The 110,011-nt window shown below is 64.9% G+C and carries 115 protein-coding genes, 1 tRNA gene, 3 pseudogenes and 1 riboswitch (1 of these 120 cut by a window edge); of the genes and pseudogenes, 69 read left to right on the top strand and 50 right to left on the bottom strand.

Annotation, left to right across the window (positions count from 1 at the left end):
* Together ileS and AC5ZFO_RS31070 are read right to left on the bottom strand one after the other, a co-directional pair.
* Window positions 1–2,665, bottom strand: the 5' portion of a protein-coding gene (gene ileS, locus AC5ZFO_RS31075; protein ID WP_282521995.1) for an isoleucine--tRNA ligase. It extends 344 nt beyond the left edge of the window; 2,665 of the gene's 3,009 nt are visible here — the first part of the coding sequence; the start codon lies at window positions 2,663–2,665; its stop codon lies off the left edge, out of view.
* A gap of 204 nt (window positions 2,666–2,869) precedes the next feature.
* Window positions 2,870–3,841 carry a bifunctional riboflavin kinase/FAD synthetase gene (locus tag AC5ZFO_RS31070; RefSeq protein ID WP_282521996.1) on the bottom strand — a complete coding sequence of 324 codons (972 nt, stop codon included), beginning with the start codon at window positions 3,839–3,841 and terminating at the stop codon, window positions 2,870–2,872.
* A 231-nt stretch (window positions 3,842–4,072) separates the two neighbouring features.
* Between AC5ZFO_RS31070 and AC5ZFO_RS31065 the strand changes: the two genes are divergently transcribed.
* Window positions 4,073–4,468 carry a response regulator gene (locus tag AC5ZFO_RS31065; RefSeq protein ID WP_007596883.1) on the top strand — a complete coding sequence of 132 codons (396 nt, stop codon included), beginning with the start codon at window positions 4,073–4,075 and terminating at the stop codon, window positions 4,466–4,468.
* Window positions 4,469–4,683: 215 nt separating this feature from the next.
* Here AC5ZFO_RS31065 and AC5ZFO_RS31060 read toward each other — a convergent pair whose 3' ends face one another.
* The 3 genes from AC5ZFO_RS31060 to AC5ZFO_RS31050 all read right to left on the bottom strand — a co-directional run bounded on the left by AC5ZFO_RS31060 (window position 4,684) and on the right by AC5ZFO_RS31050 (window position 8,834).
* Window positions 4,684–5,538, bottom strand: a complete 855-nt coding sequence (locus AC5ZFO_RS31060) for a TIGR01459 family HAD-type hydrolase (protein ID WP_014491965.1) — start codon at window positions 5,536–5,538, stop codon at window positions 4,684–4,686.
* Window positions 5,539–5,553: 15 nt separating this feature from the next.
* Window positions 5,554–7,041, bottom strand: coding sequence for an EAL domain-containing protein (locus AC5ZFO_RS31055; RefSeq protein ID WP_282521997.1), 1,488 nt, complete (start codon window positions 7,039–7,041; stop codon window positions 5,554–5,556).
* Window positions 7,042–7,271: 230 nt separating this feature from the next.
* Window positions 7,272–8,834 (bottom strand): winged helix-turn-helix domain-containing tetratricopeptide repeat protein, encoded by a 1,563-nt coding sequence (locus AC5ZFO_RS31050; protein ID WP_496122971.1) that lies wholly within the window; start codon window positions 8,832–8,834, stop codon window positions 7,272–7,274.
* A 120-nt stretch (window positions 8,835–8,954) separates the two neighbouring features.
* Here AC5ZFO_RS31050 and AC5ZFO_RS31045 point away from each other — a divergent pair, with 120 nt between their 5' ends.
* Entirely contained in the window at window positions 8,955–9,794 is an 840-nt protein-coding gene (locus AC5ZFO_RS31045) for a class I SAM-dependent methyltransferase (RefSeq protein WP_282521999.1), read from the top strand.
* 49 nt (window positions 9,795–9,843) lie between these two features.
* Here the strand turns inward: AC5ZFO_RS31045 and AC5ZFO_RS31040 are convergent, their stop codons facing one another.
* The 7 genes from AC5ZFO_RS31040 to uvrC form a co-directional block, all read right to left on the bottom strand.
* On the bottom strand, window positions 9,844–10,974 hold the full coding sequence (locus tag AC5ZFO_RS31040; protein ID WP_282522000.1) for a YihY/virulence factor BrkB family protein: 1,131 nt from the start codon (window positions 10,972–10,974) through the stop codon (window positions 9,844–9,846).
* A 1-nt stretch (window position 10,975) separates the two neighbouring features.
* Complete coding sequence (locus AC5ZFO_RS31035) at window positions 10,976–11,563, bottom strand: phage holin family protein (RefSeq protein WP_282522001.1); 588 nt, start codon at window positions 11,561–11,563, stop codon at window positions 10,976–10,978.
* Window positions 11,564–11,653: 90 nt separating this feature from the next.
* Window positions 11,654–12,613 (bottom strand): 50S ribosomal protein L3 N(5)-glutamine methyltransferase, encoded by a 960-nt coding sequence (gene prmB / locus AC5ZFO_RS31030; protein ID WP_282522002.1) that lies wholly within the window; start codon window positions 12,611–12,613, stop codon window positions 11,654–11,656.
* Window positions 12,613–13,110 carry a molybdenum cofactor biosynthesis protein MoaE gene (locus tag AC5ZFO_RS31025; RefSeq protein WP_282522003.1) on the bottom strand — a complete coding sequence of 166 codons (498 nt, stop codon included), beginning with the start codon at window positions 13,108–13,110 and terminating at the stop codon, window positions 12,613–12,615. Before AC5ZFO_RS31025 ends, prmB begins: the two co-directional genes overlap by 1 nt.
* Window positions 13,111–13,113: 3 nt before the next feature.
* Window positions 13,114–13,365, bottom strand: a complete 252-nt coding sequence (gene moaD, locus AC5ZFO_RS31020) for a molybdopterin converting factor subunit 1 (protein ID WP_018318355.1) — start codon at window positions 13,363–13,365, stop codon at window positions 13,114–13,116.
* Window positions 13,362–13,979, bottom strand: a complete 618-nt coding sequence (gene pgsA, locus AC5ZFO_RS31015; protein WP_014491974.1) for a CDP-diacylglycerol--glycerol-3-phosphate 3-phosphatidyltransferase — start codon at window positions 13,977–13,979, stop codon at window positions 13,362–13,364. The genes moaD and pgsA overlap by 4 nt, the downstream gene beginning before the upstream one ends.
* 107 nt (window positions 13,980–14,086) lie before the next feature.
* A complete protein-coding gene (gene uvrC, locus AC5ZFO_RS31010) occupies window positions 14,087–16,150 on the bottom strand; it encodes an excinuclease ABC subunit UvrC (RefSeq protein WP_282522004.1) in 2,064 nt (687 codons plus the stop codon).
* Window positions 16,151–16,399: 249 nt separating this feature from the next.
* On the opposite strand from uvrC, the gene AC5ZFO_RS31005 reads away from it, so the two are divergent.
* A complete protein-coding gene (locus tag AC5ZFO_RS31005; protein WP_014491976.1) occupies window positions 16,400–17,023 on the top strand; it encodes an outer membrane protein in 624 nt (207 codons plus the stop codon).
* An 86-nt stretch (window positions 17,024–17,109) separates the two neighbouring features.
* On the opposite strand, the gene AC5ZFO_RS31000 is transcribed toward AC5ZFO_RS31005, so the two are convergent.
* From AC5ZFO_RS31000 to AC5ZFO_RS30985, 4 genes are all read right to left on the bottom strand, one after another.
* Window positions 17,110–17,325 (bottom strand): cold-shock protein, encoded by a 216-nt coding sequence (locus AC5ZFO_RS31000; RefSeq protein ID WP_008544396.1) that lies wholly within the window; start codon window positions 17,323–17,325, stop codon window positions 17,110–17,112.
* A gap of 257 nt (window positions 17,326–17,582) precedes the next feature.
* On the bottom strand, window positions 17,583–18,443 hold the full coding sequence (locus tag AC5ZFO_RS30995) for a 23S rRNA (adenine(2030)-N(6))-methyltransferase RlmJ (protein ID WP_496122970.1): 861 nt from the start codon (window positions 18,441–18,443) through the stop codon (window positions 17,583–17,585).
* Between the two features lie 153 nt (window positions 18,444–18,596).
* Entirely contained in the window at window positions 18,597–19,310 is a 714-nt protein-coding gene (locus tag AC5ZFO_RS30990) for a ribonuclease T2 family protein (RefSeq protein ID WP_282522006.1), read from the bottom strand.
* Between the two features lie 129 nt (window positions 19,311–19,439).
* Window positions 19,440–19,901 (bottom strand): hypothetical protein, encoded by a 462-nt coding sequence (locus tag AC5ZFO_RS30985; RefSeq protein WP_282522007.1) that lies wholly within the window; start codon window positions 19,899–19,901, stop codon window positions 19,440–19,442.
* Between the two features lie 183 nt (window positions 19,902–20,084).
* Here AC5ZFO_RS30985 and AC5ZFO_RS30980 point away from each other — a divergent pair, with 183 nt between their 5' ends.
* Both AC5ZFO_RS30980 and AC5ZFO_RS30975 read left to right on the top strand, forming a co-directional pair.
* Window positions 20,085–20,378: a hypothetical protein gene (locus AC5ZFO_RS30980; protein WP_282522008.1), complete on the top strand. Its 294-nt coding sequence runs from the start codon at window positions 20,085–20,087 to the stop codon at window positions 20,376–20,378.
* Window positions 20,379–20,422: 44 nt separating this feature from the next.
* Window positions 20,423–20,953 (top strand): DUF3617 domain-containing protein, encoded by a 531-nt coding sequence (locus tag AC5ZFO_RS30975; RefSeq protein ID WP_282522009.1) that lies wholly within the window; start codon window positions 20,423–20,425, stop codon window positions 20,951–20,953.
* Between the two features lie 51 nt (window positions 20,954–21,004).
* Here AC5ZFO_RS30975 and AC5ZFO_RS30970 read toward each other — a convergent pair whose 3' ends face one another.
* Genes AC5ZFO_RS30970 through AC5ZFO_RS30960 form a run of 3 tightly spaced genes read right to left on the bottom strand, consistent with a single transcriptional unit; the run spans window position 21,005 to window position 23,682 of the window.
* Window positions 21,005–22,393: an ATP-binding protein gene (locus AC5ZFO_RS30970; RefSeq protein ID WP_282522010.1), complete on the bottom strand. Its 1,389-nt coding sequence runs from the start codon at window positions 22,391–22,393 to the stop codon at window positions 21,005–21,007.
* Window positions 22,394–22,411: 18 nt separating this feature from the next.
* Complete coding sequence (locus AC5ZFO_RS30965; RefSeq protein ID WP_282522011.1) at window positions 22,412–23,143, bottom strand: response regulator; 732 nt, start codon at window positions 23,141–23,143, stop codon at window positions 22,412–22,414.
* Entirely contained in the window at window positions 23,140–23,682 is a 543-nt protein-coding gene (locus AC5ZFO_RS30960; protein ID WP_282522012.1) for a MarR family winged helix-turn-helix transcriptional regulator, read from the bottom strand. The genes AC5ZFO_RS30965 and AC5ZFO_RS30960 overlap by 4 nt, the downstream gene beginning before the upstream one ends.
* Before the next feature lie 336 nt (window positions 23,683–24,018).
* Here AC5ZFO_RS30960 and AC5ZFO_RS30955 point away from each other — a divergent pair, with 336 nt between their 5' ends.
* The 5 genes from AC5ZFO_RS30955 (at window position 24,019) to AC5ZFO_RS30935 (ending at window position 28,301) form a co-directional block, all read left to right on the top strand.
* Entirely contained in the window at window positions 24,019–25,101 is a 1,083-nt protein-coding gene (locus AC5ZFO_RS30955) for a branched-chain amino acid aminotransferase (RefSeq protein WP_282522013.1), read from the top strand.
* Window positions 25,102–25,239: 138 nt separating this feature from the next.
* Window positions 25,240–25,764, top strand: a complete 525-nt coding sequence (locus AC5ZFO_RS30950) for a YegJ family protein (RefSeq protein ID WP_282522122.1) — start codon at window positions 25,240–25,242, stop codon at window positions 25,762–25,764.
* An 83-nt stretch (window positions 25,765–25,847) separates the two neighbouring features.
* Entirely contained in the window at window positions 25,848–27,368 is a 1,521-nt protein-coding gene (gene hisS / locus AC5ZFO_RS30945) for a histidine--tRNA ligase (protein ID WP_282522014.1), read from the top strand.
* A 55-nt stretch (window positions 27,369–27,423) separates the two neighbouring features.
* Window positions 27,424–27,690 (top strand): tautomerase family protein, encoded by a 267-nt coding sequence (locus AC5ZFO_RS30940; protein WP_282522015.1) that lies wholly within the window; start codon window positions 27,424–27,426, stop codon window positions 27,688–27,690.
* Between the two features lie 206 nt (window positions 27,691–27,896).
* Entirely contained in the window at window positions 27,897–28,301 is a 405-nt protein-coding gene (locus AC5ZFO_RS30935) for a thioesterase family protein (RefSeq protein ID WP_282522016.1), read from the top strand.
* 136 nt (window positions 28,302–28,437) lie between these two features.
* On the opposite strand, the gene proC is transcribed toward AC5ZFO_RS30935, so the two are convergent.
* Both proC and AC5ZFO_RS30925 read right to left on the bottom strand, forming a co-directional pair.
* Window positions 28,438–29,262, bottom strand: coding sequence for a pyrroline-5-carboxylate reductase (gene proC, locus AC5ZFO_RS30930; protein WP_282522017.1), 825 nt, complete (start codon window positions 29,260–29,262; stop codon window positions 28,438–28,440).
* 200 nt (window positions 29,263–29,462) lie between these two features.
* Window positions 29,463–29,963, bottom strand: a complete 501-nt coding sequence (locus AC5ZFO_RS30925; protein WP_028169834.1) for a type III secretion system chaperone family protein — start codon at window positions 29,961–29,963, stop codon at window positions 29,463–29,465.
* A gap of 387 nt (window positions 29,964–30,350) precedes the next feature.
* Window positions 30,351–30,526: riboswitch (FMN riboswitch) on the top strand.
* Between the two features lie 74 nt (window positions 30,527–30,600).
* On the opposite strand from AC5ZFO_RS30925, the gene AC5ZFO_RS30920 reads away from it, so the two are divergent.
* The 9 genes from AC5ZFO_RS30920 (at window position 30,601) to AC5ZFO_RS30880 (ending at window position 39,981) form a co-directional block, all read left to right on the top strand.
* Window positions 30,601–31,158 (top strand): 6,7-dimethyl-8-ribityllumazine synthase, encoded by a 558-nt coding sequence (locus AC5ZFO_RS30920; protein WP_282522018.1) that lies wholly within the window; start codon window positions 30,601–30,603, stop codon window positions 31,156–31,158.
* Between the two features lie 100 nt (window positions 31,159–31,258).
* Window positions 31,259–32,461, top strand: coding sequence for an MHYT domain-containing protein (locus tag AC5ZFO_RS30915; RefSeq protein ID WP_282522019.1), 1,203 nt, complete (start codon window positions 31,259–31,261; stop codon window positions 32,459–32,461).
* Window positions 32,462–32,691: 230 nt separating this feature from the next.
* Entirely contained in the window at window positions 32,692–33,555 is an 864-nt protein-coding gene (locus AC5ZFO_RS30910) for an FAD binding domain-containing protein (protein WP_282522020.1), read from the top strand.
* A gap of 11 nt (window positions 33,556–33,566) precedes the next feature.
* Complete coding sequence (locus AC5ZFO_RS30905) at window positions 33,567–34,067, top strand: (2Fe-2S)-binding protein (RefSeq protein ID WP_282522021.1); 501 nt, start codon at window positions 33,567–33,569, stop codon at window positions 34,065–34,067.
* Window positions 34,064–36,484, top strand: a complete 2,421-nt coding sequence (locus AC5ZFO_RS30900) for an aerobic carbon-monoxide dehydrogenase large subunit (RefSeq protein ID WP_282522022.1) — start codon at window positions 34,064–34,066, stop codon at window positions 36,482–36,484. The genes AC5ZFO_RS30905 and AC5ZFO_RS30900 overlap by 4 nt, the downstream gene beginning before the upstream one ends.
* Before the next feature lie 106 nt (window positions 36,485–36,590).
* Window positions 36,591–37,457: an AAA family ATPase gene (locus AC5ZFO_RS30895; RefSeq protein ID WP_282522023.1), complete on the top strand. Its 867-nt coding sequence runs from the start codon at window positions 36,591–36,593 to the stop codon at window positions 37,455–37,457.
* Window positions 37,454–38,662, top strand: coding sequence for a vWA domain-containing protein (locus AC5ZFO_RS30890; protein WP_282522024.1), 1,209 nt, complete (start codon window positions 37,454–37,456; stop codon window positions 38,660–38,662). Before AC5ZFO_RS30895 ends, AC5ZFO_RS30890 begins: the two co-directional genes overlap by 4 nt.
* Window positions 38,663–38,672: 10 nt before the next feature.
* Window positions 38,673–39,512, top strand: a complete 840-nt coding sequence (locus AC5ZFO_RS30885; RefSeq protein ID WP_282522025.1) for an XdhC family protein — start codon at window positions 38,673–38,675, stop codon at window positions 39,510–39,512.
* 10 nt (window positions 39,513–39,522) lie between these two features.
* Window positions 39,523–39,981, top strand: coding sequence for an SRPBCC family protein (locus AC5ZFO_RS30880; protein WP_282522026.1), 459 nt, complete (start codon window positions 39,523–39,525; stop codon window positions 39,979–39,981).
* Window positions 39,982–40,128: 147 nt separating this feature from the next.
* Here the strand turns inward: AC5ZFO_RS30880 and AC5ZFO_RS30875 are convergent, their stop codons facing one another.
* The 9 genes from AC5ZFO_RS30875 to AC5ZFO_RS30835 all read right to left on the bottom strand — a co-directional run bounded on the left by AC5ZFO_RS30875 (window position 40,129) and on the right by AC5ZFO_RS30835 (window position 48,895).
* Complete coding sequence (locus tag AC5ZFO_RS30875; RefSeq protein WP_282522027.1) at window positions 40,129–41,163, bottom strand: D-alanine--D-alanine ligase family protein; 1,035 nt, start codon at window positions 41,161–41,163, stop codon at window positions 40,129–40,131.
* A complete protein-coding gene (locus AC5ZFO_RS30870) occupies window positions 41,160–42,188 on the bottom strand; it encodes a putative zinc-binding metallopeptidase (RefSeq protein ID WP_282522028.1) in 1,029 nt (342 codons plus the stop codon). The genes AC5ZFO_RS30875 and AC5ZFO_RS30870 overlap by 4 nt, the downstream gene beginning before the upstream one ends.
* Before the next feature lie 325 nt (window positions 42,189–42,513).
* Window positions 42,514–43,467 carry a ribose-phosphate pyrophosphokinase gene (locus AC5ZFO_RS30865; protein ID WP_014492003.1) on the bottom strand — a complete coding sequence of 318 codons (954 nt, stop codon included), beginning with the start codon at window positions 43,465–43,467 and terminating at the stop codon, window positions 42,514–42,516.
* 183 nt (window positions 43,468–43,650) lie between these two features.
* On the bottom strand, window positions 43,651–44,274 hold the full coding sequence (locus AC5ZFO_RS30860; RefSeq protein WP_282522029.1) for a hypothetical protein: 624 nt from the start codon (window positions 44,272–44,274) through the stop codon (window positions 43,651–43,653).
* Window positions 44,275–44,394: 120 nt separating this feature from the next.
* Window positions 44,395–45,327 carry a MerR family transcriptional regulator gene (locus tag AC5ZFO_RS30855; RefSeq protein WP_282522030.1) on the bottom strand — a complete coding sequence of 311 codons (933 nt, stop codon included), beginning with the start codon at window positions 45,325–45,327 and terminating at the stop codon, window positions 44,395–44,397.
* 72 nt (window positions 45,328–45,399) lie between these two features.
* Window positions 45,400–46,167 (bottom strand): peptidoglycan editing factor PgeF, encoded by a 768-nt coding sequence (gene pgeF, locus AC5ZFO_RS30850; protein ID WP_282522031.1) that lies wholly within the window; start codon window positions 46,165–46,167, stop codon window positions 45,400–45,402.
* Window positions 46,164–47,282, bottom strand: a complete 1,119-nt coding sequence (locus AC5ZFO_RS30845) for a class I SAM-dependent methyltransferase (protein WP_282522032.1) — start codon at window positions 47,280–47,282, stop codon at window positions 46,164–46,166. The genes pgeF and AC5ZFO_RS30845 overlap by 4 nt, the downstream gene beginning before the upstream one ends.
* Window positions 47,283–47,303: 21 nt before the next feature.
* Window positions 47,304–48,149 (bottom strand): prolipoprotein diacylglyceryl transferase, encoded by an 846-nt coding sequence (gene lgt / locus AC5ZFO_RS30840; RefSeq protein ID WP_496122969.1) that lies wholly within the window; start codon window positions 48,147–48,149, stop codon window positions 47,304–47,306.
* Window positions 48,150–48,163: 14 nt separating this feature from the next.
* Window positions 48,164–48,895, bottom strand: coding sequence for a dienelactone hydrolase family protein (locus AC5ZFO_RS30835; protein WP_282522034.1), 732 nt, complete (start codon window positions 48,893–48,895; stop codon window positions 48,164–48,166).
* Window positions 48,896–49,062: 167 nt separating this feature from the next.
* Here AC5ZFO_RS30835 and AC5ZFO_RS30830 point away from each other — a divergent pair, with 167 nt between their 5' ends.
* From AC5ZFO_RS30830 to ychF, 4 genes are all read left to right on the top strand, one after another.
* A complete protein-coding gene (locus AC5ZFO_RS30830) occupies window positions 49,063–49,314 on the top strand; it encodes an accessory factor UbiK family protein (RefSeq protein ID WP_028151569.1) in 252 nt (83 codons plus the stop codon).
* A 343-nt stretch (window positions 49,315–49,657) separates the two neighbouring features.
* Window positions 49,658–50,374, top strand: a complete 717-nt coding sequence (locus AC5ZFO_RS30825) for a 50S ribosomal protein L25/general stress protein Ctc (RefSeq protein ID WP_282522035.1) — start codon at window positions 49,658–49,660, stop codon at window positions 50,372–50,374.
* A 58-nt stretch (window positions 50,375–50,432) separates the two neighbouring features.
* Window positions 50,433–51,038 carry an aminoacyl-tRNA hydrolase gene (gene pth, locus AC5ZFO_RS30820; RefSeq protein ID WP_282522036.1) on the top strand — a complete coding sequence of 202 codons (606 nt, stop codon included), beginning with the start codon at window positions 50,433–50,435 and terminating at the stop codon, window positions 51,036–51,038.
* A gap of 54 nt (window positions 51,039–51,092) precedes the next feature.
* Window positions 51,093–52,190 carry a redox-regulated ATPase YchF gene (gene ychF / locus AC5ZFO_RS30815; RefSeq protein WP_028151572.1) on the top strand — a complete coding sequence of 366 codons (1,098 nt, stop codon included), beginning with the start codon at window positions 51,093–51,095 and terminating at the stop codon, window positions 52,188–52,190.
* A 125-nt stretch (window positions 52,191–52,315) separates the two neighbouring features.
* Here the strand turns inward: ychF and AC5ZFO_RS30810 are convergent, their stop codons facing one another.
* Window positions 52,316–52,612, bottom strand: coding sequence for a DUF4282 domain-containing protein (locus AC5ZFO_RS30810; protein ID WP_063985551.1), 297 nt, complete (start codon window positions 52,610–52,612; stop codon window positions 52,316–52,318).
* Window positions 52,613–52,793: 181 nt separating this feature from the next.
* On the opposite strand from AC5ZFO_RS30810, the gene AC5ZFO_RS30805 reads away from it, so the two are divergent.
* The 3 genes from AC5ZFO_RS30805 to AC5ZFO_RS30795 all read left to right on the top strand — a co-directional run bounded on the left by AC5ZFO_RS30805 (window position 52,794) and on the right by AC5ZFO_RS30795 (window position 54,111).
* The gene (locus AC5ZFO_RS30805) at window positions 52,794–53,246 is read left to right on the top strand and encodes a MaoC family dehydratase (RefSeq protein WP_282522037.1); all 453 of its coding nucleotides are present in this window, start codon (window positions 52,794–52,796) and stop codon (window positions 53,244–53,246) included.
* Complete coding sequence (locus tag AC5ZFO_RS30800) at window positions 53,246–53,725, top strand: MaoC family dehydratase (RefSeq protein WP_282522038.1); 480 nt, start codon at window positions 53,246–53,248, stop codon at window positions 53,723–53,725. Before AC5ZFO_RS30805 ends, AC5ZFO_RS30800 begins: the two co-directional genes overlap by 1 nt.
* Before the next feature lie 239 nt (window positions 53,726–53,964).
* Entirely contained in the window at window positions 53,965–54,111 is a 147-nt protein-coding gene (locus tag AC5ZFO_RS30795) for a hypothetical protein (RefSeq protein WP_166103493.1), read from the top strand.
* Window positions 54,112–54,150: 39 nt separating this feature from the next.
* Here AC5ZFO_RS30795 and AC5ZFO_RS30790 read toward each other — a convergent pair whose 3' ends face one another.
* The 5 genes from AC5ZFO_RS30790 to AC5ZFO_RS30770 all read right to left on the bottom strand — a co-directional run bounded on the left by AC5ZFO_RS30790 (window position 54,151) and on the right by AC5ZFO_RS30770 (window position 57,712).
* The gene (locus tag AC5ZFO_RS30790) at window positions 54,151–54,288 is read right to left on the bottom strand and encodes a hypothetical protein (RefSeq protein ID WP_212484281.1); all 138 of its coding nucleotides are present in this window, start codon (window positions 54,286–54,288) and stop codon (window positions 54,151–54,153) included.
* A 317-nt stretch (window positions 54,289–54,605) separates the two neighbouring features.
* A complete protein-coding gene (locus AC5ZFO_RS30785; RefSeq protein WP_282522039.1) occupies window positions 54,606–55,028 on the bottom strand; it encodes a hypothetical protein in 423 nt (140 codons plus the stop codon).
* 252 nt (window positions 55,029–55,280) lie between these two features.
* Window positions 55,281–56,204: a hypothetical protein gene (locus AC5ZFO_RS30780; RefSeq protein ID WP_282522040.1), complete on the bottom strand. Its 924-nt coding sequence runs from the start codon at window positions 56,202–56,204 to the stop codon at window positions 55,281–55,283.
* Between the two features lie 382 nt (window positions 56,205–56,586).
* On the bottom strand, window positions 56,587–57,027 hold the full coding sequence (locus tag AC5ZFO_RS30775) for a nuclear transport factor 2 family protein (protein WP_028158003.1): 441 nt from the start codon (window positions 57,025–57,027) through the stop codon (window positions 56,587–56,589).
* 232 nt (window positions 57,028–57,259) lie between these two features.
* Window positions 57,260–57,712, bottom strand: coding sequence for a nuclear transport factor 2 family protein (locus AC5ZFO_RS30770; RefSeq protein WP_282522041.1), 453 nt, complete (start codon window positions 57,710–57,712; stop codon window positions 57,260–57,262).
* Between the two features lie 295 nt (window positions 57,713–58,007).
* Here AC5ZFO_RS30770 and AC5ZFO_RS30765 point away from each other — a divergent pair, with 295 nt between their 5' ends.
* Window positions 58,008–58,244: a hypothetical protein gene (locus AC5ZFO_RS30765; RefSeq protein WP_282522042.1), complete on the top strand. Its 237-nt coding sequence runs from the start codon at window positions 58,008–58,010 to the stop codon at window positions 58,242–58,244.
* 120 nt (window positions 58,245–58,364) lie between these two features.
* Here AC5ZFO_RS30765 and uvrB read toward each other — a convergent pair whose 3' ends face one another.
* The 4 genes from uvrB to AC5ZFO_RS30745 all read right to left on the bottom strand — a co-directional run bounded on the left by uvrB (window position 58,365) and on the right by AC5ZFO_RS30745 (window position 62,966).
* Complete coding sequence (gene uvrB, locus AC5ZFO_RS30760; RefSeq protein ID WP_282522043.1) at window positions 58,365–61,325, bottom strand: excinuclease ABC subunit UvrB; 2,961 nt, start codon at window positions 61,323–61,325, stop codon at window positions 58,365–58,367.
* An 89-nt stretch (window positions 61,326–61,414) separates the two neighbouring features.
* Complete coding sequence (locus AC5ZFO_RS30755) at window positions 61,415–61,642, bottom strand: hypothetical protein (RefSeq protein WP_282522044.1); 228 nt, start codon at window positions 61,640–61,642, stop codon at window positions 61,415–61,417.
* A 54-nt stretch (window positions 61,643–61,696) separates the two neighbouring features.
* Window positions 61,697–61,924 carry a hypothetical protein gene (locus AC5ZFO_RS30750; RefSeq protein ID WP_282522045.1) on the bottom strand — a complete coding sequence of 76 codons (228 nt, stop codon included), beginning with the start codon at window positions 61,922–61,924 and terminating at the stop codon, window positions 61,697–61,699.
* A gap of 124 nt (window positions 61,925–62,048) precedes the next feature.
* On the bottom strand, window positions 62,049–62,966 hold the full coding sequence (locus AC5ZFO_RS30745) for a LysR substrate-binding domain-containing protein (protein WP_282522046.1): 918 nt from the start codon (window positions 62,964–62,966) through the stop codon (window positions 62,049–62,051).
* A gap of 266 nt (window positions 62,967–63,232) precedes the next feature.
* Here AC5ZFO_RS30745 and AC5ZFO_RS30740 point away from each other — a divergent pair, with 266 nt between their 5' ends.
* The 3 genes from AC5ZFO_RS30740 (at window position 63,233) to AC5ZFO_RS30730 (ending at window position 65,065) form a co-directional block, all read left to right on the top strand.
* Entirely contained in the window at window positions 63,233–64,012 is a 780-nt protein-coding gene (locus tag AC5ZFO_RS30740; protein WP_282522047.1) for a TSUP family transporter, read from the top strand.
* Entirely contained in the window at window positions 64,009–64,239 is a 231-nt protein-coding gene (locus AC5ZFO_RS30735; RefSeq protein ID WP_282522048.1) for a hypothetical protein, read from the top strand. Before AC5ZFO_RS30740 ends, AC5ZFO_RS30735 begins: the two co-directional genes overlap by 4 nt.
* A gap of 127 nt (window positions 64,240–64,366) precedes the next feature.
* Complete coding sequence (locus tag AC5ZFO_RS30730) at window positions 64,367–65,065, top strand: glutathione S-transferase family protein (RefSeq protein WP_282522049.1); 699 nt, start codon at window positions 64,367–64,369, stop codon at window positions 65,063–65,065.
* A gap of 64 nt (window positions 65,066–65,129) precedes the next feature.
* On the opposite strand, the gene AC5ZFO_RS30725 is transcribed toward AC5ZFO_RS30730, so the two are convergent.
* Window positions 65,130–65,354: a cysteine-rich CWC family protein gene (locus AC5ZFO_RS30725; protein ID WP_496122968.1), complete on the bottom strand. Its 225-nt coding sequence runs from the start codon at window positions 65,352–65,354 to the stop codon at window positions 65,130–65,132.
* A 114-nt stretch (window positions 65,355–65,468) separates the two neighbouring features.
* Here AC5ZFO_RS30725 and AC5ZFO_RS30720 point away from each other — a divergent pair, with 114 nt between their 5' ends.
* The 3 genes from AC5ZFO_RS30720 to hmuQ all read left to right on the top strand — a co-directional run bounded on the left by AC5ZFO_RS30720 (window position 65,469) and on the right by hmuQ (window position 68,655).
* Entirely contained in the window at window positions 65,469–67,025 is a 1,557-nt protein-coding gene (locus AC5ZFO_RS30720; protein WP_282522051.1) for a DUF1800 domain-containing protein, read from the top strand.
* Window positions 67,026–67,027: 2 nt separating this feature from the next.
* Complete coding sequence (locus AC5ZFO_RS30715) at window positions 67,028–68,245, top strand: DUF1501 domain-containing protein (protein WP_282522052.1); 1,218 nt, start codon at window positions 67,028–67,030, stop codon at window positions 68,243–68,245.
* Between the two features lie 86 nt (window positions 68,246–68,331).
* Window positions 68,332–68,655: a heme-degrading protein HmuQ gene (hmuQ, locus tag AC5ZFO_RS30710; protein ID WP_085399303.1), complete on the top strand. Its 324-nt coding sequence runs from the start codon at window positions 68,332–68,334 to the stop codon at window positions 68,653–68,655.
* Window positions 68,656–68,673: 18 nt separating this feature from the next.
* On the opposite strand, the gene AC5ZFO_RS30705 is transcribed toward hmuQ, so the two are convergent.
* From AC5ZFO_RS30705 to AC5ZFO_RS30680, 6 genes are all read right to left on the bottom strand, one after another.
* Window positions 68,674–69,615 carry an aldo/keto reductase gene (locus AC5ZFO_RS30705; RefSeq protein ID WP_282522053.1) on the bottom strand — a complete coding sequence of 314 codons (942 nt, stop codon included), beginning with the start codon at window positions 69,613–69,615 and terminating at the stop codon, window positions 68,674–68,676.
* A 260-nt stretch (window positions 69,616–69,875) separates the two neighbouring features.
* Window positions 69,876–70,331: a GNAT family N-acetyltransferase gene (locus AC5ZFO_RS30700; protein WP_282522054.1), complete on the bottom strand. Its 456-nt coding sequence runs from the start codon at window positions 70,329–70,331 to the stop codon at window positions 69,876–69,878.
* Window positions 70,332–70,418: 87 nt separating this feature from the next.
* Entirely contained in the window at window positions 70,419–71,231 is an 813-nt protein-coding gene (locus AC5ZFO_RS30695) for a PAS-domain containing protein (protein WP_282522055.1), read from the bottom strand.
* A 128-nt stretch (window positions 71,232–71,359) separates the two neighbouring features.
* Window positions 71,360–71,518, bottom strand: a complete 159-nt coding sequence (locus tag AC5ZFO_RS30690) for a hypothetical protein (protein WP_282522056.1) — start codon at window positions 71,516–71,518, stop codon at window positions 71,360–71,362.
* A 73-nt stretch (window positions 71,519–71,591) separates the two neighbouring features.
* Window positions 71,592–71,768 (bottom strand): hypothetical protein, encoded by a 177-nt coding sequence (locus AC5ZFO_RS30685; RefSeq protein ID WP_187387820.1) that lies wholly within the window; start codon window positions 71,766–71,768, stop codon window positions 71,592–71,594.
* 152 nt (window positions 71,769–71,920) lie between these two features.
* Complete coding sequence (locus tag AC5ZFO_RS30680; protein WP_282522057.1) at window positions 71,921–72,571, bottom strand: glutathione S-transferase family protein; 651 nt, start codon at window positions 72,569–72,571, stop codon at window positions 71,921–71,923.
* A gap of 619 nt (window positions 72,572–73,190) precedes the next feature.
* Between AC5ZFO_RS30680 and AC5ZFO_RS30675 the strand changes: the two genes are divergently transcribed.
* The 9 genes from AC5ZFO_RS30675 (at window position 73,191) to AC5ZFO_RS30635 (ending at window position 82,582) form a co-directional block, all read left to right on the top strand.
* Entirely contained in the window at window positions 73,191–74,393 is a 1,203-nt protein-coding gene (locus tag AC5ZFO_RS30675; RefSeq protein ID WP_039157959.1) for a pyridoxal phosphate-dependent aminotransferase, read from the top strand.
* A gap of 186 nt (window positions 74,394–74,579) precedes the next feature.
* Window positions 74,580–75,062 carry a DUF992 domain-containing protein gene (locus AC5ZFO_RS30670; protein WP_282522058.1) on the top strand — a complete coding sequence of 161 codons (483 nt, stop codon included), beginning with the start codon at window positions 74,580–74,582 and terminating at the stop codon, window positions 75,060–75,062.
* 153 nt (window positions 75,063–75,215) lie between these two features.
* Entirely contained in the window at window positions 75,216–77,264 is a 2,049-nt protein-coding gene (locus AC5ZFO_RS30665) for an elongation factor G (protein ID WP_496122967.1), read from the top strand.
* 263 nt (window positions 77,265–77,527) lie between these two features.
* Complete coding sequence (locus AC5ZFO_RS30660) at window positions 77,528–77,800, top strand: helix-turn-helix domain-containing protein (protein ID WP_014492044.1); 273 nt, start codon at window positions 77,528–77,530, stop codon at window positions 77,798–77,800.
* Between the two features lie 95 nt (window positions 77,801–77,895).
* Window positions 77,896–79,650, top strand: coding sequence for a SulP family inorganic anion transporter (locus tag AC5ZFO_RS30655; protein ID WP_282522060.1), 1,755 nt, complete (start codon window positions 77,896–77,898; stop codon window positions 79,648–79,650).
* 66 nt (window positions 79,651–79,716) lie between these two features.
* Window positions 79,717–80,361 (top strand): YoaK family protein, encoded by a 645-nt coding sequence (locus tag AC5ZFO_RS30650; protein WP_282522061.1) that lies wholly within the window; start codon window positions 79,717–79,719, stop codon window positions 80,359–80,361.
* A 52-nt stretch (window positions 80,362–80,413) separates the two neighbouring features.
* The gene (locus tag AC5ZFO_RS30645) at window positions 80,414–81,253 is read left to right on the top strand and encodes a shikimate dehydrogenase (RefSeq protein ID WP_282522062.1); all 840 of its coding nucleotides are present in this window, start codon (window positions 80,414–80,416) and stop codon (window positions 81,251–81,253) included.
* 67 nt (window positions 81,254–81,320) lie between these two features.
* Entirely contained in the window at window positions 81,321–81,947 is a 627-nt protein-coding gene (locus AC5ZFO_RS30640; protein ID WP_282522063.1) for a hypothetical protein, read from the top strand.
* 14 nt (window positions 81,948–81,961) lie between these two features.
* Window positions 81,962–82,582, top strand: a complete 621-nt coding sequence (locus AC5ZFO_RS30635) for a single stranded DNA-binding domain-containing protein (protein WP_496122966.1) — start codon at window positions 81,962–81,964, stop codon at window positions 82,580–82,582.
* A 124-nt stretch (window positions 82,583–82,706) separates the two neighbouring features.
* On the opposite strand, the gene AC5ZFO_RS30630 is transcribed toward AC5ZFO_RS30635, so the two are convergent.
* Complete coding sequence (locus AC5ZFO_RS30630; RefSeq protein ID WP_282522065.1) at window positions 82,707–83,843, bottom strand: alpha-hydroxy acid oxidase; 1,137 nt, start codon at window positions 83,841–83,843, stop codon at window positions 82,707–82,709.
* A gap of 119 nt (window positions 83,844–83,962) precedes the next feature.
* Between AC5ZFO_RS30630 and AC5ZFO_RS30625 the strand changes: the two genes are divergently transcribed.
* The 12 genes from AC5ZFO_RS30625 (at window position 83,963) to AC5ZFO_RS30570 (ending at window position 97,185) form a co-directional block, all read left to right on the top strand.
* Window positions 83,963–84,130, top strand: coding sequence for a hypothetical protein (locus AC5ZFO_RS30625; RefSeq protein ID WP_208084565.1), 168 nt, complete (start codon window positions 83,963–83,965; stop codon window positions 84,128–84,130).
* A 220-nt stretch (window positions 84,131–84,350) separates the two neighbouring features.
* On the top strand, window positions 84,351–85,694 hold the full coding sequence (gene glmM / locus AC5ZFO_RS30620; protein WP_071909589.1) for a phosphoglucosamine mutase: 1,344 nt from the start codon (window positions 84,351–84,353) through the stop codon (window positions 85,692–85,694).
* A gap of 272 nt (window positions 85,695–85,966) precedes the next feature.
* Window positions 85,967–87,214 carry an MFS transporter gene (locus AC5ZFO_RS30615; RefSeq protein WP_496122965.1) on the top strand — a complete coding sequence of 416 codons (1,248 nt, stop codon included), beginning with the start codon at window positions 85,967–85,969 and terminating at the stop codon, window positions 87,212–87,214.
* 229 nt (window positions 87,215–87,443) lie between these two features.
* Entirely contained in the window at window positions 87,444–88,319 is an 876-nt protein-coding gene (locus AC5ZFO_RS30610; RefSeq protein WP_282522067.1) for an outer membrane protein, read from the top strand.
* Window positions 88,320–88,487: 168 nt separating this feature from the next.
* Complete coding sequence (locus AC5ZFO_RS30605) at window positions 88,488–89,375, top strand: outer membrane protein (protein WP_496122964.1); 888 nt, start codon at window positions 88,488–88,490, stop codon at window positions 89,373–89,375.
* 75 nt (window positions 89,376–89,450) lie between these two features.
* Window positions 89,451–90,041, top strand: a complete 591-nt coding sequence (locus tag AC5ZFO_RS30600; RefSeq protein WP_028151832.1) for a glutathione S-transferase family protein — start codon at window positions 89,451–89,453, stop codon at window positions 90,039–90,041.
* 30 nt (window positions 90,042–90,071) lie between these two features.
* Window positions 90,072–90,536, top strand: a complete 465-nt coding sequence (locus AC5ZFO_RS30595; protein WP_282522069.1) for a GNAT family N-acetyltransferase — start codon at window positions 90,072–90,074, stop codon at window positions 90,534–90,536.
* A gap of 271 nt (window positions 90,537–90,807) precedes the next feature.
* Window positions 90,808–90,999: a hypothetical protein gene (locus AC5ZFO_RS30590; protein ID WP_496122963.1), complete on the top strand. Its 192-nt coding sequence runs from the start codon at window positions 90,808–90,810 to the stop codon at window positions 90,997–90,999.
* Window positions 91,000–91,078: 79 nt separating this feature from the next.
* Window positions 91,079–92,251, top strand: a complete 1,173-nt coding sequence (locus AC5ZFO_RS30585; protein ID WP_014492059.1) for a phosphoserine transaminase — start codon at window positions 91,079–91,081, stop codon at window positions 92,249–92,251.
* 168 nt (window positions 92,252–92,419) lie between these two features.
* A complete protein-coding gene (gene serA / locus AC5ZFO_RS30580) occupies window positions 92,420–94,009 on the top strand; it encodes a phosphoglycerate dehydrogenase (RefSeq protein WP_071909593.1) in 1,590 nt (529 codons plus the stop codon).
* A gap of 201 nt (window positions 94,010–94,210) precedes the next feature.
* Window positions 94,211–95,383 carry a thiolase family protein gene (locus tag AC5ZFO_RS30575; protein WP_282522070.1) on the top strand — a complete coding sequence of 391 codons (1,173 nt, stop codon included), beginning with the start codon at window positions 94,211–94,213 and terminating at the stop codon, window positions 95,381–95,383.
* 272 nt (window positions 95,384–95,655) lie between these two features.
* Window positions 95,656–97,185 (top strand): FAD-dependent monooxygenase, encoded by a 1,530-nt coding sequence (locus AC5ZFO_RS30570; RefSeq protein ID WP_282522071.1) that lies wholly within the window; start codon window positions 95,656–95,658, stop codon window positions 97,183–97,185.
* A gap of 82 nt (window positions 97,186–97,267) precedes the next feature.
* Here the strand turns inward: AC5ZFO_RS30570 and AC5ZFO_RS30565 are convergent, their stop codons facing one another.
* Entirely contained in the window at window positions 97,268–100,675 is a 3,408-nt protein-coding gene (locus tag AC5ZFO_RS30565; RefSeq protein ID WP_282522072.1) for a PAS domain-containing protein, read from the bottom strand.
* Window positions 100,676–100,884: 209 nt separating this feature from the next.
* Between AC5ZFO_RS30565 and AC5ZFO_RS30560 the strand changes: the two are divergent.
* The 7 genes and pseudogenes from AC5ZFO_RS30560 to AC5ZFO_RS30530 all read left to right on the top strand — a co-directional run.
* Window positions 100,885–101,262 (top strand): annotated as a pseudogene (locus AC5ZFO_RS30560) (phasin family protein); the annotation flags it as partial.
* Between the two features lie 671 nt (window positions 101,263–101,933).
* Entirely contained in the window at window positions 101,934–102,368 is a 435-nt protein-coding gene (locus tag AC5ZFO_RS30555; RefSeq protein WP_282522073.1) for a phasin, read from the top strand.
* 191 nt (window positions 102,369–102,559) lie between these two features.
* A tRNA-His gene (locus AC5ZFO_RS30550) sits at window positions 102,560–102,636 on the top strand.
* A gap of 126 nt (window positions 102,637–102,762) precedes the next feature.
* A pseudogene (locus tag AC5ZFO_RS30545) lies at window positions 102,763–103,024 on the top strand (thiaminase II/PqqC family protein); the annotation flags it as partial.
* 312 nt (window positions 103,025–103,336) lie between these two features.
* Window positions 103,337–103,780, top strand: coding sequence for a hypothetical protein (locus tag AC5ZFO_RS30540; protein WP_282522074.1), 444 nt, complete (start codon window positions 103,337–103,339; stop codon window positions 103,778–103,780).
* Between the two features lie 220 nt (window positions 103,781–104,000).
* Window positions 104,001–104,303 carry a hypothetical protein gene (locus tag AC5ZFO_RS30535; protein ID WP_282522075.1) on the top strand — a complete coding sequence of 101 codons (303 nt, stop codon included), beginning with the start codon at window positions 104,001–104,003 and terminating at the stop codon, window positions 104,301–104,303.
* Window position 104,304: 1 nt separating this feature from the next.
* Entirely contained in the window at window positions 104,305–104,628 is a 324-nt protein-coding gene (locus AC5ZFO_RS30530) for a DUF736 domain-containing protein (protein ID WP_045013298.1), read from the top strand.
* Window positions 104,629–104,689: 61 nt separating this feature from the next.
* Here AC5ZFO_RS30530 and AC5ZFO_RS30525 read toward each other — a convergent pair whose 3' ends face one another.
* Entirely contained in the window at window positions 104,690–104,917 is a 228-nt protein-coding gene (locus AC5ZFO_RS30525; protein ID WP_282522076.1) for a helix-turn-helix domain-containing protein, read from the bottom strand.
* 272 nt (window positions 104,918–105,189) lie between these two features.
* Between AC5ZFO_RS30525 and AC5ZFO_RS30520 the strand changes: the two genes are divergently transcribed.
* From AC5ZFO_RS30520 to AC5ZFO_RS30485, 8 genes and pseudogenes are all read left to right on the top strand, one after another.
* Window positions 105,190–105,399 carry a DUF2285 domain-containing protein gene (locus AC5ZFO_RS30520; protein WP_496122962.1) on the top strand — a complete coding sequence of 70 codons (210 nt, stop codon included), beginning with the start codon at window positions 105,190–105,192 and terminating at the stop codon, window positions 105,397–105,399.
* Window positions 105,400–105,561: 162 nt separating this feature from the next.
* Entirely contained in the window at window positions 105,562–105,756 is a 195-nt protein-coding gene (locus tag AC5ZFO_RS30515; protein WP_282522077.1) for a transcriptional regulator domain-containing protein, read from the top strand.
* Window positions 105,753–106,329: pseudogene (locus AC5ZFO_RS30510) on the top strand (DUF2285 domain-containing protein). The gene AC5ZFO_RS30515 and the pseudogene AC5ZFO_RS30510 overlap by 4 nt, the downstream one beginning before the upstream one ends.
* A gap of 132 nt (window positions 106,330–106,461) precedes the next feature.
* A complete protein-coding gene (locus AC5ZFO_RS30505; RefSeq protein ID WP_282522078.1) occupies window positions 106,462–106,743 on the top strand; it encodes a helix-turn-helix transcriptional regulator in 282 nt (93 codons plus the stop codon).
* 22 nt (window positions 106,744–106,765) lie between these two features.
* Complete coding sequence (locus AC5ZFO_RS30500) at window positions 106,766–107,644, top strand: replication initiator protein A (RefSeq protein WP_496122961.1); 879 nt, start codon at window positions 106,766–106,768, stop codon at window positions 107,642–107,644.
* A gap of 295 nt (window positions 107,645–107,939) precedes the next feature.
* The gene (locus tag AC5ZFO_RS30495; RefSeq protein WP_282522080.1) at window positions 107,940–108,404 is read left to right on the top strand and encodes a DUF2840 domain-containing protein; all 465 of its coding nucleotides are present in this window, start codon (window positions 107,940–107,942) and stop codon (window positions 108,402–108,404) included.
* Window positions 108,401–108,928, top strand: coding sequence for a S26 family signal peptidase (locus tag AC5ZFO_RS30490; protein ID WP_496122977.1), 528 nt, complete (start codon window positions 108,401–108,403; stop codon window positions 108,926–108,928). Before AC5ZFO_RS30495 ends, AC5ZFO_RS30490 begins: the two co-directional genes overlap by 4 nt.
* A 179-nt stretch (window positions 108,929–109,107) precedes the next feature.
* Window positions 109,108–109,809: a lytic transglycosylase domain-containing protein gene (locus AC5ZFO_RS30485; RefSeq protein WP_282522081.1), complete on the top strand. Its 702-nt coding sequence runs from the start codon at window positions 109,108–109,110 to the stop codon at window positions 109,807–109,809.
* Window positions 109,810–110,011: the final 202 nt, after the last annotated feature.

Genomic DNA, 110,011 nt, shown 5'->3' with positions numbered 1-110,011 from the left:
GCGCGCCGGTGACGACGCGGCGGACGTTGCGGATCGTCTCCCACTTCGCGGCGAGCCTGTCGTCACGGAGCTTCTCGATGCCTTCGGGAAACAGGGTTAGATGGACGGAAGGCTCCGCGTTTGGCCGGAACATGCGCCAGGCTTCGTCGGTCGTGAAGCTCAGGATCGGCGCAAGCCATTTCAGGAGCGCATCGCACAACAGGTCGATCGTGGTGAGCGCGGCCTTGCGCGCCGGCGAGGACGGCGGGTCGCAATAGAGCGTGTCCTTGCGGATATCGAAGTAGAACGCCGACAGCTCGGAGTTCATGAAGGCCGCGAGGCTTGCGACGACGGTCTTGTAGTCGAAGGCGGCATAGGCCGTGCGAACGGTTTCGGCATGGCCGGCCAGTTCGTGCAGCATCAGCCGCTCGAGCTCGGGCATCTCGGCATAGGCGACCTTCTCGCTCGCCTTGAAGTGATGCAGCGTACCGAGCATCCAGCGGATCGAGTTGCGCAGCTTGCGATAGGTCTCGATCGTGTTCTTCAGGATCTCCGGGCCGATGCGCTGGTCGTCGGCATAGTCGGTGGCGCAGACCCACAGGCGCAGGATGTCCGCGCCCGAATCCTTGATCACCTTCTGCGGCTCGACGGTGTTGCCGAGCGACTTCGACATCTTGCGGCCGTTCTCGTCGAGCGTGAAGCCGTGGGTGAGCACGACGTCGTAGGGCGCGCGGCCCCGCGTGCCTGCGCTTTCCAGCAGCGAGGAATGAAACCAGCCGCGATGCTGGTCGCTGCCTTCCAGATACATCACGGTGTCGTTGCCGCCGTCGATCTTGCGGACGATGTTGCCGAGCTGCGGGAAGTTCTGGCGATCCTCGAGTACGAAGGCGTGCGTGGAGCCTGAATCGAACCAGACGTCGCAGATGTCGTCGACCTTCTTCCAGTCCTCGCTCGCGCGGGACCCTAGGAAGCGTTCGCGGGCGCCGTCCATGTACCAGGCGTCGGCGCCTTCCTCCATGAAGGCTTCGGTGATGCGCTGGTTGACGATCTCGTCCTGCAGGATCTCGGCCGAGCCGTCGCTCTTCTCGCGCACGAACACGGCGATCGGCACGCCCCAGGCGCGCTGGCGCGAGATCACCCAGTCCGGACGGTTGGCGATCATGCCGTTGATGCGGTTCTCGCCCGACGGCGGCACCCATTGCGTGACCGAGATCGCATGCAGCGCGCGGGCGCGCAGCGTGTCGCCCTTCTTCGCATGGCCGTCCTCGCTGATGTCCTTGTCCATCGCGATGAACCATTGCGGCGTGTTGCGGAAGATCACCGGCTTCTTCGAGCGCCAGGAGTGCGGATATTGATGCTTGAGGCGGCCGCGGGCGAGCAGCTTGCCGCCCTCGATCAGCGCCTTGATCACGGCCTCGTTGGCATCGCCCTTCTCGCCCTTGTCGTTGAGCACGCGCTTGCCGGTGAAGCCGGGGGCCTGCGCCGTGTAGGCGCCGTTCTCGTCGACGGTGTAGGGGATCGCGGTCGGGATGCCGCGCGCATCGAGCTCGCGGGTGTTGGCCGTCCAGACGTCGAAGTCCTCGCGGCCGTGGCTCGGCGCGGTGTGCACGAAGCCTGTGCCGGTGTCGTCGGTGACATGCTCGCCGGCGAGCAACGGCACGATGAACTCGTAACCGCCACCGAAGCCGCGGAGGGGATGGGCGCATTCCACGGCGTCCAGCGTGTCGCCGGGAATGTCGCGCACCTTCTCATAGGACGTGACGCGCGCCTGCTTGAACACCTCTGCGGCGAGCGCATCGGCCAGGATCAGGAGATCGCCGTTCCTGGCCCAGTTGTCGGCGGGCGCATCCGTCACCTTGTAGAGGCCGTAGGCGATTTTCGGCGAGAACGAGATCGCGCGGTTGCCGGGCAGCGTCCAAGGCGTGGTGGTCCAGATCACGACCGAGGCACTGGCGAGTGCGCCATGTGCCGGTGACGTGACGGGAAACTTCACCCACACCATGTCGGAAGTGTAGTCCTCGTACTCGACCTCGGCTTCCGCAAGCGCGGTCTTCTCGACCACGCTCCACATCACCGGCTTGGAGCCGCGATAGAGCGTGCCGTTGGCCGCGAACTTCATCAGCTCACGGGCGATCTGCGCTTCGGCCGGATAGCTCATCGTCTGATAGGGATGATCCCAATCGCCGATGATGCCGAGCCGCTTGAACTCCTCGCGCTGCACGTTGATCCAATGCGTCGCATAGGCGCGGCATTCCTTGCGGAACGCCACCATCGCGGCGGAGTCGCGGAAATCGGGCTTCTGCTTGCCCTTCTTGCGGTAGTTCTCCTCCTCGATCTTCCATTCGATCGGCAGGCCGTGGCAGTCCCAGCCCGGCACGTAATTGGAGTCGAAGCCGAGCATCTGCTGGCTCTTGGTCACGACGTCCTTGAGGATCTTGTTCAGCGCGTGCCCGATATGGATGTTGCCGTTGGCGTAAGGCGGGCCGTCATGCAGCACGAATTTGGCGCGGCCCTCCGCTTCCCGGCGCAGCTTGTCGTAGAGGCCGATGTCGTTCCAATACTTCAGCAGTTCCGGCTCGCGCTGCGGCAGGCCAGCGCGCATCGGGAAATCCGTCTGCGGCAAATAAAGGGTCTTGGAATAGTCTTTGACTTCAGACTTTTGGGACTTTTGCGGCTTTTCGGACATGGGGCTGACTGGCTCGGAAGGGCGCGGAAACGGATAGCGACTGGAATCGCGGGGTGAAACGACAACATCCCGGTCTTGCGCCGAACCTATAGGCTCAGGCGGAAGCCGGGCCGCTAATCCCTATGATGCGCCGCGCAAACATGGGCTCTCCATAGCAGCCGGGAGGGGGAAGCGCAAAAGGTTCGGCGGGACCGGTTTTCGGCCTCAATCGATCACGCCAAGCCGCGGAAACGCGTCCGGGGCGGCGGCCAGCATGGCGCGGGCGCGGGCGGAATCGTCGTCCATCTGGCGGATCAGGGCCTCCAGGCTGTCGAATTTCAGCTCCTCGCGGATGAAGCCGACGAAGGCGCAGTCGAGCGCTTGTCCGTAGAGGTCGCCCTTGAAGTCGAACAGGAAGATTTCCAGCAGCGGCGCGCCATTATCAAAGGTCGGACGGCGGCCGAAGCTCGCCACCCCGTCCAGCCGCTCGGCGCCGTGGCCGACCCGCACCGCATAGATGCCGTGCTTGAGGCCGCAATTGGCATCGAGGCGGATGTTGGCGGTGGGATAGCCGAGGTCGCGGCCACGCTTCTCGCCGTGGATCACCTCGCCGGTGATGAACCAGGGCGCGCCCAGCATGGTGGTGGCCTCGTCGATCTGGCCCTCCGCGAGCGCGATCCGGATGGCGCTGGAGGAGACCGGCCGCTCGTCGATGTCGACATGGGCCTGCACGTCGACCTCGATGCCGAGCCGGGGCGCCTCGTTGACCAGGAGGCTCGGCGAGCCGACGCGACCCTTGCCGAAATGGAAGTCGTAGCCGACCGCGATGCCGCTGACGCCGAGGCGTCCGATCAGGTCATGGTGAATGAAGTCTTGCGCGCTGGTCCCGGCCCTGGCCTTGTCGAAGGTCATGACCACGGCGCCGGCGAGCCCGGTTCCGGCCAGAAGCCGCAGCTTGGCCGGCTCGTCCGTCAGCCGGAATTGCGGAGTGTTCGGGCTGAAAAACCGGCGCGGATGCGGCTCGAAGGTCAATGCCAGCGCAGGGCGGCCATGCGCCCGGCCCATTTCCAGGGCGGCGGCGATCACCGCGCGATGGCCGAGATGAACGCCGTCGAAATTGCCCATGGCGACCACGGCGCCCCTCAAAATCGCGGAATCCGGCGTTGTGTCGCGGATAACGGTAAAATGCGGGACCATCAGGGGAATTCTCGAAGCGGCAGGACCTGCGGACCGTGGCTTGACCGGCCGGACGAAGTCAAGCGGCAGGGGGAGCGGCCGCATTGAACGTGATTTCAGTCCTTCGGAGGCGCCCCCAGTTAACGCGCTGTTTAACGCCTTGGTGCTAGTCCTTGAAATGTGGAACAGCGGGGCTCCGGCCCCGGTAGGTCCGATCGTAATATTTCCTGGGTTTGCGTTGGGGGAGTCGAGATGGCGGTTGATTTGTCGATGTCGGTTCTGGTGGTTGATGACTACAGCACCATGATCCGTATCATCAGGAATCTCCTGAAGCAGCTTGGCTTCGAGAATATCGATGATGCAAGCGACGGTTCGGCGGCGCTGAACAAGATGCGTGGCAAGAAGTACGGGCTCGTGATTTCCGATTGGAACATGGAGCCGATGACGGGTTACGACCTGCTGCGCGAAGTGCGCGCGGATCCGAACCTCGCCACCACGCCTTTCATCATGATCACCGCGGAATCGAAGACCGAGAACGTGATCGCGGCCAAGAAGGCCGGCGTGAACAACTACATCGTCAAGCCGTTCAACGCGGCGACGCTGAAGACCAAGATCGAAGCGGTCTTCCCGGACATGGCGAGCGCGTAAGCGCCGCCTGACCGCATAGCAGCTCTCTATAGAGATCATCATGCCCGGGCTCGTCCCGGGCATCCACGTTCTTGGATCCTGCAAATGAAGACGTGGATGGCCAGGGCGTAGGCGAGCGGAAGCGACACCGTCCTCCGGACGGCTAAGCCCGGCCATGACGGCATTTGGGTCTAAGCAATTGGTCTAAGCCCGCAGCACCTGCGTGGGCTCCACCGTCACCACTTCAATTCGCGCATCAGCGCCTTGGGCGGGTGACCGAACAACTCCATCACCGATTTCGGGTCGAGCTGGTCGAGGCCCTCGAACTCCTCGGCATGGATGCCGCGGGTGACGAACAGGCAGTCGATGCCGAATTCGCGCGCGCCGGTGAGGTCGGTGCGGACGGAATCGCCGATCGCCAGCACCTTCTTCCGGTCGATCATGTGACCCTGGCGTTCGCCGGCGAGCATCATCGCGCGCTCGTAGATCGGGCGATGCGGCTTGCCGTAGAAGATCACCTCGCCGCCGAGTTCGCGATAGAGTTCCGCGATCGCGCCGGCGCAATAGATCAGCCGGTCACCGCGTTCCACCACGATATCGGGATTGGCGCAGACCAGCGTCAGCTTGCGCTCGCGCGCCTTCAGCATCATGCCGCGATAGTCTTCCGCCGTCTCGGTCTCGTCGTCATAGAGGCCGGTGCAGACGATGTAGTCGGCTTCTTCCAGCGGCGCGGTCGTCGCATCGAGGCCGCGATAGATCGAGTTGTCGCGCTCGGGTCCGAGCCAGAACATCTTGCGGCCGGGATGCTCGGCGACATAGAGCCGCGTCAAGTCGCCCGACGAGACGATCGCGTCATAGGTCTCGTCCGCGACGCCGAGCTTGCGCAATTGCCGTTGGACGGAGTCGGCCGGGCGCGGGGCGTTGGTGATCAGGATCACCGTACCGCCGCGGCTGCGATAGGTATGCAGCGCCTCGCAGGCCTCGGGAAAGGATTCCAGGCCGTTGTGGACCACGCCCCAGATGTCGCTGAGCACAACGTCAACGCCGCCCACGAGCTCGCGCAGGCTTTCGGCGAAATGCAGCGTGGTCATGATGCGTGCGGCCGATCAGATCCGGCGCGCGAGCGCCGCGTTGCCGGTGATGCGTTGGGCTGGAGGCGCTGAAGACGTCGCGCCAGATGTCGCGCCTTGGCTGGGAGAAGCGGAGCCATTGGATCCCTGAATTTCCTGCGCCGGGTTCGGCGAGGCCCCGCCGGTAGCAGATGCCCCCTCGGGCCGCAATGGCCGGGGCGGGGCGAACAGGAACCCCTGACCGAACCGTACGTCATAGTCGAGCAAATCGACCACTGCGCGCTCGCCCTCGATCCGTTCGGCGATCAGGTCGATGCCGAAGCGGCCGAGCAGGTCGGAGAGGTCGGAAGGGTGGATGTCCGAGGTCGAGGCCTGCCTGGGGTCGAGCAGGAGGGACGCCGGCACCTTGATGAAGCGCACGCCGCGATCGGCGAGCTCGCGCGGCTCGATCCTGAGGTCTGTGACATGGTCGATCGAGAAGCGGAAACCGCGCTGGGCGAGCGCCGCGAGATTCTCGGTCTCGGCCGGACCGAGATTGCGGAACGTCGACTGCTTGAACTCCAGCACCAGCGAGGGCGCCAGCGCCCGGTTGGCTTCGAGGAAGTCGAGGCACTGCGCGAAGCTGGTGGAATTGCCGAGCGTGGAGGCCGCGACGTTGCAGAACACGCCGACATCCTTGTTGCGCACCATCAGGCGCCGCAGCACCTGCACGCAGCGCAGCATCACCATGTTGTCGATGCGTCCGATCAGACCCGAGGCTTCGGCGATGCTGATGAATTCCTCGGCGGCGATCAGCTGGTCGCGCTCGTCGCGCAGGCGCGTCACGGCTTCGTAGAACCGCACCTTGCGCTGCGGCAGCGTCACCATCGGCTGGAGGAAGATGTCGATGCGGTTCTCGTCGATGGCGTTGCGCAGGGTCGCCAGTAACTGGGTCTGGTTGCGGCCATTGGCCGTCTGAACCGGAACGGCGGCCTGGGTCTGGATCGCCGGTGTTGGCCGCGGCGGCGGTGCGGGCAGTGGCGGAGGGGCGGCCGGCCGCTCCTCGAAGGGCGCAATCAGGTCGAGCGGCGCCTCCGGCTCTGGCCGGGCGACTGGAGCGGGGGCGGGCGTCGGCGCGGCCCCGGCCAGGAGGTCTTCATGGGCTGACACGGTGGTGGCGAGCTGCCTGACCAGCCCGCCGAGCTCGTTGATCTCGCCGACCACTGACTGGATGCGGTCGGAGTTGGTCGAATTGGCCGAGGCGATGCGCCCCTCCATCGCCGCGAGCCGGCGGCCGAACTCGGCGACCTGGCGGGCGAGGTCGGCGGTGCCGCGCGAGAGGTCGGCGATCTGGCCGCCGACGTCACTGCGGTCGCGCAGCCGCATCGAGACCGCGTTGTAGAGGATCAGGAAGGTCAGCGCGGTCAGCGCCACGATGGCGGATTCGGTTCCGCTGATGCCGGCGACCGAGTAGAGGACAAGCCCGAGCGAGGCCGCGACCAGAACCATGCAGATGGCGATGAAGATCGTCGAAATGCGAATCATGCCGCGCGTTACGCCTCAAAGAGCTGACTGCCTCATCCGGGAAAACACGGGTCAGTGTGCGAACCCGTCACGCCTCGTGCTCCCCCAAGCAAGGCAACCTTATCATCATTGTTGATTCGAGGGGATAGCGGCCTGTTCGCGGAGATGGAGCATGATCCGGAAAAGTGTGCAGCGGTTTTCCCTCGCGACAAACGCGGAACGCGTTTGCGCGGAGATTATGCCCAGACAGTCTAGGTCAGGCCGGCCCGGCGAAAGCCTTCGAGATAGTGCTCGCGGTCGGCGGCGAGCTTGATCGGCATGAACTCGGCGATCCAGGCGAGCGAGACGTTGGGCTGGGCACGGTGGAGTTCCTTCAGCGCCGCGCGGGCGGTCTCGGCTTGCCCGGCCATCGCCGCGGCCGCGGTCAGCACCCGGTGCCCGCCGACGAAGTCACTGCGCTGGCGCAGGGCTTCCTGTGCGAGCCGGATCGCTTCCGCATAGTCCCTGCCGAGGAAGCGGGCAAAGGCGGCGATGCCGAAATAGACGGGTGCGTAGGGGTCGCGCGGGCTGAGGCGGATCGCCCGCCGCGCGGCGTCGTCGGCATCCCGCCAGCGGCCGCAATAGCTGAGCGTCAGGCCATAGTAGCCCTGCGCCAGCGCAAAGTTCGGATTGAGCCGCAGCGCGGTCTCGAATTCGGCAAGCGAATCCTCGAACCGGCGTGCGAACAGATCGACATGGCCGAGCGCATTATGCGCCCAGGCATCCTGGTCGTCGGCGCGGATCGCGGCCCGCGCCGCGCGCTCGGCCACCGGCAGCGCCGCGGCCATCTCCATCCAGCCCATATGCGCCGTGAACATGTAGCTGGTGCCGAGCAGCCCGAGCGCCTTGCCGTAGTTCGGGTCTAGCGCGATGGCCTTTTCGAGCAGGGCTCGCGCCGCGACGTGGTCCTGCCGCGTCACGCGCCAGTAGTGGGAGAGGGCGCGCATCAGAAGGTCCCAGGCGTCCAGGCTGTCGGGCGGCTTGCGCTCGGCGCGAAAATTCTCCGCGGCATAGAGCTGCGGCTCGATCGCGGCGACGATGCGTTCGGTGATCTCGTCCTGTACGGCGAAGACGTCGGCGAGCTCGCGGTCGTAGCGTTCGGCCCAGAGATGGCTGCCGGTGGCGACATCGTTGAGCTGCGCGGTGATGCGGACGCGGTCGCCGTCCTTGCGGACGCTGCCCTCGACGACATAGCGCACGCCGAGCTCCTCGGCGACCTGCCGCAGGTGAACCGTGCGGCCCTTGTAGATGAAGGAGGAGTTGCGCGCGATCACGAAGAACCAGCGCAGCTTCGACAGCGCGGTGATGATGTCCTCGCTGATGCCGTCGGAGAAATAATCCTGCTCGGCCTCGCCGCTCATGTTGGTGAAGGGCAGGACGGCGATTGCGGGACGATCGGGCAGCGGCAATTCCGTCGGTGTTGCGTCGGGCGGCTTGCCCGGCGCCGACGATGAGGCCGCGGCGGAGCGTTCGGTCACTTCGCCGACGAACCGCACGCCTTTGCGCGCGACGGTGCGGATCAGCCGCTGATCTTCGCCATTGTCATTGACCGCGCGCCGCGCCGCGTTGATCCGGCTGGTCAGCGTCGATTCCGAGACGACGCGGCCGTTCCAGATCGCGTCGAGCAGATTGTCGCGCGTGACCACGCGCTCGCGGTTGCGGACCAGATAAAGCAGGAGATCGAACACCTGGGGCTCGAGCGCGACGAGCGTCTCCGCCCGCCGCAATTCGCGGCGCGCGGGGTCGAGCACGAAATCCTCGAAATGAAATGTCACGCCACCCTCGGCTCGCGCGGGGAAATCAAGGTGTTCTCAGCGTAAAATAACGCCACTCTCAAGGCCAGCGAGCCGCATGCGCCCTATCGTCCCGGCGTCTTCAACCGCAGGAGAATTGCCATGTCGACATCCGCCGCGCTCAAGCCGGCCATCGCCCAACCCGATCTCGCCGCCGTCAAGCAACGCCAGCACGGCGCCTGGTCATCCGGCGACTACGCCATTGTCGGCACCACCTTGCAGATCGTCGGCGAGCAACTCTGCGAGGCGCTCGACTTGCGCGCCGGCAGCAAGGTGCTTGATGTCGCCGCGGGCAACGGCAATGCGACGCTGGCCGCCGCGCGCCGCTGGTGCGACGTCACATCAACCGATTATGTTCCCGCGTTGCTCAAGCGGGGACGCGAACGGGCCGCGGCGGAGCATCTGATGGTCGAATTCCGTGAAGCGGATGCCGAAGCGCTGCCGTTTGCGGATGCCAGCTACGACGTCGTGCTCTCGACCTTCGGCGTCATGTTCACGCCGGATCAGGACAAGGCGGCGTCCGAGCTCGCGCGGGTCTGCAAGTCCGGCGGCAAGATCGGTCTCGCCAACTGGACGCCCCAGGGCTTCATCGGTCAGCTCTTCAAGACCATCGGCAGGCATGTGCCGCCGCCGGCGGGCGTGAAGTCGCCGGCCTTGTGGGGCACCCCCGGGCGGCTCGAAGAGATGTTCGGTGGCCAGGCCTCCGAGATCGCCGCCGAGCCGCGCATGTTCGCTTTCCGCTATCGCTCGCCGGAGCACTGGCTCGAGGTTTTCAAATCCTATTACGGGCCGATGCTGAAAGCGTTCGTGGCGCTGGAGGAGACCGGCCAGGCTGCGCTGCGGCGCGATCTCATGGCGCTGCTCGGCGAATTCAACCGTGCCGACGACGGTACGGTGGTGGTGCATAGCGAGTATCTTGAGGTCGTGATCAGCAAGCGCTGAACTGCCGTCGTGATCCGGTCAGGCCGAGCCCCGGCCTGACCGCCGGCAATCAGGATGGCGCGGCGGCGCCGACCGTGTCGGCCGAGACGGCCTCGCGGGTGCCAAGCGGCTTGGGCGGCCCGGTGGTCGTATCCCGAAGGGTCTGCCGTTCGATCTCCGAGTTCAGCTCGGCCCCGAACATGATGACGATCGCCGACATCCACATCCACATCATCAAGCCGATCGCCGCGCCGAGCGAGCCGTAGGTCGCGTTGTAATTGGCGAATTCCGAGAGATACCAGGACAGCAGCGCCGAGCCGGCGATCCAGAGAATGGCGGCCGTTACTGCGCCCAGGCTCAGCCATTGCCAGCGCGGCGCGTCGCGGCTGGGTGCGAAACGGTAGAGGACCGCAAGCGCCGCCAGCAGGATGACGAACAGCACCGGCCATCGCGCGAGAGCGACGATCAGCTTGCTCTCGGGCGCGATGCCGAGATGGTTGAGCGCGAGCGGGAAGGCGACCACGGTGCCCACCATCAGCAGCAGCGCCGCGATGCCGCCGACCGTGAAAGCCAACGACACCGTGTTCAGCCGGACGAAGCTGCGCTTTTCGCGCTCCTCATAGGCGACGTTGAGGGCGTCGAAGATGGCTTTGACGCCCGCATTGGCGCTCCAGATCGCGAGCAAGAGGCCAAACAGGAAGGTGACACCCAGGGCAGTATTGCCGTGGGACACCACGCGCGCGACCTGGTCCTCGACGATCTGGAACGCGCCCTCGGGCAGCATCATCGCGAGCGAATGCAGGTTGGAACTGATCGTCGAGGGATCGGCGAACAGGCCGTAGGATGAGACCAGCGCGGTCACGGCGGGAAAGATCGCGAGCAGCCCGAAGAAGACGACGCCGCCCGCGGTCGCGAGCAGGCGATCGTCGTCGATGCGCTGATAGGTGCGCCAGAAGATGTCTTTCCAGCCCGCCCACGGGATCGCGAAAGGGCTTTTCGCGCGCCGGCCGTGGCCGGGCTGCATGGCTGCGCCGGCCGGGCTCGTTTCCGGCGAGTTTGCTTCATTATTGCGATGGTCTTGCGGAGGCCCCGACCGGATGGGGCCGGACTCCTGAAAGTAGCGTTCCGCAGACAGCACGAAGACGGCCGTGGCGGCGACCAGCAACCAACTGTCGAAGTGCTCGGTGTGCCGCGCGCGCATTTCAAGCGTCCAATCTGTGGCCGTGCCGCCGCCGCCGTGCGGCCGTGAAGCCCAGCAGCCCGACGGCTGCGAGCATCAGACCCAGCTGCACGGGCCGGTTGGTCCGGCTCGACAGGGCGTTGCCGCCACGGCCACGTTCGCTCGGTGCGAGCGGCACCAGCGGAATCGTCGTTGCGACCTCTTTCACCGCCTGCTTGACGGTTCCGCGCGGGATCCGCGGGGTGGCGATCGCAACGCGCATGCGGCTGGCAAGCGGCACGATCGGCTTGTCCCGACGCTTCATTTGGGCCAGAGCCACGCCGGCGCAGGATATGGCCAGCACCAGGAGCACGGCCGCGACCGCACCAAAGCCCCAGAATTGTCCGTGGGTGATTGCGACCCAACGATAAAGGGCCACCAGGCCGACAAAGAAGGTGGCGATCAGGAACAGCCCGGCCACTGCGAACAATCCTGCCGCGACCGCATAGGACGTTACGCGGCCCGTGGCCTGATTGGTGCGGTCGCGCAGGTACGATCGCGCGGCGCGCTTGAGATGATTGATCTTGAGCGCCATTCCGGCGCGCAGCAATTCGCCCGATGGCGCGAGCATGCGGACATCCTCCGAGAACGAAAAATTCGTCGGGGGATGAACGTGGCGGAATTTGACTTGTTCCGCGCGGAGCGCGGGTGCCGGGACGGATCAGCCGAGATCGGCGGCCGAAATCCAGAACACCTCGCCCTCGGAGTCCTCGGTGTCGAGCCAGAGCAGCGGCAGTTCCGGAAAGGCCTCGTCGACCAGTTCGCGGCCGCGGCCGATCTCGCAGATCAGGCCGCCATCCGGCGTCAGGTGATCGGGCGCATCGCGCAGGATCCGGCGCACCACGTCGAGACCGTCGGGGCCACCGTCAAAGGCGAGTTTTGGTTCGGCGCGGCATTCCGGCGGCAGCGCGGCCATGCCTTCGGCGTCGACGTAAGGCGGATTGGTGATGATGAGGTCGTAGCGCGCATCGCCGAGTGGGGCGAACAGGTCGCCGCGATGCAGGCTGATCCGGTCATCGAGCCCGAATTCGCCGACATTTCGCGTGGCGACTTCGAGCGCGCCCTTGGAGATGTCGACGGCATCAACGGTGGCATTCGGGAAATGGTGCGCGGCGAGGATGGCGAGACATCCAGAGCCCGTGCAGAGATCGAGCACACGTTCGACGGCCGTGGGGTCGTCGATCAGCGAGCCGGCCTCGCCCTCGCCGCCGAAATGCGACTCCAGCAGCTCGCCGATGAAGGAGCGCGGAACGATGACCCGCTCGTCGACATAGAACGGCAGGCCGCGCATGTAGATCTTGTTGACGAGATAGGCGGTCGGTTTGCGCGTGGTGACGCGCTGATGGATGAGGTCGACGATGGTCTTGCCTTCCGCCGACGTGACGCAGGCATGGGCAAAGATCTCGAACTGGTCGGGATGCAGATGCAGGGCTTCGCAGACCAGGAAGGCTGCTTCGGCGACCGGATCCGTCGTGCCATGGGCGAAGGCAAGTTTTGCTTCAACGAAGCGGCTCACGGCATAGCGGACGAAATCGATCAGCGTGAGCAGCTCGCCGCGGCCGACCTTCGCGAGTTTCGGTGCCGCGCGGCCGCGCGTGGTCTTCTTGGATGCTTTTGCCATCAGGATCGGGTCCAGCGTGCGGCGGCCTCGTCGTCACGGGCGTGGGCTTCGACCCAGCCGGTGCCGGTGGCGTTCTCTTCCTTCTTCCAGAACGGCGCGCTGGTCTTGAGATAATCCATCAGGAACTCGGCTGCCTGGAATGCCGCCTGGCGGTGCTGCGACGCCGTGAGCACCAGCACGATATTCTGCCCCGGCATGAACCGGCCGACGCGATGAATGATGGTGACGCCGTTCAGCGGCCAGCGCGATGTAGCTTCGTCGGCATGGCGCTTGATCTCTTCTTCCGCCATGCCGGGATAATGTTCGAGCGTGAGGGCGGCGATCTTCGCGCTGTCCTCGTCGCCGCGGCAGATGCCGGAAAAGCTCACGACCGCGCCGATGTCGGTGCGGCTCCCGGTCAGGATCGCGATCTCGCGCGCGATGTCGAAATCGTCCTGCTGGATGCGGATGGTGACGGGGCAGGGGCTGACGGGGGCGGTGCTTACGGGGGCGGTCATGGCCTAGCCGCCGGTCATCGGCGGGAAAAAGGCGATCTCGCGGGCGCCCGCGATCGCGGCGTCCGATTTGACGTGGGCATGATCGATCGCGGTGCGGATCACCTTCGGCTTCTCGAACGCGTAGGCATAGGCCTCGCTCTGGCCGGACAGCCAGGCGATCAGCTCCTCGACGGTGCGCACGGTCGCCGGCGGCTCGATGGTCTCCTCGGCCTTGCCGACGCGCTCGCGCACCCAGGCGAAGTACTTCACCTTCATGCCTCATCCTCCTTGATGAGGTGATGGATGCCGGCGCGGAAATAGTCGTAGCCAGTGTAGATGGTGAGGATCGCCGAGGCCCAGAGCAGCGCCAGCCCGATCATCGAGACCACGGGCACCACCTCATCGCCGGCCGGGCCCGCGAGCAGGAAGCCGATGGCGATGAGCTGAACGGTCGTCTTCCACTTCGCGAGCTTTGTCACGGGAACGCTCACCCGCAACGCCGCGAGATATTCGCGCAGGCCCGAGACCAGGATCTCGCGGCACAGGATCACGATGGCGGCCCACAGCGACCAGCCATGGATGATGCCGTCGGCAGCCAGCATCAGCAGGCAGGAGGCCACCAGCAGCTTGTCGGCGATCGGATCGAGCATCCGACCGAATGCCGATTGCTGATTCCAGATCCGCGCGTAATAGCCGTCGAGGTAATCGGTCACTGCTGCCGCGATGAAGATGGCGACCGCGACCCAGCGCAGCCACAGCGGCTGATCCAGAATCGACTGCGCATAGATGCACCCGACCACGACCGGGATCGCGGCGATCCGGCCATAGGTCAGGATGTTCGGGAGGGACATCGCGCGGCTGGTCGTCCCTCGTGTCGTGGCGATGTTCATTCGTCCTACCAATACCGCTCGTGCCTGAAGGTCAACCGTCCCGCTCCCCAATTGGGGTGCAGCATGCGACGACCATATGACCAGGGCTCCCTTTGGGCCCCCTTAGTTCACCCCGGCTGGGGATGGAAATAGTCGAAAATCCTGCGGGCGCTCTCGGCGCTTACCCCCGGAACCTTGCCGAGATCGGCGATCGAGGCCCGCTCGATCTCCTTCAGGGTTCCGAAATGGTGCAGCAAGGCACGTTTGCGTGACGGGCCGATGCCCGGAATCTCCTGCAAACCGGCCTCGCGGATGTCCTTCTTGCGCAGCTTGCGGTGCGAGCCGATGACGAAGCGATGGGCCTCGTCGCGCAGGCGCTGGATGAAATAAAGCACGGGATCGCGCGGCTCCAGCTTGATCGCCTCGCGCTCCGGCATGAACAGGGTTTCGCGGCCGGCATCCCGGTCCGGTCCCTTGGCGACCGACATCAGCGACACCTGGGTCAGGCCGAGATTCGCAAAGATCTCCCGGACGGCGTTGAGCTGGCCGCGACCGCCGTCGATGATCACGAGGTCGGGCCATTGCGGGAAGTCGTCGTCCTTGGCCTTGCCGGCGGCGTCCTCGGGCGGATTGATCAGGCGCTTGAAGCGGCGTTCCAGCACCTCGCGCATCATGGCGAAATCGTCGCCCGGCGTGATCCCTTCCGACTTGATGTTGAACTTGCGGTACTGGTTCTTCACGAAGCCGTCGGGACCGGCGACGATCATGGCGCCGACCGCATTGGTGCCCTGGATGTGGCTGTTGTCGTAGACCTCGATGCGCTTGGGCGAATGCGGCAGGCTCAACGTCGTGGCCATGGCGTCGAGCAGCCGGCTCTGTGTCGCGGTGTCCGCGAGCTTGCGGCCGAGCGCCTCGCGCGCATTGGTCAGCGCGTGGGCGACCAGCTCCTTTTTCTCGCCGCGCTTGGGCGCCGTGACCTCGATCTTGTGGCCGGCCTTGATCGACAGCGCATTGGCGAGCAGCTCGCTTTCCTCGATCTCGTGCGAGAGCAGGATGTTCTTCGGCGGCGGCTTGTCGTCGTAGAACTGGGCGAGGAAGGAGCCCAGCACTTCCTCCGGCGTATAGGTCTTCTCCGCGCGCGGGAAATAGGCGCGGTTGCCCCAGTTCTGGCCGGTGCGGAAGAAGAACACTTCGACGCAAAAGAAGCCGCCCTCCTGGTGGACCGCGAACACGTCGGCTTCTTCCACCGTGCGCGGATTGATGCCCTGCTGCGACTGGATCGCCGACAACGCGGCGAGGCGGTCACGGTAGAGCGCCGCGCTCTCGAATTCGAGCTCGCCGGAGGCCTTCTCCATCTCGGCGGCAAGCTCCTGCTTCACCGCGTGGCTCTTGCCGGAGAGGAAGTCGGTCGCCTCGCGCACCAGCGTCGTATAGCCGGGGAAGTCGATCTCGCGGGTGCAGGGGCCGGCGCAGCGGCGGATCTGGTAGAGCAGGCAGGGCCGCGAGCGGCTCTCGAAGAAGGAATCGGTGCAGGAGCGGATCAGGAACGCGCGCTGCAAGGCGGTGATGGTGCGGTTGACCGCACCGGCGGAAGCGAACGGGCCGAAATAGCGCCCGGGCCGGGTCTGCGCGCCGCGGTGCTTCAGAATCTGCGGCGCCCAATGGTCGCCGGTGATCAGGATGTAGGGAAACGACTTGTCGTCGCGCAGCTGCACGTTGAAGCGCGGCCGGAGCTGCTTAATGAGGTTGGCTTCCAGCAGCAGCGCTTCGGTCTCGGTGTTGGTCGAGACGATCTCCACGGTCACCGTGGCCGCGATCATGCGCAGGATGCGCGCCGGTTGCGGCGCGCTCTGGCGCGCATAGTTCGACAGGCGCTTTTTGACGTTCTTGGCCTTGCCGACATAGAGCACGTCGGCATTGGCGCTGAGCATGCGGTAGACGCCCGGCGAGGTGGGCGCGAGGCGCACCGCGCGCTCGATCGCCTCGTGGCCGGTCGCCAGCGGCTCTTCGCCGACCGCGCCGCTCTCCTCCAGAATGTCAGGCAGCAGCGCATCGTCCTCGTCCTCGCCAGCGGTGGTGGCGGGATCGAGGTCCGGCGGCGCCAGGCTCTCCGGCGGGGCGTCGGCCGTCGTGCCGCGCGGCGGTTTGCGCGCGCGCGCGTCGTCCGGATTGTCGGTGGAATCGTGAGCCATGATGCGAATTTAAGCGCTGGGGGTGCCGATTTGAAGTTCCAGCCTTGCGGCACACACAGGATGGCGGCGCAGTTCCCGGTAACGCTTGCTTAAGCCTGTTAACAGCGCGGTAACCCGGCTTAACAGGCCTTTAACCTAAAACTCTCGATAAATCTTACGCGAAAAAGAGGAGGTTCCGTAACCATGCGATTTTGCCTCGCGCGGCGGCGCAGGCATCGCGGGGAGCGGCAGTTGCGTTGGAGAGTACCGATGAGGGGGTTCGTTGTAGGCGCGGCCGTGTTGGTTGCAGCCGGCTGGACAGCTTCGGCAGAGGCCGCCGATCTCAATTACGGGCAGGGTGCGCCCTACACCGTCAATCAGCCGCTCAATGCCTATAGCTGGGCCGGTCCGTATCTCGGTGCCAATCTCGGCTATGAGTGGGGCTCGGTGAGTAACTCGCCCGTCAAGCCCTCCGGTTTCGTCGGCGGTGTGCAGGCCGGCTACAATTTCCAGAACGGTCCATGGGTGTTCGGCGTCGAGGGCGATATCCAGGCCGCCGGCGCTGATGACACCTTCGCGCCGTGGAAGTTCTCCAATCCCTGGTTCGGCACGCTGCGCGGCCGTGCCGGCTATGCGTTCAGCAACGTGCTGTTCTACGGCACCGCCGGCCTCGCCTTCGGCGAGCTGCGCGCGCAGACATTCGGCTGGACGGAATCGCACACCACCGCAGGCTGGACCATCGGTGCCGGCGCGGAAGTCGGCTTCGCGCCGAACTGGAGCGCCAAGCTCGAATATCTCTACATCGATCTGTCGACGAGCCAGTTCGCAATTACCGGCGTGTCAAACGGCTATAGCGCCAGCGTTGTGCGCGCAGGCGTGAACTATCACTTCTGATAGCTGAAGAAGAAAATACCGGACAACAACCTCCCGGCCGCTCGCGGCCGGGATTTTTTTTCGCTAGGTGTTCGCTCGAAAACGCCCTAGGAGAGGATGACCAAATTGACCGCCTTTGGTCCCTTCCCCTTCTTGTCCGGCTCGACCTCAAAAGTAATGCGCTGTCCTTCGGCGAGATCTTTCAGTCCCGCCCGCTCTACAGCAGTAATGTGCACGAAGACGTCGCGGCCGCCGTCGTCGGGCTTGATGAAACCGTAGCCTCGCTCACCGTTGAAAAACTTAACCGTTCCCGTCATGGCCATCGGGAAAAACTCCCCCTCATTGCTCCTCCGTCGCGACGCAGACTCACGTCACGACATGACCGGGCCTTACGAAGCCCGGGAGCTGGCCATCCTTGGGCGGACCATTTCTTTCGGTCCGATCGGATCTTTCTTAGGCCTTCACTCCGCCGCAACCATTCGCGGAAGCGGAACGTAAAGCCAGTCACGGAAACAGCATAATACGGTTCTCTGCAGATTGACTACCGCTCCTGCATATTTTTCCCAAGAATGCCGGGGTGTTACGGCTTCGGCACCTCTAATCGGAATCTGGCAGCTCCGCCCTGTCCGAGCGGCATTTCCAGCTCGGGCAGGAGCGTCTTGAGCTCGCCGTGCAGCGTGTACGGCGGATTGACGATCAACAATCCGGCGGAGGTGAGGGCAGCGCCATCAAGCTGCGGCGCGACACTGAATTCGAGACGCAGACATTTTCCCGGTGGTTTTGCTGCGGCCGCGAGCCGCGCCACTGATTGCACCAGCGTGTCGGTGGCGCGTCGGCTCTTGGCCGGATACCAGATTACATAGATACCGGTCGGCCATTTCGTGAAAGCCGCCGAGAAGGCGTCGCCGAGCTTTTCGAACTCGTCTTTCGCCTCGAACGGCGGGTCGATCAGCACGAGCCCGCGCCGTTCCTTCGGTGGCACGAAGGCCAGCAGCGCGACCCAGCCGTCGAGATCAACCACGCGCGCCTGTTCGTCGCGGCGCAGCACACCGATAAGCGCCTTGCGCGCGTTCGGCTCAAGCTCGCAGGCAACGAGGCGGTCTTGCGGCCGCAGCAGGCCGCGCGCGATCAGCGGCGAACCCGGATAAGCCTTGAGCTCGCCCTTCGGATTGAAGGCGCGAACGATGTCGAGATAGGGCTTGGCCAGCGCCACGGCGTCGTTCGACAGGCGCGCCTGCATCAGCCGCGCGATGCCGGTCAGCCATTCGCCGCTGCGGCGCGCTTCGTCGCTTTCGAGATCGTAGAGGCCGGTGCCGGCATGGGTGTCGATGACACGGAATGCCCCCGGCTTGTCCTGGAGGTAAGTAATGATGCGCGCGAGCACGATGTGCTTGATGACATCGGCGAAGTTTCCGGCGTGGAAGGCGTGACGGTAGTTCATGGTGGAGAGTTACGACATCGCGCGATGAAAGTAACTGCCGTCATTCCGGGGCAGTGCGCAGCACTGAACCCGGAATCCATTTCGCCACCCGTTACGCGGGTAAATGGATTCCGGGTTCACGCTTCGCGTGCCCCGGAATGACGGCGACGCAGTCTATCCACCCCTGATCGGCGGCATCGTCACCTGGTCGCGGCGGCAGGCGCGACGCTCGATCTCCTCGCAGGCCCGGAATTGCAGGTCCTTGCTGAGGCAGATGCGGACCTCGGAGAGCCGGGTCCGGTTGCAGGTGACCGAGATGGCCGCGTTGCTCAGGCCCGCATTGGCCTTGATGAAGGCTTCCTCCACCTCGCCCGGTGCCACGGTCTTGGCCTGCGACAGTTCGAGATATTCCGCCGGGATCTTGATCGCAGCGCGCGCCTTTCGAATCGTCTCGAAATAATTGCGGCTGTCGAGCCCGGAGCAGGTGCCGTGCTTGTCCCACTCGTTGAAGATCAGCCCCGGCGCCGGCATCAAATCGAGCATCGAAGAGACGATGTTGCGGTTCAGGCGTGGCGATGGCCGCTGGCAATATTCGGGGAAGCCGTTCTCGTATTGCGGCCAAAGCCCGTGCACCACGAACGCGTAGGGCCGCCCGCTGCACTGCATCTGCGAACGACCGCCGCCGCGGTTGCGCTCGGACGCCTCCTCGCAGAACGAGGGCGACCATGACAGCGACAGCACATAGAAATCGAATTCGCCGGGCGCGTTCTGCCGTTTGTCCTGGGCCTTCGCGCCGCCCGGCAGCGCGACCAGCCCGGCGGCAAGAACCAGGGGAAGGGTCAGTGAGATCACGAGACGGGAGAACGAATGCAATCTAAAATGAAACATGGCGACGCCCCTCAACTAGACTGTGCAATCAGCCTAGCAGGCAACAAGAACATTTCAAGAACAAAATGCGAGATGGCCGTCAGCCGCCTGATCAGTCCGATTCAGGCCTTTCCGATCAAGGCTCGTCTATCAAGGCCTGGCGGCGCGGCAGGCCGGATTGTAGGCCCAGTTGCGGTCGAGCCCGACCACGCACCATTCGACGCCATTGCCGTAGCCGGCGAAGCCGCCATCCTCGATGATCGAGAAATGCACCTTGCGCACCTTGCCGTCATTGAGCATGGCGTCGCCGGTGCAATAGCGGCGCGGAATGTTGTCGGACTGCCAGGGCCGGAACGCGATCTCGTGAACGGCGGCGAAGCCTGTGATCTTCAACGAGGAATTCCAGAACGAGCTTTCCTTCTCCCAGAACTGGGTGGCGATGGTCGGCAGCGCCTTGTCGCAATCGACGACGGCGCCGTCATAGCGCGGCCCGTTCAGCCAGAAGTTCAACTCCAGCGGATTGGCGGCCCTGGCCTCACCGAGCGACAGCGCTCCGAACATGAGGCCAAGCAAGGCGGCAAAGCGGAGCGATTTCAGGGTGAGGGCGCGCATGGGCAATCCGGACTGCTGGGTCTTGCGAAGACTAGACGGTGCCGCGAAGGCCGGGGCAGGTCAAGTGCAGCGCGGCAACACTTGGCCAAGAGTTGACCCTAACCTCGTAGCCGGCGGGGCATCAGTTCTTTTCATGGGCATCCCGGCACCGTAAACTGGCGCCAACCAATTGGAGTGACGGGAATGCGAATCATTGCGGCCGCGGGCCTTCTTGCCCTGGGTATGATGGCCAGCCAGTCGGCACGCGCCGATATGCTTCCGGTGCCCCCGTTCAAGGGCAACGACACCGGCGGCATCATCGCTTATTCGCTGGCGACCCAGACCGATGCGCGGCAGGTCGCGGTCGATCACTGCGCGCGCTACGGCAAGGTCGTGAAATTCCTCGCGGTGCAGGCCTATGAGGGCGGCTATATCTCGTTCTCCTGCCGCTGGGTGCCCTACGGCGCCGCCCAACAGCCGATCCGCACGCTGTACTGAGGCGCTTTCGGAACGTCGCAATCTCTCAGCCGGGAGCTTCCCACATGACGCGCAAGCTCGCTTTGCTCGGCTCGGCCCTTTGTCTTGTGTTACAGGCAGGCAGCGCCAGCGCTGACGATCTGCCGGTGCGCAAGGCCGGTCTCTGGGAAATGAAGATGGTCAGGACCGGCACGCCCATGCCGGAGATGACCATGCAGCACTGTACCGACGAGACCGTCGACAAGGAGATGAACAACAACGTCTCCCCGATGGCCAAGCAGATCTGCGCCAAGCAGGACATCAAGAAGACCGCGACCGGCTATGTCAGCGATTCCGAGTGCAGCGTCGCCGGCATCAGCACGACCTCGCATGCCGAGATCACCGGCGATTTCAACTCGGCCTATACGGTGAAGACCTCGTCGCATGCGCAAGGCGGTGCCGCCGGAGCAGCAGGCCGCGACACCACGATGCAGCTCGAAGCCAAGTGGCTGGGGGCCTGCAAGCCCGACCAGAAGCCCGGCGACATCGTAATGCCCGGCGGCTTCAAGATGAACGTGCGTGACATGGACAAGTTGAAGGCGCTGCTGCCGAAGTAGGGTTGGGTGAGCCTCCCCTCTCCCATTGCAAGGGGAGAAGAAAGAGCAAAGCTACACCGGAATCCGCACACTCGCCCTTAGTCCCCCCATCGGGCTGTCGCCGAGGGTGATGTCGCCGCCATGCGAGCGCGCGATGTCGCGGGCGATGGCGAGGCCGAGGCCCGTGCCGCCTTCGTCCTGGTTGCGGGCGTTGTCGAGCCGGAGGAACGGCTTGAACACCTCTTCGCGCAAATGCGTGGGAATGCCGGGGCCGTCGTCCTCGACCGTGACGGTCAAATAACGGTGATCGCGCTGGCCGTTGATGGCGATGCTCTTGCCGTAGCGCGCCGCGTTGGTGACGAGGTTGGCGAGGCAACGCTTGAACGAGGCCGGCTTCACGGTGACCACGGGCAGGCCGTGGAACGCGACGGTCGCGGTGTGGCCGTGGCGCTCGGCGTCGCTGCGCAGTTCCTCGAGCGCCTGCGCCATGTCGGTCGGCTGCGACTGCTCGCCGGAATCGCCGCGGGCAAACGCAAGGTAGTCCTCCAGCATCATCGACATCTCGTCGACGTCCTTGCGCATGCCCTCGAGCTCCGGGTTGTCGCCAATCAGCGCCAGCTCGAGCTTGAACCGGGTCAGGATGGTGCGCAGATCGTGGCTGACGCCGGCAAGCATCGCGGTGCGCTGCTCCATCGTGCGCTCGATGCGTGACTTCATCTCGAGGAAGGCGACCGACGCGCGCCGCACCTCGCGCGCGCCGCGCGGCCGGAAGTTTGGCGCCTCGCGGCCCTTGCCGAAACTCTCGGCGGCGTCCGCCAGCCGCAGGATCGGCTTGATCTGGTTGCGCAGGAACAGCACCGCGACGATCAGCAGGATCGAGGACGTGCCGACCATCCAGAACAGGAAGATCTCCGAGTTCGAGGCATAGGCGGCGCTGCGCTGCGCGAACACGCGCATCACGGCATCGTCGAGCTGGATCCGGATCTCGACGAGGTTGGAGCGGCCGACGGTGTCGATCCAGAACGAGCGTCCGATCTGGCGGCCGAGCTGCACGGACAGCGTCTGGTCGAGCAGCGAGAAGAACGGCTTCGGCCCCGGCGGCGGCATGTCGCCGGCGGGCAGGAAATCGACGACGAGGCCGAGGCGCTGCTGGGCGATGCGGCGGATCTCGTTGCGATCCTTGTCCTGCGGATAGCCCTTGTAGACGTCGATCAGCGCGGCGATGTCTTGCACCACAGCAGCCGACAGGCGGCGCGTCACCGTGTTCCAGTGCCGCTCCATGAACACGAAGGCGACGACCGATTGCAGGATCACCATCGGCACGATCATGATGAGGAGTGCGCGCGCATAGAGGCCGGTCGGCATCCAGCCCTTGAACGCGTTGCCCATCCAGCCATTGGCGGCGGAGACGCGGCCGGCGGCGCTCTTCAACAGCGTCAGGCCGGTATCGATCGTGCTCATCGGTCGCGCTTCACTGCTTTATGGCGACGCCACCAGGCGGTAGCCGATGCCGCGCACCGCCTGGAGGAACAGCGGATTGGCGGGATCGGTCTCGATCTTGCGCCTGAGGCGATTGATCTGCACGTCGACGGCGCGCTCGTTGACGCTGCCATTGCCGGTGAGCGCGCTGCGCGGCACGGTCTCGCCCGGTGCCTCCGACAGGATCCGCAGCATCTCGCGCTCGCGGTCGGTGAGGTGGATGACCTCCTCGCCCTGGCGCAATTCGCCGCGATCGAGATGGTAGACGTAGGGGCCGAATGCGATTTTCTCGACCGCCGCGGCCTGCGGCGGTGGCGCGGCGCGCTTGAGGATATTGTTGATGCGCAGCGCAAGCTCGCGCGGCTCAAACGGTTTTGCCACGTAATCGTCGGCGCCGATTTGCAGGCCTTCGATGCGGGCTTCGGCCTCGTGCCGCGCCGTCAGCATCACGATCGGCACCGAGGAGGAGGTCCGGATGAAGCGGGCAAGGTCGAAGCCGGTCTCGCCGGGCATCATGACGTCGAGGATCAGGAGATCGAAATGCAGGCCCATGAGCTTCGAGCGTGCATCGCCGGCGCTTGCGGCAGTGGTCACGCGATAGCCTTCGCTGGCGAGGAAGCGCGACAGCAGATCGCGGATGCGACGGTCGTCGTCGACCAGCAGCAGATGCGGCGCATCGTCGGCCGGTTCTACCGGCGGGCGGGCTAGCGTGGCAGCGAGTGGCACGTTCACTCCTTTCCGTCTTGATTGACGTTGGCGAAGATCGTCTCCAGCACCTTGTCCGGATCGTCGCGGTCGATCATCGCGCGCAGGAAGCGCTTGACGGTCTCGGCATCCTGCGGCGCCATCTCGGCGAGTGCCTTGGTGATCCGCGTGGTCTGGAGCCCGGCGAGCTTCTGCACCAGCGCCTCGCCCTTCGGCGTCGCGTAGAGCAGGCGCTGGCGGCGGTCGTTGTCGCCGGTCTTCTGCACGATATAGCCCTCGTCCAGGAGCTGCTTGAGCACGCGGCCGAGCGACTGTTTTGTGATGCGCAGGACGTCGAGGAGATCGGCGACCTTGAGGCCGGGATAGCGGTAGACGAAATGCATGACCCGGTGGTGGGCCCGGCCGAAGCCGAAAGCCTCCAGCTCCTGGTCGGGATCGCCGACGAAATCACGATAGGCGAAGAACAGCAGTTCAATGATATCCCAGCGCAAATTGCCTCCATCGCCTGCGGCCGGCCGCGGCTCGGCTGCGTCTTGAGGGGGAGTTGCGAAATTTATGTCAGGCATATTGACGTATCTTGGGTTCAATGTTACAAAACGATCAGCCCGCACGAAATTTTAGATCGCTTCGCGTCGGGTGGCAGTTCTAGGAGCGGCCGGAGAGAGCCGGACAGGCGGCGACGGCCGAAGCAGATCTACCGTGCGATTGTCGAGCGGCATTTCGGCAAAACATACTGGACTTCCGCCTTCCGCAAAAGCATGTCCTCGGCGACATGCTGGCCACGGAAACCGGCCGTAACAAGGCTGGCGGCGGTCCAGCCACAACCTAATCAAGCCAGCCGGGCCCGAACAGGGCAGGCGGGCGCCAGAACAGCGCCGCTACCGGCAGCGGGAGGCAAGGACATGAGTATGAAATTCGACATCCAGCCCGCATCCAATCCGACATCCGAGAAGGACCGCGTCGCCAAGCTGGTGGATCCCGGCTTCGGGCGGGTCTTCACCGATCACATGGCGATCGTCCGCTACAACCAGGCCAAGGGCGGCTGGTACGAAGCACGCGTCGAGGCGCGCGCCAACTTCCAGCTCGATCCGGCCGGCGCGGTCCTGCACTACGCCCAGGAAATCTTCGAAGGCCTCAAGGCCTACAAGCGTGACGACGGCGGCGTGAACCTGTTCCGCCCGGACGCCAATGCGCGCCGCTTCAAGGACTCCGCCGACCGCATGGCGATGGCGCAGCTGCCAGAGGACGTCTTCATCGAGGCGGTCGAGCAGGTCGTGCGCATCGATCGCGCCTGGATGCCGGGCGGCGAGGGCAGCCTTTATCTGCGCCCCTTCATGATCGCGAGCGAGACCTTCCTCGGCGTCAAGCCGTCGTCCGAATACATCTTCGCGGTGATCGCTTCTCCGGTTGGCTCCTATTTCAAGGGCGGACCTGCGCCGGTCTCGATCTGGGTGTCGGAGAACTACACCCGCGCCGCGATCGGCGGCACCGGCGCCGTCAAGTGCGGTGGGAACTATGCCGCGAGCCTGCGTGCGCAGGCCGAAGCGATCCAGCACGGCTGCGATCAGGTCGTCTTCCTCGACGCGGTCGAGCGCCGCTACATCGAGGAGCTCGGCGGCATGAACGTCTTCTTCGTGTTCGACGACGGCTCGCTCTCGACGCCGCCGCTCGGCACGATCCTGCCCGGCATCACCCGCGACTCCATCATCGCGCTCGCGAAGGATGCCGGCAAGACGGTGCGCGAGGAGCCGTACTCGCTCGACCAGTGGCGCAAGGATGCGGCGAGCGGCAAGCTCAAGGAAGCGTTCGCCTGCGGCACCGCTGCCGTGATCTCGCCGATCGGCAAGGTGCGCTCGGTGAGCGGCGATTTCGAGATCAGCGGCGGCGCCGCCGGCCCCGTCGCCACGGGCCTGCGCAAGCAGCTCATCGACATCCAGTACGGCCGCACCAACGATCCGCACAACTGGATCAAGAAGGTGCTTTGAGACGCTTTGAGATTATTTCCCCTCTCTCGCGAGGGAGAGGGGAAACGCGCAATGTTTGTGGCTTTTCGCGCCATGAACGTGTGGCTGCCGACACGCGACAAAGCCAGGAGACATCGAAGCATCCTGGACATCGTGAACATGGCAACAAAACTCTCCCAACCGCTGAAGTGGATCGTTCTCGCCGCAATCACCGGCGTCAGCGTTTTCGGCATCCTGACCATCGGGCCCATGCCGGAGGTCGTCGCACAAGACCGCTCGCCGATCGTCGACGTGCGCACCACCGATCCCGAGATGAACACCGCGATCGCGCGCGCCCGCGGCACGCTTCCGACCTTCTGGGCGTCCTATGACGCGCCAAAGCCGTCGGAGACCGGGCACGCCTTGAAGGTGCGCTTTTCGACCCGCAGAGGCGGAGAGCATATCTGGATCGGCGAAGTGAAAAAGCTGCCGAACGGCACCTATTCGGGCCTCTTCGCCAACGAGCCGCGCGATCTGCCGGGCAAGCGGGCCGGCGACGCGGTCAAGTTCAGCGAAGCGGACATTTCAGACTGGATGTTCATGCGCAACGGCAAGATCGTCGGCGGCGAGACCATCAAGCCGACGCTGAAGTCGCTGCCAAAGGCGGATGCGGAAGCGCTGAGGGCCCGGATGGAGCAGCCGTAAGTCTCTTACCCTCTCCCAGCAAGCGGGGCGAGGTAAAGCGAACTCCGGTTGCCGCCTCCCGCGTCGGCTGGTAAACGCCGCGCATGGCCGAGAAACCCAAAAAACCCCAGAAACTGAAGGCGCGCCTGCCGCGCGGGCTCGAGGATCGCGATCCCTCGGCGATCCGGGCGACGCGCGAGATGGTCGAGAAGATCCGCGCCGTCTACGAGCTCTACGGGTTCGAGCCCGTGGAAACGCCGGCGATGGAATACACCGATGCGCTTGGCAAGTTCCTGCCCGACCAGGACCGGCCGAACGAGGGCGTGTTCTCGTTCCAGGACGATGACGAGCAGTGGATCAGCTTGCGCTACGATTTGACCGCGCCGCTCGCCCGCTATGTCGGCGAGCGATACGGCACCGACGGTCTGGTCCTGCCCTACCGCAGCTACCGCGTCGGCTACGTGTTCCGCAACGAGAAGCCCGGCCCCGGCCGCTTCCGCCAGTTCATGCAGTTCGATGCCGACACGGTCGGCTCGGCGACGCCGGCGGCGGATGCCGAGATCTGCATGATGGCCGCAGACACGATGGAGGCGCTCGGCATTGCGCGCGGCTCCTATGTCGTGAAGGTCAACAACCGAAAAGTGCTCGACGGCGTTCTGGAAGCCATCGGGCTCGGCGGTGACGAGAACGCCGCGCGCAGGCTGACCGTGCTGCGCGCGATCGACAAGCTCGACAAGTTTTCCGCCGACGAAGTGCGCAAGCTGCTCGGTCCCGGACGATGGGATGGCGGCGAAGAAGGCAAGGGCGACTTCACGAAAGGCGCCAATTTGAGCCCCGCTGAGGCTGACGTCGTTCTCGCCATCACCAAGCCGCGCGACGATTGGAAAGACGCGATCGCCGCGGCGGAAACTTACCTCGCCAAGAGCGAGATTGGTCAGGCCGGCGTCAGCGAGCTGGAAGAGATTGCCAGACTGGTGACAGCGTCGGGTTATGGCGCAGACCGCATCAAGATCGATCCCTCCGTCGTGCGCGGCCTCGAATATTACACCGGCCCCGTCTACGAGGTCGAACTGCTGCTCGAGACCAAGGATGAAAAGGGCCGGCCGGTGCGGTTCGGCTCGGTCGGTGGTGGCGGCCGCTACGACGGCCTCGTCTCGCGCTTCCGCGGCGAGCCGGTGCCGGCGACCGGTTTCTCGATCGGTGTGTCCAGGCTTCAGGCCGCGCTGACGCTGCTCGGCAAGCTCGACACGCGGCCCGAATTCGGCCCCGTCGTCGTCACCGTGTTCGATCGCGACCGTGTCGCCGACTACCAGAAGATGGTGGCGTCCTTGCGCGCAGTCGGCATTCGTGCCGAGCTCTATCTCGGCAATCCCAAGAACATGGGCAACCAGCTCAAATATGCCGACCGCCGCAACTCACCTTGCGTGATCATCCAGGGCTCGGATGAAAAGGCGCGCGGCGAGCTGCAGATCAAGGATCTGATCGAAGGCGCCAAGGCCGCCGCCGCCATCGCCTCCAACCAGGAGTGGCGCGAGAGCCGCCCGGCGCAGTTCTCGTGCAGCGAAGCCGACCTCGTCGCAAAAGTGCGTGAAGTCCTCGCGCGCCATGACGTGAGCTGGGGCTAGCCATTCGCAAGCAGCGTCATGCCCGGGCTTGTCCCGGGCATCCACGTCCTGTTTGATGGGAAAGAACGTGGATGGCCGGGACAAGCCCGGGCATGACGAACGCAGCAGGGAGAAGACGATGCCTGAGATTACCGTCAGCATGGCCGAAGGCCGCACCGACGAGCAGAAGGCCGGCATGATGCGCGACATCACCCAGGCCCTGGTGAAGAATCTCGGCGTCGATGCCGACGCCGTCGTCATCCAGATCAACGAAGCCCCGCTCCGCCACAAGATGAAGGGCGGCAAGACCTTTGTTGAGCGCGCGGCGGCTGCGAAGAAATAGTTTCGGCTGGTTCGGCAAACACAACTGTCGTCCCCGCCTAGTGCGCAATTGCGCACGGGAGCGGGGACCCATAACCACAGGGAGTGGTTATTTGGCGAGCTGGTAACTCCGAGTCTTCGCCAAACTACTCCCTGTGGTTATGGGTCCCGGATCAGCGCTCCGCTTCGCTGCGCTTGTCCGGGACGACAGCGGAGTTTGAGGCCCCCATGGACGCACGCGACTTCATCAAGGTCGGCATGAGCGCCGAACGCACGCTGGTGGTGCCGGCTGAGCGGACGGTCGGGCATTTCGTGCCCGGCATGCCCATGGTCTATGCGACGCCGATGATGATTCTGGAGATGGAGATGACGTCGGGCGATGCGATCCGCGCCGCGCTTCAGCCGGGCTGGGTCACCGTCGGCACCGAAGTCGACATTCGCCACCTCGCAGCCGCTCTCGTCGGTGCGACGGTGCGGACCACCGCGAAGGTGGTCGCAGTCGAGCGCCGCGTCATCCGCTTCGAGGTCGAGGCGTTCGAGGGCACGCGCAGGCTCGGCGAAGGCCGCCATGCGCGCGGGCTCGTGAATGTCGAGATGTTCAACAAGCGGCTGGCCGCAGGCTCGAAACTGTAGTCGTAGGGTGGGCAAAGGCGCGAAGCGCCGTGCCCACCATCCTTTCGGGATCGCGAACGAAGTTGGTGGGCATGCTTCCGCCTTCGCTCGTCGAGCTTCGGCGGACAAGCCGCTTTGCCCACCCTACGGCACTTGTTTACTTCGCCAGTTCCTTCGACCGCTTCGTCGCGGCCGCGATCGCGCGGATCATCAGATCGCGCAGGCCCGGCTCGCCCATCAGCACGCCGAGTGCCGCGGCCGTGGTGCCGCCGGGCGAGGTGACGTTCTGGCGCAGCGTGCTGGAGGGAAGCTCCGACTGATGCAGAAGTTCACCAGAGCCGGCGACGGTCTCGCGTGCAAGCTTCGTCGCCAGCGCCTCGGGCAGTCCGGCTTCGACGCCGGCGCGCGCGAGCTCTTCGGCGAGCAGGAACACATAGGCGGGGCCTGAGCCGGACACCGCGGTGACCGCATCCATCAGGCCTTCATCCTCGACCCATTCGACCGAGCCGGTCGCACGCAGCAGCGCATCGGCCACGGCGCGCTGAGCGGCACTGACGTTCTTCGCCGCGACGGCCACCGTGATGCCGCGGCCGATCGCGGCCGGCGTGTTCGGCATCGCGCGCACCACGGCGCCACCGCAGACCTCTTCTAGCGATGCGATCGTGGTTCCCGCCATGATCGAGACCACCGAGGTCTTGTCCGAGACGAATTGCTTCAGCCTGGCGCCGGCCTCGCGGAACATCTGCGGCTTCACCGCGACGACCAGAGTCTCGACCGTGCCGGCGGCCTTGACATCGGGATTGAGCGCAACGCCGTTGGCGGCAAGCGCGGTGATCTCAGGTGAGATGTGCGGATCGATCACCGCGACGCGACGCGGATCGAGCCCGCCCGAAAGCCATCCGGTCAGCATCGCGCCGCCCATCTTGCCGGCGCCGGCGAGGAGGATGGTGCCGGTGATGTTCTTGAGAGTGCTGTTTGCCATCGCTGCCGCCACACGTTCGCTGTCGTCCCCGCGAAAGCGAGGACCCCCGCGCGAGCGCTTGCGCTCGTCGCATAACCACAGTTGGTTCTAGTGGATGAAGGTGGTGGCAACAAGCCGCATGCCACAAGGGACATCACGCGGTATGGATCCCGGATCTTCGCTGCGCTCGTCCGGGACGACAGCGGAGGGCGAGGCGAGCCTTACGCCTCTCCCACCGTGTCGAACATCGCCGCGTCCATCGCCTGCGCGGTGGTCTTGCCGGCCCACACCACGAACTGGAACGCGGGAAAGTAGCGCTCGCAGGCATGGATGGCGCCGGCGAGCATGGCTTCGCATTGCGCGGTCGAGGCGGTGAGCCCGCCCGGCAGCACCAGGGCCTGGCGGTGCATGATCATGCCGGTGTTGGTCCACAGATCGAAATGGCCGACCCATAGCTGCTCATTGACCGCGGCGACGAGCCGTTGCACTTCGCTCCGCCGCGCAACCGGAATCTTCATGTCGAAGGCGCAGGCCAGATGCAGCGCCTCGATCTCGCCCATCCACGTGAAGGAGATCTGATAGTCGGTCCATTGTCCCTTGGAGACAATCGTGAGCTCGTCTTCGCCGGAGCGTTCGAACGGCCAGTTGTTGCTGGCAGCGATGTCCTCGACCACCGCGAGCGGGTGATTTCTGGAATCGATAGTGCCTTCGAGCAGGGACATTCCGTCTCGACCTCTTGCCTTTTTGTTGTCTTTGATACGCACTCGGTCGGCCCGGCGCGCTCCCTCAACGTCGCTGTCGCGATCCCCTCGGATCAGCGCGAGCCTGTCGCGGATCAAGTGATGTGATTTGCGGAATCTGCGCAACTGGCTGCCGAGTCCGTCCACAAGCCAGGACTCGTTCGTCCACAGCTCATCTCCGCCACAATTCTTAACGAATGAGAACAAATCGGAATCGGATTCGCCGATGGCGCGCCAATCGTTAATTCCGCCGGGCGAGGTCACACCCGTCATGGCGGCATGGGACCATGCGGTTTTTCATGCGGAACACGCTTGCTGCGGCCGCCGGCCGGCGTCATATTTCGCCTCAGGCCGTTCATCCCGGGCGGCCGATGTTCTCAGGGCGGGGTGAAAGTCCCCACCGGCGGTAAGGGTCGCAAGGCCCAAGCCCGCGAGCGCCTTCCCCCAAGGATCTTCCTGAAAAGGAATTTTGCCGAAGGGAAGGGTCAGCAGATTCGGTGCAACTCCGAAGCCGACGGTTAAAGTCCGGATGAAAGAGAACGGTCGGTGGCAGACGCATCGCAAGGTGCGGCTGCTTGTCGTTCCGTGTGCCCTGATTCTGGTCCTTTGAAGGAAAGCCATGAATCAGATGTTGCAAGACCCCCAAACCGAAACTTCCGAAGTCACCCAACCGCCGGTTCCGCAGGATCCGGCACCCGAGCATCCGCGCTTCGCGAAACCGCAGCGGGTGGCCTTCGTGCAGGCCTGCTGGCACCACGACGTGGTCGAGGAGGCCCGCATCGCCTTCGTGAAGGAGGCAGCCGCGCGTCACCTCAATCATGTCGACGTGTTCGAGGTGCCGGGCTCGTTCGAGATCCCGCTGCATGCGCAGATCCTCGCCAAGACGCGGCGCTATACCGCGATCGTCGCGGCGGGCCTCGTCGTCGATGGCGGCATTTACCGCCACGAGTTCGTCGCCGACACCGTGATCAAGGCGCTGATGGACGTGCAGCTCCGCACCGAGGTGCCGGTGTTCTCGGCCGTGCTGACGCCGCAGCAATTCCACGAGACCGAGGTGCACTACGATTTCTTCCGCAGGCACTTTGCGATCAAGGGCGTCGAGGTCGCGGAAGCCTGCGCCAACACACTGCTCGGGCTTGAGCGCCTGCGCGGCCAGGTCGCGGCGGGCATCGTGTAGCTGTCCGCTCACACGCCGCTGATTGTCAATCCCGTCGCCGTCCCTATAAAGTCGGCGGCGGGAGGAGGCCGGCCGTGGAGACGGGGCGGCCGACAAGATCATGTTCGAAGGACACGATCCCTATCTCGTCGCGCTCTCTGTGGTGATCGCGAGCCTGGGTGGCTATACCGGCTTTGCGCTTGCTGCTCGCATCCGCAACACGCCCGGCGTCAGCAACCGCGTTCTGCTCGCGGGTGCGGCTGCGTTTCTGGCCGTCGGCATCTGGACCATGCATTTCGTCGGCATGCTGGCCGCGCCGCTGCCGCCCGACACCGTCTATCTCGTCCTGCCCACCATCATCTCGTTCCTGATCTGCGCGCTGGTGGTCGGCATCTCCTTGTTCTTTGTCTCGATCGGCGAACCGTCCCTGAAGCGGGTGGCCTCGTCGGCCGTTTTGCTCGGCGTCGGCATCGCCAGCATGCATTATGTCGGCATCCACGGCCTCGCCGGTCATTTCGGCATCGTGCACGACAAGACTATGGTGGCGCTGTCGGTCGTGGTGGCGATCGTCACCGCCTATGGCGGTTTGCGCGCCTTCCTGGCGCAGCAGGAGGGCGTCCGGCTGATCGTCAGCTCGGTTGCGTTTGGCATCGCCGTCTCCGGCATGCATTACACGGCGATGCTCGGCATGCATTTCGAGCCGCTGACCGGCGCGGTGCATCACCATGCCGGCGGCGGTCTTGCCGCGTCGCAGCAAATCCTGTCGATCATCGTTGCGGTGCTGTGCTTCGTCATCGCAGCCGGCTTCCTGCTGTCGCTGGTTCCCGATCAACGGCGTCAGACGTCGAACTCTGTTGCTGCCGAACCGCCTGCTTCGCCGGTCGCGGCGGCCGCCATCGAACTGATCGCTGCGCCGGCTGCAGCTCCGCGCCCGGTGGCCCCGCTCGGCGGTCTCGGCCAGCCGCCCCGCGCGCCGGTTCCCCGGTTGCCGGTCGAGAGCGCCGACGGCACGCACTTCATCGAGACGGCCAATGTCCGCAGCGTCCGGGCCGATGCGCACTACACCCGTGTTCACGACGGCACCCGCGAGCGAATGTGCCCCTGGTCGATCTCGGAGGCCGAGGCCCAGCTCGACCCCTCGCTGTTCCTGCGTGTGCACCGCAGCCATATCGTCGCGATCCCCCATGTCGCGCTGGTCCGGAGAGAGGGCGATGGCGCCGTGCTCGAGCTCGACGGCCCGTCGCCGCACCGGGTGCCGGTGAGCCGGGCCAAGATCGCCGAGGTGAAGGCGCGGCTGGGGCTGGCGAATAGGCGGCAGGCGTAGAGTCGGGCCGCACGGGAGGCGCGCTCTTCCTTACCGTCCCCCTCCAGGGGAGGGTAAGTGGCCGCCGCGCCATAACGTCGCTAGCCCTGACGCAATTCGTGCGTTCCCCGCCGCAACTCGTGCGAAATCCGATGTTCCGTGCCCCAACGATTGCGGGCAGCCCTGCCGGGAGTGACCGTCCCCTCCAACGTCCGCGCCGTCACGCGCCAGAGGACGACGAGGAGGAGATGATGATCCCAGGCTCATTCAGCTATCACCGGCCGGCGAGTGTCGCCGATGCCGTCAAGCTCTTGGCAGACCTTGGCGAAGATGCACGGCCCCTGGCCGGCGGGCACAGCCTGGTGCCGATGATGAAGCTTCGGCTCGCCACCCCCGCCCATCTGATCGACCTGCACGGCATCGCCGCCCTCAAGGGCATCCGCCGCGACGGCCAAAATCTCGTCATCGGCGCGATGACCACCCAGCATGAGCTGCTGGCCTCCGACGACGTCGCCAAGGCGATGCCGATCCTGCACGAGGCGGCGCTGCTGATCGCCGATCCGCAGGTGCGCTACCGCGGCACGATCGGCGGTAATGTCGCCAATGGCGATCCCGGCAATGACATGCCGGCGCTGATGATGACTTTGGGGGCGAGCTACCGGCTCGAAAGCGCCGGCGGTGCCCGTGACGTCGCGGCCGCGGACTTCTACCAGGGCGCCTATTTCACCGCGCTCGAGCCCGGCGAGATCCTGACCTCCGTCTCGGTTCCCGTGCCCGCGGCCGGCCACGGCTCCGCCTACGAAAAACTCAAGCGCAAGGTCGGTGACTACGCCACCGCCGCCGCCGCCGTGGTCCTCACCATGTCCGGCGGCAAGGTCGCGACCTGCTCGATCGGGCTCACCAACGTCCACGAAACGCCGCTGCTCGCCACTGATGCCGCCAACGCCGTGATCGGCACCAGCCTCGATGCGGCCACGCTGAAGAGGGCAGCAGCAGCCGCCGAAGCGATCATGGCACCGGCCGCCGATGCGCGCGGACCGGTCGAATACCGAAAACATGTCGGCGGCATCATGGTGACGCGCGCGCTGCAGCGCGCCGCTGCTGTCGCGAAGTAAGGGAGAGATCAATGGCCAAAACACACGTCACCATGAAGGTGAACGGCGCCGAGGTCGAAGGCCTCGTCGAGCCGCGCACGCTGCTGGTGCATTTCATCCGCGAGAATCTGCAGATGACCGGCACCCATATCGGCTGCGAGACCACCCATTGCGGCGCCTGCACCGTCGATATCGACGGCATGTCGGTGAAGTCCTGCACCATGTTTGCGGTGCAGGCCGAGGGCAGCGACATCACCACGGTCGAAGGCATGGCCAATGCCGACGGCACGTTGTCGGCTTTGCAGGAAGGCTTCCGCATGATGCATGGCCTGCAATGCGGCTTCTGCACGCCCGGCATGATTGTCCGCGCGCATCGGCTGCTGAAGGAAAATCCCTCGCCGAGCGAGCCGGAAATCCGCATGGGCATCTCCGGCAACATCTGCCGCTGCACCGGCTACCAGAACATCGTCAAAGCCATTCAATACGCCGCCGCAAAAATCAACGGCGTCGAATTCCAGGAGGCCGCAGAATGAACGACCTCACTCCCACGCGGGAACAACGTACCGCCGCACTCGAAGGCATGGGCTGCAAGCGCAAGCGCGTCGAGGACATCCGCTTCACGCAGGGCAAGGGCAATTACGTCGACGACGTCAAGCTGCCGGGCATGCTGCATGGCGACTTCGTCCGCTCGCCGCACCCGCATGCGCGCGTCAAGAAGATCGACGACAGCGAGGCGCTGAAGGTGCCCGGCGTGCTCGCGGTCATCACCGCCGAGACGCTGAAGACCGTCAACCTCGCCTGGATGCCGACGCTCGCCGGCGACGTGCAGATGGTGCTGGCCGACGGAAAAGTGCTGTTCCAGAACCAGGAGGTCGCCTTCGTGGTCGCGACCGACCGCTATGCGGCCGATGACGGCATCAACGCGGTGATCGTCGAGTACGAGCCTCTCGCCCCGCTGGTCGATCCCTTCAAGGCGATGGACGCGAACGCGCCGGTGCTGCGCGAGGATCTCGTCGGCAAGATGTCCGGCGCGCATGGTCCGCGCAAGCACGACAACCACATCTTCGAGTGGACCGTCGGCGACAAGGAACTGACCGACGCGGCCTTCAACAAGGCCGAGGTCAAGATCAAGGAGATGATTTCCTATCACCGCACCCATCCGTCGCCGCTGGAAACCTGCCAGTGCGTCTGCTCGTTCGACAAGATCAAGGGCGAGCTGACGATCTACGGCACGTTCCAGGCCCCGCATGTGATCCGTACCGTGGTGGCGCTGATCGCGAAGCTGCCGGAGCACAAGATCCACGTCATCGCGCCCGATATCGGGGGTGGCTTCGGCAACAAGGTCGGCGCCTATCCCGGCTATATCTGCGCGGCGGTGGCCTCCATCGTCACCGGCAAGCCGGTGAAATGGGTCGAGGACCGCATCGAGAACCTGACCGCGACCTCGTTCGCGCGCGACTATCACATGACGACTGAGATCGCCGCGACGAAAGAAGGCAAGGTCACAGGCCTTCGTGTTCACGTGCTCGCCGATCACGGTGCGTTCGATGCCTGCGCCGACCCGTCGAAATGGCCGGCCGGCTTCTTCAACATCGTCACCGGCTCCTACGACTTCCCGACCGCGCATCTGGCGGTGGATGGCGTCTATACCAACAAGGCACCGGGCGGCGTCGCCTATCGCTGCTCGTTCCGTGTCACGGAGGCGGCCTACTGCATCGAGCGTGCCATGGATATTCTGGCGCAGAAGCTCAACATGGATCCGGCTGAGCTGCGCTTGAAGAATTTCATCAAGCCGGAACAGTTCCCGTATCACTCGGCGTTGGGCTGGGAATACGATTCCGGCGACTACCACACCGCCATGCGCAAGATGATGGAGACGACCGGCTACGCCGCGCTCCGGAAAGAGCAGGCGGAGAAGCGGGCCGCGTTCGCGCGCGGTGAGACCCGCGAGATCATGGGGCTCGGCGTCTCCTTCTTCACCGAGATCGTCGGCGCCGGCCCGTCGAAGAATTGCGACATCCTCGGCATCGCCATGTTCGATTCCTGCGAGATCCGGATGCATCCGACCGGGGCCGGCATCGCGCGGATGGGCACCAAGAGCCAGGGCCAGGGCCACGAGACCACTTGGGCCCAGATCATCGCGACCGAGATCGGCATTCCCGCCGACAACATCATGGTCGAGGAGGGCAACACCGACACCGCGCCTTACGGGCTCGGCACCTATGGTTCGCGCTCGACGCCGGTCGCGGGTGCCGCGATCGCCATGGCCGCACGAAAGATCAAGGCCAAGGCGCAGATGATCGCGGCCTACAAGCTCGAGGTCCACGAGGACGATCTCGAATTCGACATCGACGGCTTCCGGGTGAAGGGTCTGCCGGAAAGATTCATGTCGATGAAGGATATCTGCTGGGCGGCCTACAATTCGGTGCCGCCGGGCATGGAGCCGGGGCTGGAGGCGGTTAGCTATTACGATCCGCCCAACATGACCTATCCGTTCGGCGCTTATCTTTGCGTGATGGACATCGACGTCGATACCGGCGTGTACAAGGTCCGGCGCTTCTATGCGCTCGACGATTGCGGCACCCGCATCAATCCGATGATCATCGAGGGCCAGGTGCATGGCGGCCTCACCGAAGCCTTCGCGATCGCGATGGGCCAGGAGATCCGCTACGACGACGTCGGCAACGTCGTCACCGGCTCGTTCATGGATTTCTTCATGCCGACCGCGGTGGAGACGCCGCATTGGGAAACCGACTTCACCGTCACCCCGTCGCCGCATCACCCGATCGGCGCCAAGGGCGTCGGCGAAAGCCCGAATGTCGGCGGCGTGCCTGCCTTCTCCAATGCCGTCAACGACGCGTTCTCGTTCTTAGGGTCCACGCACATCCAGATGCCTCATGATTTCTGGCGCAACTGGAAGGCGGCGAAGGATCTCGGGGCGGTGGCGTAGTGTTGTCGTCATTGCGAGGAGCGAAGCGACGAAGCAATCCAGACTGTCTCCGCGGGACCATTTCTGGATTGCTTCGCTTCGCTCGCAATGACGGGAGAGCATAAGCATGAAAGGCCGTGACGAAATCGCGCATGCCTTGGCCGCGTCGGGCTATATCGCCGATGCGGACCTCGCGACCGCGATCTCGCTGATGCAATTGTTGCGGCGTCCGCTGCTCCTAGAGGGCGAGGCGGGCGTCGGTAAGACGGAAGTGGCGAAGGCTCTCGCCAAGGTGCACGCGACCGAGCTGATCCGGCTGCAATGCTACGAAGGTCTTGACCAATCCTCCGCGCTCTATGAGTGGAATTACCAGCGCCAGCTGCTGGCGATCCAGGCGCACCGTGGCACCGACAGCATCGAGGACCAGGTGTTCTCGGAAAAATATCTGCTGGAGCGTCCCTTGCTCGCCGCGATCCGCCGCGCGCAGGCGCCAGTGTTGCTGATCGACGAGATCGACCGCGCCGACGACGAATTCGAAGCCTTCTTGCTGGAACTGCTATCGGACTACCAGGTCTCGATCCCCGAGCTCGGCACTATTCCGGCGGTCACGATCCCGCATGTCGTGCTGACCTCGAACGGCACACGCGAGCTCTCCGACGCGCTGCGCCGGCGCTGCCTCTATCATTATGTCGACTATCCCGACGTGGATCGCGAGACCCGCATCATTCTGGCGCGCGTCGCTGGCGCCAGCCCGTCGCTGTCACTCCAGATCGCGCGCATGGTCGAGAACGTGCGCAAGGAGGAGCTGCGCAAGGTCCCCGGCGTCGCCGAGACGCTGGACTGGGCGGCGGCCCTGGTCGGCCTCGAGATCAGCGATCTCCACGACGCGCCCGAGACCGTGTATGAGACGCTGGTCTGTCTGTTGAAGACCCATGAGGACCGTGCCCGCGTCACGCCCGAGGTGACGCAGCGTCTGTTGGGGAAGGTCGCATGAGCTGTTGCGGCTCCAGCCCCGGATATGACGACCTCAATGAGGTCTCTCGTCTCGTGTCCGCGCGTCTCGCCGCCTTCCTGCGCACGCTTCGCGATGCCGGCTTTCGCGTCGGGCTCGCCGAAGGACAGGATGCGGCGACGCTGATGTCATCGGGCTATGCGGCGCGGCCAGGTCTGCTGCGCGCGGCGTTCAAGCATCTGTTCTCGGCGCGCAAGTCCGACTGGGACAAGTTCGATGGCCTGTTTGACGCGTTCTGGCTGGGCAAGCGCGTGCGCTCGCGCTCCCGCACCATCGGCTCGACGCCCGGCGCCAATAATCCCTCGCTGAAGAGCTTGCAGGACACGGCAGCGGAGCAGGGCGGTAGCCAGTCCATCACCGACCAGCTTCTGTCGTCCGATGATGCGCCGGAAGGCGGCTCCGGCGAGGGCCGCATGGAAGGCGCCTCGCGGGCGGACAATTTTGCGGAAGTCGATTTCAGGAAGCTGAGCGATCCCGATCAGGTCGCGCAGGCCCATGAGGCCGCAGCCCAACTCGCCAGGGCGATGCGCACACGGCTGACGCGGCGCGATCTGGCGCGCCGGCGCGGCTACCGGCTCGATCTCCGCCGCACCATTCATCGCAACATCAGCCATGGCGGCGTACCGATCAGCCTGGTGAAGCGGCAGCGCAAGGACAAGCCGTTGCGGCTGGTCGTGCTGCTCGATGCCTCGGGATCAATGAGCATGTATACCGCCGTCTTCCTGCGCTTCATCCACGGTGTGCTCGACCAGTTCCGCGAGGCCGAGGCGTTCCTGTTCCACACGCGCCTCGCCTACGTCTCCGACGCGATGAAGGAGAAGGACGCCGGCCGTGCGCTCGACCGGCTCTCGATCATGGCGCAGGGCGCGGGTGGTGGCACCAGGATCGGCGAGAGCCTGCAGACCTTCAACCGCTGGCACGCCGCGCGCGTGATCCATTCGCGCAGCTGCGTGATGTTCGTGTCGGATGGCTATGAGACCGGCGACGCCGCGCTGCTCGGTCGCGAAATGGCGGCGCTGCACCGGCGCTGCCGCCGCATCGTCTGGCTCAATCCGATGATGGCGTGGGAAGGCTACACGCCCGAAGCGCGGGGCATCAAAGCGGCGCTGCCGCATGTCGATCTCTATGCGCCCGCCAATTCGTTGCAAAGCCTGCGTGCGCTCGAACCCTATCTGGCGAAGCTCTGAGGATACGCCGATGACCGCCCATGTCGAAGTACTCGATCTCATTGCGCAGATGAAGGCCGCCGAGCGTGCCTTCGTGCTCGCGACGGTGGTGCGTACGGTGTCGGTGACCGCGGCGAAGGCTGGCGCCAAGGCGATCATTGCCGCCGACGGCACCATCGTCGCGGGTTGGATCGGCGGCGGCTGCGCCAAGGGCGCGGTGCTGAAGGCGGCGCGCGAGGCGCTCGCCGATGGCGAGCCGCGCATGGTCTCGGTGCAGCCGGAAAACCTGCTGGCCGAGCTCGGTGTCAGTGCAGGCGAGAGCCGCGACGGCATCCGCTTTGCCAGCAACATGTGCCCGAGCAAGGGCACGATGGACATCTTTGTCGAGCCGGTGCTGCCGCATCCCTCGCTCGTCATTCTCGGTGCGAGCCCGGTGGCGCTGTCGCTTGCGGCGCAGGCGCGCGTGCTCGGTTATCACGTCACGCTCGCCGCGCCCGCTGCCGATCTCACGGCGCAGCCGGATGTAGACGCGGTCATCGATGGTTATCACCTCAGCGAGCTCAACGACGCAAAGCGCTTCGTCGTGGTCTCGACGCAGGGCAAGGGCGACGAAGTGGCGTTGCGCGCGGCAGTCGCGACCAGGGCCGACTATCACGCCTTCGTCGGCAGCCGCCGCAAGATGGCTTCGCTCCGGGCAAAACTGATCGCGGAAGGCGCCAGTAGCGCCGCGATCGACGATTTCAAAGCGCCGGCCGGGCTCGATCTCGGCGCCATCACGCCGGAGGAGATCGCGATGTCGATCCTCGCCGAGATCACAAGGGAACGCCGGCGTGGCCAGCGCGCGGCCAATCAAACAGCAAGCAGAGAGTGAGACACCGATCATGCAGATGAACGACAGCCAGCGTATTCCCGCCTCGCGTGAACAGGTGTGGGCGGCGCTGAACGATCCCGCTGTGCTGAAGCAGTGCATCCCCGGTTGCCAGTCGCTCGATGTGACCGCGCCGAACGAGATGACGGCGACCGTGGTCTTCAAGGTCGGCCCGGTGAAGGCGACGTTCAGCGGCAAGGTGACGCTGTCCGATCTCGATCCGCCCAACTCCTATCGCATCTCGGGCGAAGGCTCCGGCGGCGTCGCCGGCTTCGCCAGGGGCGGCGCGCTGGTGCGGCTGGAATCCGAGAGTGCCGACGTGACGGTGTTGCATTACGAGGTCGATGCGCAGATCGGCGGCAAGCTCGCGCAGTTGGGAGCGCGGTTGATCAATTCGACCGCGACGAAGCTGGCGGGGGAGTTCTTCAAGTCGTTCGCCGACGTGATGAGCGCGAAGGCCGAGGCAGGCTAGCTGCTGTAGGGTGGGCAAAGCGACTTGTCCGCCGTAGCTCGAAGAGCGAAGGCGGAAGCGTGCCCACCATTCTCTATCGCAAACAAAGACGGTGGGCACGGCGCTTCGCGCCTTTGCCCACCCTACGATAGTCGCGCAAGCCCGCGCTCACCCCAGCGACACCCCAGCTTTGGCCCGGCTTATTCCGAGAGTCAGGATGCGCTGCAGGAGATCCGGATATTTGAGCCCGGCATGTAGAGCCGCCGTGGCGAACTCCTGGCTCTTGGCGATCTCGGGGTTGGGATTGGCTTCGATGAAATACGGCGTCCCGTCGGCGGCGAGACGAAAATCGATCCGCGCGTAGCCGTCGAGGCCAAGCGCTCGGTAGATGCGCTTCGCGGCGCGCTGGATGCGCGCGGTGACTTCGGGCCCAAGGTCCTTCGCCGGCCCGTCGACGATGCCGAGCTTCTCCTGATAGTCGGTGTCGTGCTTGGCTTTCTCCGTGGCGATGTGCCGTGATCTGCGCCCGCCCATGCTGCCGAATTTCAGTTCCCAAACCGGCAGGACGCGTAGCCGGTTGTTGCCGAGCACGCCGACATAGAGCTCGCGCCCCTCGATGAACTGCTCGGCGATCGCGGCGGATTCGACCCGCTCGTGGATGAAGGCGACCCGTTCCGCGAGCTTCTCGTCGGTATCGACGATCGAGGCCTGCGAGATGCCGAACGACCCGTCCATGTTCAGGCTCTTGACGATCAGCGGCAGCGCAAGGCGCGTCGGGCGTTTCACCTTGCGGCGCATCGGGAAGACGGCGAAGGCCGGCGCCGCGATCCGGCGGTGATGCACCAGCGTCTTGGACAAATCCTTGCCGCGCGCCAGGATCAGGCCGCGCGGATTGCACCCGGTATAAGGGACCTTCATCAACTCGAGATAGCTGGCGATGTGCTGGTCGTAGGCAACGTTGTTGTGGAATTCCTCCAGTAACGTGAAGACCACGTGCGGCTTGAACTCCTCGATCGCCTCGCGCACCGGCTTGATTTCGTCCTGCGCGCCGAGGGCGCGAACCTCGTGGCCGGCCGCGCGCAAGGTGCTCACCACGTCGTATTCCGTTTTCCACGCGTTGATTTCCTGCGCGGTGTATCCGTCGCTTGAGTCCGGAGGCATGAAGTCCGGATGCATCAGGACCAGAATGCGTGAGCGTCTCATAGCGCGATCCATTTGCGCCGAGACGGGCCAAACAGCGCGTGCATCGTCTTGGCGGTCACGAGGACGGTGAAATCGAGAACGAGCTTCTGTTCGAGGCCGACGGCGCGCAGGTCGAGCTCACGGCAGCGGGAGATCATATCATCGAGCACGGCATCGAGCGTGAGCTGGTTCTCGCCCGTCCACCGCGCGACCAGTTGCCTGATCTGGGCGCGGTGGCGCCTGATCAGGGCCGAAGCCGGCTTTGAGCGGTGATGCCGTGGATCGGCTGAAAACAGCCTGGAGAGGTCGCGGTCGTAGGTCTTCGGCGGCGTGAAGGCGTAGAACTCCTGCTTCTTCTTGTAATGGTCTTCGAGCGTCTGGCTGAGCCGGCCCAGCGTATCGACACGCTCTCGCGTCGTGATCAGCGGCCGCTTTCCCGCGATCTCGCTCATCAGCTCGTCGACATATTCGAGCTTCTTCAGGGCGGGCCAGCCGGCATATCGCGTCCGCCAGTTCGAGCGCGGCCGCAGCCACACCGCAAAGGTTTCGGCGAAATCTTCATCCGGATGGCTCTGCGCGTACCACAGCCGCAGATGCTGGACGTAGCGCCTGCTGGCAGGATTGGGCCGGTAGTAGCGCGGGTAGTGTTTCGACGACGGGCCGAACAGCTGCTGCCAGCGCCGGCGGCGCTGCAACTGATAGCCGTGCTGCATGGCATGGCCGGCCTCGTGACGGAGGATGGCCATGCACTCGCGCCAGGTCCCGCCCTCGACGTCGAACATCATCTTCTTCTCGAGCTTCATCAGACGGGGATGAGCGAGATAGAACGGGATGGCGATGCCCGGCACATCGCCCGGACTGAACCATTCGCTCGAGATCCATGTATGCGGCCGCAGCCGGATGCCCCGCTCTTCGAGCTCCTCATGGAGCGTGCTGACGCAGTCCTCGAGCCAGGTGCCTTTGACGGTCACCCTCAGGCTGGAGAGGCGCTGCTTGAGCAACTCGTCATCTGACAGCTTCTCCCAGGCAAATTTCCGGCTCGGCATCAGGAATCCAGGGGGCAGAGATGGTTTGGTATCCGGATGATGTCATGGGCGGCAGCCGGCAACAACCCGTGGGGCGGCGTCGTAAGGGACGGACGGCGCTCGCGCTCCCACGACCCGCTCTTGTCCGCCGAAGCCCTGGCGAAGGCGGATGCGGGGCCGCGACGAGCTTCGCTCGCGCTGAGGGGGTTGGGAGAGGGGGAGTCTCCACGGAGGCAGCATCGTAGGGTGGGCAAAGCGCAAGCGTGCCCAGCATCTTCGCGGCAACAAAAAAGGTGGGCACGGCGCTTCGCGCCTTTGCCCACCCTACGGCATCGCGAAACTTAACTTAGTCGAACAGGCTCGACACCGACTCTTCGGCCGCGGTGCGCGCGATGGCGTCCGAGATCAGGCTGGCGATCGGCAGCGTGCGGATGTTCGGAGCCTTGGTCACCGCGTCCGTCGGCAGGATCGAGTCGGTGATCACGAGCTCCTTCAGCTTCGAGCCCGCGATGCGGGCGGCCGCGCCGCCGGAGAGCACGCCGTGGGTGATGTAGGCGTAGACGTCCTTGGCGCCCTTGGCGATCAGCGCGTCGGCCGCGTTCACCAGCGTGCCGCCGGAGTCGACGATGTCGTCGATCAGGATGCAGGTGTAGCCGGCGACGTCGCCGATCACGTTCATGACCTCGGATTCGCCCGCCCTCTCGCGGCGCTTGTCGACGATCGCGAGCGGGGTGTTGATGCGCTTGGCAAGGCCACGTGCACGCGCCACGCCGCCGACGTCAGGCGAGATCACCATCGTCTTGGAGAGGTCGAACTTGTCCTTGATGTCGCGCACCATCAGCGGCGCCGCGTAGAGATTGTCGGTCGGGATGTCGAAGAAGCCCTGGATCTGGCCGGCATGCAGGTCGAGCGTCATGACGCGGTCGACGCCGGCCTGCGTGATCAGGTTGGCGACGAGCTTGGCCGAGATCGGCGTGCGCGAACCCGATTTGCGGTCCTGCCGGGCGTAGCCGAAATAGGGCAGCACCGCGGTGATGCGGCGTGCCGAGGAGCGGCGCAGCGCATCGGTGATGATCAGCAGTTCCATCAGATGGTCGTTGGCGGGGAACGAGGTCGACTGGATGACGAAGGCATCCGAGCCGCGGACGTTCTCCTGGATCTCGACGAAGATCTCCATGTCGGCGAAGCGCCGTACCACCGCCTTGGTCAGCGGCAGGTCGAGGCCTTGCGCGATCGCCTGCGCGAGGGCCGGATTTGAGTTGCCGGCGACAAGCTTGATGGAGCCGTTCTTGGCCGACATGGACGCTTCCTCCCGCGCTTTGCTGGATACGACGTTCAACATCAGAGAATACCCACTGGAAGCACGGTTACGACGGGCGAGGAAATATCAGGCCGGGGGCTGCAATGGCAACCCGGGATGCTACGTTTTCCCTCCGAAATCCTGAGTCCGGCCAACGGTTTGGCCGCAACTTGGGGCCGTGGTTTAGCGGGGGTTATCGCTCGCATAGCCCAGCGCCGAGGCCGGCATCTCGGCCGCCGGAGCCTCCGGGATCACGCTGGCCACCGCCGGTCCCCGCAAGCCGGGAGCAGTGCTCGGCGCGTCCGGCGTGCCGTTGATCATGTTGGAAAGTCCGCTGAATCCGGCCTGGGCGATCTTCCGCAGCACGAGGTCGTCGGCGGCGCCCCAGGGATCGCGGCCGCCCTTGGCGGCGGTCAGTTCCTCGCCTGAGAGGCGCAATGCCCGCTGCTGGTTGGCGTCGTAGACGTCCCAGACCCAGGCGATCACGGTCTTGCCGCGCACGATTTGGGCGGAGAGGTAACTGCGCACGCGATAGGCAGCCGTCCCCTCGCGGGAGACGACGGACAGGCTGCGCAGCTTGGATTCGCTGTCGAGCACGCCGACCATGCGGTCGAACACCTGCGGGGGCGGCCCGTCGATCGATTCGAAGGCCACGGTCGCCCCGGAGCCGGCGCTCGGCGCCATCGCATAGGAGTTGGCGGCACCGCCGCCGCCGGCGCAGCCGCCAAGCGCGGTCGCTACCGCCAGCAACATGACCGCCAGCACGCGCGAACCCGCGCGGCCCAGGATGAATGACGCGTCCCTCATTATGGGGGCAGCGATATCGTTAAAACGCATTAACGTCTAGGGCGGGAATGCTACATCGGCCCTCTGGAGCACATCGCGGCCGGGGCCGGTGGGCGGCCCGGCCGCGATGTGCATGCTCGCTCAGGCTGCCAGATGATGTCGCATCGCAGCCTGGATCCACACCCATTCCCGGTTTGGGCTGGAGTCGGGGGACTGCCCTCTCATGATGGCTACCAGTTCCCAATAGCGGTTCGCGCGAGCATCGTGCCGGACATATTTCGTGCGCATCCAGTTACGGAAGCCGGCGTCGGGCTTCTGGTTCAGCAGGCGAGCCGAGATCTCCAGCCAATCCCGCGCCAGCTCATTGGCTTGCGCGGATGACGGTTCAAGCCCCTGTTCGATGGCTTGCTTCGCCCTGAGCACTATGGCGTCGCTGGCTTCCTGACAGGCCTTCATATCGATGACCTCGCGATCCCAGACATCACCGGCGTTGGCTCGCATATTGGCGATGAAGGAGGGATCGCTCAGGAGGGCTGCAAGCTCGATCCATGCGTCGCATTGCTCAGGCGTTGGCTCGTCGGGCAGTTCCGGGACGGTCGCTTCCACCATCTGGCGGACCCATTCCTGATCGATGTTGATGCCGTCGGACACTCTTTCAAAAAAGCGTTCAACCACGTTGCGTCGTTCCACGCGGGACAGTTGCGTCATGCTCCAAAATCTCCTCAGATCGGCTTCGGTGAGTTGCGGTGATCGCAACGCAGCCCGCAGCGCGGCGGCGACGCGGCGCTGAGCGGCGATCTCCGCCTCCAGCGCTTCGAGCCGTAGCTTCAGAGCCTCGGCAAGCGACAGCTCCTGGCGGAGGACCTCCCGGATCGCATCCAGGCCAAGGCCGGCATCACGGAGACAGCGGATGAGCTCCAGTCGGACGAGTTCGCTATCCGTGAAGACGCGGTAGCCGCTCGCAGTTCGGTCTGCCGGCGGCAACAATCCCTCGTCCGAATAGAAGCGAAGCTTGCGGACCGAGATGCCGCAGAGCCGTGCCGCTTCGCCGATGCTGTAGGTGCGTTGCTTCATTCCGCGTTTCTGCGGTTTCCAGCAGGTGGAGAGTCAAGGCCGTTTTGAAGCAGGAACGAAGCGACGGCCAGCTTACCCCTCGAGCGCTATCGCGTGAATGTGGCGGCCGTAATCCGGCTCCTTGCGATGCACCGAGCGGCGATAGCTGAAGAAGCGCTCGTCGGCATAGGTGTCCAGGCCGAGGTCGTCGATCATCAGGATGCCGGCGGCTTCGAGCCGCTTCCGGATGAAGCCGGCGAGGTCGAACATCGCGTGTCCGGCGCGCACCGACGGGATGAAGAACATGGCGTTGTCCGCGTCCACCTCGATGAAGCGCGCCACGAACTCGTTGCCGACCTCGTAGCTGTCCTGGCGGATCAAGGGGCCGATCGCGGCGATGATCCCGCTGCGCGTGGCGCCGAGCTTCTCCATCGCCGAGATCGTCTGTTCCAGCACGCCGGTCAGCGCGCCCTTCCAGCCGGCATGGGCGCCGCCGATCACGCGCGCGTTGGGATCGACGAACAGCACCGGTCCGCAATCGGCGGTGGAGACGCCGAGCGCGATGCCGGGTGTTGTCGTGACCAGCGCATCGCCCTTCGGCCGCGGCCCGCTCGGCCACGGCGCTTCGGCGACGAGGACATCGGGCGAATGGATCTGGTGCAGGCTGATGAAGCGCTCCGGGGCGACGCCGACATGCTCGGCCATGCGGCGGCGGTTCTCCGCGACATGCGCCGGATCGTCGTTGGAGCCGAGCCCGCCATTGAGCGCCGAATAGATCCCGCCCGAGACGCCGCCCTCGCGGGTGAAGAAGGCGTGGCGCAGGCCGGGCACGGCCGACAGCAGCGACGAAGCAAGCGTCATGAGGCGCCTCCGGCCCGTTCGAGATCGCTGAGGCCGGCGATGCCGGTCAGCCGCGGCTCGGAGATGCCGAGCACCTTGAACATCGAGCCCATGCCGCTGCGCCCGGTATCGGTCAGGCGCTTGAGCGCCACTGAAATGTCGGTCGCAACGTCAGGCGTCGCCTTCTGCATCAGGGCAGCCGCGCGGGTATCGATGCCGACGCGTTTGAGGAAATCACCCTGCGTCACCGGGCCGTGCGCGCGGGCGCCGACATCCTCGGCCGCGCGCGCCAGCGCCTGGAAGTCGACATGGGCGGTGACGTCGGCCTGGCCCGGTGCCTTCAGCGGATCGGTGAAGGTGTGGCGCGCGATCGCCTGGAAGGTGTCGCCGGCATCGCTGCGCAGATGGCCGTAGTCGATGATCAGCGCCGCGCCGTCCTGGTCGCGCACGCGCGTGGCGAGCTTCATGATCTCGCCGTCGGGCCGCCATTCGAACACGGCGCCGACGGGAGCGGCGCGTACCAGAGGCGGCAGCAGCACGTCGAAGCGCGGCGTCGGGTCGGCAGCCGCGCCGAATTGAAGCTTGCCGTTGGGATCGATCTCGATCACGCGCTCGTGCCAGCCGTTCTCGCGCTTCACCATCTGGTGGATCGGCAGCACGTCGAAATATTCGTTGGCGAGGATGATGCTTGGGCCTTCCGGCACGTCGTCGATGCTGTCGTGCCAGGCGATGTTGCGCACGCCCGCCAGCGTCGCACTCTGCCGCTCGCGCAGCACGGGATTGACCTCGACCATGTGGACATGAAGCGCCTGGTAGAGCGGCGGCAACACGCGCAGTGCGCGCAGCGCATCCGCCATCATGGTGCCGCGGCCGGGGCCGAGCTCGATCAGCCGCAGGAATTGCGGCGAGCCCATCTGCTTCCACACCGAGGCGGTCCACAGCCCCAGGAGCTCGCCGAACATCTGGCTGACCTCGGGCGCGGTGGTGAAGTCGCCTTCGCGCCCGAGCGGATCGCGCGAGACGTAATAGCCATAGCGCGGATGCATCAGGCACAGTTCCATGTACCGCCAGACCGGCATGGGCCCTGAGGATTTGATCAGCGCCTTGATCTCGTTGAGTAGCGGCTGTTCGGTCACGGTCTGTCTTCTCGAAAGGAATTAACTGATGGCCCCGGCGGGCTTCGGCGCGCCGCGCCTGACAGCCAATACAATAAGTATGAGGCCTACAATAAGCATCGGGATCGACAACAGCATGCCCATGGTTAATCCGCCCCAGAGGAAGCCGAGCTGGACGTCCGGCTCGCGGAAATGCTCGCCGGCGATGCGGGTCAGGCCATAGATCAGGATGAAGGCGCCGAGGATCATGCCGGGCCGCTTCAGGGCGCCGAAACGGATCATCACCGCGAGCACGGTGAACAGCAGGATGCCCTCCATGCCGGCCTCATAGAGCTGGCTCGGATGGCGCGGCAGCTGCGAGGGATCGTTGGGGAAGATCATCGCCCAGGGTAGGCTGGGGTCGGTGGCGCGGCCCCACAATTCGCCATTGATGAAATTGGCGATGCGTCCGAGCAGCAGCCCGACCGGGGCGACCGCCGTGGTGATGTCGCCCAGCGACAGGATCGAGATGCGGTTGCGATAGGCAAACCACATCACTGCGACGACGCAGCCGAGGAAGCCGCCATGGAAGGACATGCCGCCCTCCCACAATTTGAAGATCGCGGCGGGGTGATCGATGAAGAAGGGCAGATTGTAGAACAGCACATAGCCGGTGCGGCCGCCGAGGATGATGCCGAGCGTGACCCAGAGGATGAAGTCGTCGATCTGCACCAGCGACATCGGCGGGGGGCCGCTCCACAGGCGCTCTTTCTTCAGCAGCGAGCGCGCATAGAGCCAGCCGAACACGATGCCGCTGATATAGGCCAGCGCATACCAGCGGATCGCGAACGGACCGATCTCGATCGCGATCGGCCTGAAGGCGGGAAAGTCGATGAGCAGAAAGGGCATCAGGCCTTCTAGACTTAAACGAGATTGCGGCGATAGAGCGCCAGCAGCCGCTCCCAATGCCGCTCGGCGGCGTCGCGGTCGTAGACCGGACGCTTGGGGAAGGCGAAGCCGTGATGCGTGCCGGGATAGATCTCGACCTCGGCTTTCGCGCCGCTCATGCCCTGTTTGACCTTCTCGATGACCTCGGCGGGCGCGTAGATGTCGGTCTCGGCGCAGGCGAAATAGAGTTCGGCCCTGGTCTTGCCGGCGGCGAGATGCGGGCTGTTGTCTTCGTCGGTCGCCAGATGCGTTCCGTAGATCGAGGCGGCGGCCTTGACGCGGTCGGCAAAGTGCGTGGCCGCGTTGACGGCGTAACGGCCGCTCATGCAATAGCCGACGGTGCCGACGATTTTCGTATTGGCAGCCGCCTGGCCCTCGGCATAGGTGAGCAGGGCCCTGGTATCCTCCATGATCATGGGAATGTTGAGCGAGGCCATGAGCTGGAACATGCGCTTGCGCTCGGGTGCATTCGGATCGGCCGGCAGCGCGCCGAGCTCCATCACGCCGGAGCGGTAATAGAGGTTCGGCAGCATCACGTAATAGCCCGAGGTGGCGAGCCGGCGCGCCATGTCGCGCAGCTCCTCACGGATCGCCGGCGCATCCATGTAGAACAGGATGACCGGAAACGCCCCGCCGCGTTCGGGATGGGTGATGAAGGTTGCGGTGTGGCCGTCCTTGGTGGGAATCGCGATCTGCTGATCGATCATCTCGTGCGCCTTCTGATTCTTGTTATGCAGGGACGTTGAATACGATTGCAAGGAAACCGGGGCATGACAAGGATACCGCCGATCGGCCCTTGAACCGTTTCGCCCGGATTGCCATTGTCTTTTCGCGCGTTCGCGCAAAGTTTATCTGAGGCCGCCAGGAGACCGACATGACCCAGACCAACAACCGGTTTTTCGACGAGATCGGCCGCCTGATGAACGACGCCGCCGGTGCCGCCCAGGGCGTCAAGCGCGAGTTCGACACCGTGATGCGCACCCAGGCCGAGAAATTCCTGCGCGACATGGACCTGGTCAAGCGCGAGGAGTTCGAGGCGGTCAAGGACATGGCCCGCCTCGCCCGCGAGGAGAACGAGGCCCTGAAGGCGCGCATCGTGGCGCTGGAGGCCAAGCTCGGCGGGTAGGGCCGTCGTACGGCGCTCTTCCTTACCCTCCCCTGGAGGGGGAGGGTCGATCGCGCGCAGCGCGAGCGGGGTGGGGTGACAGTCTCGCCGCGTCGAACAGTGCCCGTGGGGAGGGATCACCCCACCCCGGCTCACATTTCGCTGCGCTCAATGTGAGCCGACCCTCCCCCTCCAGGGGAGGGTAAGAGCCCGGGCTGCCCGCCCATTCTCCTTGTCATTTCCGCGTCTTCCGGGTAAAAGCCCGCCAAGTTCACGGCCCCCGCACCCCTGGAGGCTTGCTGTGAGCTATGCCATGGGCCGCGCTGCGGCCCATTAACTTTTGCAAAAACAAGGACTTAACGACATGGCGACGACCGTCAAGGAATTGAAGGCGACCGCACGTCCGAAGAGCGGCAAGGGGGCCGCCCGGGCTGAGCGTCGCGCCGGGAGAGTGCCCGGAGTGATCTATGGTAACAACCAGCCCCCGCTCCCGATCTCGGTTGACGATCGCGAACTGCGCACGCGCATCCTCGCCGGCCGGTTCCTGACCACGCTGGTCGACGTCGAGCTCGACGGCAAGAAGCACCGCGTGATTCCGCGCGACTATCACCTCGATCCGGTCAAGGACTTCCCGATCCATGTCGACTTCATGCGGCTCGGCGAAGGCGCCACCATCCGTATCAGCGTGCCCTTGCACGTGGTGAAGGCCGAAGGTTCGCCCGGCGTGAAGCGCGGCGGCGCTGTCAACATCGTCGCGCATTCGATCGACCTCGAATGCGGCGTCGAGAGCATCCCGCAATTCATCGAGGCTGATGTCGGCTCACTCGAAATCGGTCACTCCCTGCATCTGGCCGACATCAAGCTGCCGGCCGGCGTGAAGGCGCTGACCCGCGAGGACGCGACCCTCGTCACCATCGTGCCGCCGTCCGGCTACGCCGAAGAGCAGAAGGCCGCGGCTGCGGCTGCAGCTCCGGGCGCTGCTGCGGCTGCTCCGGCGGCTGGCGCTGCGGCTCCGGCTGCGGGTGCTGCTGCTCCGGCTGCGGCTGCCAAGGCTCCCGCCGGCGGCGACAAGAAGAAGTAATCTCTCAAAGCCGGCGCGCGATCCTTGATCGCGCGCCGAGCGAGGGGCGCGCCGCGACATGCGACTCTTTGTTGGGCTCGGCAATCCCGGCGCGAAATACGCACGTAACCGGCACAATATCGGCTTCATGGCCGTCGACGAGATCGCGCGGCGGCAGGGCTTTGCGCCATGGCGCCGCAGGTTTCAGGGCGAGACCTCGGAAGGTGCGCTCGGCACTGAGCGCATCATCCTGCTCAAGCCGACGACCTACATGAATGACTCGGGCCGTAGCGTTCAGGAAGCGGCAAGCTTCTTCAAGATCGCGCCCGGCGACGTCACCGTGTTCCACGACGAGCTCGAACTGCCGCCGGGCAAGGTGCGGGTGAAGATCGGCGGCGGCATCGCCGGCCACAACGGCCTGCGCTCGATCTCGGCGCACATCGGCAACGACTATCGCCGGGTCCGGCTCGGCATCGGTCATCCCGGCGTCAAGGAACTGGTGCACGGCCACGTGCTGTCGGACTTTGCCAAGGCCGACAACGACTGGGTGGCGACGCTGTGCGAGGCGGTGGCCGAGCACGCGGCACTGGTTGCCAAGGGCACGGACGCGACCTTCGCCAACAGGGTGCATCTCGCCATGCAGGCGAAGGGCTTTTTGACCAAGGACGAGAACGGCAAGGAATAGGGCGCCGTTTTCTCCGTCAAGCCCGGCCATGACGAATACGGATAGAGGACGACCATGGGATTTAAATGCGGGATCGTCGGGTTGCCCAATGTCGGCAAGTCGACCTTGTTCAATGCGCTGACCGAGACGGCCGCGGCGCAGGCCGCGAACTATCCGTTCTGCACCATCGAGCCGAATGTCGGCGAAGTCGCCGTGCCCGATCCGCGGCTCGACAAGCTCTCGGCCATCGCCAAATCGGCGCAGATCATCCCGACCCGGCTGACCTTCGTCGACATCGCCGGCCTCGTGCGCGGCGCCTCCAAGGGTGAAGGCCTCGGCAACCAGTTCCTCGCCAACATCCGCGAGGTCGATGCCATCGCGCATGTCGTGCGCTGCTTCGAGGATTCCGACATCACGCATGTCGAGGGCAAGATCGCCCCGCTCGCCGACATCGAGACCATCGAGACCGAGCTGATGCTCGCCGACCTCGACAGCCTCGAGAAGCGCGTCGACAACCTCACGAAGAAAGCCAAGGGCAACGACAAGGACGCCAAGGAGCAGCTCGACCTCGTCAACCGCACGCTGGTGCTGCTGCGCGAGGGCAAGCCCGCCCGCCTCGTCGAACGCAAAGCGGAGGAGGAGCGCGCCTTCGGGATGCTCGGCCTGCTGTCGTCGAAGCCCGTGCTCTACGTCTGCAACGTCGAGGAAGGCTCGGCCGCCACGGGCAATTCGTTCTCCAAGGCGGTGGAGGAGCAGGCGGCCAAGGAAGGCGCCGTTGCCGTCGTCATCTCCGCCAAGATCGAATCCGAGATCGCCACCATTTCGCGCGAGGAACGCGCCGACTTCCTGGAGACGCTGGGTCTCGAAGAAGCCGGCCTCGATCGCCTGATCCGTGCCGGCTACACCCTGCTCGACCTCATCACCTATTTCACGGTGGGCCCGAAGGAAGCGCGCGCCTGGACCATCTATCGCGGCACCAAGGCCCCGGGCGCGGCCGGCGTGATCCACACCGACTTCGAGAAGGGTTTTATCCGCGCCGAGACGATTGCGTATGAGGACTATGTCGCGCTGAACGGCGAAGCCGGCGCCCGCGATGCCGGCAAGTTGCGTCTCGAAGGCAAGGAATACGTCGTCGCCGACGGCGACGTGATGCATTTCAGGTTTAATACGTAAGACTCGAAAGAGCGCTCTCGTAGGGTGGCAAAGGCGCATCGCGCCGTGCCCACCATCTATCCAATATAGCGACGGAAGAGGTGGGCACGCTTCGCTTTGCCCACCCTACGGCGCCTACGCCTGCCTCACCGCGCCCCGCCGCCCTGATCGCGGATCGCGCCGAGATGCTCGTTGATGCGGAAGACGATCAGGATCAGCTCCGCGGCGATGCGCGAGAACACGATGCCGACGACGATGCTCGCGATCGACGACAGCAGCACCAGGAAGCCCCCGAACGGGCTGATCGCCATCGTCGCGAGACCGGAGAAGATTCCGGAAAGGCCGAACAGGCAGATCAGCGCGATCACCAGCCAGTAGAAGGTCTTGATGATCGTCGGCGTGATGAAGCGGTCCCATTGAAACAGGTCGCTGAATGAAAACATTGCTCTCCCCAGGGCAAATCGGGACTTCAAATCGGGCCTCGACCGACGGATCCTGGCCCTCGGCTGATCCGACTCAGATCAACGCCGCCGCGTCTTATGTAGCACGAGCCATGCGGGCCAGCGGGTTGAGATTGCCGCAAAGTGCGGCCACAATCTGTCATTTCCGCCAACCAATCCCAAGATGCCCCTGACCTTCGAAGATTTCCCGCCCGGCCGGTTCGGAACATTCGGCCCGCGCCATGTCACCCGCGACGAGATCTTGGCTTTCGCCGCCGAGTTCGATCCACAGCCGATGCACCTCGATGAGGAGGCCGCGGCCAACAGCATGCTGCGCGGCCTGTCCGGCTCGGGCTGGCATCTCTGCTCGCTGATGATGCGGATGATGGCCGATGGCTTCATCACGCGCGCCGCTTCGCTCGGCTCGCCCGGCGTTGACGAGGTGCGCTGGCTGTCGCCCTTGCGGCCCGGCGACGATCTCATGCTCGACGTCGACGTGCTGGAGGCGCGCGCCTCGAAGAGCCGCCCCGAGCTCGGCATCGTCAAGTTCAAATGCACGGTGCGCAATGCCAGGGGCGAGGCGCTGTGCGAAATGACGTCGCCGATCATGATCAAGCGGCGCGAGGGAGCAGTCTGATGCCCTTCTTCGAGGAGATCGAGATCGGTCACCGCCGCGAGATCGGCGCCTATACGTTCACCGCGGAGTCCATCAAGATTTTCGCCGCAAAGTTCGATCCGCAACGCTTCCACCTCGACGAGGAGGAAGGCAAGAACTCGCTGTTCGGCGGGCTCGCCGCCTCGGGCTGGCATGTCGGCTCGGCCGGCATGAGCCTGCTTGTCGCCGACGGCCAGCGTGTGGCGCGTGAGGCCGCTTCGCGCGGCGAGGAGGTCGCGGTGTGGGGCCCGTCGCCGGGCTTTCGCGATCTGCGCTGGATCAGGCCGGTGCTCGCCGGCGACACCGTGGCCTACGTCAACGAAGTCATCGACAAGCGCAGCTCGGCCTCGCGCCTCGGCTGGGGCATTCTGACGGCCCGCACCACCGGCACCAACCAGCGCGGCGAGGAGGTCTATTCCATCACCGCCAGCGCCTTCGTGCCGATGCGGAAGGGCGTGTAATTTAGAATCGATCGAGCCGCGGCTTCCTTAACCTCTCCCCTTAAGAACGGGGAGAGGGAGAAAAGAGAAACCGAGCGAGTGTTGCCTCCGCGCTATGGACGCGATTCCGGGCGGCTGCCATAAGCCCCCGAGATGGCTGGCCCGCGAAGCAGCTGGCGGAACCATCGAGTTGCTAACCAATTATGAACCTGTCGCTGTCTAATTGAAACGAATTGGGCAGAGAACAGGGGACGAGGACCATGGCAGACCGCGGCGCACTCAAGCTGGTGGGATTTATCTTTGCGACCGCGACGCTGGCAGTGATGCTGGTCGCCGGCATGGTGGTGAAGGGCTATGCCGATGGCGGCTACACCCTGGAAGCCTCGACGGTCGACGCGAGCCGTTAAGGGCTCGTTAACTTTTCGCGCCGCCTTCCGGGCCCGCCGTCAGCGGCTATAGACGAACGCCAGCACCGCGATCGCGATCGCCAGCAATCCGACGAAGCGCAGCATGATCGTGCCGAACTGGTTCGGCGCGGGCCGCAGCGGGATAGGGTCCGTATTGTCGGGCCGAATGCTTTCCATCTGAAATGTCCCCAGGCCCGGCCGCAAGGCTGCGGGCGCTTGGCATTGGTCGGCGCCGGGGCGCGGAGGGTTCAAAGGGGATGTTGTCGCCCGCGCGGCGCTCACCAAACCCTCCGTCGTCATGCCCCGCGAAGGCGGGGCATCCAGTACGCCGCGGCTTCTCGGCTCAATCACTGTCGTCTCTGGAATACTGGATCACCCGCTTTCGCGGGTGATGACGCCTGTACAGGAGAGACGGAGTACCGCTTCACTCTCGCGAATCAAAACCGCCGCGCCCCTTGCGGAACGCGGCGGCTGGTGATGCCAGACGTGAGTGATCAGCTGTTGCGCAGGCCGTCGGCGGCGCGCTTCCACTGCGCGACGTTGTCGGCGATCATGCGGGTCGACTTCATCGCGGCCTGGCTGAGCTGGGCATAGCCGGAGATCTCGCGCTGGACGCGCTGGCCTTCGGCATGGAGCAGGTCGCGCAGGCTCTCGAGCTCGGAGATCAGGTTCTCGATCTCGGCGAGCGAGGTGCCGGCGACGCGCTGGATCAGCGAGTTGACGTTGGTGACGGTGGCTTCCGCGCTCGGATCGAGCGGCGGCGCGTCGGTGGTGCCCGATGCCGGCCGGCGCAGATAGGCGATGTCGTTGCGGACGAAGTCACGGATGCCGGCTTCGACTTCCGTCACTGCGGCGAGGTTGTTGTCGACCGTCTCGGTCTCGGTGGATTCGGTCTTTTCCGGACGCATGGCGTTCATCGTTATTCCCCTGTTCGCGTTGAGCGCAGCGCGAGGGTCCCCCGCACGACGAGTTCGGTCATTCGACTAGGGCGTCGGATTTTGACCGCAACTTGGCCGAGATACGGCAAGGGCGGACGATTCGGGGGCTTTGCCGTGGCGTATGGTTACGAGTGTCTGAATGGCCGGGGGTAACGAAGTTCCATCCCCCTCATGGTTCGAGACGCGCGTTCCGAGTTCCTCAGGATGAGGGGAGAGAGTGGAGCGCTTAAGCTACCAGCTCTTCTTGAAGCCCGCCGTCAGGCTCTTGTTGATCGCGCCCTGCGAGGTCTCGCCGACCGAGCCGGAGACGGTGACGTTGTCGAACAGCTTTTGCTCGGCGCCGACCTTGCGCAGCCATTTGTCGTCGGTGGTCGACAGCGACTGGCCGGCGGTGATGCTGGTGCCGGTGTCGGTGAGGGTGACCTTGGCGGTCTGATCCGTCTCGTAGTTGCGCGTGACGTGCCCGCCGACGCCCGGCACCGCGGTGGTGCCCTGCTGGTTGACGCTGTAGCCGTTCTGGAGCGTCAGCGACGTGTCGCTCGACAGCGGCACCGACTTGATCAGCGACGCTCCGATCTTGCTCTGCTCGGCGCCGGGATCGACCCGGGCTTCCACCGCGGTCTTGTCCCAGATCGAGCCGGCGCCCGGCGCGGTCGCCGCCGCCCAGGCGCTGCCGGATGATTGCGGCAGGCTGCCACCATTGGTGGCCTTCTGCGCCAGCAGCTCGGACATCGTCCGCGGCTCGCTCGTCACCGTCATGTCGGCGCCGATGCGGGCGTCCCAGAACGAGGAGACCGACTGCTTCACCGTCACCGCCGAGGAGCCGTTGGCATTCGCGTTCGACGACCAGTTCAGGCCGTCCTTGGCGGCGGCCTGGGCGCGCTTCTTGGCGGCCATGACGTCGTTGCCGGTGCCGGCGTCGACCGCGAGCTGGCTCCAGTCGAGCTTGTCGACGTCGATGCCTTTGAGCACGTCGGGGTCGTTGACGTCGGGGGCCTCGGCGGTCTCTGCGGCCTCGGCCTCATTGTCGGGCGCGGCCGCGGCGGGAGAGAACGGCGGAATGATCTGCGCCGAGACCGTCAGAACCGAGCCTAAAATGAATGTGGCCGCCAGCACCGGCAGCCTGGTCCAGCCAAAACCTGTCGAGAATTCCATCGTCCTGCCCGCGAGCCCAACGCATGCTTGCCGCCACTATAGTGTGGCCTTCGGTGATGACCATGCGCCATTCGGTCCGCTCAACACATGGTGATCTATCGTTGCGAAATTGTGGCGGCTCGCCTCGGCCACAGCATGATCCGGACCCGAAGGGCCGCGCCAGCGCAAAGCGTGCAGCGGTTTTCCCTCGCGACAAACGCGGAACGCGTTTGCGCGGAGATATGCTCAAACAACAAAAATAACGAACCAACGGGCCGCGCGAAAGGCGCGCGCCCGATGACGAGCTTCGCCACGACGACATCCGGCGGGGCTGGAGGCCAGGACGCGGGTCGGGCGAGCATCAATCATCGGTCCCGGCAAGGGGGGCCCGTTGGCGTCCCCCTCAGCCGACGCGGGTCATCTTCGGCAGATGAATGGCGCGGCCGAGTGCCTGTTCGACCAGATCGAAGGTGTCGACCAGCACGCGCATGCTGATCAGCTTGCCCGCCCTGAACTGGGCGAACTGCGCGACCCGCAAGCTGATCGGCTTGTCGGAGTCCAGCGCGGTCAGCGAATAGCGCAGCATCGAGGCGGCGGAATCCACGCCGAGCATGATGCTCTCGCGGTCGAAGCGGCGGACACGGAAATTGTCGGCGAGCTGGCGGATGACGTCGAGCACGGCGTCCCGGCCCTGGCGCGCGCCGAGGAACGGAAACATGTCGATCGGGCCGTAGATCGCCCACTCGACGTCCTCGTCGATCAGGGACTCGATGTCACTGAAATCCCGGTCGTTCACCGCGCGGTGCAACGCGCGCGAGAAACGCCAGAGGCTGTGCTCTGTCATTTGGGGGCGTCCTGAAGCTGGCTTGCAGAAAAAAACGGAAAACAACCCCATGCACAGCAATGTGCCCCGGGGCCGCTCAACTCATTTGTATACGAATAAAATACGCAACTTCGGCCAAAACGCAATTCACGTTTTTGCAATGCACAATTGATGCGGCTTTGTGAGATTTACAACAGAACCCCGTAATCTCCCGGTCTCTGCTTCACCTCTGCCCGTAAGAAAGGAAGAAGGGTCATCCCCCGTCGGCCCGCGCGCCCACGATCAGCGGCCCGATCTCCCGCTCCAGCACCTGCTGCACCAGATCATAGGAATCGATGATCTCGCGGATCTGCGCCACCAGTCCGCCCCGGAAGCTATAGAACACCGCCATGTCGAACTGCACGACGCGATCGTTGCTGCGCTTCTTGAAGTAGGTGTGCAGGTAGGTCGCGACCTCGTCGCCGTCGGCGAGGATGTGCGGCGCCTTGTAGCGGATTTCGGAATAGCGCGACCAGACCGTCTGCCACAGCGCACGCAATTCGGCCTTGCCGTGGCGCGGCACCATGTGCGGCAGCACGTCGATCGGCGCGTGGGTGAGAAAGTCGACGTCGTCGGTGCAGCACGACAGCGCGGCCTCGATATCGCCGCGCCCAAAACTGTCCAGCAGATGCAGCACGCGTTGCCTGTTCAGCGATTCAACCGTCATGCCGCTCCCGCCCTCGTGGAGTGTGGAATGCAAACGCCGATGCGGGCTCTGCGGGTCCATCAATCCGCAAAAACACAGGCGTCCGGATCATATGACGCGCAGATGCAATACCGGGTTCATGATATGCAATTAACGGTTGCGTTTATGGTCGCCTGCACGAATTCAAGCGGATTTTCGTGGCCCCCGATGACGCCGCATGCAAACCGGCGGGCGCGCCCCGCCATGCACGGCGCACTGGAACCCGCGCCCATCGGTGCTCGTTGAGACGCCGAAAACTGATCCGGAGACATCGATCATGAAATCCCCGCTTCTCACCGTCGCCGCAGCACTTCTGATGCTGGGCGCGACCTCCGCCGCCAACGCCAAGGGCTGCATCAAGGGCGCCGTCGTCGGCGGCGTCGCCGGCCATTATGCCGGCCATCACGGCGTCCTGGGCGCCGCCGCCGGCTGCCTCTACGGCAGGCATCACGCCAAGGAGCAGGACAAGCAGCAGCAACAGCAGGGCCAGGTGAACGGGCAGGGGAAGTTGTAGGCGCGAACGGCACCACATGCTCCCTCGTCATTCCGGGGTGCCGCAAAGCGGCGAGCTATGACGCGCAATTGCGCATCTGAGAATCCATAGCCCCGACAAGCGCGGACGACACTCCGTCGTCTACCTCTTCTTCCACCCGCCCCGCCGTCCCGGCTGCCCGCCTGTCGACTTCGGCGCCGGCCCGAACTCCGGCCCCGACTGCCGTGAGTCCGTCGGCTGGATGATCCGGCTCGTGCTGCCGAACGGCTTTGCCGGCAGGCTCGCGTTCTCGCGATAGGGCAACGACTCCGGCCCGTGCATCTCGTCGAGATGTGGCTTGTGCACTTTCGAGCCGCTGCCGCCGCCGCTGGCTTTCAGCGCGGAGCTCACGGTTTTCTTCTTCATCGCGCTGACGGGCAGGTTGGCGGCGTCGCCATACTTCTTGGTGCCGGCGTAGGCGCCGGCCTTGCCCTGCACCGTGCGCTGCTTGACGGTGGGGTCGTCGACCACTGCGAGCTCGGTGGCGCGCAGGCGCTTGACTTCGTCGCGGAGGCGGGCGGCTTCCTCGAAGTTCAGATCGGCTGCGGCCTCGCGCATGCGGGTTTCGAGATCGGCGAGCACGGCTTCGAAATTGTGGCCGATCGAGATGACGTCGTCGGTCATGTCGTGGCCGCCGACCTCGACCAGCACGTGGTCGCGCTCGTAGACGGAGTTGAGGATGTCGCCGATCTGCTTCTTCACGCTCTCCGGCGTGATGCCGTTGGCGGTGTTGTACTCGACCTGCTTTTCGCGGCGGCGGTTGGTTTCCGCGATCGCGCGCTCCATCGAGCCCGTCATCTGGTCGGCATAGAGGATCACCTTGCCGTCGACGTTGCGCGCGGCGCGGCCGATGGTCTGGATCAGCGAGGTCTCGCTGCGCAGAAAACCTTCCTTGTCGGCGTCCAGGATCGCGACCAGCGCGCATTCGGGAATGTCGAGGCCTTCGCGGAGCAGGTTGATGCCGACCAGCGCGTCGAACGCGCCGAGGCGGAGGTCCCTGATGATCTCGATGCGCTCGATGGTGTCGATATCGCTGTGCATGTAGCGGACGCGGATGCCCTGCTCATGCAGATATTCGGTAAGGTCCTCCGCCATGCGTTTCGTCAGCACGGTGATCAGCGAGCGATAGCCGGCCTGGGCTGTGGCGCGGACCTCGCCGACGAGATCGTCGACCTGGGTGCGGGCGGGGCGGATATTAACGGGAGGATCAATAAGGCCCGTCGGTCGGATCACCTGCTCGACGAACACGCCGCCGCTCTCGTTCAGCTCCCAGCCGCTCGGCGTCGCCGACACCGCGACCGTCTGCGGCCGCATCATGTCCCATTCCTCGAAGCGGAGCGGGCGGTTGTCCATGCACGAGGGCAGGCGGAAACCGTATTCGGCCAACGTCGCCTTGCGGCGGAAGTCGCCGCGGAACATGCCGCCGATCTGCGGCACGGTGACGTGGCTCTCGTCGGCGAACACCAGCGCGTTGTCGGGGACGTATTCGAACAGCGTCGGTGGCGGCTCGCCGGGCAGGCGCCCGGTGAGATAGCGCGAATAGTTCTCGATGCCGGCGCAGCTTCCGGTCGCCTCCATCATCTCGAGATCGAAGGTGGTGCGCTGCTCCAGTCGTTGCGCCTCCAGCAGGCGGCCCTGGTCGTGGAGCTGGTCGAGCCGCTGCTTCAGCTCCGATTTGATCGACTTGATCGCCTGCACCAGCGTCGGGCGCGGCGTCACATAGTGCGAGTTGGCGTACATCTTGATGAATTCGAGCTCGTCCTGCTTGTGGCCGGTGAGCGGATCGAACTCCTCGATGGTCTCGATGGTGTCGCCGAACAGGTTTACGCGCCAGGCGCGGTCCTCATAGTGCGCCGGGAAGATGTCGATAACGTCGCCGCGCACGCGAAACGTGCCGCGGGTAAAATCGGCCTGGGTGCGCTTGTACTGGAGGGCGACGAGGTCGGCGATCAGCTGGCGCTGGTCGATGCGCTCGCCCTTCTTCAGCGCGAAGGTCATTGCGGTGTAGGTCTCGACCGAGCCGATACCGTAGATGCAGGACACCGACGCCACGATGATGACGTCGTCGCGTTCGAGCAGCGCGCGCGTCGCGGAGTGGCGCATGCGGTCGATCTGCTCGTTGATCGAAGAATCCTTTTCGATGTAGGTGTCCGTGCGCGGAACGTAGGCCTCCGGCTGGTAGTAGTCGTAATAGCTGACGAAATACTCGACTGCGTTGTCGGGGAAGAAGCTCTTGAACTCGCCATAGAGCTGGGCGGCGAGCGTCTTGTTCGGCGCCAGGATGATGGCGGGCCGCTGCGTCGCCTCGATCACCTTGGCCATGGTGTAGGTCTTGCCGCTTCCGGTGACGCCGAGCAGCACCTGCGAGCGGTCGTTACGCTCTATGCCTTCGACCAGTTCCGCGATCGCGGTCGGCTGGTCGCCGCGCGGCTGGTAGGGCGATTTGATCTCGAAGCGCACGCCGCCTTCGGACTTCTCCGGGCGCGGCGGCCGGTGCGGGGTCCACACTTTCGTGGAGCCGTCGTCCTTGCGGAACTCAGGCCGGCCCTCGCGGATCAGCGACTCCAGCGCATCCGCGGTCGCCTTGACGCCGAGCGCCTCCATCTTGGTGCGCGGCGGACGCGCCAGCGCCTCGGCATCGTCCTCCTCGGTAGGCAGACCGAGCTGTCGCGCCAGTTCCGGATCGAGGGTCGGGATCGTGGCCGCGGTGCCGTAATTGGCCTGCGGCGCCTCGTCGAAACCGCCGCTCTCCGAAGCGCGCGCCCCCGGTGGCTGCGGGTTGGGACGAAGCGGCATCGGTCGCGTCGTATCCTGTGGAAACTCCTTCGGCGTCGAGGCGCGTGCCCGATGCGCGGCAGCCTCGCCCCCGGCGCGGCGGTCGCGCGAATTGTCCGGCGGCGGCTGCAGCCCGGTGCCCGATCCAAGCCCGGCATCGCCGCGATTGATCGCGGGATTCAGAAGTTCGGCCAACGCCGGCCCGATCGGCTGCACGTCGGGCCGATGGGCCTTCGAGTTCGGAGCTTTGGATTTGGGGGATTTCGGGGGAGCAGGTTTCTTCGCCATGCCCCGAATATGGGACGAGTCCGGCCTTCAGAAAAGGGCGAATGCTCGTCCGTGCTCAGGCTGCTGACAGCAGGTTGGCAGCAGCCTCTTTAAGCCGCCGGCGGCGGGGCCTCGTCGTCGCTCGCCCGGTGCGGCTCGAGGATGTCGAGATGGATCCCGCCGCAATCGGTGCAGCGCATGGTCCAGTACTCGCATCCGGCGCGGCCGCCGATCACACGAAGCACCGCGAGGTCGCCGTCGCATTCGGGACATTTCGACAGCACATTGCGGGCATAAATCCTCGGCCGCGGCGTGTCTTCGAATTCGATGACTGACATGACCGGTTCCCCCTTTATGCTGCGCTGTCCCCTGGTTCGCTTGGAGTCCCGCGCTTATTCGTCGTCGCTGTCGTCGGCCCGCCGGCGGAAGCGGTCGATGTGGTGCTTGGCATCGGCGATCGCCGCGTTCTGATCAGGCCAGGCGAAACCGACTTCCATCGCCGGAAACAGCACGCCATCGATAGCGAGGGGGCTGAGATCGGCGCGGCGGATACGGGCATGCCAGAGGCCTTTGCCGGCCTCGAAGGATTCGATGTCAAAACCGTCGTAGAGGGTCGTCATTGTAGTCCCCAAATGTTCCGTAAGTGTCTTGTTGAAGGGTCAGGGGACCACGTTTGGCGGGTTCAGTATGTGAAGCCATTCACAAGCGGCCGGCTTTTTTGCCCAAGGCCTCGTGGAACGGGTGTCAGTTCCGTGGCGCGGCGCGGCCGATCCGCCTGACGGGGCGTGCGGCGGGCTCTGAGGCCGCCCGCATGATCCAGCGCCGGAACGCGGCGAAGTCGCGCTGCTCGGTCTGAAAACTGCGATACAGCAGGTACCAGCGCATGCCCTTAGGAACCGAGAGATCGAACGGCGCGACCAGCCGGCCGGCGGCGAGATCGTCGTCGATATAGGGCCGGATGCCCATGGCGATGCCGAGGCCGTCGGCGGCGGCCTGGAGCGCCTGGCCGTAGAACTGGAATTCCGGTCCGCGCGCGTTGATGCGGGTGAGGTTCGCGGCCTTGAGCCAGATCGGCCAATCCTCCGGCGAATGCGTGACGCGGATCAGGCCCGGCCCTTTGAGGTCGGCGGGCCGCTTCAGGCCGGTGGCGAGGCGAGGCACGCAGACCGGCGTGAGGTCGCCGGCGAATAGCGGCTCCGCGACCAGGCCGGGCCAGTCGCCGGTGCCGAGCTTGATGCCGCAACTCCAGTCCTCGCCGAATGGGACCTCGGCACCGCCGGTGGTGAAGCGCACCTCGATGTCGGGCTCCTCGCTGCGAAATTCCGACAGCCGCGGGATCAGCCAGCGCATCGCAAAGGTGTGGCCGACACCGATGGTGAGCACGCGGACGCTGGAGGGAGCCGTCACCTGCGCGGTGAGGCTTGCCAGCGCATCGAAGATCGGCGTCAGCCCGCTTTGATAGGCGCGGCCTGCCTGCGTCAGCACGAGCTTGTTGGCCTTGCGCTCGAACAGCGCGACGCCGAGACGTTCCTCCAGCAGATGCACCATCCGGCTGACGGCCGCCGCCGACACGCTGAGCTCGAGCCCGGCCGCGGCAAAGCTGCCGGTCCGCGCCGCCGCCTCGAATGCCTTGATGCCGTTGAGAAACAGCAACCGCCGCAAATGACCTACCCTCAGGAAAGCTGATGCAAGGCCAAGATAACTCAGTTTGCGAAGCCAGGGCAAGCGAGGCACGTTCTTCTTCGCCTCTCCCCGCGTGTGGGGAGAGGCCGACACGCGAAGCGTGCGGGTGAGGGGGAGTCTCCACGAGTCGAACTGCCGCAGTCCCCGCGGAGACTCCCCCTCACCCCTCCCTCTCCCCGCGGGCGGGGCGAGGGAGTGAAACAGCGTACGTCCCTGACTTGAACCGTGCCCCAGGAGAATCTCTCGTGACGCCCATCATGATCGCTGCCCTTGGATTGCTGATGGTCGCCACCGCGTTCCTGTCGGGGCTGTTCGGCATGGCGGGCGGGCTGATCCTGATCGGCGTGCTGCTGGCGCTGATGCCGTTGCCGACGGCGATGGTGCTGCATGCGATCACGCAGATGGCCTCGAATGGCTGGCGCGCGTTTCTGTGGCGCGCGCATATCCGCTGGCGGCCGGTCGCGAACTACATGGTCGGCGCTGCCATCGCGCTCGCGGCCTGGTCGCTCACCCGCTATGTGCCGGACAAGCCGATGGCGCTGCTGCTGCTCGGCATCACCCCGTTCATGGCGCGGCTGCTGCCGTCGAACATCAAGCCGGATCCTGATAGGCTCTGGCAGGGCACCGTCTATGGTACGATCTGCATGGGCTTGATGCTGATGACCGGCGTGTCGGGACCGCTGCTCGACACCTTCTTTCTCGGCGGCGATTTCGGCCGGCGCGAGAAGGTTGCGACGAAGGCGATGTGCCAGCTCGTCAGCCATTTCACCAAGCTCGTCTATTTCGGTGGCATCATCGACCAGGCCGCGAGCCTCGATCCCGTGCTCGCCGGCGTCGCGATCGCAGCCTCGATGCTCGGCACCACGCTGGCGCGGCGCATCCTCGAAGCCATGACCGACCAGCAATTCGTGGCCTGGTCGAACAAGCTGATCACCACCATCGCCTGCTACTACGTCGCCTATGGCGGCTGGCTCCTGCTTCGGACCCCGGTGCTGGCGGCCTTCGACAAGGGAGGTTTGCAATGAGCGGCAACGCCGATCCTCTGGTGCTGGACTTCGTCGAATGGGTCGCGCGCGAGCCGCGCGCCTATGCCGAGGTGATCGCGACCTGGAAGACCTCGTGCCCGCGCCTCACCATCTGGGAAGACGCCGCCGAGCAGGGCTACGTCACCCGCGAAACGATTGCAGGCGTGGGGCTGATCATCGCGGTGACGACGGACGGCGAGAGGCTGCTTCGAACGAACGGGCGGTGACACACACCTCCGCCTCGACAACGTCATTGCGAGCGCAAGCGAAGCAATCCAGAATGCTTCCGCGGCGGCAGTCTGGATTGCTTCGTCGCAAGAGCTCCTCGCAATGACGGAGCATGTGGAGGCAGCCATGTCGCTCAAGCTCTTCGAACTCGTCGGTACCGATGCTTCGCGCCCGTTCAGCCCGTATTGCTGGCGCACGCGAATGGCGCTGGCGCACAAAGGCCTGTCGGCGGAATCGCTGCCCTGGCGCTTCACCGAGAAGAGCGCGATTTCGCCGCACGGCTCGGAGAAGGTCCCGGTGCTCCTGCATCATGACAAGCCCGTGATCGATTCCTGGGCGATCGCGACCTATCTCGAGGACAATTTTCCAGACCAGCCGTCGCTGTTCGGCGGCGACGGCGGCCGCGCCATGGCGCGCATGCTCAACGCCTGGGGCGACATCGCCATCGTCGGCGGCATCTTCCCGTTGATCATCGCCGACATCCCGAAGAATCTCGCGGAGGTCGATGCGACCTATTTCCGCCAGTCACGCGAGGCGCGCTTTGGCGGTAAAACGCTGGAAGACGTGATGGCGAGCCGCGACACCGGCGTGGTCGCGTTCCGCAAATCGCTCGAGGTGATGCGGCAGACCCTGAAGAGGCAGCCCTATATCGGCGGCAGCGCGCCGAACTATGCCGACTACATCGTGTTCGGCGGTTTTCAGTGGGCGCGCGTGACGAGCCCGTTCAAGCTGCTGGAGAGCGATGATCCCGTCTATGCCTGGCGCGGGAAGCTGCTCGACGCGTTCGACGGCATGGCGCGGATGTCGCCTGGGCACGCGGTGTAAGCTTTGTAGCCCGGATGGAGCGCTAGCGAAATCCGGGGCCGGTGCCCGCAGAAGGATTCCCGGATTACGCTTGCGCTCCATCCGGGCTACGCACCGCCGCCGCCTTGCGCAGACATTCCCGGCACAAACAATCCTCGCCCTTGACCGACATCGGCAGCCGCGCCGTTTCCTCCGCGCACCAGCAGTTTCCCGAGAGATCGCAGCCGAACTCGGTGCCGCAACGGGAGCAGGCGAGGCGGCGCGGTTCCGGCAAGGGAAATTCGAAGGGAAATTCTTTCGGATTTGTCATGATTTGCCCAAAGGCTGCGCCGTCATTTTCATGCCGGGTTCATCTCCCGCTACGGTATATTAGGCGCTGCGCTCAGACTCGGAAAGCGGTTGGCAACGCGCGAAGGACACATCGATGGCCCGCGATTCGCAAGCTGCCCTCGTCGCGCTCAACCGTTTCGGTTTCGGGGCGCGCGGCGGGGCGTCCGGCGATCTCATCAACGCGGCGTCCGATCCGCGCGGCTTCGTGAAGGCGGAACTCGCGCGCCCCAACGGCGTGCTGCTGGAGGCGCCGGGGCTGCAATCGACGCCGCAGCTGGGCCAGGCCGTGTTCGCCTATCAGGACCAGGTCAAGCAGGCGCGCGAGGCCGCGAAGGCCGCTGCGCCCGCTGAAGGGGCGCAGCAGGCACCGGCCGATCAGAAGCCGGGGCTGCGGCGCAATCTCTCGCTCAATGCGGCCGCGACCGAGATCGCCGGCCAGATGGCCGAGACCAAGCCCGCCGACAATGCGGCGAAACCGGACGCCATGCAGCCCGGCGCTGCCGCGCCTCCTGCCGCCAAGCCCGCGCCGCAGCCGCTCAACGTGATCCAGAAAACCTTTCGCGCCGAGGCGCTGGCGCGCTTGCAGCGCGCGACGCTGGTCGAGTGCGGCTTCACCGAGCGGCTGGTGGTGTTCTGGTCCAACCATTTCTGCATCTCCGCGAGCAAGGGCGAGCTGGCGCGCATATGGGCCGGCGCGTTCGAGCGCGAGGCGATCCGGCCGCATGTGCTCGGGCGCTTCGCCGACATGCTCAAGGCCGTCGAGCAGCATCCGGCGATGCTGTTCTTCCTCGACAATCAGCAATCGCTCGGGCCGGATTCGCGCGCCGGGCAGAACCGCAAGCGCGGGCTGAACGAAAATCTCGCGCGCGAGATCATGGAGCTGCATACGCTCGGCGTCGGCGGCGGCTACACGCAGGACGACGTCACCTCGCTCGCGCGCATCATCACCGGCTGGACCTTTGCCGGCCGGCAGGGGCAGCTCGGCACGCCGGGCTCTTTCGTGTTCAACGCCAATGCGCACCAGCCCGGGCCGCAAATGCTGCTCGGCAAGACCTACGGGCCGACCGGCCTTGCGCAGGGCGAGGCCGCGCTCGCCGACATCGCGCGGCATCCCTCGACCGCCAATTTCATCGCCGCCAAATTCGTGCGCCATTTCGTCGCCGACGATCCGCCGCCGGCGCTTGTGGCGCGATTGCGCGACGTCTTCGTCAAGACCGATGGCGATCTCAAGGCAATGGCTGTTGCGCTGGTCGATTCCGACGAAGCGTGGAAGGCGCCGCTGACCAAGATGCGCTCTCCTTACGACTTCGTGATCGCGAGCGGCCGGCTGCTCGCGCGCGTGCCGGAAGATCCCGGCGGCTATCTCAGCAATCTGAACCTGCTCGGCCAGCCGCTGTGGTCGCCGGCCGGGCCGAACGGTTTTCCGGATACCAGCGCGGCCTGGGCCGCACCCGAAGGCATCAAGCTCCGGCTCGACATCGCGGCGCAAATGGGCGCGCGGCTCGGCAACAACATCGATCCGCTCGACTTGCTGGAGTTCGCCGCCGCCGATGCGGCCTCGATCGAGACGCGTAAAACCATCGAGCGCGCGGAGTCGCGGCAGCAGGCGCTGGCGCTGCTGCTGATGTCGCCGGAAATGCAGAGGAGATGATGATGATCGACTGCGTCGAGAACCGGCTCCTCACCTCGCGCCGCGGCCTGCTGCTCGGCGGCTCCTCCTTCGCGGCCTGGGCTTATTTGCCGAAATTCGCGCGCGCGGCCGGCGGGCGCGATCCGCGATTGATCGTGGTGATCCTGCGCGGCGCGCTCGATGGGCTCTCGACCGTCGCGCCGCTCGGTGACCCAGATTATGCCGGCCTGCACGGCTCGATCGCGCTTGCCGCCGACGGCGCGCATCCGGCGATCATGCTCGATACTTTCTTCGCGCTGCATCCGGCGATGCCGGAATTCGCGCGCATGTATCGCGACATGCATGCCGCGGTGATCCACGCGGTGGCGACGCCCTATCGCGACCGCTCGCATTTCGATGGCCAGGACGTGCTCGAAAGCGGCTATGCCGGCCCCGGCCGCGTGCAATCCGGCTGGCTCAATCGCGCGCTCGAAGCGCTGCCGCGCGGCGAGCGTGTGTCGAGCGGGCTCGCGGTCGGTCCCACCACGCCGCTGGTATTGCGCGGCAATGCGCCGACCGTCGGCTGGGCGCCGGTGGCGCTGCCGCAGGCCGACGACGACACCGCGATGCGGCTGGTCGATCTCTATCGCCACCGCGATCCCGCGCTGGCCTCCGCGCTGTCGCAAGGTCTCCAGCTCGACAAGGTCGCCAGCGGCGACGACATGAAGCCGAAGGGCGGCAACCAGGTCGCGCAGATGCGGCAGATCGCGCGTGGCGCCGCAAAACTGATGGCGGCCGACGACGGCCCGCGCATCGCCGCGCTCGCCTTCGACGGCTGGGATACGCATGCCAATGAAGGCGGCCCGGTCGGGCGTCTGGCCTTCCTGCTCGGCGGCCTCGACGGCGCGCTCGCCGAATTCGAAAGCGGCCTCGGCGAGCGCTGGCGCGACACCGCAATCGTCGTCGCCACCGAGTTCGGCCGCACCGCGCGCATCAACGGCACCGACGGCACCGATCACGGCACGGGAACGATCGCGCTGCTCGCCGGCGGCGCGGTGAAGGGCGGCCGCGTCATCTCCGACTGGCCCGGCCTCAAGCTCGCGAACTTGTATGAGGGACGCGACCTCAAGCCCACCACGGATTTGCGCTCGGTAATCAAGGGCGTGCTGCAGGGTCAGTTCGGCCTGTCCGATCGCGTGCTGGCGGAGACGGTGTTCCCGGACAGCGCCAGCGCGAGACCGATGAAGGGATTGGTGGCGTAATAGCAGCCACCGGCATTCCCGGCCCGCGCCTTGCGGTACGTCTCGGAATGACGACATGATGAGCCGAGCATCAGGAGATCACCCGCATGTACATCGCCATGAACCGCTTCCGCGTCACCAAGGGCTCTGAAACCGCTTTCGAACAGGTCTGGCTCTCGCGCGACACGTTTCTCGACGGGGTGCCTGGCTTCGTCGAGTTTCATCTGCTGCGCGGCCCCGAGCTCGAGGACCACACGCTCTATGCCTCGCACACGATCTGGGCGAACCATGCCGCATTCGAGGCGTGGACCAAGTCGGAGGCGTTTCGCGCGGCGCATCAGCGCGCTGGCGATAACAAGCCGCTTTATCTCGGCCATCCCCAGTTCGAAGGCTTTGAGGTGATGCAGACGGTGGGACGCGGCGCGAAGTAACGCGCCGCGCTTCAAACATCAGCCCTGGGTGATCTTGTCGATCTGCGCCATCTCATCGGCGCTGAGCTTCCACGCGATTGCCTTGACGTTCTGCTCGATCTGCTCGACGCGGGTGGCGCCTGCGATGACGCTCGAGACCTGCGGGCGGCCGGCGAGCCAGGAGAAGGCGAGCTCGAGCATCGAGTGTCCGCGCGCTTGCGCAAAGGCCTGCAGTTTCTCGACGATCGCCTCGTTGCGCGGGGTAACGTAGCGGTCGCGCAGTCGCGGAGTTTGGCCGAAGCGGGTGTCGCCGGGTGCGGACTCGCCCTTCCTGTATTTGCCGGTCAGAAGTCCGCTCGCGAGCGGGAAGAACGGCAACAGGCCGAGCTTGTATTCCGTTGCTGCCGGCAACAGGTCCTTCTCGATGTCGCGCACGACCAGGGAATATTCGTCCTGGCAGGAGACGAAGCGGCTGACATTCATCGCGCGCGCGACGTACTCCGCTTCCGCAATCCGCCACGCCGGAAAGTTCGAATTGCCGATGTAGCGGACCTTGCCCTGGCGGACGAGATCGTCGAGCGCGCGAAGACTCTCCTCGATCGGCGTCAGCGGGTCGTAATCGTGCTGCTGGTAGAGATCGATGTAATCGGTCTTCAGCCGCTTCAGGCTCGCGTCCACGGCCTCCATGATGTAGCGGCGCGAGGCGCCCTGCTTGGTTCCGTCCTCCGCCATCGGCTTGGAATATTTCGTCGCCAGCACGATGTCCTTGCGGCGATCGCCCAGCACGGCGCCGAGCACGTTTTCCGAGCCGCCCATGTTCGAATAGATGTCGGCGGTGTCGAACAGCGTGATGCCGAGATCGAGCGCGCGGTGGATCACCTTGCGCGAGGCCTCGAGGTCGATGCGCTGGCCGAAATTATTGCAGCCGAGCCCGACCGCGGACACGCGGAGGCCGGAGGCGCCGAGATTACGAATTTCCATGGGAGATCCTGTCAGAGATGAGCAGGGGCGCATTGTGACCGCGGCGGCCGCGACCGGCAAGCTGCCCGCCGCGCTGCTGCCATGCTGACAGAGCGGACAAAAAAATGCGGCCCCTGTCAGACGCGGCGACTGACGGGGACCGCTTTGGGGCGCTTGATCGGTGACGGGGGGCCTGATCAGACGCAGGTGCAGCGTAGTCCCGCTATGTTACGCGCGGGTGACAGGCAGAGTTATCCACAGGGGCTCCGCGGGCGCCGCGATCAGAAGATCTTGCGATAGACGATGAAGCCGGAGCGCTCGGCGACCTTGTCGTACAGGCTCTGCGCCGTGACGTTGGTCTCGTGCGTCTGCCAGTAGACCCGCGGGGACCCCGCGAGCTTTGCGCGCTCGTAGACGCCGTGGATCAGCGCCGAGGCGACGCCCTTGCCGCGCGCGGCCTCCAGCGTGAACAGGTCCTGCAAATAGCAGGACGGCTCGATCGCGGTGGTGCTGCGATGGAACAGGTAGTGCGTCAGCCCGAGCAGGCGCCCGTGGCTCTCGGCGACCAGCCCATGCACCGGCTCATAGCCATCGAAGAAGCGCTGCCACGTCATCCGCGTGATTTCGGGCGCCAGCGCGGTCGGGCCGGAGCGGCCGTAGAAAGCGTTATAGCCATCCCACAACGGCAGCCATTGATCGTAGTCCTGCTTCGTGATGGAGCGAATGGTGAGCGACATGTGAGTATCCGCGATCTCGGAGGACGCAAGGCGATGAAGCGTCCTTCATACGTGATGATCGCACCGCCGATCAATCGCGCCGTCGCATCACTCCGCGACGCGCAAATACCGCATCAGCCTGCGGCTCGCGGGATCGCGCAGCGAGCGGTAGTAGTCGGCGCGCGCGGGCGGGTCGGTGTGGCGCACGAGGTCGGTCACGGGCGTGTAGCCCAGCATGCGACCGCCATCGGGCAGGGCGGCGCAGACGAAGCGCAGCACCTCGCCATTGCGCAAGGCGATGTTGATCGGCGTGGCATCGCCGATCCGCACCATTTCCATCCGCTGCGCGATGAAGGTACCGAGCTCATCCTCGGGCAGCTCGAACGCGCCGGTGTCGCGGCCGTGATACATCAGCGCAATGAAGGGCGGCTTGCCGTCGGCCACTTCGTCCGGCAGCGCAAAATAGTCGCGAAATGCGCGGTTGATGAATTCGGCACGCGTCTCGGCGTCGAGCAGCACGATGCCGATGTCGACCTGGTCGAGCGCGGCCGACAGTCGCGCGGCGGTGGCGTGGCTCTGGCGCTCGGCGGCGAATGTGCCGAGCAGCCGCTCGCGCATCAGGCCGGTGATTGCGGCCGTGCCGGCAGTCGTCACGGCCAGGAGGCCGAGCCGGACCAGATCCGCCGCCGCATAGCCCGGCAGGGCCCGATGGGCCAGAAAGAACAACGCCGCGCCGATCACCGCGACGGCAGCGCTCGTCATGGCGGAAGCGAGACCCGACAGCGAGCCGGCGAGCGCCACGATGCAGACGAACAGGGGCGCAGGCGAGGGAACAGGGACATAACGATCGAGCAGGATCGCCAGCAGCGCAATTGCCGCCGTCAGCGCCGGACCGGAGATCGCACGCCATCCGAACCGCATGGACCAGTCTCGCTGCTCCTGAACGAGGTAAGGCCGCAACACTGGCTGATCGTTGCGCCCACGCGATGCAATTTCACGCGATGCGCTTAAGGGGCAGTTGCCGGCAGGGGCAAAGCTTGCGGCTGTTTTTAGACGAAATGCGCGTGCCTGAGGCGCTGCTGCTGCCCCGGCGCATTCAGCGTCGACGTCCCCGGGCTCTTGCGCATGCCGGTGAAAATCAACAGCGATGCCGCGACCAGGATGGCCGCAGTCAGGGTGATTGCAACGACTACCACAGGCGATTTCATCGGTGTCCTGTCGCGATGCCGGTCGGCGCGGGCCGCGCGGCACCTTGAAGGCGGGTCCGGGATGAAACGGGGATCAGACCGGCAGGCCCATCGCCATGGTCGCCTTGGTCGACAGCACTGTCAGGGTGACGATCAGGCACAGCGAGAGTGCGGCGACGGCGAGCGAGGCCACGACCGCGTTGGTCAGCCGGGAAGACGAAACGGTAACGGTTTGGCCTCGAAAGCCTGCCGTGCCGGACGCCCGAATCATGGTCTAAATCCTTCAACGTGCGAGCGAATCACCCGCGACTCGAACAATTTCCCTGTTTCAACCGGCAATATTGGGGCGGCCATAGCGGCGAAGATGGCGAGAATGCGGCGTAGGCTGCCCTTATGCCCGCTATTCCCGGAGCCAGCGCGCCGTCAGGCGCCCGCCGCGATGCTGGCGGGGTCGTCGACGTCCGCCGGCCGCCAGTCCATCGATACGAAACCGGGGGCGGCCTCGACGCGCTTCAACCAGTCCCGGATCGCCGGGAAGGTCGAGAGGTCGAAGTCGCAGCGGTCGGCGAGGTGCGTGTAGCCGTAGAGCGCGATGTCGGCGACCGTGAGCTGGCGGGCGGCGAAATAGGCGTTGGTCTTGAGGTGGTTTTCCATCACCTGGAGCGCGCCATAGCCGCGCTCCATCCAGTCTTCCAGGGAGTGGGTCTGGAGATCGCGGCCGCCCTTGACCAGCGACAGCCAGAAATAGGCGGCGCCGATGTTCGGCTCGAGCGCGTGCTGCTCGAAGAACATCCATTGCAGCGCCTCGGCGCGGTCGATGCGGTTCTCGGGCGCGAGCGGCGTGCCGACCGCGACGTACCAGAGGATGGCGTTGGACTCGGCGAGATAGCGGTCATCGCCGACATCGAGCAGCGGCACTTGTCCGGACGGGTTCTTGGAGAGAAAGTCCGGCGTCTTGCTTTCGCCGCGCAGAATGTCCACCTCGACCGCTTCGTAAGGCACGTTCAACAGCGCCAGCGCAAGGCGGACCTTGTAGCTGTTGCCGGAGCGTTGCATCGAATAGAGCTTGTACATTCTGGGAGTTCGTTCCGAGGACGGGAAGGTGCGGTGTTCGTTACTTCGCATCGCGGCTAAACAATGATGCCGTTGCGAATCCGCCGCAAGACCCGCGTCATAGAAAAACTCGAAAACCCTACCGCACCGCAATGCCGCGGAAGATCATTTCCTGCGACGCTGCAAATCAGATCACGCTTGCGTCAGCGCGCGGCCGCGGGACGATCGCGCCTCGCGAGAGCGGTCAGGACGCAGAAGCTTCCGCATCGTCATGGCCGGGCTTGACCCGGCCATCCACGCTCGACATACGACACAAAGAACGTGGATGCCCGGGCCTTCGCCGCGCCGAAGCGGCTTCGGCCGCGCAGGCGGGACAAGCCCGGGCATGACGGCGTTCAGATTTCGCTATGGCGACACGCAAAATTGCTCCGAGGACAAGCCTTCCCGGATATGAGCGATTTGCGTGGCAAAGTTACGGAAAATTGCGGAAAAACGCGTCTAGAAGCGCTCCAGATCCGTAAACTTTTTCGAGATCGGGCCGAAGTTTCTTGCGGCGCAGCGGCACACGTTTTAGGGTGGCTCATTCCCACAATTGGAGTCGTGAGGCCAAAGGGTTCACGACGCTTGTCAGGAGATGACGATGTCCTTCCTTGCCGCTGCGCTCGACCGTGTGAAGCCGTCCGCGACCATCGCGGTCACGGATAAAGCACGTGCGCTGAAAGCGGCGGGCCGCAACGTCATCGGCTTAGGTGCCGGCGAGCCCGACTTCGACACGCCCGCCAACATCAAGCTGGCTGCGATCCATGCCATCGAAGCCGGCAAGACCAAGTACACCGCCGTCGACGGTATTCCCGAGCTGAAGGAAGCCATCATCGGCAAGTTTCAGCGCGAGAACGGCGTGGCCTACAAGCCGAACCAGATCATCGTCGGCACCGGCGGCAAGCAGGTGCTCTACAACGCGCTGATGGCGACCATCAATCCGGGCGACGAGGTGATCATCCCCGCGCCGTACTGGGTCAGCTATCCCGAGATGGTGGCGCTCGCCGGCGGCGAGCCGGTGCCGGTGGTCTGCACCGCCGCGACCGGCTTCAAGCTCCAGGCCGAGGCGCTGGAGCGTGCGATCACGCCGAAGACCAAATGGGTGATCCTGTGCTCGCCGTCGAACCCGACCGGTGCGGCCTACACCAGGACCGAGCTGAAGGCGCTCACCGACGTGCTGGTCAGGCATCCGCATGTCTGGGTGATGACCGACGACATGTACGAGCACCTCGTCTATGACGACTTCCAGTTCACCACGGTCGCGCAGGTCGAGCCGAAACTCTACGACCGCACGCTCACCGTGAACGGCGTGTCGAAGGCCTATTGCATGACCGGCTGGCGCATCGGCTACGCCGGCGGTCCGGCGCAGCTCATCAAGGCGATGTCGACGATCCAATCGCAGTCGACCTCGAACCCGTCGTCGATTGCACAATGGGCCGCGGTGGAAGCGCTGAACGGTCCGCAGGACTTCATCCCCGCCAACAACAAGGTGTTCAAGGAGCGCCGCGACCTCGTGGTCTCCATGCTCAACCAGGCCAAGGGCATCGAGTGCCCGCGTCCCGAAGGCGCCTTCTACGTCTATCCCTCTTGCGCCGGCACGATCGGCAAGACCGCGCCGTCGGGCAAGGTGATCGACAATGACGAGACCTTCGTGACCGAGTTGCTCGAGACCGAAGGCGTCGCCGTGGTGCAGGGTTCGGCGTTCGGCCTCGGCCCGGCCTTCCGCATCTCTTACGCGACCAAGACCTCGGACCTCGAAGACGCCTGCAAGCGCATCCAGCGCTTCTGCGGCAATCTCCGCTGAGCCTGTCGCAAATATCTATCGACAAATACCTATCGAAAAGGCCCGCCTCCGGCGGGCCTTTTTATTGTTTGCACGCTTATCGTCACGCGTGATCTGGCACCACCACGGCTCTTGTGGCATAGACCATCGCGCAACACGGGTGGGGCGCTCTCTCTGCTCGCATCACATTCATCGCCGGAGACATTCATGCGCCGTTCGTTCATCCTCGCCGGGCTCGCCGCGGCCAGCCTCGTTGCCTCCGTCGCAAACAGCGGCGCTCAGCAGCAGCGGATGGTCCGGGTCGGCGTGCTCGAATGCCGCGGCGGCGCCAGCGTCGGCTTCATCGTGGGATCGGTGACCAATCTCGGTTGCGTCCTGCGTGCCGACGGTTTGCCGGAAGATCGCTACGTCGCGACCATCCGTAAAGTGGGCCTCGACATCGGCATCACCCAGGAGACCACGCTTGCCTGGGGCGTGTTCGCGCCGGTCGACCGGCTCGGCCCCGGCGATCTCTCGGGCAATTATGCCGGCGCGCAGGGCAGCGCCTCGGTCGGCGTCGGTATCGGTGGCAACGCGCTGGTCGGCGGCTCCAACAATTCGATCGCGCTCCAGCCGCTCAGCGTGCAGGGCCAGGTCGGCCTCAACGTCGCCGCCGGCCTCGAGAGGCTGGAACTCCGTCCGGGTCGTTGACAATTTCCCGTGTGCTGATCGCGTCGGTCCGACGCGATTTCGGCAACGACGCACCGCAGCGATTTTTGATGCTTGCCAAATCTCGGGGACGGGCAGAGCATCGGCGTTTGCCGACCCAATCATGGGCCGAGCTCCACACCAAGGAGGCGGCGAATGGGACAAGACGTCAGAAGTCCCCGAGGTCCACGGTGCATCGCACTGGTGGGCCCATTCCAAAGCGGTAAAACCACACTTCTCGAAGCAATACTGGCGCGAACGGGCGCAATCCCCCGCGCCGGCAGCGTCGACGCCGGAACATCCGTCGGCGACGCCTCCGCGGAGGCCCGTCATCACAAGATGACCGTCGGCCTGACTGCCGCCACCACGAGTTTCATGGGCGACAGCTACACCTTCCTCGATTGTCCCGGTTCCGTTGAGTTCGCCCACGACATGCGTGCAGCGCTTCCCGCTGTCGACGCCGCGGTTGTGGTCTGCGAGGCCGACGAGAAGAAGCTGCCGCAGCTTCAGATCATCCTGCGCGAGCTGGAGGAGCTGAAGATCCCGCGTTTCCTGTTCCTCAACAAGATCGACCGCGCCAACAAGCGCATCCGCGAGACGCTGGCAACGCTCCAGCCGGCCTCGCGCGTGCCGCTGGTGCTGCGCCAGATTCCGATCTGGAAGGGCGAGCTGATCGAGGGCTTCGTCGATCTCGCGCTGGAACGTGCGTTCATCTACCGCGAGCACAAGGCCTCCGAGGTGGTCGCGCTCGAAGGCGGAGATCTCGATCGCGAGAAGGAGGCCCGCTTCTCGATGCTGGAGAAGCTCGCCGATCACGACGACGCGCTGATGGAGCAACTGCTCGAGGACATCCAGCCGCCGCGCGATGCGGTGTTCGACGATCTCGCGCGCGAATTGCGCGAGGGGCAGATCTGCCCCGTGTTGCTGGGGGCCGCCGCGCGCGAAAACGGCGTGCTGCGCCTGATGAAGGCCCTACGCCACGAGGCGCCCGGCATCGAGGAAACTGCAAAGCGTCTCGGTGTGCCGGCCAGCAAGGAGGCGCTCGGCTACGTCTTCAGGACGCTGCATTCGCAGCACGGCGGAAAGCTGTCGCTGACGCGATTGCTCGCCGGCCATCTCGACGACGGCGCCACGCTGCAATCCGCCTCCGGCGGGAGCGGCCGCATCTCCGGCATCCTCGCCGTCAACGGCGCCTACGATACCAAGCGTGCCGCGGCCGAAGCCGGCGACACGGTTGCGCTCGCCAAGGTCGACCCGATCAAGACCGGCGATACGGTCTCGAGCGGCAAGTCCCCGCCGGCTGCGCTGTTCGCCCCGGAGCCGACGCCGCCGGTGCTCGCGATCTCGGTCGCCGCCACCGACCGCAAGGACGACGTCAAGCTCGGCCAGGCCCTTGCCCGGCTGCACGAGGAGGATCCCTCGCTCGGCATCGTGATGAACGCCCAGACCCACGACACCGTGCTGTGGGGCCAGGGCGAAATGCATCTGCGCGTGGCGAGCGAGCGGCTGCGCGACCGCTTCGGCGTCAAGATCACCTCGCAGCCACCCGCGATCGGCTACCAGGAGACCATCCGCAAGCCGATCGTCCAGCGCGGCCGGCACAAGAAGCAGTCCGGTGGCCACGGGCAGTTCGGCGACGTCGTGCTCGACATCAAGCCGCTGCCGCGCGGCGAGGGGTTCAAGTTCGCCGAAAAGGTCGTGGGCGGCGCGGTGCCGCGCAACTATATCGGCGCGGTGGAAGAGGGCGTTGTCGACGGACTGACGCGCGGCCCGCTCGGTTTCCCCGTCACCGATCTACAGGTGACGCTGACCGACGGCTCCTACCACAGTGTCGACTCCTCCGACCTCGCCTTCCGCACGGCGGCGCGGGTCGGACTCAACGAAGGTCTGCCGCAATGCCAGTCGGTGCTGCTGGAGCCGATCCACGTGGTCGAGATCGTCTGCCCGACCGACGCTACCGCCAAGATCAACGCGATCCTGTCGGCGCGGCGCGGCCAGATCCTCGGCTTCGACACCCGTGACGGCTGGAGCGGATGGGACTGCGTCCGCGCCATGATGCCGGAGGCGGAGATCGGCGAGCTCATCGTCGAGCTGCGTTCGGCCACGGCCGGAGCCGGCAGCTTCACCCGTCAGTTCGACCACATGGCCGAGGTGACCGGCCGCGCTGCCGACCAGATCATCGCCGCGCATCAGCACGCGGCGTGATCCGCCTCGCGCGGTGAGGGAGGCTCCGCTCGCTCACTTCCTCTCCCCCTTCTTACGGGGTGAGGAAGTGAGGCGGTGTCCTCTCCACGCGTCATTGCGAGCGCAGCGAAGCAATCCAGAGTCTTTCCACGGAGGGATTCTGGATTGCTTCGCTGCGCTCGCAATGACGGAAGGGCACTTGCACCAAGCGCTCGCAATGATGTATTTTACATCATTGTGCATGCTCCAGATATCACTTATAAGCTCTGATACGTGAGGCCACGGTGATCACGTCGTTCCAGATGCGGGCAGCCCGCGCGCTGCTTGGCATTGACCAGAAAGCCTTGGCCGAGCTCGCCGGCGTTTCGCTGCCGACCATCCAGCGGATGGAGGCCAGCACCGGCAATGTTCGCGGCGTGGTCGAGACCTTGATCAAGGTGGTCGAGGCGTTCGACCGGGCCGGCGTCGAGCTGATCGGCGAGCAGGCCCGCAGCGACAGCGGCGGGCGGGGCGTTCGCCTGAAGGAGCCGGGGCCGCCGCGCCGCGTCGGGGCATGATCGGTGTGATGATCGTGCCCGGAATCAGGATGAGCTAGCGCATCGTCGCACGCGCGCGCTGCACGATGCACCGGAGCATTGTGGGGCAGCGGAGCATGAGCATCACCAGCGAGCGGGCAGGCGGGCTGCATCGACCGCGTCAGCCGACCTTTGCCGAACTGTATTTGCCAAAGCTCGTCACCGTCTGGCGCGAGGGTTATGGCGTCGCTGATTTCCGCGCCGATGTGTTCGCGGGCCTGACAGTTGCCATCGTCGCGCTGCCGCTGTCGATGGCGATCGCAATCGCCTCCGGCGTGACGCCGGACCGCGGGCTCTACACCGCTGTCGTCGGCGGCTTCATCGTATCGCTGCTCGGCGGCAGTCGCTTCCAGATCGGCGGGCCTGCCGGCGCCTTCATCGTGCTGGTCGCGGTGACCGCGGAGCGGCACGGCGTCGACGGAGTGATCCTCGCCACCCTGATGGCGGGCATGGTCCTGATCGCCGCGGGCCTGTTGCGGATCGGCACCTACATCAAGTTCATTCCCTACCCCGTCACGGTCGGCTTCACCGCGGGCATCGCCGTGATCATCTTCGCCAGCCAGCTCCGCGATCTCTCAGGGATCACGCTGGCCGGGAAAGAGCCCGGCGAATTCGTGCCGAAACTCGTTGCGCTCGCCGGAGGCCTGCACACGATCAATCCGTCCGCCGTCGCGGTCGCGATCGTCAGCATCGTCATCATCGCAGCCTTGCGGCGCTGGCGGCCGTCCTGGCCCGGCATCCTGATCGCGGTCGTGCTCGCGGCGGTCGCGACTGCCGTGCTGTCGCTGCCCGTGGAAACCATCGGCAGCCGCTTCGGCGGCATTCCGCGCGAATTGCCGTCTCCGGCGCTGCCGGCGTTCTCGCTTGCGAAGGCGACGGCCGTGCTGCCTGACGCGATCTCGTTCGCGCTGCTGGCCGCGATCGAATCGCTGCTGTCGGCGGTGGTCGCCGACGGCATGACCGGACGCCGCCACCGCTCCAATTGCGAGCTGGTGGCGCAAGGCGCGGCCAACATCGGTTCGGCGCTGTTCGGCGGCATCTGCGTCACCGGCCTGATCGCGCGCACCGCCACCAACATCCGCGCCGGCGCGCGCGGGCCGCTCGCGGGGATGCTGCATTCGGCCTTCCTGCTGCTGTTCATGCTGATCGCGGCGCCGCTCGCGAGCTACATCCCGCTGGCCGCGCTCGCCGCCGTGCTCGTCGTCGTCGCCTGGACCATGGCGGAGAAGCACGAATTCGCAACGCTCTTGCGCTCATCCTGGGGCGATGCCGTCGTGCTGCTCGCGACCTTCCTGCTCACCATCTTCCGCGACCTGACCGAAGGCATCCTGGTCGGCTTCGCGCTCGGCGCGGTGCTGTTCATCCACCGCATGGCGGAGATGACTGGCATCGAGGAGCGCTCCCCGCTGGTGGCCGCCGATCGTCCCGATGACGGCAATGGCGAGCGCGTGCCTTACGATCCCGCGCTCGCCATCGATCGCGACGTGCTGGTCTATCGCATCACCGGCGCGTTCTTCTTCGGTGCCGCCTCGGCAATCGGAAACGTGCTCGACGGCATCGCCGAGCAGCGCAAGGGTCTCGTGGTCGATTTCGCCGCGGTGCCGTTCCTGGACTCGACGGCCGCCAACGTGCTCGGCCGCGTCGCCGCCAAGGCGCACCGCCATGGCATCCGGCTGTTCATCACCGGGGCGTCGCCTCCGGTTCGCCGCGCGCTGCTCACCCATGGCGTGACGCCGCCGCGTGCGCGCTATCGCGAGACCATCGCGCGTGCCGTCGCCGACATCAAGGCCGGCGCGGCGCAGCCCGTGGCCGACGACGCGGCCGCGACCTGACGGCAGCGCACTTCTCAAGCCGGCCGATTTGATCGACACTGCCGCGTCACGGCGGTGGTGCAGGGAATGCTGGATTCGCGTCGCAACATCGTGCTGGCCTGCGCGCTCAGCATGCTGGCGGGCTATGTCGACGGCATCGGCTTCCTGCATCTCGGCGGCCTGTTCGTCTCGTTCATGAGTGGCAACTCCACGCGTCTCGGCGTCAGCCTTGCGGAAGCGCAATGGTGGCATGCCGCCAGCGCCCTCGGCCTGATCGCGCTGTTCGTGGCCGGTGCTGCGGCCGGCAGCCTCGTCGTGCTCGGCGGCGGGGCCGAGCGGCAGCCCTGGCTGCTTCTCATTGAAACCGGGCTGCTTGCGGGTGCCGGACTTTGCCATGCCTACGGCCTGTCCAACCTCGCGATCGCGGCCATCGTGCTCGCGATGGGCCTGGAGAACGCCGTGTTCCAGATCGATGGTGGCGCGGGCCTCGGCCTCACCTATGTCACGGGCGCGCTGGTCAAGGTCGGCCAGTTCCTCGCGGTGAGCCTCACCGGCGGGCCGCGCTGGAATTGGGCGCCGAACCTGCTGTTGTGGGCGGCGCTCGTTGCGGGCTCGGCGGCCGGGGCGCTCGGCTATGCCCGGATCAACCTCGCCGCGATCTGGTTCGCCGCTGCCGCGGCGCTGGCTTTGGCTGCGATCGTGGCTGCGGCGATGCGGCGGCCGCGCGCTTGACAGAGCCAGCGGGACGCGAAATGGATCGCCTCGAACACGACCCGAGGGAAAGATGACCGCGCCCAGGACTCCCGCAGCTTGTTTGATCGGATGGCCGGCCGCGCATTCGCGCTCGCCGCTGATCCATCGCTACTGGCTGCGCACGCTCGGGATCGAGGGAGGTTACGTCATCGAGGCGGTCCCGCCCGAGGATCTGCGCGACTTCGTGCTGCGGCTGTCGCTGCGCGGCTTCGTCGGCGCCAACGTTACCATCCCGCACAAGGAAGGCGTGCTGGCGCTGTCCACGCCCGATGCGCGCGCCAGGGCCGTCGGCGCTGCGAACACGCTGTGGTTTGCCGACGGCGAGCTGCGCTCGACCAATACCGATGTCGAAGGTTTCATCGGCAATCTCGATGCCGCAGCGGCCGGTTGGGACAGGGCGGAAGAAGCATTGGTGCTCGGGGCCGGCGGTTCCTCGCGCGCGGTCGTGTTCGGCCTGCTCGAACGCGGCATCAAGCGAATCCACCTCGCCAACCGGACCATCGCGCGCGCCGAGACGCTGGCAAGACAGTTCGGGCCGAACGTGCATCCGCTTCCCTGGGACGGCATCAACGATTTGCTGCCGCGCGCAAGACTTCTCGTCAACACGACCTCGCTCGGCATGCACGGCCAGCCTTCACTCGATGTCGACGTGGCGCGCCTGCCGGACGGGGCGGTCGTCGCCGACCTCGTCTACGTTCCCCTGGTGACGCCGCTGCTGGCGGCTGCGAAGGCGCGCGGCCTGAACACCGCCGACGGCCTCGGCATGCTGCTGCACCAGGCGGTGCGCGGCTTCGAGCTGTGGTTCGGCCAAAGGCCGGAAGTCACCACGGAGCTGCGTGCGCAGGTCGAGGCCGATCTCACAAAGACTTGAAAGAATAACGGCGAATAGCGCCCCATCTCCGGAGTTCTATCCCAGTGGGGACAATCCGGAGACCGTCATGCCTGTTCAACGTGCAACATTCACACGTCCGCTCATCGCCGTCGCGATGGTGGCCGCTTCCACCCTCTATGCCGTCGCGCAGAAGGCGCCGGTGCCGACGCGCGTGCGCGGCACGATCGAGAGCGTCAATGGCGACACCATGCAGGTCAAGTCGCGCAGCGGCGAGGACGTCAAGCTTCGCATCGCCCCTGACGTGAACGTGTCGGGCATTACCAAAATTTCACTCGCCGACATCAAGGTCGGCTCCTTCGTCGGTGCCACCACGGTGCCGGGTCCGGACGGCGGCCAGAACGCGGTCGAGGTCCACGTGTTTCCGGAGAGCATGCGCGGCACCGGCGAGGGCTCGCGGCCCTATGACCTCAAGCCGAACTCCAGCATGACCAATGCCACGGTGTCGGAGAGCGTGGTCGGTAATGACGGCCATACGCTGCTGGTGAAGTACAAGGACGGCGAGAAGAAGGTGTTCGTCGCCGACAACACGCCGGTCGTGACCTTCGTGCCCGGCGACAAATCCGAGCTGAAGGCCGGCGCGAAAGTCATCGCCTTCATGAAGCAGCTGCCGGACGGCTCGTTCGAAACCAACCGCGTCAGTGTCGGCCGCGATGGCCTGACACCGCCGATGTGATGGAGGATGGCCACATGTCGAAATCAAGCTGGATGCCACGTCTGTTCGTGGCCGCGTTCGCCGTCACTTCGATGTTCTCCGCCTCGGCGCAGCAGGCGCCGACGGTGCGCATCCGCGGCACCATCGAGAGCGTCGACGGCAACACGCTCGGCATCAAGACGCGCGAAGGCAGCGACGTGAAGGTGCGCATGACCGACAACGTCGCGGTCTTCGCCGTGGTCAAGACGTCGCTCGCGGAGATCAAGGAAGGTTCTTATATCGGCGTGACCGGCATGCCCGAGCCCGACGGCACGCAGAGGGCGATCGCCGTCCACATCTTCCCCGAGAACCAGCGCGGCGCGGCCGAAGGTTTTCGTCCCTGGGATGCGCGCGCCAACTCGACCATGACCAACGCGACCGTGGCGCAGACGGTGGAAGGCACCGACGGCCAGAACATCACCGTCAAGTACAAGGACGGCGAGAAGAAAGTGGTGGTGCAGCCGGACACGCCGATCGTCACCTTCGTCGCCAGCGACAAATCCGAGATCAAGCCCGGCGCCAAGCTGATCATCTTCGGCGCGGCGAAAAAGGACGACGGCTCGCTGGAGGCCAACCGGGTGAACGTCGGTCGCGACGGGATTACGCCGCCGATGTGAGGGACTGGCGCTGAACTCGTAGGGTGGGCAAAGGCGCACTTGCGCCGTGCCCACCACTTTCCCGCGTTTCGCGAAATTGGTGGGCACGCTTCGCTTTGCCCACCCTACGGCGCCGCCGCTTCGGTCACACCGCAATAATATGATCGTCGATCTCGTCGATCCTGTTGACGCCGCACAGGCCCATGGTCGTGAGCAGCTCTTTCTGGATGATGTCGATCGCCTTGGCGACGCCGGCCTGGCCGCCGGCACCGAGGCCATGGGCGTAGGCGCGGCCGATCATGCAGGACTTTGCCCCGAGCGCGAGCGCGCGCATCACGTCCTGGCCGGAGCGGACACCGCCGTCGAACATGATCTCCATCTGCGAGCCGACCGCGTCGACGATCTCCGGCAGCACCTCGATCGAGGACGGTGCGCCGTCGAGCTGACGGCCGCCATGGTTGGAGACGACCAGCGCCTGCGCGCCCGTCTTCGCGGCGAGCTCGGCGTCCTCGACGTCGAGGATGCCCTTCAAAATCAGCTTGCCCGGCCAGATGCTGCGGATCCACTCGATGTCGTTCCAGTTCAGCGAGGTGTCGAACTGCGAGTTGATCCAGGTCGACAGCGACGTGATGTCGTCGCTGACCTTCAGGTGACCGGCGAGATTGCCGAAGGTGCGGCGCTTGCCCTGCAGCACGCCCGACACCCAGGCCGGCTTGGTGGCAAAATCGATCAGCTTCGACAGCGACCATTCCGGCGGCACCGTCATGCCGTTCTTGATGTCCTGGTGACGCTGGCCGATCACCTGGAGATCGACGGTCAGCACGAGCGCGCTGCATTTCGCCGCCATCGCGCGCTGGATCAATTCCTTGATGAAGCCGCGGTCCTTCATCACGTAGAGCTGGAACCAGAACGGCTTCTCGACATTGGCGGCGATGTCCTCGATCGAGCAGATCGACATCGTCGACTGCGTGAACGGGATGCCGGCGGCCTGCGCGGCGCGGCAGGCATGAATCTCGCCGTCGCCATGCTGCATGCCCAAGAGGCCGACGGGCGCCAAGATCAACGGCATGGTCGAGGACTCGCCGAGGATCATGGTCGAGGTGTCGCGCCTGGAGACGTCGACCAGGACGCGCTGGCGGAACTTGATCGCCTGCATGTCCTCGCGGTTGGCGCGCAGCGTTTCCTCGGCATAGGAGCCGCGGTCGCAATAGTCGAAGAACGCCTTCGGCACGCGGCGCTGATGCAGCGTGCGCAGGTCGTCGATACAGGTGATGTGCTTCATGAACGTTTCCCCGGCCCGTCTTGCATCAGAAGTCTTGCTTCAGAAGTCTTGCATCGGAAGATCGAGGGGTCATCTAGCATGGTTGGATGCACAGCCAAATCGTTTGCGAGGAGGGCGCCATGAGCAAACCGCACGGACAGCCGACACCGGAAGAGATCAAGGAGAAGCAGGATCTCGACGACGCGCTGGAGGAGGGCCTGGAAGAGACCTTCCCGGGTTCCGATCCCGTCAACGTCACCCAGCCGGCGCCGAGCCGCCAGGACGGCCATGTGAAGCGCTCCGACTAGGGGGCGGGTTCCGCTCCGGTTCGCCCCGTCGGTCGGAAATATAGTGCTAACAATAAGTTACCGGGGCGGCTTGGGCCCGGTCCCGTAATGATTAATCACATTTTTTGAAGCCAAGTTAGCCTCGAAGGCATTATAACGTCTCAGCAAATCAGGGATGCGGGTCCCTTTCGGGCATCCCGTAGTTGTAGAGGGGTCCCTGGTTGTTGCGTGGGGGACGATTATGAGCCGCAAATATTTCGGGACGGACGGGATCCGGGGCCGCGCCAACGGACTGATCACGCCGGAGCTCGCGCTCAAGGTCGGCCAGGCGGCAGGTCTCGCGTTTCAGCGCGGTGATCATCGCCACCGGGTCGTGATCGGCAAGGACACCCGTCTGTCCGGCTACATGATCGAATATGCGATGGTCGCGGGCTTCACCTCGGTCGGCATGGACGTGCTGCTGGTCGGCCCGATGCCGACGCCGGCAGTGGCGATGCTGACCAAGTCGATGCGCGCCGATCTCGGCGTGATGATCTCGGCCTCGCACAATCTGTTCGAGGATAACGGCATCAAGCTGTTCGGCCCGCAGGGCTTCAAGCTGTCCGACGACGTCGAGAAGCAGATCGAGCAGCTGCTCGACGAATCCCTCGACAAGCGGCTCGCTCAGAGCGCGAGCCTCGGCCGCGCCCGCCGTATCGACGGCGTGCACGACCGCTACATCGAATTCGCCAAGCGCACGCTGCCGCGCGATCTCTCGCTCGACGGTCTGCGCGTCGTGGTCGATTGCGCCAACGGCGCCGCCTATAAGGTGGTGCCGGAAGCGCTGTGGGAATTGGGCGCCGACGTCGTGCCGATCGGCGTCGAGCCCGACGGCTTCAACATCAACAAGGAATGCGGCTCGACCTCGCCGGAAACGCTGTCGAAGAAGGTGCGCGAGATGCGCGCCGACATCGGCATCGCGCTCGACGGCGACGCCGATCGCGTCATCCTGGTCGACGAGCGCGGCCACACCGTCGACGGCGACCAGCTGCTCGCGGTGATCGCGCAGAGCTGGAAGGAAGACGGGCGGCTGTCGCGGCCGGGCATCGTCGCCACCGTGATGTCCAATCTCGGCCTCGAACGCTTCCTCAAGGGGCAGGGGCTCGATCTCGTGCGCACGCCGGTCGGCGACCGCTACGTGCTCGAGCAGATGCTGAAAGGCGGCTACAATCTCGGCGGCGAGCAGTCCGGCCACATCATCCTGTCCGACTATGCCACCACCGGCGACGGCTTCGTTGCGGCCCTGCAGGTGCTGGCCGTGGTGCAGAAGCTGCGCCGGCCGGTGTCGGAAGTCTGCCACCGTTTCGACCCGCTGCCGCAGATCCTGAAGAACGTCCGCTACAAGAGCGGCAAGCCGCTCGAGGATTCCGACGTCAAATCGGCGATCTCCGACGGCGAGAAGCGGCTCAACGGCCACGGCCGCCTCCTGATCCGCTCGTCCGGCACCGAGCCCGTGATCCGCGTCATGGGCGAGGGCGAGGACCGCCTGCTGGTCGAGGACGTCGTCGACACCATCGTCTCCGCGCTCGGACAGGCCGCGGCCTGAGGTCTTTCTTACCCTCCCCTGGAGGGGGAGGGTCGGCGCGAAGCGCCGGGGTGGGGTGATCTCTCCTCACGGGCAGCTTTCCATGTGGAGAGATCACCCCACCCCGCTCGCGCTGCGCGCGATCGACCCTCCCCCTCCAGGGGAGGGTGAAGCGCTCTTGACCGGCCGACGACACTCGCATCCCAGCCATCGACGATTGGCGGTGGTTCCACCGTCGCTTGCATCGTAATTGGCTGGTCGCGGCAATCTGTCGTGCCCGCCGGGATGCTCCATTGAACAAGCCTGTCGTCGTCTCCGAGGAAACGCTGACCGAGCCGGTCGTCGTCAGCGACGTCACGCCCGCCCGGGCTGCCGCAGGGCCGGCCTATGTCGTGCTTGCCGGCATCAGCTTCTCGCACTTCCTCAACGACACCATGCAGTCGCTGATCGCCTCGGTGTATCCGATCCTGAAGGACACCTACGCGCTCGACTTCGCGCAGATCGGCATGATCACGCTGGCCTTCCAGTTCACGGCCTCGCTGCTCCAGCCGGTCGTCGGGCACTACACCGACAAGAAGGCGCAGCCCTATTCGCTCGCGATCGGCATGGCCTCGAACTTCTTCGGCCTGCTGCTGCTCAGCGCTGCACACCAATATCTCGTCATCCTCGTCGCCGCCGCGCTGGTCGGCCTCGGCTCGGCAGTGTTTCACCCTGAATCCGCGCGCATCGCGCGGCTCGCCTCCGGCGGCCGTTATGGTTTCGCGCAATCGGTGTTCCAGCTCGGCGGCAGCTTCGGCACGTCGATGGGGCCGGTGCTGGCGGCGCTGATCGTGGTGCCGTTCGGGCAGGGCAGCATCGCCTGGTTCTCCTCGATCGCGTTCCTCGCGATCCTCATCCTCTGGCGCATCGGCCGCTGGTATGAGCCGCAGATCAAGGCGAAGAAGACGGCGACGGTTCAGGCCCATCCCGACGCGCCGAGTTCGCGCCGCGTCGCGGTCGCGCTTGCGGTGCTGGTGGCGCTCTTGTTCTCGAAGCAGCTCTACGTCTCGAGCCTGTCGAGCTACTACATCTTCTATCTGATCGATCGCTTCGGCGTGTCGACGCAGGCGGCGCAGATCTATCTCTTCATCTTCCTTGCCGCGAATGCGGTCGGCGCGTTCTTCGGCGGTCCGCTGGGCGATCGCTTCGGCCGCAAGATCGTGATCTGGATCTCGATTCTCGGCGCGCTGCCGTTCACGCTGGCGCTGCCCTATGCCGAGCTCTATGCGAGCGCGGCGCTCAGCGTCATCATCGGCCTGATCATCTCCTCGACGACGTCGTCGATCATCGTGTTCGCGCAGGAACTGGTGCCGCACCGCTTCGGCATGATCTCCGGCGTGTTCTTCGGTGTCGCCTTCGGCATCGGGGGCCTGGGTGCCGCCGTGCTCGGCAAGCTCGCCGATCACACCTCGATCGAGTTCGTCTACCAGGTCTGTGCCTGGCTGCCGGCGATCGGTCTGCTTGCGGTGTTCCTGCCCAAGCTGCCGCGGCACCTGCGTTAACAAATCCTGTTTCGCTGCATTGCGGCTTCATCAATCGTTAGCAATTGGGGGCGTCTGGGCGGCTCTTTTTTGCAACGCTTCTGCTGCATGCACGCGAGTGGTGAGAAAAAATCAACCTTAAAAATTAGGGTTAAGTGGCGCTTAAACATTTGGTGCCATCGTCCTCCCGTGAGTTTCCAGAACGTGGGGCGTCAGCATTTTGCCTCACCGGCCATAAGGACGAAGCCAAATGCGTAGCGTTAAGTCTCTCCTTGCCGCGGGTGCGGCGACCCTGATCTCGTCGATGGCGTTCGCCGCCGATATGCCGATCGCGGCTCCGCCTCCGATGTACGCGCCGCCGGCTCCGCCCGTCGACTTCGGCGGCTGGTATCTCCGCGGCGACATCGGGTTCAGCAATCAGAGCGTGAAGAGCATCCGCAAATCCGACGAGTCGGCCTATTCCCAGATCAGCTCGCTCAATCAGACGACGGGCTTCGACGCCGCAGGAATCTACGGACTTGGCGTCGGCTATCGGGTCAATAGCTGGTTCCGAACGGACTTCACCGCACAGTATCGCGGCAAATCCAATTTCAAGGGCTCGGATGTCTTCCAGGCGTCCGCCTACGGCGTTGGGTATTCCGGGATCGACAATTACAGCGGCAGCAAGTCGGAACTGCTGTTCCTGGCAAACGCCTATGTCGACCTCGGCACCTGGTGGTGCATCACGCCGTTCATCGGAGCTGGTGTTGGCGCTTCGCGCGTCAGCATTTCGAACTTCACCGACACCGGCGCTGTCTCGCCCTTCGTCGCGCCGGGACCGACGGTTACGCCCGGAACCTTCCCGAGCTACGCGACCGCAGCGAGCGGGTCCAAGTGGAATTTCGCCTGGGCAGCCCATGCCGGTCTGGCCTACAAGGTCAACCCGAGCCTCACACTCGAACTGGCCTACAGCTACGTGGATCTGGGACCTGGCACGACCGGAGCCATCTCGGACTTCACGGGGTTCACCCGGGGCAACACCTTCAAGTTCAACGAGATCACCTCGCACGACGTCAAGCTCGGCGTGCGTTGGGATCTGAGCAGCCCGCCGGCCTACATGCCGCCGCCGCTCGTCACCAAGGGCTGATCGTCAGCCTCATCGCTTAACGTCTCTTAACGGCGCGGGATCATCCCGCGCCGTTTTGCTTTGCATATTTTTCATGGCGGGCGGCGACGAAAACGTCAGACGCAACCATTGGTTAAGGTTAACGAGCCATGATCACGAGTGAAAGTTCGAGTTCGATGGAGCGTTGGGATGCGTAGGCTTCTGTTGGCGGCGGCGATGTTGGGGACGGTGTCTGCCGCGCAAGCGGCCGACATGCCGGATCTGCCCATCCTGCGCGGCGGCTTCACCGATGGTCTGTCGAAGACGACGCGCAACTGGGACGGCTTCTACGCCGGCGGCAATTTCGGCTACTCCTCGGCATCAACCGACTTCAGCCAGAGCGTCGTCGGCCTCACCAATTTCATCTTCCGCGACAGCGTGCTGCAAGGGCCGACATCGTCGTGGTCGCTCCTCAACAAGACCACGACGCAAGGCACGAATTTCGGCGGCTTCGTCGGCCGCAACTGGCAATGGTACGATGCCGTTCTCGGTCTCGAGGGCACCTACACCTATTTCAACAAGATTTCCTCGCAGTCGTCCGGCTCCAATGCGCTCGATATCGTCAACCCGCCTGGTGACGTCCAGCCCACCGGCGTGACCAACCACTATCTCACGACATTGACCGGCACCGCCGCGGCGACGGTCAAGGACATGGTCACGCTCCGCGGGCGCGTGGGTTGGGACGGTGGCGATTTCATGCCTTACGCGTTCGCCGGAGCCGCCATCGGCCGCATGGACGTCTCCCGCACCGTGACGAGCGATGTGAAGCTGCGTCAGGATGCCACCGTGCAGGACGCATTCGGTAACGTCATCACCATCATCGGAACGCCGCATCAGGTTCTGGCGCAGTCGCAGACGCAGACCCAGCACAGAACCAACAATTTCGTGGTCGGCTGGACCGCCGGTCTCGGACTGGAATACTGCCTGTGGGAAGGACTGTTCGCGCGGGTGGAATATGAATACGTGAAGTTCTCTCCCGTCATGAACACGTCGGTGACGCTGAACAATGCGCGCGTCGGGCTCGGTTACAAGTTCTGACGCTGCTTCGCCGCGCCGCGGTTGACAGGTTCCCTCCGTCCTGATGCTCTGTCGCTCCAAAACGGGGCGACGGCGATGAAGATCTACGGCGACACCAATTCCGGCAATTGTCTCAAGGTGAAGTGGGTCTGCGACAAGCTCGCGCTGCCTTACCAATGGATCGAGATCGACACCCGCAAGGGCGAGACGCGCACGCCGCAATTCCTGAAAATGAACGGCGCCGGCCAGGTGCCGACCGTCGCCTTCGACGACGGCCGCACGCTGGCGCAGTCCAATGCCATCATCCGCTATCTCGCTCGCGACAGCGCGCTCGTTCCGCGCGATGCCTTCACTGCGGCCAAGATGGACGAATGGCTGTTCTGGGAGCAGTACAGCCACGAGCCCTATATCGCGGTGTGCCGCTTCCAGTTGGTCTATCTCGGCAAGGACGCGTCCGAGCTCGACCCTGACAAGGTCAAGCGCGGCTATGCGGCGCTCGACCGCATGGAGCAGCATCTTGCGGCAAGCCGCTTCTTCGCCGGCGAGGAAGTTTCGCTCGCCGACGTCTCGCTGCTCGCCTATACCCGCCTCGCGCATGAAGGTGGCTTCGATCTCGGTCGCCATGCCGCCATCCGCCGCTGGATCGGCGAGGCCGAAGCCTGGCTCGGCCTTCCACCGGCGCGCTGAGAGTCACGCTGATTCTTGGAGTTTCCCGACATGAACGAGAAGTCCGTCTCCATCCGTCCCGCGCGCCGCGAGGACGTTGCGGCGATCGTCGCCATGCTTGCCGACGATCATCTCGGGCGGGCCCGCGAGCGCGTGGAGGATCCGCTGCCTGGGTCCTATTACCAGGCGTTCGAGCGGGTCGCGCGCGATCAAAATCTCACGCTCGTGGTCGCAGAGAGCGAGGGCAGGGTGGTCGGCTGCCTGCAACTTGCGATCTTGCCGGGCATCAGCACGCAAGGCGGCATCCGCGGTCTGCTCGAAGATGTCCGCGTTGCCACTGATTGTCGCAGCCGCGGCATCGGCGAGCAGCTGGTGCAATGGGCGATCGCGGAAGCGAAAGCGCGCGGCTGCAATCTGGTCGAACTGCTGACGCATCAGACGCGAACAGATGCGCAGCGCTTCTACAAGCGGCTCGGCTTCGCTGCGAGTCACGTCGGCATGACTGTCCGCTTTTGAGGCAGTAAGAGCGTTTTCGAGCGAAGTGGATACCGGTTCGCGTAAAGAAAACGCGTCAACACAAAAATCAAGAGTCCCATTCCGATTGTATCGGAATGGGGCTCTGGCCGCGAGCCTTGCGCGATCAGCAAATTCGGATCGCGCATTCGTTCATATTAAGAGCCGGTAAACTACCCAGCCGTCGTTCACGTTGAGCCGGGAACGATCGGTGCTACGGCAGCGTCAGACACCGGGCTCGGTCGGTTCGGGGATTTCGATGACAAGCTATTCCATGATCAAGGTCGGCAACGATTACGCCGTGCAGGCCAATGACAAATGCATTTTGAAAGTCGGCAGCCGCCGTCGTGCCGCGCAATTGATCAGCGATGCCACGGACTTGTTGAACGCGCTTGCCGTGGTCGAATCCCCCAAGATTGCGCCGGAAGCGCCTTCACTCCAGCGTGAGACGCCGGAACTTCCTTGACTGCACTTCCCGTTTCCCGTATCAGCCGCGGCGGGACACCTCCCCCCAACGGGAGGCTTACTATCTGGAAGGGTAGATCATGACTGTAGCGAAGCCCGCTTCGCGGCCGAACGTGCCGCATTTCTCCTCCGGCCCCTGCGCCAAGCGCCCCGGCTGGAACGCCCAAAATCTCAAGGACGCAGCGCTCGGCCGCTCGCATCGCGCGAAGGTCGGCAAGACCAAGCTCAAGCTCGCGATCGATCTGACGCGCGAAGTGCTTGAAGTGCCCGCCGATTATCGCATCGGCATCGTGCCGGCCTCCGACACCGGCGCGGTCGAGATGGCGCTGTGGTCGCTGCTCGGTGCGCGGCCCGTCACCACGCTCGCCTGGGAATCCTTCGGCGAGGGCTGGGTCAGCGACATCGTCAAGGAATTGAAGCTCAAGGACGTCACCAAGCTCAACGCTGCCTATGGTGAAATCCCCGATCTCTCCAAGGTCGATCCGAAGTCCGACGTCGTCTTCACCTGGAACGGCACCACCTCCGGCGTGCGCGTCCCGAACGCCGACTGGATCAGCGCGACCCGCGAAGGCCTGACCATTTGCGACGCCACCTCGGCCGCGTTCGCGCAGCCGCTCGACTGGGCCAAGCTCGACGTCGTCACCTTCTCCTGGCAGAAGGCGCTCGGCGGTGAAGCCGCGCACGGCATGCTGATCCTGTCGCCCCGCGCTGTGGAGCGGCTCGAGACCTACAAGCCGGCCTGGCCGCTGCCAAAAATCTTCCGCATGACCAAGGGCGGCAAGATCAACGAAGGCATCTTCGTCGGCGAGACCATCAACACGCCGTCGATGCTGTGCGTCGAGGATTATCTCGATGCGCTGAACTGGGCCAAGTCGATCGGCGGCCTGAAGGCGCTGATCGCGCGCGCCGACGCCAACACCAAGGTGCTGGCCGACTGGAAGGCGAAGACGCCCTGGATCGACTTCCTGGCCAAGGATGCCGCGATCCGCTCCAACACCTCGGTGTGCCTGAAGTTCACCGATCCCGCGATCACGTCGCTCTCCGAGGACGCGCAGGCCGACTTCTCCAAGAAGCTGGTCGCGCTGGTCGAGAAGGAAGGCGCGGGCTACGACTTCGCCTACTACCGCGATGCGCCGGCCGGTCTGCGCATCTGGTGCGGCGCCACGGTCGAGGCGAAAGACGTCGAGCTCTTGACCCAGTGGATCGACTGGGCCTTCGCCGAGACCAAGGCACAGCTCGCCAAGGCCGCCTGAGCTTCTGACCCTCCCCTGGAGGGGGAGGGTCGACGCACCGTCAGGTGCGGCGGGGTGGGGTGATTTCTCCACGCGGCGCACCGGCGAGTTTCGAATCCGTAGCTTCACCCCACCCCGGCGCTTTGCGCCGACCCTCCCCCTCCAGGGGAGGGTGTGAAGGAAGACACCATGACCAAACCCAAAGTTCTCATTTCCGACGCGCTCTCTCCCGCCGCCGTTCAGATCTTCAAGGATCGCGGCGTCGAGGTCGACTTCCAGCCCAACCTCGGCAAGGACAAGGACAAGCTTGCCGAGATCATCGGCAATTACGACGGCCTTGCCATCCGCTCCGCGACCAAGGCGACCGCAAAAATCCTTGAGAAGGCGACCAACCTCAAGGTGATCGGCCGCGCCGGCATCGGCGTCGACAATGTCGAGATTCCCGCCGCCACGGCCAAGGGCATCATCGTGATGAACACGCCGTTCGGCAATTCGATCACGACCGCCGAGCACGCCATCACGCTGATGCTGGCGCTCGCCCGCGAGATCCCGCAGGCCGACGCTTCGACCCAGGCCGGCAAGTGGGAGAAGAACCGCTTCATGGGCGTCGAGATCACCGGCAAGGTGCTCGGTGTCGTCGGCTGCGGCAACATCGGCTCGATCGTCGCCGACCGCGCGCTCGGCCTGCGCATGAAGGTCGTCGCCTTCGATCCGTTCCTGTCGCCGGAGCGCGCCAAGGACATCGGCGTCGAGAAGGTCGAGCTCGACGACCTCTTGAAGCGCGCCGATTTCATCACGCTGCACACGCCGCTCACCGAGAAGACCAAGAACATCATCGACGCATCCGCGATCGCCAAGATGAAGAAGGGCGTGCGCCTGATCAACTGCGCCCGCGGCGGCCTCGTCGACGAGCAGGCGGTGGTCGATGCGCTCAATTCCAAGCACATCGCCGGCGCCGCCTTCGACGTCTTCGTCGAGGAGCCGGCGAACGCGAACGTGCTGTTCGGCCATCCCAACGTGATCTGCACGCCGCATCTCGGCGCCTCCACCACGGAAGCGCAGGAGAACGTCGCGCTCCAGGTCGCCGAGCAGATGTCGGATTACCTGCTCACCGGTGCGATCTCGAACGCCGTCAACTTCCCGTCGATCACGGCGGAAGAAGCGCCGAAGCTGAAGCCGTTCATCTCGCTCGCCGAGAAGCTCGGCTCGTTCGCCGGCCAGCTCACCGAATCCGGCATCCTCAAGGTGCAGATCACCTATGAGGGCCACGTCGCCGAGATGAAGATCAAGGCGATCACCTCGGCCGTGCTGTCGGGCCTGCTGCGGCCGATGCTGGGCGAGGTCAACGTGGTATCCGCCCCCGTCGTCGCCAAGGAGCGCGGCATGGTGGTGGACGAGATCGTGCGCGCCGCCCAGAGCGACTACGAGAGCCTGATTACCGTCACGGTGGCGACGGAGCGCCAGGAGCGCTCGGTCTCCGGCACCGTGTATCATGACGGCAAGCCGCGCCTCGTCGACGTCAAGGGCATCCGCGTCGACGCCGAGTTCGGCAAGTCGATGATCTACGTGACCAACGAGGACAAGCCGGGCTTCATCGGCAAGTTCGCGAGCCTGCTGGGTGACGCCAAGATCAACATCGCGACCTTCCATCTCGGCCGCGTCGCGCCGGGCTCCGATGCCATCGCGCTGATCGAGGTCGACGGCGTCGTGCCGCCCGAACTGCTCGCCAAGGTGCAGGCCCTGCCGCAGGTCAAGCAGGTCAAGGCACTGACGTTCTGAGGCGCTCGCGCGCCACGGAATGACGGTCGTCATATATTCCGACCTGCGGAACAACCACGCCGCCCTCCCGAGAGGGCGGCGTTTTTGTTGATGCAGCGGCCCGCTTTATTTCTCCCAAGCCAGCCGAACTTTGTGTACCAATGGCGCCGAGAAGACTTCGACCGACGCTCCGTTCAAAATCGTTCGAAAAGGGAGAAGACAATGCGTGAAGCCGTCATCGTTTCCTATGCACGCACGGGCCTCGCCAAGTCCGGCCGCGGCGGGTTCAACATCACGCCGCCGATGTCGCTCGCGGCCCACGCCATCCAGCACGCGGTCGACCGCGCCGGCGTCGAGAAGGACTATGTCGAGGATTGCTATCTCGGCAATTGCGCCCATGGCGCGCCGAACATCGGCCGTCAGGCCGCGCTGCTCGCCGGCCTGCCGACGACCACGGCCGGCGTTTCCGTGAACCGCTTCTGCTCCTCGGGCCTGCAGACCATCGCGATGGCCGCGAACTCGATCCGCTCCGACGGCGCCGACTGCATCGTTGCCGGCGGCGTAGAGAGCATCTCGATCCCGGGCGGCGGCTCGCCGAAGGAATCGATCGATCCGGAGCTGCTCAAGGTCGCGCCCGATATCTTCATGGCGATGATCGACACCGCCGACATCGTCGCCGAGCGCTACAAGCTCAGCCGCGAATACCAGGACGAGTTCTCGCTGGAATCGCAGCGCCGCATGGCCGCGGCCCAGCAGGCGAACAAGTTCAAGGACGAGATCGTCCCGATGAAGACCAAAATGAAGGTCGTCGACAAGGCGACCAAGGCGGAGTCGATCGTCGACTACGTCGTCGATCGCGACGAGTGCAATCGTCCCGAGACCACGCTGGAAGGCCTCGCCAAGCTCGAGCCAGTGAAGGGCCCCGGCAAGTTCGTCACCGCCGGCAATGCCAGCCAGCTCTCCGACGGCGCCGCCGCCGTGGTGCTGATGGAAGCCAAGGATGCCGAGAAGCGCGGCCTCAAGCCGCTCGGCCGGTTCGTCGCCTGGGCAACGGCCGGCTGCGAGCCGGACGAGATGGGCATCGGCCCGGTGTTCGCGATCCCGAAGCTGCTGAAGCGCACCGGCCTGAAGATCGACGATATCGATCTGTGGGAGCTCAACGAGGCCTTCGCCAGCCAGTGCCTCTACTCGCGCGACAAACTCGGCATCGATCCCGCCAAGTACAACGTCAACGGCGGCTCGATCGCGATCGGTCACCCCTTCGGCATGACCGGCGCGCGTCTCACCGGCCACCTCCTCCAGGAAGGTGCGCGCCGCAAGGCCAAGTGGGGCGTCGTGACCATGTGTATCGGCGGCGGCCAGGGCGGCGCCGGCTTGTTCGAGATCTACAGCTGATCCAATTCGCTGGAAGACGAAAGGCACGGCGCCGCGAGCGCCGTGCCTTTTTCGTTGCGGACCGATCGCCACGAAACTATAAGCCTCGTGTCGGAAAAGGCAGATTTGGTCTGGTAAGCCCAAATCCTTTCGGTAACGAAAGCTCTGGTCTTTGGCCTTGTGCACGAGATCCCCGCGACGAACATCGGACGCTCAGGCGTCCCATCGTTCGTCCGTGTGATTCTCGAAGCCCAGGGAACGCTCCGGTCGAACATCGACCACAGGAGCGTCTCATGCACGATCAATCCTCACTTCCATACGACGTCGTCATTGCCGGTGCCGGTCCCGTCGGCCTGTTTCTCGCGTGCGAGCTGCGGCTCGCGGGTCTCCACGTTCTGGTACTGGAGCAAGCGCGGGACCCGCATTCGGCCCTGAAACAACTCCCGTTTGGCCTGCGCGGCCTCTCGGTCCCGACACTCGAGGCCTTCCACCGGCGTGACTTGCTGGAGGGTCTCGTCGCCGCGCAGCAACGTGCGTCAGGCGCAATCAAGTCTGCTGCGCACTGGATGCAGCAGGCGCGACGGCCCGCAGGTCATTTCGCCGGCATTCAGTTCTATCAGGACAACATTGATGTCGCGAAGTGGCCCTGGCGCCTGCCGACGCCGGCCGATGCCAATTTCGCCGTCGATATGGAAACGCTCGAATCCGTTCTGGCCGCGCGCGCATGCAGCATAGGCGTCGATATCAGGCGCGGGTTTGGCGTCAATGCCATCATCGCTTCAGACAATGAAGTAAGTGTCGAGGCGGCCGGCGAGAGTTTCCGCGGACGCTGGCTGGTCGGTTGCGACGGCGGTCGCAGCACGGTGCGCAAGCTGAGTGGATTTGACTTCGTCGGCACTGATCCGGAGTTCACCGGCTATTCCGTCGAGATCGAGCTGGCCGATCCGGAAAAGCTCCGACCGGGCCGCAACTACACGCCCACGGGCATGTATACCTTTGCGCAGCCCGGGACGATCGCGATGGTCGATTTCGACGGCGGTGCGTTCCACCGCGCCGAGCCGATCACGCGCGAGCATGTGCAGAGCGTCTTGCGCAATGTCTCCGGCACGGACGTCACCATCAATGCTCTCCGGCTTGCCGCGACGTGGACGGATCGGGCGCATCAGGCAACGACATATCGCAAAGGGCGTGTGTGTCTCGCAGGCGACGCCGCCCACATCCATTCGCCGCTGAGCGGCCAAGGCCTCAATCTCGGTCTTGGCGACGCGATGAATCTGGGCTGGAAGCTGGCTGCGACGATCCGCAGGCGAGCGCCGGCCGATCTCCTCGACACCTATTCGCGCGAGCGGCATCCTGTCGGTGCGCAAATCCTCGACTGGTCGCGCGCGCAGGTCGCAATCATGCGGCCGACGCCGAGCGCCCGCGCACTTCAGGCCATCATTCGCGATCTCGTCGAGACCCGCGACGGTGCGACCTATTTCGCCGAGCGCGTGCGCGGCGTGTCGCTCCGCTACGATCTCGGCAATGGTCATCCGCTCGTGGGCCGCAGTGTCCCCGATTTCAAACTGGCTGACGGGACGACGGTGGGCGAGCTGCTCAGGACCGCGAAAGGGCTGTTGCTGGACTTCAGCGCTCATGCATCGCTCCGAGCGCTTGCAAGTCGCTGGGGTGACCGGATCACCTATGTCGCCGGTGAGGCCAGGGATCGGCTGGGTCTCAGCGCTGTGCTGGTGCGTCCCGATGGCATCGTCGCTTGGGCCAGTGACGGGGCAGGCGACGTTGAAGAAGCCGCTCGAGCCGCGGCGCGATGGTTCGGCGACTAAGCGCGCGCTGTCCGCCTCGTCATTGCGGAGCAGGCGGATGGACCGCCCGAGCGGGAGAATTCCCGATCGCTCGCCGTGAGTGCTACGCCCCCACCACCACCGGCGCGAACACCACCTCGATCAGCGTGCCGGAATTGGCCGCGCTCTTGATGTTGAACTGGGCGCGGTTGGCTTCGACCAGGGCCTTGGTCAATGACAGGCTCAGCGCCGAACTGTCCGCGGCATCGCCGGGCGGGGGCGTGCGGAACGGCTCCATCGCGGCGGCGAGCTCGCGCTCGCTCAGGCCGTGGCCGGTGTCGCGGATGCGCAGGGCAATCTCGCCGCGGTCGGTGAGCGCGGTCGAGACGATGACCTGGCCGCCGGCGCTGGCGAGCCGGATCGAGTTCGAGATCAGATTCACAGTGATCTGCCGCATCGCGCGCGCGTCCACGCTCACCTGCGGCAACGCATGCCCGAGCGAGGTGCGGATGATGATGCGCTCGCGGTTGGCCTGCGGCTGCATCACCGTGACGCAGGCTTCGACGAGATCGTTGAGGTTGAGGTTGGCGAAATTGAGATCGAGCTTGCCGGTCTCGATCCGTGACAGCTCCAGCAGGTCGTCGATGATGGTGATGACGCGCTCGCCGGAGGCGCGGATGTCCTTCATGTATTCGCCGTAGCGCTCGTTGCCGAGCGTGCCGAAGCGCTCGGAGATCATCACCTCGGCGAAGCCGATGATGGCGTTGAGCGGCGTGCGGATCTCGTGGCTGATCCGCGCCAGCATGTCGGCCTTGGCATTCGCCGCGCCGTCGGCGAGACGGCGGGCGTTCTTGAGCTCGCTCTCGCCCTTCTTGCTCTGCGAGAGGTCGCGGAACACGGCGAAGAAGTTCGGGCCGTCGGGCCTGGTGCGGCCCATGATCATGGCGAGCGGAATCACGCCGCCCTTCTTCTCGCGTCCCAGCACCTCGCGGCCGTGGTCGAGCAGGCTCGCGATGTCCTGGCTCTTGAGGCTTTCGAGATAGTCGACCACGATTTGCTGGCTCTCCGGCGCGAACAGCGTCGCCAGGTTCCGTTGCATCAGCGCTTCGCCGTCATAGCCGAACAGCGCTTCCGCGCTGCGGTTGCAGGCGTGGATGTTGCCTTCGGCATCGAACATCACGATGCCCTCGGCGGTGGTGTCGAGGATCGCGGCGAGATCCTCGGCGTCGGCATCGCCGGCCTCGGGCTCGAGCTCAGGCGCGTAGGGGAAGGATTCTGCGACGACGACAGGCGGCGCGACGATGGGCGCAGCAACGACTGTTGCCGCTTGCGGCAGCGCGCAGATCAGCGCATGTGCGCTCGCGCCGTCCCAGTCGATCGTATGCAGATGCGCTTCAGTGGTCGGAAGCGGCTCTTGGCCGTTGGCGAGCGTCGCGCTGATCGTCACCGGCGTGCCGGCTTGCGACGTGCTGCTGGCCGACGACACGCCCGGTTCGACATAGAGCGCATCGAGCCCGCCGGCATCCTCCAGCGCGCCCAGGCTGGAATAGCCCATGCGCGCGAGGAAGGCGGGGTTGGCGTAGAGCAGCCGGTCGAGCCGGTAGATCAGCATGCCCGTCGGCACGAGGTCGAGCAGCGCGCGGTCGCGCACGCTGTGGCCCTGCGCAGGCGGCGCGGGTTCGGTCAGCCATTCGGCCATCGCGAGAGGCGCCTCAGGCTCCGGCATCGGAGGTTCGGGCGCACTCTCCGCGGCCGGCGGCTCGGAGGTGCCAGCTGCGATCGTCTCGCGTTCGCGGTCGAGGCGCTCGGACAATTGCCGGGCAAGCTCGTTGAACGCGCTGTTCTCGACCGGAGTCAGCGTCGGCGATCTCTGATCACTGGGTGATCTGACATCGCCGGGCGGGCGGAACGGCACGACATTGGGAGGCGTTTCCACGGATGTTTCCGGATCGGTTGGATGTGAATTCGCGTCGGCTACGGGTTCGGGCAGTTCGGGTTCAGGTGTCGGCTCAGGCTTAGGCTCGGGTGCGGGCGGCTCGCTCGGCGGAGGCGGTGCCTCCGCCACGGGCTCCGGCTCGGGCTCGACGACGTCGGCGGAGAGGCCGTGCTGTGCGGGCGGCGCGGCGAACTGCTCAAAGCGCCTGAGCGCATCGAGCCGGTTCAGCCCGTCGAGATCGCGGCAGACGCCAAAACCCCTGAAGCCCGCGAAATTGCGCTCGCGGTCGTAGACCGGCAGGCCCGCGAGTTCGACCGGCAGATGCTCGCCGCCATCGGCCGGCCAGTTCACGGTGATCCCGGCCCAGGTGTCGTGGCTTGCAAGCGCCTGCGCGACGCGGCCATCGGGATCGAGCGCAAATTCGTCGGCGATCTCGCGCCAGGGGCGGCCGAAGCCGGCGGCGGTGTGCGGGCCGATCAGGCGGATGAAGTCGCTGGTTGCGAGCACAAAGCGCCCCTGCGGATCCATCTGCCACAGGAAGCGCAGCGGATGCTGACGCGGTGCGGACGGCTCCGCTGATTGCGGTTCGACCATGGGTGAGCTGATCGGCGCGGCCTGCGGCGACACAATGGCCTCTCGCGGGTTTTCAACCGGAGTTTTGGGCGCGGCTTCGACCGCTTCGCCGGTCGTGTCCTGGACAGGTTCGCTCGCGGCGTGCGCGTCCGCGATCGTCTCTGATGGCGGGGTGGTCTCGGTCGGAGCCGGCGTTTCGACCGGCTCGGTGAAGGCGTCGAACAGTGCGATTTCGGATGCAGCCGCGTTCGACTGCGCAGGCTGCGCTTGGTCGGGCATCGCGGCCGCAGCGACCGGCCGCGGAGCGTCAGGCGCGGGCTGAACGGCTTGTTCGCGCGCGCTGTTCTCTTCGATATCGGGTGCCGCCGGCCGCGCGGCCGGCTCGATCAGCGCGACCAGACCGACATCGGCGCCGACGCCGACCCGTTGCAGCACCATCTGGCCGATGCCGATCGGCGTCTCGGCGCGGCCTTTCGCCAGCGCATCGCTGCGGGCCTGGTCGAGGCCGGCATCGCCGAGATCGCGGAAGCCGAGCAGGGAGCGGGCGGCTTCGCTGGCGCCGACGAACAGGCCGTCGGGCGCGAACGCCGCCATCGGCACCCTGGCGCCCTCGACGAGACGATGCAGGCGTTCGACCAGCGGCATCGAGCGCAGCGTCGGATCCATCGCGGTGACGAGCACGCCGGAGCTGCCATCGGCGAAGTCGAGACGGGCGCAGGCGCAGGTCATCAGCATGCCCAGGCGGGCGCCGAAGCCGTGCAGCCGTTCCAGCCTGATCGCGCCGTTCGGCGACAATCGGCGCGCGAGCCGGGCGACCTGGCGGCGATGGCCGTCCGCCGGGCCGAAGGTTTTGTCCGCGAGTGCTGTGGCATGGGCCGCGCCAAACAGCCTTGCGCCGACCGGATTGGCCCAGAGCACGCGCGTGCCGTCGATCGACCAGAGCCAGGCGGGCAGCGGAGAGGTCGCGTGCACGGCCAGCCGGGGATCGCCCACGCCTCGCAACTGGAAATCCGAACTATTCATCCAACCGGCTTGCTTCTCGTCACGCATCTCGTGGGGCGGCTGCCGGGGAATGACAGCCTTAAGAAAGGGTTACTATCGCGCGCGGGCGCGGGCAGGTCCACGGCCCGGTCTACAGGTAGCAGCCTAAAGCCGCGATAACCTTAATCCAGATGAACCCGCAAGACCGTGGAGGCGTTGAATCCGCAGGATTCGCGACAGGAGTGGCAGCCATGACCGATCAGGCACATAAGCGTTTCGAGCTACCGCCGGCGATGCGGTCCATGGCGGAATCCAGCTTCCAGCAGGCGCGCGAGGCATTCGAGAAGCTTCTCGCCAACGCCGAAACTGCCGCCGGCTCGCTCGAGGAGCGGCGCGCGAGCATGCGCGCCGGCGCCAAGGACGTCGGCGCCAGGGCGATCGCCTTTGCCGAAACCAATGTGCAGGCCTCGCTCGACTACGCCCAGTCGCTGGTTCACGCCAAGGACCTCTCCGAGGTGATGCGGCTGTACAGCGAATATGTGCAGGCCCAGATGCGGACGCTGGCCGAACAGGCCAGCGAAATGGGCCAGATCGTCAGCCGCGCCGCGATGGATGCGACCAGGCCCCAGCCCGAGCCTAAGCCCGAGCCCGAGACCAAGCCCGAGGCCAAGCCCGAGGCCAAGCCCGAGCCCAAGTCCGAACCCACGTTCGAGGCCAAGTCCGAGCCCGAACCCGAGCCTAAGCCCGAGCCCAAGTCCGAGACCAAGTCCGAGACCAAGCCCGAACCCACGTTCGAGGCCAAGTCCGAGCCCAAGCCCGAGCTCGAGCCCGAGCCCGAGCCCGAATCCAAGCCCAAGCCCAAGTCGAAGCCCAAATCCAAGCCCAAGTCCAAGCACTAGCGCCCCGCCGCGGATGTCATTCCGGGGCGCGACGAAGTCGCGAGTGATGATGCGCAATTGCGCATTTGGGAAACCATTTGCCCACGGACTCTGCGGCCCGATGGATTCCGGGCTCCTGCGCATGAAATGTCGGAGGCGATATCCCGCTTGAGGCACTGAGATACCTCAACCATGGGTTCCCCTGGTGAGGAACCTCATCCTGACCGCGATTAAATTTCGCGCCGCAGCCCGGATCACGTTTGCGTTGCACAATGTTGACATCTTGGGCAGCGATAGTGATGGGCGCTGGGCGAGCCATCTTTTTGTATCGCGTTCCAGTCTTCGTTCCCGCTGAATTTGAGGCCTAGGTCGGGGCCGGCGGGAAGGCTCACTCCATTTTTTCATTAGCGTGAGGGACTACCATGACAGCTGCGACTGATCCGTTTTCTGCCTCGATCATTCCGTTCGAGGTCCCCGAGCAGATGCGTGCGTTCGCCGAAAAGGGCGTGTCGCAGGCCCGCGAGAGCTACGCCAAGTTCAAGGACGCGGCCGAGACCCACAACGGCACCGTCGAGGCCGTGTTCACCTCCGCCAACAAGGGCGCGAGCGAGTACACCGCCAAGCTGGTGGAGTTCATGAAGGCCAACACTAGCGCCCAGCTGGACTTCGCCCAGCAGCTGTTCGGCCTCAAGTCGCCGGCGGAAGCGCTGGAGCTGTGGACCGGCCACACCCGCACCCAGCTGGAGACCTTCCAGTCCCAGGCCAAGGAGCTGGTCGAGCTCGCCCAGCGCGTCGCCGCCGAGACTGCCGAGCCGATCAAGGCCTCTGCCTCGAAGCTCTACAAGCCCGCCGCCTGATCAGGCCGGGTCGTTCAAGTTAAGAAACCCGGGCCTAGAGCCCGGGTTTTGCTTTGGAAATAACCTCGTCGGAAGCGCGATTCTCGGGTTTTGCGGCCTTGCCAAAAACGCCCGTTGCACCTAGTTTCCGCCCCGTCCAGCCCCCCTTAGGTCGACGGCCCGTCCAGGCGCCCAAGGCGGCTCGCAAGGATGCAGTTGTAGCTCAGTTGGTTAGAGCGCCTGTCTGTGGAACAGGAGGTCGGTGGTTCGAGCCCACCCAACTGTACCAGCGAAATCAATAGTTTACTCTAGCCTTCGCGCGAAGGCAGCGGCTGCTAGCTACCATCTAGCTACCGCGGCGACGGAAACGCGGTCTGGTGCTGGAAAAAGTAACCAGTAACGGTGATCGTGAGTTCTAAAGACAGGAGCATCCGCTGAGTGGCGGGCCCCTACCGAGCATCTCTTCAAGAACGGATTGGCAGACGGCTCGCTCCCCGAAGCGGCGTTTCGTCAATATCTCGTTCACGACTACTTGTTCCTCGTGGAGTTTGCTCGCGCCTACGCGTTCTCCGTCTACAAGTCGCCCAAACTTGCCGACATGCGTGAAGCATGCGGCGGGCCGTTCGGCCATCCTTGATATCGAGATGAACCTGCATGTTAAGCTTTGTGCCGGTTGGGTCTATCCCTAGCTGTGCCCGCCGTTGTGGCGGTCGTCGCGAACAACGCCTCCCTCCCGCGCTGTCTTCGGCGTTAAGTCTGTGAGATTGTTCTGAAGCTGAAAGACGGCAAGATCACCGAGGAAATCGGGACGACGGCGTCACCGCGCTGCAGCAACTCGGGCTGATCAAGCTTGCCGCTTAGCTACGACAAGCGAATAGCCGGCCTTCCTGATTGCTGTCTCGAAGGCCAGCAATGGCGACACGTCAGCGCCATCGTTCAATGCCGGTCTCTATCGCACCAGCGATCGGGCTCTCCTACATTGCTTGTTCATGCCTGAAACCTTCTGCTGGGCAGTATTCGCGCTCGCGATTCACGCATTGCCGTTCTTCGTCGGCACGACCGTGGGGATCTATTTATTTCAAGCCGGAGCAGGTCCGGTCGGTGCCATCGTCGTTGGCTTCGTTACGGCCGGTTTCACATTCGTGATCGGACGGTACGCCTTCTCCGCCGCGTGCTCTCCGATCGTGCGCCTGGTCATTGGGTTACTATTCGCGGTTCCGGCTGCACGCGTCGGCTATGGTGTGACCCTTGCCCTTGGACACCTCGGTATTCCCGAGGGATCGTGGCAGGAGTCGTTCGCCATGCTTGGGGCCATCGCAGTCGGGGGAATCGCTTGGGCAAACGTGTCGATGCAGACCGGCTCCTCTGTCAGAGATGGCGTTGTACTCAGCCCTATCCATCCACCGAATGGGATGACGACCGCGGGCGGGTGACGTTGCGTGTCTGCTTCTTGGTTGGTATGACGCGGATACAGGGCGACCTTGCTGATCGCGACATCGCGATCCTCTCTCACGCTTCGATTGAGCCGGGTGATCTCGTCGGCAGACTGCTCCCGCGGTTGCTGGCGGGTACGCTGGATTCTGTCGGTTCGGAGCACGGGTCGCCTTTATGTACGCCAGGTTTCCTTTTCCTTCGCCGGGAATGTGGGGCTTCTTGTTTGAACCGATCGTTCGCTGGCACGTCTCCAAGATGCTGTTCAGCGCACGCGAGCACCTGGCCTCTCATTGGCTTGATCTGGCCGAAGGCCGGCTACGCCTCGATCGCCTGAACCGCAACGGCGGCGGGGAGACTTTCTTCCCCTGGGCTTCGCCCATTCCTCGCGAGGCAAGAAAGTCTCCCCGCAGCCATCCTCCGCTGCGCTGCGGCCCAAACGGGTGCGGCGTCGATCGCCTTCGGCTTTCAGATCGCCATCGAGGCCGCGGTGGTCGCGGGCTCGGAAACAGCAAGGAGAAGTGACATGGCTAACATCGGTTCATTCAAGAAGTCCGGCCAGGAATTCCAAGGCGAGATCGTCACCCTGAGCCTCCAGACCAAGGGCGTCCGCATCGTCCCCGAGACCGACCGGACCAACGACAACGCCCCAAGCCACCGGGTCTACGTCGGTCGCGCCGAGATCGGGGCCGCCTGGTCGAAGCGCTCCAACGAGGGCCGCGATTATCTCTCGGTCAAGCTGGACGATCCGAGCTTCAACGCTCCGATCTACGCCAATCTCTTCGACGACGAAGACGCCGAGACCTACACCCTGATCTGGTCCCGCAGCCGCAAGCCCAACGGCGACTGACCGGACCGAGTGCAGCGCCCCGCTCATCCGGCGGGGCGCTCTACGGCCGCCTTCAAGCAGCCTACGATTTGCTCCCCCGCCCAGCTCGCTTGAGCAGGTCTCCCGGATCCGCTCCCAATGCTTCGGCAATTTGGCCGAGCACGGTGACGCTTGCCGATACATCGCCGCGTTCGATGGCGCCGACGTACCGGGCGCTCAAGCCCGCGCGGTCGGCCAGCACCTCTTGCGTCATTTTTAGATCGTGGCGTTTCCGACGCAGGTTCACTGCCATAATCTCTTTGAGATCCATAGCGACAGGGGAACCTGAACCGGAACGATCGTTCTAGGAACGATCGTTCCTATTCGTCATCAGATATGCTATTCCATGTGACGTCGAGCACCGCCCTTCAAGTGCTTGCCGCTTGCAATCCGGAGCCGCCAAGCAAGGTGACTGTCTTTGTCGGAGGATTTCTGAAAGAGGAGCAGTGTTGCCAAGGCGGGCTAGTTTGCGGCCGTACTATGGCGTAAACTTTCTTGCCTTCTCAAAACGGAAATGGTGCAAAACCACCATTAGACCCAGACGTGGCCGACAGTGCCGCGGACGATAAGACGCTGGCGCTCTATGACGAGCAGCACGTCGTCACGTACACGCGTCTTTTGCAGGCGGAGAGCGAGGGGGCGGACTGGCGAGAGGTCGCGCGAAAAGTCTTGAACGCATACGACAGCCATTTGGTGCGCGCGAAATGGGTTACTGAAGAGGGACGTCTGTTGCGTGGTGCGGGCTCAAACTAGAAGATTTCACTGACCAAATGTCCGTCGAGAGTACATTTTTCTTCGACGCGATGGGGTCATCCCCGAGCACCACCCGGTGCCAAAGTAGGGGCTTCCTACAACCCAATCGTTCAGAATTATTGCGCCGCAATCCTCGTTAGCTGTGCGAAAGGTGCGGACGCAATGCCTGCATTCGATTGGCGGTCGCCGGAGTCTTACAAGAGCCCACAAGAAGCTGACATCACCGACATCGCCTGGGAACGTTTGCGTCGCAATGCCGACTACCAACGCGACTACCAAGCGACGATCGCCAACAGTCCAGACGGACAAGTAACCGCGGAATTCAGGAGGAGGTGGGGTATCTGCTTTCGCGCATGACCCTCACGGGTCCTGCGGTGAGCAGACCATCTTTTGGGTGCCTGAGGTATACGACTATCGTTCCAGTCGCAGCAGCCTCGTCGCCCGTACATGGTGGCGACGAATCTCGACCACTGCTCAACCTTGCAGTTGGTCAACTGCGAAGCGCCTCCGATGGATGGCATGTCATCCTGCGTGTTGGCGCGATTGAGCATCGCGTCTGGCTGAAGGAACCGCCAGCGCTCGGCGCGAGCTATGGCGCGGAGTTGCCGTTTGACGGCGATTTCGATGCACGCGCGTGGGCTGCCCGGCGGCTGTGGCGCGCAATGAATGGGCGCACGCCAGGGCCCGCCTTTCATGAGCTATCTAGACAGCGGCGCGAGCGGCTAAGCGTCGCTATTCGCGCACTCGATGCTCGCGCCACCGGCAGCACCTACCGTGCAATCGCCGAAGTATTATGCGGCAAGACGCGTATCCCCGATCGCGCCTGGAAACGACCTCCGCAATCGAACCATCCGTCTCGCGCAAAGCGGCCTCGCATTGATGCGCGGCGGCTATCGCGAATTGCTGCGTCCCAAGCGCAAGGACAAATAGCACCTTCAGCGGGGGTATCGAAAACATACCCCGCAATCATCGGCATCCCCCTTCGCGGTCCTTCTCCGCGATCGTGACCGTCGACGCGCCGCCGCTCGCGCTGGCGCTCCAGATGGTCACGGAGCCTTTCAAATGCCCGATCCGAACGCCGGCTTGCCGCCGCGATACCTGCGCACGCCCGAAGCCGCGCGATTTCTCGGTCTTTCCGGCCGCACCCTGGAAAAACACCGCACATACGGCACAGGACCGACCTATCGGAAGATCGGCGGTCGCGTCGTCTATGCTGTGGACGATCTGAAGGCTTGGGCTGATCTCGGCGCCAAGACATCGACGTCTGATCCGGGCAAGGGGACGGTTCTGCCAGCCAAGAAGCATGCGAACCTGCGCCCGTATGCGGGCCAGGAACGCCGCTGATTGCCAGAAGAGGGCACTAGCGATGCGGCGAAAACTCCCATCCGAACGCGATCAACCTGAACTGTTTCGGGCGCTACCTGGCGATCTCGCGCCACGCGATGCGCAGGACCTGATGGCCTATCCGTTCTTTTCGCTCGCAAAGACCAAGCGCATTGTACCAATCGATTTTCGTGCGGGCGCAATCTCCATTCGCGTCGAGGCCGTGCCGGAGCACGGCATGGCAACCATCTGGCATGCGGATGTCCTGATCTGGGCCGCGTCGCAAATCGTCGAGGCTCGGGATGCGGGTTTGAAGACCTCACGCCTGATGGCTGCAACTCCTTACGAGATTCTGACGTTCGTTGGCCGTGGCACCAGTGTGCGCGATTATGATCGCCTTAAGGCCGGTCTCGACAGGTTACAGTCAACGACCGTACCGTCGATCCGCCAGCCGGCAGAACGGCGGCGCCATCGATTCTCCTGGATCAACGAATGGAAAGAGACGGCAGATGCAAATGGACGTCCGCTCGGGCTCGAACTGATTCTGCCGGATTGGTTCTACGCAGGCGTGATCGATGATGCTCTCGTGCTCACCATCGATCGCGCGTATTTCGACCTGACGGGCGGACTTGAGCGCTGGCTTTATCGTCTGGTGCGCAAGCATGGTGGCAGGCAGGAGGGTGGCTGGAGTTTCGATCTTGTGCATCTCCATGCCAAGTCTGGCAGCCTCTCGCCGCTCAAGCATTTTGCATACGACGTGCGCCAGATCGTCCAGCGGCAGACATTGCCCGGCTACCGACTTGTGTTCACGCGTGACCTGAAGGGCGCCGAGCGATTGAACTTCGCACCCGCGTTCGTCGATCCATTATCCGACAGGGTCCGCAGGCGCGGCCTCATTCCAAAGCCGGGAGATAACCTGTGAATCAGCTCGTGCTATCGGGGACCATAACCCTCGTGCCATCAGGGACCGGATCCTCGTGCTATCGGGGACCGAATTTGGACCTAAGCCCTTATTGCCCAAGGTGCGGCCGTAACTCTACTAACCAGAAATCCTTCGGATTTCTTCTAACGGATCGCGCAACTCGCGCCGCTGGGGACAACAACCAACAGCCATCCGCGAGTTCTGCGTCGCCTCGCTGTCAATGGTGGCGACGACGCGCTGTCGCCATCGCGCTCCAGCCACGCAATCGAAACATCTCTCAAGCTCCTGGTGTCTCATGAGCGATCTCACCGAAGTCGAACTCCTCTGGCTCGAGAAGCGCATTGAGAACCGCATCCGCTTTGGGCGTGCCGTCACGGAAAAAATCCTCGATCGTCGCCGACGGCTGCTGTCGTTTGCGCCGGGCAGCATCTTTGCGTTCGTCCGCTGGACGTCGAACGACTTCGGAACGGCGATCTCGCGGATCGACATTCTGCGCGCGGTCGCGCCGGGCCAGCGATGCTCCACCGTGCCCTATGTGAAGCCGGGTGGTGAGATTATTCTGCGGCTGTCCGGCTGGCCAAAGGTCGAGCGGGTGCTTCAGCTGATCGATGCCGTCGAAGCACTGGACATCAATCCGGCGGACGCTGCGCACGAATATTGGCATCACGTTCACAACCGCCTGTCCGTCAACGAAAACCCGCGTCCTTACACGAAAGGGCGTCATCAGGCATGGCTTCACCGGCAGAGGGTCATGCGATGATCAGTCGGTGGAAAACGTTGACCACGATGCTTGCCGGTGCTGCCGCCGTCATCTCGCCGACCGTTCTAGAGATCACGCCGGCCTACATCTGGAATGCATCCGAGAGTGTGCCGATCGGACTGTATCGTTTGCAACTCGCGGACACCCTGTTCGTGACGGAACTACTCGCCGTACAGCCACCGGAGCCGCTCGCCACCTTCCTCGATCTGAACGGCTATCTGCCAGCCGGATTGCCGATACTCAAACGCGTGCTGGCGCTTCCCGGGCAGATCGTTTGTCGAAGCGGGCTCACCATTTCAGTTGACGCCATCGAAATGGGCGAAGCCCGAGATCGCGATGGCCGCGGTCGGCCGCTCCCGAAATGGCAGGGCTGCCGTGTCGTTGGGGAGGGCGAACTATTCGTCATGAACTGGCAATCCACCAACTCGTTGGATGGCCGCTACTTCGGGTTCTTGCCGGCGTCGGCCGTCATTGGCCGTGCACTGCCAGTGTGGACCTGGGAGGAGTGTCCGTGCGCGAATTGAGCATCCGATCTGCCTCGCCTCTGTTCGACCGAGTGCGGCACCATTCCCCCGCCCCGACTAACGATTGCGCAGGCGCCGCGCGCCGCGGCGGTCCAGGGCGGCCGAAAGGCCAACGCGAAGCGTCTTTACCCTGGACGGGCGCGAGCACGGCGGCACACTTGCGTTTGTTCGAGAGTAGCTTGCGCGCTGTCGTGCCGGTGTTCGTTGCGCTGGCCGTGAGCAACGCTACTGCTGTCGCCGAGACACGACCCGCGGAGCCCACAGCGAGTTATCGAGCTGGCGATCCATTTGCGGAGTTCGTCGAGGAGGCCTCGCGTCGCTTCGGCGTCCCGGTGCACTGGATACGCGCAGTCATTGACGTCGAAAGCGCCGGAGACGTACGCGCAAGGTCGCCGAACGGCGCCATGGGGCTGATGCAGATCATGCCGGAGACGTGGGCAGAGCTACGCCTGCGGTACGACCTCGGCAACGATCCCTACGACTCCCACGGCAACATTCTTGCGGGGACCGCGTACCTTCGCGAACTGCACGACCGGTACGGTTCACCGGGCTTCCTTGCTGCCTACAACGCGGGACCTGCTCGCTACGAAGAGAATCTCGCCGGCCATTCTTTGCCAGCTGAGACCCAGGCCTATTTGCAGAAACTTGTGTCGGTGGTCGGCAGCGACATCGCGGGTTCCAAGGCAGTTGCGAATCTGCGGCCATCGGCAGCGGCGCTTTTCGTTGTGCGGCCTGAAAACTCAAAGACCGCTGCGCGGCTGCAGTCTGGGCGTCCGGCGAACCGGGATCCGACGGCTGCCTCGGTTCGCGACATCTCGGCGATTGTGCCACAGGCAACCGGGTTGTTCGTCGCGAGATCCGATGCGGGAGACCCGCGATGACTGAATGCGCAAGCTGGCATGCATTGGCGTGCTCTGGAGAACAATGGGCGGAGTGAGGAGATCAGTGGGGAGACACGACAGCAGGACTGCCGCCCGTAATCGGTCTGCGCCCGGAGTTGCGGCCACAGCGCAAGTGGTCTGCGCGATGAATGACGCGCACAGTGCGCCGCCTCAGCAACGCGGGAGGCGTGTGATGGAATTC

The sequence above is a fragment of the Bradyrhizobium sp. Unk1 genome, from assembly GCF_059512345.1.
The sequence above is the reverse complement of the archived record's forward strand: the minus strand, read 5'-3'. Positions and strand labels throughout refer to the sequence as shown.

Coding starts and splice junctions, on each gene's coding strand:
- AC5ZFO_RS30940 (WP_282522015.1), top strand. CDS start 27,424: ATGGGAAAGAACGTGGATGGCCGGGACAAGCCCGGGCATGACGAACGC.
- AC5ZFO_RS30715 (WP_282522052.1), top strand. CDS start 67,028: ATGATCGACTGCGTCGAGAACCGGCTCCTCACCTCGCGCCGCGGCCTG.
- AC5ZFO_RS30985 (WP_282522007.1), bottom strand. CDS start 19,901: ATGCGCGCCCTCACCCTGAAATCGCTCCGCTTTGCCGCCTTGCTTGGC.
- AC5ZFO_RS30650 (WP_282522061.1), top strand. CDS start 79,717: ATGCTGGATTCGCGTCGCAACATCGTGCTGGCCTGCGCGCTCAGCATG.
- AC5ZFO_RS30570 (WP_282522071.1), top strand. CDS start 95,656: ATGCACGATCAATCCTCACTTCCATACGACGTCGTCATTGCCGGTGCC.
- AC5ZFO_RS30585 (WP_014492059.1), top strand. CDS start 91,079: ATGACTGTAGCGAAGCCCGCTTCGCGGCCGAACGTGCCGCATTTCTCC.
- AC5ZFO_RS31045 (WP_282521999.1), top strand. CDS start 8,955: ATGTCGACATCCGCCGCGCTCAAGCCGGCCATCGCCCAACCCGATCTC.
- AC5ZFO_RS30920 (WP_282522018.1), top strand. CDS start 30,601: ATGAATCAGATGTTGCAAGACCCCCAAACCGAAACTTCCGAAGTCACC.
- AC5ZFO_RS31040 (WP_282522000.1), bottom strand. CDS start 10,974: ATGCGCGCGCGGCACACCGAGCACTTCGACAGTTGGTTGCTGGTCGCC.
- AC5ZFO_RS30880 (WP_282522026.1), top strand. CDS start 39,523: ATGCAGATGAACGACAGCCAGCGTATTCCCGCCTCGCGTGAACAGGTG.
- AC5ZFO_RS30970 (WP_282522010.1), bottom strand. CDS start 22,393: ATGAGCACGATCGATACCGGCCTGACGCTGTTGAAGAGCGCCGCCGGC.
- AC5ZFO_RS30600 (WP_028151832.1), top strand. CDS start 89,451: ATGAAGATCTACGGCGACACCAATTCCGGCAATTGTCTCAAGGTGAAG.
- AC5ZFO_RS30505 (WP_282522078.1), top strand. CDS start 106,462: ATGCCCGATCCGAACGCCGGCTTGCCGCCGCGATACCTGCGCACGCCC.
- AC5ZFO_RS30490 (WP_496122977.1), top strand. CDS start 108,401: ATGATCAGTCGGTGGAAAACGTTGACCACGATGCTTGCCGGTGCTGCC.
- AC5ZFO_RS30875 (WP_282522027.1), bottom strand. CDS start 41,163: ATGAGACGCTCACGCATTCTGGTCCTGATGCATCCGGACTTCATGCCT.
- AC5ZFO_RS30775 (WP_028158003.1), bottom strand. CDS start 57,027: ATGACAGAGCACAGCCTCTGGCGTTTCTCGCGCGCGTTGCACCGCGCG.
- AC5ZFO_RS30540 (WP_282522074.1), top strand. CDS start 103,337: ATGCCTGAAACCTTCTGCTGGGCAGTATTCGCGCTCGCGATTCACGCA.
- AC5ZFO_RS30935 (WP_282522016.1), top strand. CDS start 27,897: ATGGACGCACGCGACTTCATCAAGGTCGGCATGAGCGCCGAACGCACG.
- serA (WP_071909593.1), top strand. CDS start 92,420: ATGACCAAACCCAAAGTTCTCATTTCCGACGCGCTCTCTCCCGCCGCC.
- AC5ZFO_RS31000 (WP_008544396.1), bottom strand. CDS start 17,325: ATGGCCATGACGGGAACGGTTAAGTTTTTCAACGGTGAGCGAGGCTAC.
- moaD (WP_018318355.1), bottom strand. CDS start 13,365: ATGAAGGTGAAGTACTTCGCCTGGGTGCGCGAGCGCGTCGGCAAGGCC.
- AC5ZFO_RS30595 (WP_282522069.1), top strand. CDS start 90,072: ATGAACGAGAAGTCCGTCTCCATCCGTCCCGCGCGCCGCGAGGACGTT.
- AC5ZFO_RS30635 (WP_496122966.1), top strand. CDS start 81,962: ATGTCGAAATCAAGCTGGATGCCACGTCTGTTCGTGGCCGCGTTCGCC.
- AC5ZFO_RS30610 (WP_282522067.1), top strand. CDS start 87,444: ATGCGTAGCGTTAAGTCTCTCCTTGCCGCGGGTGCGGCGACCCTGATC.
- AC5ZFO_RS30500 (WP_496122961.1), top strand. CDS start 106,766: ATGCGGCGAAAACTCCCATCCGAACGCGATCAACCTGAACTGTTTCGG.
- AC5ZFO_RS30865 (WP_014492003.1), bottom strand. CDS start 43,467: ATGTCGGCCAAGAACGGCTCCATCAAGCTTGTCGCCGGCAACTCAAAT.
- AC5ZFO_RS30705 (WP_282522053.1), bottom strand. CDS start 69,615: ATGGAAATTCGTAATCTCGGCGCCTCCGGCCTCCGCGTGTCCGCGGTC.
- prmB (WP_282522002.1), bottom strand. CDS start 12,613: ATGGCAAAAGCATCCAAGAAGACCACGCGCGGCCGCGCGGCACCGAAA.
- AC5ZFO_RS31025 (WP_282522003.1), bottom strand. CDS start 13,110: ATGACCGCCCCCGTAAGCACCGCCCCCGTCAGCCCCTGCCCCGTCACC.
- AC5ZFO_RS30995 (WP_496122970.1), bottom strand. CDS start 18,443: ATGAACTACCGTCACGCCTTCCACGCCGGAAACTTCGCCGATGTCATC.
- AC5ZFO_RS30590 (WP_496122963.1), top strand. CDS start 90,808: ATGATCAAGGTCGGCAACGATTACGCCGTGCAGGCCAATGACAAATGC.
- AC5ZFO_RS30800 (WP_282522038.1), top strand. CDS start 53,246: ATGCCCTTCTTCGAGGAGATCGAGATCGGTCACCGCCGCGAGATCGGC.
- AC5ZFO_RS31055 (WP_282521997.1), bottom strand. CDS start 7,041: ATGATTCGCATTTCGACGATCTTCATCGCCATCTGCATGGTTCTGGTC.
- AC5ZFO_RS30750 (WP_282522045.1), bottom strand. CDS start 61,924: ATGACGACCCTCTACGACGGTTTTGACATCGAATCCTTCGAGGCCGGC.
- AC5ZFO_RS30640 (WP_282522063.1), top strand. CDS start 81,321: ATGCCTGTTCAACGTGCAACATTCACACGTCCGCTCATCGCCGTCGCG.
- pgeF (WP_282522031.1), bottom strand. CDS start 46,167: ATGACGCTTGCTTCGTCGCTGCTGTCGGCCGTGCCCGGCCTGCGCCAC.
- AC5ZFO_RS30905 (WP_282522021.1), top strand. CDS start 33,567: ATGGCCAAAACACACGTCACCATGAAGGTGAACGGCGCCGAGGTCGAA.
- AC5ZFO_RS31065 (WP_007596883.1), top strand. CDS start 4,073: ATGGCGGTTGATTTGTCGATGTCGGTTCTGGTGGTTGATGACTACAGC.
- AC5ZFO_RS30950 (WP_282522122.1), top strand. CDS start 25,240: ATGGCAACAAAACTCTCCCAACCGCTGAAGTGGATCGTTCTCGCCGCA.
- proC (WP_282522017.1), bottom strand. CDS start 29,262: ATGGCAAACAGCACTCTCAAGAACATCACCGGCACCATCCTCCTCGCC.
- AC5ZFO_RS30810 (WP_063985551.1), bottom strand. CDS start 52,612: ATGTTTTCATTCAGCGACCTGTTTCAATGGGACCGCTTCATCACGCCG.
- AC5ZFO_RS30515 (WP_282522077.1), top strand. CDS start 105,562: ATGCCTGCATTCGATTGGCGGTCGCCGGAGTCTTACAAGAGCCCACAA.
- AC5ZFO_RS30555 (WP_282522073.1), top strand. CDS start 101,934: ATGACAGCTGCGACTGATCCGTTTTCTGCCTCGATCATTCCGTTCGAG.
- AC5ZFO_RS30910 (WP_282522020.1), top strand. CDS start 32,692: ATGATCCCAGGCTCATTCAGCTATCACCGGCCGGCGAGTGTCGCCGAT.
- uvrB (WP_282522043.1), bottom strand. CDS start 61,325: ATGGCGAAGAAACCTGCTCCCCCGAAATCCCCCAAATCCAAAGCTCCG.
- pgsA (WP_014491974.1), bottom strand. CDS start 13,979: ATGAACATCGCCACGACACGAGGGACGACCAGCCGCGCGATGTCCCTC.
- AC5ZFO_RS30855 (WP_282522030.1), bottom strand. CDS start 45,327: ATGAAGCAACGCACCTACAGCATCGGCGAAGCGGCACGGCTCTGCGGC.
- AC5ZFO_RS30885 (WP_282522025.1), top strand. CDS start 38,673: ATGACCGCCCATGTCGAAGTACTCGATCTCATTGCGCAGATGAAGGCC.
- AC5ZFO_RS30785 (WP_282522039.1), bottom strand. CDS start 55,028: ATGAACGCCATGCGTCCGGAAAAGACCGAATCCACCGAGACCGAGACG.
- AC5ZFO_RS30665 (WP_496122967.1), top strand. CDS start 75,216: ATGGGACAAGACGTCAGAAGTCCCCGAGGTCCACGGTGCATCGCACTG.
- AC5ZFO_RS30575 (WP_282522070.1), top strand. CDS start 94,211: ATGCGTGAAGCCGTCATCGTTTCCTATGCACGCACGGGCCTCGCCAAG.
- AC5ZFO_RS30980 (WP_282522008.1), top strand. CDS start 20,085: ATGCGAATCATTGCGGCCGCGGGCCTTCTTGCCCTGGGTATGATGGCC.
- AC5ZFO_RS30925 (WP_028169834.1), bottom strand. CDS start 29,963: ATGTCCCTGCTCGAAGGCACTATCGATTCCAGAAATCACCCGCTCGCG.
- AC5ZFO_RS30975 (WP_282522009.1), top strand. CDS start 20,423: ATGACGCGCAAGCTCGCTTTGCTCGGCTCGGCCCTTTGTCTTGTGTTA.
- AC5ZFO_RS30675 (WP_039157959.1), top strand. CDS start 73,191: ATGTCCTTCCTTGCCGCTGCGCTCGACCGTGTGAAGCCGTCCGCGACC.
- AC5ZFO_RS30730 (WP_282522049.1), top strand. CDS start 64,367: ATGTCGCTCAAGCTCTTCGAACTCGTCGGTACCGATGCTTCGCGCCCG.
- AC5ZFO_RS31060 (WP_014491965.1), bottom strand. CDS start 5,538: ATGACCACGCTGCATTTCGCCGAAAGCCTGCGCGAGCTCGTGGGCGGC.
- AC5ZFO_RS30630 (WP_282522065.1), bottom strand. CDS start 83,843: ATGAAGCACATCACCTGTATCGACGACCTGCGCACGCTGCATCAGCGC.
- AC5ZFO_RS30725 (WP_496122968.1), bottom strand. CDS start 65,354: ATGACAAATCCGAAAGAATTTCCCTTCGAATTTCCCTTGCCGGAACCG.
- AC5ZFO_RS30805 (WP_282522037.1), top strand. CDS start 52,794: ATGCCCCTGACCTTCGAAGATTTCCCGCCCGGCCGGTTCGGAACATTC.
- AC5ZFO_RS30770 (WP_282522041.1), bottom strand. CDS start 57,712: ATGACGGTTGAATCGCTGAACAGGCAACGCGTGCTGCATCTGCTGGAC.
- AC5ZFO_RS30525 (WP_282522076.1), bottom strand. CDS start 104,917: ATGGATCTCAAAGAGATTATGGCAGTGAACCTGCGTCGGAAACGCCAC.
- AC5ZFO_RS30955 (WP_282522013.1), top strand. CDS start 24,019: ATGAGTATGAAATTCGACATCCAGCCCGCATCCAATCCGACATCCGAG.
- hmuQ (WP_085399303.1), top strand. CDS start 68,332: ATGTACATCGCCATGAACCGCTTCCGCGTCACCAAGGGCTCTGAAACC.
- AC5ZFO_RS30825 (WP_282522035.1), top strand. CDS start 49,658: ATGGCGACGACCGTCAAGGAATTGAAGGCGACCGCACGTCCGAAGAGC.
- AC5ZFO_RS30765 (WP_282522042.1), top strand. CDS start 58,008: ATGAAATCCCCGCTTCTCACCGTCGCCGCAGCACTTCTGATGCTGGGC.
- AC5ZFO_RS30860 (WP_282522029.1), bottom strand. CDS start 44,274: ATGAGGGACGCGTCATTCATCCTGGGCCGCGCGGGTTCGCGCGTGCTG.
- glmM (WP_071909589.1), top strand. CDS start 84,351: ATGAGCCGCAAATATTTCGGGACGGACGGGATCCGGGGCCGCGCCAAC.
- AC5ZFO_RS30735 (WP_282522048.1), top strand. CDS start 64,009: ATGAGCGGCAACGCCGATCCTCTGGTGCTGGACTTCGTCGAATGGGTC.
- AC5ZFO_RS30795 (WP_166103493.1), top strand. CDS start 53,965: ATGGCAGACCGCGGCGCACTCAAGCTGGTGGGATTTATCTTTGCGACC.
- AC5ZFO_RS31035 (WP_282522001.1), bottom strand. CDS start 11,563: ATGCTCGCGCCATCGGGCGAATTGCTGCGCGCCGGAATGGCGCTCAAG.
- AC5ZFO_RS30495 (WP_282522080.1), top strand. CDS start 107,940: ATGAGCGATCTCACCGAAGTCGAACTCCTCTGGCTCGAGAAGCGCATT.
- AC5ZFO_RS30645 (WP_282522062.1), top strand. CDS start 80,414: ATGACCGCGCCCAGGACTCCCGCAGCTTGTTTGATCGGATGGCCGGCC.
- AC5ZFO_RS30680 (WP_282522057.1), bottom strand. CDS start 72,571: ATGTACAAGCTCTATTCGATGCAACGCTCCGGCAACAGCTACAAGGTC.
- AC5ZFO_RS30685 (WP_187387820.1), bottom strand. CDS start 71,768: ATGATTCGGGCGTCCGGCACGGCAGGCTTTCGAGGCCAAACCGTTACC.
- AC5ZFO_RS30690 (WP_282522056.1), bottom strand. CDS start 71,518: ATGAAATCGCCTGTGGTAGTCGTTGCAATCACCCTGACTGCGGCCATC.
- AC5ZFO_RS30605 (WP_496122964.1), top strand. CDS start 88,488: ATGCGTAGGCTTCTGTTGGCGGCGGCGATGTTGGGGACGGTGTCTGCC.
- AC5ZFO_RS30565 (WP_282522072.1), bottom strand. CDS start 100,675: ATGAATAGTTCGGATTTCCAGTTGCGAGGCGTGGGCGATCCCCGGCTG.
- AC5ZFO_RS30780 (WP_282522040.1), bottom strand. CDS start 56,204: ATGGAATTCTCGACAGGTTTTGGCTGGACCAGGCTGCCGGTGCTGGCG.
- AC5ZFO_RS30670 (WP_282522058.1), top strand. CDS start 74,580: ATGCGCCGTTCGTTCATCCTCGCCGGGCTCGCCGCGGCCAGCCTCGTT.
- ychF (WP_028151572.1), top strand. CDS start 51,093: ATGGGATTTAAATGCGGGATCGTCGGGTTGCCCAATGTCGGCAAGTCG.
- AC5ZFO_RS30835 (WP_282522034.1), bottom strand. CDS start 48,895: ATGATCGATCAGCAGATCGCGATTCCCACCAAGGACGGCCACACCGCA.
- AC5ZFO_RS30755 (WP_282522044.1), bottom strand. CDS start 61,642: ATGTCAGTCATCGAATTCGAAGACACGCCGCGGCCGAGGATTTATGCC.
- AC5ZFO_RS30870 (WP_282522028.1), bottom strand. CDS start 42,188: ATGCCGAGCCGGAAATTTGCCTGGGAGAAGCTGTCAGATGACGAGTTG.
- AC5ZFO_RS30895 (WP_282522023.1), top strand. CDS start 36,591: ATGAAAGGCCGTGACGAAATCGCGCATGCCTTGGCCGCGTCGGGCTAT.
- AC5ZFO_RS30915 (WP_282522019.1), top strand. CDS start 31,259: ATGTTCGAAGGACACGATCCCTATCTCGTCGCGCTCTCTGTGGTGATC.
- AC5ZFO_RS30990 (WP_282522006.1), bottom strand. CDS start 19,310: ATGTTTCATTTTAGATTGCATTCGTTCTCCCGTCTCGTGATCTCACTG.
- pth (WP_282522036.1), top strand. CDS start 50,433: ATGCGACTCTTTGTTGGGCTCGGCAATCCCGGCGCGAAATACGCACGT.
- AC5ZFO_RS30625 (WP_208084565.1), top strand. CDS start 83,963: ATGAGCAAACCGCACGGACAGCCGACACCGGAAGAGATCAAGGAGAAG.
- AC5ZFO_RS30655 (WP_282522060.1), top strand. CDS start 77,896: ATGAGCATCACCAGCGAGCGGGCAGGCGGGCTGCATCGACCGCGTCAG.
- AC5ZFO_RS30720 (WP_282522051.1), top strand. CDS start 65,469: ATGGCCCGCGATTCGCAAGCTGCCCTCGTCGCGCTCAACCGTTTCGGT.
- AC5ZFO_RS30695 (WP_282522055.1), bottom strand. CDS start 71,231: ATGCGGTTCGGATGGCGTGCGATCTCCGGTCCGGCGCTGACGGCGGCA.
- hisS (WP_282522014.1), top strand. CDS start 25,848: ATGGCCGAGAAACCCAAAAAACCCCAGAAACTGAAGGCGCGCCTGCCG.
- AC5ZFO_RS30960 (WP_282522012.1), bottom strand. CDS start 23,682: ATGCCTGACATAAATTTCGCAACTCCCCCTCAAGACGCAGCCGAGCCG.
- AC5ZFO_RS30790 (WP_212484281.1), bottom strand. CDS start 54,288: ATGGAAAGCATTCGGCCCGACAATACGGACCCTATCCCGCTGCGGCCC.
- uvrC (WP_282522004.1), bottom strand. CDS start 16,150: ATGGCTCACGATTCCACCGACAATCCGGACGACGCGCGCGCGCGCAAA.
- AC5ZFO_RS31070 (WP_282521996.1), bottom strand. CDS start 3,841: ATGGTCCCGCATTTTACCGTTATCCGCGACACAACGCCGGATTCCGCG.
- AC5ZFO_RS30830 (WP_028151569.1), top strand. CDS start 49,063: ATGACCCAGACCAACAACCGGTTTTTCGACGAGATCGGCCGCCTGATG.
- AC5ZFO_RS30530 (WP_045013298.1), top strand. CDS start 104,305: ATGGCTAACATCGGTTCATTCAAGAAGTCCGGCCAGGAATTCCAAGGC.
- AC5ZFO_RS31005 (WP_014491976.1), top strand. CDS start 16,400: ATGAGGGGGTTCGTTGTAGGCGCGGCCGTGTTGGTTGCAGCCGGCTGG.
- lgt (WP_496122969.1), bottom strand. CDS start 48,149: ATGCCCTTTCTGCTCATCGACTTTCCCGCCTTCAGGCCGATCGCGATC.
- AC5ZFO_RS30700 (WP_282522054.1), bottom strand. CDS start 70,331: ATGTCGCTCACCATTCGCTCCATCACGAAGCAGGACTACGATCAATGG.
- AC5ZFO_RS30890 (WP_282522024.1), top strand. CDS start 37,454: ATGAGCTGTTGCGGCTCCAGCCCCGGATATGACGACCTCAATGAGGTC.
- AC5ZFO_RS30900 (WP_282522022.1), top strand. CDS start 34,064: ATGAACGACCTCACTCCCACGCGGGAACAACGTACCGCCGCACTCGAA.